General features: G+C 71.4%; 104 protein-coding genes (2 of these 104 cut by a window edge). 56 read left to right on the top strand and 48 right to left on the bottom strand.

The features are described from left to right. The 6 genes from ACIBK9_RS25615 to ACIBK9_RS25640 all read right to left on the bottom strand — a co-directional run. A protein-coding gene (locus ACIBK9_RS25615; protein ID WP_387661177.1) for an alpha/beta fold hydrolase crosses the window boundary here: on the bottom strand, positions 1-554 show its 5' portion. Its footprint begins 139 nt before the window's first position; 554 of the gene's 693 nt are visible here — the first part of the coding sequence; its start codon is at positions 552-554; the stop codon falls past the left edge of the window. A gap of 1,601 nt (positions 555-2,155) precedes the next feature. Beyond that, a complete protein-coding gene (locus ACIBK9_RS25620) occupies positions 2,156-3,025 on the bottom strand; it encodes an urease accessory protein UreD (RefSeq protein WP_397161571.1) in 870 nt (289 codons plus the stop codon). Next, positions 3,022-3,699 (bottom strand): urease accessory protein UreG, encoded by a 678-nt coding sequence (ureG, locus tag ACIBK9_RS25625; protein ID WP_397161572.1) that lies wholly within the window; start codon positions 3,697-3,699, stop codon positions 3,022-3,024. The genes ACIBK9_RS25620 and ureG overlap by 4 nt, the downstream gene beginning before the upstream one ends. A 41-nt stretch (positions 3,700-3,740) precedes the next feature. Continuing rightward, positions 3,741-4,415: an urease accessory protein UreF gene (locus ACIBK9_RS25630; protein WP_397161573.1), complete on the bottom strand. Its 675-nt coding sequence runs from the start codon at positions 4,413-4,415 to the stop codon at positions 3,741-3,743. Between the two features lie 35 nt (positions 4,416-4,450). Then, positions 4,451-6,226, bottom strand: coding sequence for an urease subunit alpha (locus ACIBK9_RS25635; RefSeq protein ID WP_397161574.1), 1,776 nt, complete (start codon positions 6,224-6,226; stop codon positions 4,451-4,453). After that, positions 6,226-6,984, bottom strand: coding sequence for an urease subunit gamma (locus ACIBK9_RS25640; protein ID WP_397161575.1), 759 nt, complete (start codon positions 6,982-6,984; stop codon positions 6,226-6,228). Before ACIBK9_RS25640 ends, ACIBK9_RS25635 begins: the two co-directional genes overlap by 1 nt. Before the next feature lie 935 nt (positions 6,985-7,919). Between ACIBK9_RS25640 and ACIBK9_RS25645 the strand changes: the two genes are divergently transcribed. After that, on the top strand, positions 7,920-14,102 hold the full coding sequence (locus tag ACIBK9_RS25645; protein ID WP_397161576.1) for an RHS repeat-associated core domain-containing protein: 6,183 nt from the start codon (positions 7,920-7,922) through the stop codon (positions 14,100-14,102). Positions 14,103-14,165: 63 nt separating this feature from the next. After that, entirely contained in the window at positions 14,166-15,077 is a 912-nt protein-coding gene (locus tag ACIBK9_RS25650; protein WP_397161577.1) for a hypothetical protein, read from the top strand. Between the two features lie 238 nt (positions 15,078-15,315). Here the strand turns inward: ACIBK9_RS25650 and ACIBK9_RS25655 are convergent, their stop codons facing one another. Then, a complete protein-coding gene (locus ACIBK9_RS25655; protein WP_397161578.1) occupies positions 15,316-15,735 on the bottom strand; it encodes a DUF4279 domain-containing protein in 420 nt (139 codons plus the stop codon). A 183-nt stretch (positions 15,736-15,918) separates the two neighbouring features. On the opposite strand from ACIBK9_RS25655, the gene ACIBK9_RS25660 reads away from it, so the two are divergent. Further along, positions 15,919-17,061 (top strand): hypothetical protein, encoded by a 1,143-nt coding sequence (locus ACIBK9_RS25660; RefSeq protein WP_397161579.1) that lies wholly within the window; start codon positions 15,919-15,921, stop codon positions 17,059-17,061. Between the two features lie 217 nt (positions 17,062-17,278). Here the strand turns inward: ACIBK9_RS25660 and ACIBK9_RS25665 are convergent, their stop codons facing one another. Beyond that, a complete protein-coding gene (locus tag ACIBK9_RS25665; RefSeq protein WP_397161580.1) occupies positions 17,279-17,773 on the bottom strand; it encodes a hypothetical protein in 495 nt (164 codons plus the stop codon). Positions 17,774-18,314: 541 nt separating this feature from the next. Between ACIBK9_RS25665 and ACIBK9_RS25670 the strand changes: the two genes are divergently transcribed. Both ACIBK9_RS25670 and ACIBK9_RS25675 read left to right on the top strand, forming a co-directional pair. Further along, positions 18,315-18,698, top strand: coding sequence for an ArsR/SmtB family transcription factor (locus ACIBK9_RS25670; RefSeq protein WP_387681054.1), 384 nt, complete (start codon positions 18,315-18,317; stop codon positions 18,696-18,698). Then, on the top strand, positions 18,698-19,597 hold the full coding sequence (locus tag ACIBK9_RS25675; protein ID WP_397161581.1) for a cation diffusion facilitator family transporter: 900 nt from the start codon (positions 18,698-18,700) through the stop codon (positions 19,595-19,597). The genes ACIBK9_RS25670 and ACIBK9_RS25675 overlap by 1 nt, the downstream gene beginning before the upstream one ends. On the opposite strand, the gene ACIBK9_RS25680 is transcribed toward ACIBK9_RS25675, so the two are convergent. From ACIBK9_RS25680 to ACIBK9_RS25695, 4 genes are all read right to left on the bottom strand, one after another. Continuing rightward, the gene (locus ACIBK9_RS25680) at positions 19,525-20,241 is read right to left on the bottom strand and encodes a DUF305 domain-containing protein (protein WP_397161582.1); all 717 of its coding nucleotides are present in this window, start codon (positions 20,239-20,241) and stop codon (positions 19,525-19,527) included. The genes ACIBK9_RS25675 and ACIBK9_RS25680 overlap by 73 nt on opposite strands. Beyond that, positions 20,238-20,849 carry a DUF3105 domain-containing protein gene (locus tag ACIBK9_RS25685; protein ID WP_397161583.1) on the bottom strand — a complete coding sequence of 204 codons (612 nt, stop codon included), beginning with the start codon at positions 20,847-20,849 and terminating at the stop codon, positions 20,238-20,240. Before ACIBK9_RS25685 ends, ACIBK9_RS25680 begins: the two co-directional genes overlap by 4 nt. 88 nt (positions 20,850-20,937) lie before the next feature. After that, positions 20,938-21,966, bottom strand: a complete 1,029-nt coding sequence (locus tag ACIBK9_RS25690) for a hypothetical protein (RefSeq protein ID WP_397161584.1) — start codon at positions 21,964-21,966, stop codon at positions 20,938-20,940. A gap of 66 nt (positions 21,967-22,032) precedes the next feature. Next, positions 22,033-23,148, bottom strand: coding sequence for a cation diffusion facilitator family transporter (locus ACIBK9_RS25695; protein ID WP_397161585.1), 1,116 nt, complete (start codon positions 23,146-23,148; stop codon positions 22,033-22,035). A 306-nt stretch (positions 23,149-23,454) separates the two neighbouring features. Between ACIBK9_RS25695 and ACIBK9_RS25700 the strand changes: the two genes are divergently transcribed. The 9 genes from ACIBK9_RS25700 (at position 23,455) to ACIBK9_RS25740 (ending at position 32,710) form a co-directional block, all read left to right on the top strand. After that, a complete protein-coding gene (locus tag ACIBK9_RS25700) occupies positions 23,455-23,601 on the top strand; it encodes a hypothetical protein (protein WP_397161586.1) in 147 nt (48 codons plus the stop codon). A gap of 151 nt (positions 23,602-23,752) precedes the next feature. Beyond that, on the top strand, positions 23,753-24,445 hold the full coding sequence (locus ACIBK9_RS25705; RefSeq protein WP_397161587.1) for a DivIVA domain-containing protein: 693 nt from the start codon (positions 23,753-23,755) through the stop codon (positions 24,443-24,445). Between the two features lie 134 nt (positions 24,446-24,579). Continuing rightward, a complete protein-coding gene (locus tag ACIBK9_RS25710) occupies positions 24,580-25,773 on the top strand; it encodes a hypothetical protein (RefSeq protein ID WP_397161588.1) in 1,194 nt (397 codons plus the stop codon). A 196-nt stretch (positions 25,774-25,969) separates the two neighbouring features. After that, positions 25,970-27,223, top strand: coding sequence for a S1C family serine protease (locus tag ACIBK9_RS25715; protein WP_397161589.1), 1,254 nt, complete (start codon positions 25,970-25,972; stop codon positions 27,221-27,223). Positions 27,224-27,633: 410 nt separating this feature from the next. Next, on the top strand, positions 27,634-27,999 hold the full coding sequence (locus ACIBK9_RS25720) for a hypothetical protein (RefSeq protein WP_397161590.1): 366 nt from the start codon (positions 27,634-27,636) through the stop codon (positions 27,997-27,999). Positions 28,000-28,332: 333 nt separating this feature from the next. Then, a complete protein-coding gene (locus ACIBK9_RS25725) occupies positions 28,333-30,054 on the top strand; it encodes a hypothetical protein (RefSeq protein ID WP_397161591.1) in 1,722 nt (573 codons plus the stop codon). A gap of 19 nt (positions 30,055-30,073) precedes the next feature. Then, positions 30,074-30,634: a hypothetical protein gene (locus ACIBK9_RS25730; protein WP_397161592.1), complete on the top strand. Its 561-nt coding sequence runs from the start codon at positions 30,074-30,076 to the stop codon at positions 30,632-30,634. 83 nt (positions 30,635-30,717) lie between these two features. Then, positions 30,718-31,131 carry an RNA-binding S4 domain-containing protein gene (locus ACIBK9_RS25735; protein ID WP_387681069.1) on the top strand — a complete coding sequence of 138 codons (414 nt, stop codon included), beginning with the start codon at positions 30,718-30,720 and terminating at the stop codon, positions 31,129-31,131. Positions 31,132-31,528: 397 nt separating this feature from the next. Beyond that, the gene (locus tag ACIBK9_RS25740) at positions 31,529-32,710 is read left to right on the top strand and encodes an RNA ligase RtcB family protein (protein WP_397161593.1); all 1,182 of its coding nucleotides are present in this window, start codon (positions 31,529-31,531) and stop codon (positions 32,708-32,710) included. Positions 32,711-32,822: 112 nt separating this feature from the next. Here ACIBK9_RS25740 and ACIBK9_RS25745 read toward each other — a convergent pair whose 3' ends face one another. Beyond that, positions 32,823-33,278, bottom strand: a complete 456-nt coding sequence (locus ACIBK9_RS25745) for a hypothetical protein (protein WP_397161594.1) — start codon at positions 33,276-33,278, stop codon at positions 32,823-32,825. Between the two features lie 135 nt (positions 33,279-33,413). Then, positions 33,414-33,956, bottom strand: coding sequence for a hypothetical protein (locus tag ACIBK9_RS25750; RefSeq protein ID WP_397161595.1), 543 nt, complete (start codon positions 33,954-33,956; stop codon positions 33,414-33,416). Between the two features lie 249 nt (positions 33,957-34,205). On the opposite strand from ACIBK9_RS25750, the gene ACIBK9_RS25755 reads away from it, so the two are divergent. Beyond that, complete coding sequence (locus ACIBK9_RS25755; RefSeq protein ID WP_397161596.1) at positions 34,206-34,778, top strand: DUF305 domain-containing protein; 573 nt, start codon at positions 34,206-34,208, stop codon at positions 34,776-34,778. A 99-nt stretch (positions 34,779-34,877) separates the two neighbouring features. Here the strand turns inward: ACIBK9_RS25755 and ACIBK9_RS25760 are convergent, their stop codons facing one another. Then, complete coding sequence (locus ACIBK9_RS25760; protein ID WP_397161597.1) at positions 34,878-36,101, bottom strand: GNAT family N-acetyltransferase; 1,224 nt, start codon at positions 36,099-36,101, stop codon at positions 34,878-34,880. A 67-nt stretch (positions 36,102-36,168) separates the two neighbouring features. On the opposite strand from ACIBK9_RS25760, the gene ACIBK9_RS25765 reads away from it, so the two are divergent. Then, on the top strand, positions 36,169-38,931 hold the full coding sequence (locus tag ACIBK9_RS25765; protein ID WP_397161598.1) for an ATP-binding protein: 2,763 nt from the start codon (positions 36,169-36,171) through the stop codon (positions 38,929-38,931). A 19-nt stretch (positions 38,932-38,950) separates the two neighbouring features. Here the strand turns inward: ACIBK9_RS25765 and ACIBK9_RS25770 are convergent, their stop codons facing one another. Continuing rightward, positions 38,951-39,463 carry an RICIN domain-containing protein gene (locus ACIBK9_RS25770; protein ID WP_397161599.1) on the bottom strand — a complete coding sequence of 171 codons (513 nt, stop codon included), beginning with the start codon at positions 39,461-39,463 and terminating at the stop codon, positions 38,951-38,953. A 210-nt stretch (positions 39,464-39,673) separates the two neighbouring features. Further along, positions 39,674-40,846 carry an ROK family protein gene (locus ACIBK9_RS25775; RefSeq protein ID WP_397161600.1) on the bottom strand — a complete coding sequence of 391 codons (1,173 nt, stop codon included), beginning with the start codon at positions 40,844-40,846 and terminating at the stop codon, positions 39,674-39,676. Between the two features lie 141 nt (positions 40,847-40,987). Between ACIBK9_RS25775 and ACIBK9_RS25780 the strand changes: the two genes are divergently transcribed. Together ACIBK9_RS25780 and ACIBK9_RS25785 are read left to right on the top strand one after the other, a co-directional pair. Further along, positions 40,988-42,232 carry a Gfo/Idh/MocA family oxidoreductase gene (locus ACIBK9_RS25780; RefSeq protein ID WP_358298918.1) on the top strand — a complete coding sequence of 415 codons (1,245 nt, stop codon included), beginning with the start codon at positions 40,988-40,990 and terminating at the stop codon, positions 42,230-42,232. Continuing rightward, complete coding sequence (locus ACIBK9_RS25785; RefSeq protein WP_397161601.1) at positions 42,229-43,836, top strand: beta-N-acetylhexosaminidase; 1,608 nt, start codon at positions 42,229-42,231, stop codon at positions 43,834-43,836. The genes ACIBK9_RS25780 and ACIBK9_RS25785 overlap by 4 nt, the downstream gene beginning before the upstream one ends. Positions 43,837-43,870: 34 nt before the next feature. Here ACIBK9_RS25785 and ACIBK9_RS25790 read toward each other — a convergent pair whose 3' ends face one another. Then, the gene (locus ACIBK9_RS25790) at positions 43,871-43,999 is read right to left on the bottom strand and encodes a hypothetical protein (protein ID WP_387681103.1); all 129 of its coding nucleotides are present in this window, start codon (positions 43,997-43,999) and stop codon (positions 43,871-43,873) included. 160 nt (positions 44,000-44,159) lie between these two features. After that, complete coding sequence (locus tag ACIBK9_RS25795; protein WP_358298914.1) at positions 44,160-44,969, bottom strand: metalloregulator ArsR/SmtB family transcription factor; 810 nt, start codon at positions 44,967-44,969, stop codon at positions 44,160-44,162. Between the two features lie 235 nt (positions 44,970-45,204). Here ACIBK9_RS25795 and ACIBK9_RS25800 point away from each other — a divergent pair, with 235 nt between their 5' ends. Continuing rightward, the gene (locus ACIBK9_RS25800; RefSeq protein ID WP_397161602.1) at positions 45,205-47,601 is read left to right on the top strand and encodes a hypothetical protein; all 2,397 of its coding nucleotides are present in this window, start codon (positions 45,205-45,207) and stop codon (positions 47,599-47,601) included. A gap of 80 nt (positions 47,602-47,681) precedes the next feature. On the opposite strand, the gene ACIBK9_RS25805 is transcribed toward ACIBK9_RS25800, so the two are convergent. Then, a complete protein-coding gene (locus ACIBK9_RS25805) occupies positions 47,682-48,848 on the bottom strand; it encodes an erythromycin esterase family protein (protein WP_397161603.1) in 1,167 nt (388 codons plus the stop codon). Positions 48,849-49,002: 154 nt separating this feature from the next. Here ACIBK9_RS25805 and ACIBK9_RS25810 point away from each other — a divergent pair, with 154 nt between their 5' ends. Next, positions 49,003-49,428, top strand: coding sequence for a DNA-binding protein (locus tag ACIBK9_RS25810; RefSeq protein WP_397161604.1), 426 nt, complete (start codon positions 49,003-49,005; stop codon positions 49,426-49,428). Between the two features lie 15 nt (positions 49,429-49,443). Here ACIBK9_RS25810 and ACIBK9_RS25815 read toward each other — a convergent pair whose 3' ends face one another. The 7 genes from ACIBK9_RS25815 to ACIBK9_RS25845 form a co-directional block, all read right to left on the bottom strand. Next, complete coding sequence (locus tag ACIBK9_RS25815) at positions 49,444-50,490, bottom strand: VWA domain-containing protein (protein ID WP_397161605.1); 1,047 nt, start codon at positions 50,488-50,490, stop codon at positions 49,444-49,446. Further along, entirely contained in the window at positions 50,491-51,441 is a 951-nt protein-coding gene (locus tag ACIBK9_RS25820) for a VWA domain-containing protein (protein ID WP_397161606.1), read from the bottom strand. It lies immediately after the preceding gene. Continuing rightward, entirely contained in the window at positions 51,438-52,322 is an 885-nt protein-coding gene (locus ACIBK9_RS25825; RefSeq protein ID WP_397161607.1) for a DUF58 domain-containing protein, read from the bottom strand. Before ACIBK9_RS25825 ends, ACIBK9_RS25820 begins: the two co-directional genes overlap by 4 nt. A gap of 6 nt (positions 52,323-52,328) precedes the next feature. Continuing rightward, positions 52,329-53,306, bottom strand: coding sequence for a MoxR family ATPase (locus ACIBK9_RS25830; RefSeq protein ID WP_352361528.1), 978 nt, complete (start codon positions 53,304-53,306; stop codon positions 52,329-52,331). 35 nt (positions 53,307-53,341) lie between these two features. Continuing rightward, the gene (locus ACIBK9_RS25835) at positions 53,342-54,148 is read right to left on the bottom strand and encodes a S1C family serine protease (protein WP_397161608.1); all 807 of its coding nucleotides are present in this window, start codon (positions 54,146-54,148) and stop codon (positions 53,342-53,344) included. A gap of 170 nt (positions 54,149-54,318) precedes the next feature. Next, positions 54,319-54,606 carry a putative quinol monooxygenase gene (locus tag ACIBK9_RS25840; protein ID WP_358298897.1) on the bottom strand — a complete coding sequence of 96 codons (288 nt, stop codon included), beginning with the start codon at positions 54,604-54,606 and terminating at the stop codon, positions 54,319-54,321. 14 nt (positions 54,607-54,620) lie between these two features. After that, positions 54,621-55,682 (bottom strand): aldo/keto reductase, encoded by a 1,062-nt coding sequence (locus ACIBK9_RS25845; protein ID WP_397161609.1) that lies wholly within the window; start codon positions 55,680-55,682, stop codon positions 54,621-54,623. Positions 55,683-55,834: 152 nt separating this feature from the next. Here ACIBK9_RS25845 and ACIBK9_RS25850 point away from each other — a divergent pair, with 152 nt between their 5' ends. Continuing rightward, positions 55,835-56,698, top strand: coding sequence for a helix-turn-helix transcriptional regulator (locus ACIBK9_RS25850; protein ID WP_397161610.1), 864 nt, complete (start codon positions 55,835-55,837; stop codon positions 56,696-56,698). Positions 56,699-56,718: 20 nt separating this feature from the next. On the opposite strand, the gene ACIBK9_RS25855 is transcribed toward ACIBK9_RS25850, so the two are convergent. Next, entirely contained in the window at positions 56,719-57,033 is a 315-nt protein-coding gene (locus ACIBK9_RS25855; protein ID WP_397161611.1) for a hypothetical protein, read from the bottom strand. 193 nt (positions 57,034-57,226) lie between these two features. Next, positions 57,227-57,523: a hypothetical protein gene (locus ACIBK9_RS25860; RefSeq protein ID WP_397161612.1), complete on the bottom strand. Its 297-nt coding sequence runs from the start codon at positions 57,521-57,523 to the stop codon at positions 57,227-57,229. A gap of 477 nt (positions 57,524-58,000) precedes the next feature. Between ACIBK9_RS25860 and ACIBK9_RS25865 the strand changes: the two genes are divergently transcribed. From ACIBK9_RS25865 to ACIBK9_RS25880, 4 genes are all read left to right on the top strand, one after another. Then, positions 58,001-59,125: a hypothetical protein gene (locus ACIBK9_RS25865; RefSeq protein ID WP_397161613.1), complete on the top strand. Its 1,125-nt coding sequence runs from the start codon at positions 58,001-58,003 to the stop codon at positions 59,123-59,125. A gap of 53 nt (positions 59,126-59,178) precedes the next feature. Further along, positions 59,179-59,787 (top strand): hypothetical protein, encoded by a 609-nt coding sequence (locus tag ACIBK9_RS25870; RefSeq protein ID WP_397161614.1) that lies wholly within the window; start codon positions 59,179-59,181, stop codon positions 59,785-59,787. Then, positions 59,784-59,993 (top strand): hypothetical protein, encoded by a 210-nt coding sequence (locus ACIBK9_RS25875; protein WP_397161615.1) that lies wholly within the window; start codon positions 59,784-59,786, stop codon positions 59,991-59,993. The genes ACIBK9_RS25870 and ACIBK9_RS25875 overlap by 4 nt, the downstream gene beginning before the upstream one ends. Before the next feature lie 101 nt (positions 59,994-60,094). Then, positions 60,095-61,306: a PP2C family protein-serine/threonine phosphatase gene (locus ACIBK9_RS25880; protein WP_397161616.1), complete on the top strand. Its 1,212-nt coding sequence runs from the start codon at positions 60,095-60,097 to the stop codon at positions 61,304-61,306. A gap of 5 nt (positions 61,307-61,311) precedes the next feature. Here ACIBK9_RS25880 and ACIBK9_RS25885 read toward each other — a convergent pair whose 3' ends face one another. Together ACIBK9_RS25885 and ACIBK9_RS25890 are read right to left on the bottom strand one after the other, a co-directional pair. Further along, complete coding sequence (locus tag ACIBK9_RS25885) at positions 61,312-63,135, bottom strand: ABC transporter ATP-binding protein (protein WP_397161617.1); 1,824 nt, start codon at positions 63,133-63,135, stop codon at positions 61,312-61,314. Then, positions 63,135-64,949 (bottom strand): ABC transporter ATP-binding protein, encoded by a 1,815-nt coding sequence (locus ACIBK9_RS25890; RefSeq protein ID WP_397161618.1) that lies wholly within the window; start codon positions 64,947-64,949, stop codon positions 63,135-63,137. Before ACIBK9_RS25890 ends, ACIBK9_RS25885 begins: the two co-directional genes overlap by 1 nt. A gap of 142 nt (positions 64,950-65,091) precedes the next feature. Between ACIBK9_RS25890 and ACIBK9_RS25895 the strand changes: the two genes are divergently transcribed. Next, entirely contained in the window at positions 65,092-66,291 is a 1,200-nt protein-coding gene (locus ACIBK9_RS25895) for a hypothetical protein (protein ID WP_397161619.1), read from the top strand. Positions 66,292-66,317: 26 nt separating this feature from the next. On the opposite strand, the gene ACIBK9_RS25900 is transcribed toward ACIBK9_RS25895, so the two are convergent. Then, positions 66,318-67,124, bottom strand: a complete 807-nt coding sequence (locus tag ACIBK9_RS25900) for a hypothetical protein (protein ID WP_397161620.1) — start codon at positions 67,122-67,124, stop codon at positions 66,318-66,320. Positions 67,125-67,226: 102 nt separating this feature from the next. Further along, positions 67,227-69,329: a histidine kinase gene (locus tag ACIBK9_RS25905; RefSeq protein WP_397161621.1), complete on the bottom strand. Its 2,103-nt coding sequence runs from the start codon at positions 69,327-69,329 to the stop codon at positions 67,227-67,229. A gap of 163 nt (positions 69,330-69,492) precedes the next feature. Here ACIBK9_RS25905 and ACIBK9_RS25910 point away from each other — a divergent pair, with 163 nt between their 5' ends. Further along, a complete protein-coding gene (locus ACIBK9_RS25910; protein WP_358298869.1) occupies positions 69,493-69,768 on the top strand; it encodes a sulfurtransferase TusA family protein in 276 nt (91 codons plus the stop codon). A 16-nt stretch (positions 69,769-69,784) separates the two neighbouring features. Here the strand turns inward: ACIBK9_RS25910 and ACIBK9_RS25915 are convergent, their stop codons facing one another. Further along, on the bottom strand, positions 69,785-70,756 hold the full coding sequence (locus ACIBK9_RS25915) for a GlxA family transcriptional regulator (protein ID WP_397161622.1): 972 nt from the start codon (positions 70,754-70,756) through the stop codon (positions 69,785-69,787). 72 nt (positions 70,757-70,828) lie between these two features. On the opposite strand from ACIBK9_RS25915, the gene ACIBK9_RS25920 reads away from it, so the two are divergent. Next, positions 70,829-72,025: an MFS transporter gene (locus ACIBK9_RS25920; protein ID WP_397161623.1), complete on the top strand. Its 1,197-nt coding sequence runs from the start codon at positions 70,829-70,831 to the stop codon at positions 72,023-72,025. 280 nt (positions 72,026-72,305) lie between these two features. Further along, positions 72,306-73,103 (top strand): alpha/beta fold hydrolase, encoded by a 798-nt coding sequence (locus ACIBK9_RS25925; protein WP_397161624.1) that lies wholly within the window; start codon positions 72,306-72,308, stop codon positions 73,101-73,103. 109 nt (positions 73,104-73,212) lie between these two features. On the opposite strand, the gene ACIBK9_RS25930 is transcribed toward ACIBK9_RS25925, so the two are convergent. Then, a complete protein-coding gene (locus ACIBK9_RS25930; protein WP_397161625.1) occupies positions 73,213-73,959 on the bottom strand; it encodes an SRPBCC domain-containing protein in 747 nt (248 codons plus the stop codon). Positions 73,960-74,242: 283 nt separating this feature from the next. Between ACIBK9_RS25930 and ACIBK9_RS25935 the strand changes: the two genes are divergently transcribed. The 7 genes from ACIBK9_RS25935 to ACIBK9_RS25965 all read left to right on the top strand — a co-directional run bounded on the left by ACIBK9_RS25935 (position 74,243) and on the right by ACIBK9_RS25965 (position 81,442). Then, positions 74,243-74,830: a hypothetical protein gene (locus ACIBK9_RS25935; protein ID WP_397161626.1), complete on the top strand. Its 588-nt coding sequence runs from the start codon at positions 74,243-74,245 to the stop codon at positions 74,828-74,830. 16 nt (positions 74,831-74,846) lie between these two features. Beyond that, positions 74,847-76,016: a sensor histidine kinase gene (locus ACIBK9_RS25940; RefSeq protein WP_397161627.1), complete on the top strand. Its 1,170-nt coding sequence runs from the start codon at positions 74,847-74,849 to the stop codon at positions 76,014-76,016. Then, positions 76,013-76,669, top strand: coding sequence for a response regulator transcription factor (locus ACIBK9_RS25945; RefSeq protein WP_357976348.1), 657 nt, complete (start codon positions 76,013-76,015; stop codon positions 76,667-76,669). Before ACIBK9_RS25940 ends, ACIBK9_RS25945 begins: the two co-directional genes overlap by 4 nt. Positions 76,670-76,698: 29 nt before the next feature. Next, on the top strand, positions 76,699-77,016 hold the full coding sequence (locus tag ACIBK9_RS25950; RefSeq protein WP_364339814.1) for a DUF3140 domain-containing protein: 318 nt from the start codon (positions 76,699-76,701) through the stop codon (positions 77,014-77,016). 82 nt (positions 77,017-77,098) lie between these two features. Next, positions 77,099-77,311 (top strand): hypothetical protein, encoded by a 213-nt coding sequence (locus ACIBK9_RS25955; RefSeq protein ID WP_352323140.1) that lies wholly within the window; start codon positions 77,099-77,101, stop codon positions 77,309-77,311. Between the two features lie 86 nt (positions 77,312-77,397). Next, on the top strand, positions 77,398-80,253 hold the full coding sequence (locus tag ACIBK9_RS25960; RefSeq protein WP_397161628.1) for a BTAD domain-containing putative transcriptional regulator: 2,856 nt from the start codon (positions 77,398-77,400) through the stop codon (positions 80,251-80,253). 277 nt (positions 80,254-80,530) lie between these two features. Further along, complete coding sequence (locus ACIBK9_RS25965) at positions 80,531-81,442, top strand: fatty acid desaturase family protein (protein ID WP_387681189.1); 912 nt, start codon at positions 80,531-80,533, stop codon at positions 81,440-81,442. A 3-nt stretch (positions 81,443-81,445) separates the two neighbouring features. Here ACIBK9_RS25965 and ACIBK9_RS25970 read toward each other — a convergent pair whose 3' ends face one another. Then, entirely contained in the window at positions 81,446-81,661 is a 216-nt protein-coding gene (locus ACIBK9_RS25970) for a hypothetical protein (RefSeq protein ID WP_358000040.1), read from the bottom strand. 47 nt (positions 81,662-81,708) lie between these two features. On the opposite strand from ACIBK9_RS25970, the gene ACIBK9_RS25975 reads away from it, so the two are divergent. The 4 genes from ACIBK9_RS25975 (at position 81,709) to ACIBK9_RS25990 (ending at position 85,595) form a co-directional block, all read left to right on the top strand. Beyond that, positions 81,709-82,830 carry a sensor histidine kinase gene (locus ACIBK9_RS25975; protein ID WP_397161629.1) on the top strand — a complete coding sequence of 374 codons (1,122 nt, stop codon included), beginning with the start codon at positions 81,709-81,711 and terminating at the stop codon, positions 82,828-82,830. Further along, the gene (locus ACIBK9_RS25980) at positions 82,827-83,495 is read left to right on the top strand and encodes a response regulator transcription factor (RefSeq protein ID WP_352361586.1); all 669 of its coding nucleotides are present in this window, start codon (positions 82,827-82,829) and stop codon (positions 83,493-83,495) included. The genes ACIBK9_RS25975 and ACIBK9_RS25980 overlap by 4 nt, the downstream gene beginning before the upstream one ends. 97 nt (positions 83,496-83,592) lie before the next feature. After that, entirely contained in the window at positions 83,593-84,843 is a 1,251-nt protein-coding gene (locus ACIBK9_RS25985) for a cytochrome ubiquinol oxidase subunit I (protein ID WP_397161630.1), read from the top strand. Between the two features lie 11 nt (positions 84,844-84,854). Next, positions 84,855-85,595 (top strand): cytochrome d ubiquinol oxidase subunit II, encoded by a 741-nt coding sequence (locus ACIBK9_RS25990; protein WP_397161631.1) that lies wholly within the window; start codon positions 84,855-84,857, stop codon positions 85,593-85,595. Between the two features lie 41 nt (positions 85,596-85,636). On the opposite strand, the gene ACIBK9_RS25995 is transcribed toward ACIBK9_RS25990, so the two are convergent. From ACIBK9_RS25995 to ACIBK9_RS26005, 3 genes are read right to left on the bottom strand one after another with little or no spacing between them, the layout of a single operon-like run. Continuing rightward, a complete protein-coding gene (locus tag ACIBK9_RS25995) occupies positions 85,637-87,388 on the bottom strand; it encodes a bifunctional metallophosphatase/5'-nucleotidase (RefSeq protein WP_397161632.1) in 1,752 nt (583 codons plus the stop codon). Positions 87,389-87,413: 25 nt separating this feature from the next. Further along, positions 87,414-88,187, bottom strand: coding sequence for an alpha/beta fold hydrolase (locus ACIBK9_RS26000; RefSeq protein ID WP_397161633.1), 774 nt, complete (start codon positions 88,185-88,187; stop codon positions 87,414-87,416). 9 nt (positions 88,188-88,196) lie between these two features. Next, positions 88,197-88,919: an SDR family NAD(P)-dependent oxidoreductase gene (locus tag ACIBK9_RS26005; RefSeq protein ID WP_397161634.1), complete on the bottom strand. Its 723-nt coding sequence runs from the start codon at positions 88,917-88,919 to the stop codon at positions 88,197-88,199. A gap of 67 nt (positions 88,920-88,986) precedes the next feature. On the opposite strand from ACIBK9_RS26005, the gene ACIBK9_RS26010 reads away from it, so the two are divergent. Continuing rightward, complete coding sequence (locus tag ACIBK9_RS26010; protein WP_397161635.1) at positions 88,987-89,580, top strand: TetR/AcrR family transcriptional regulator; 594 nt, start codon at positions 88,987-88,989, stop codon at positions 89,578-89,580. A gap of 88 nt (positions 89,581-89,668) precedes the next feature. Here ACIBK9_RS26010 and ACIBK9_RS26015 read toward each other — a convergent pair whose 3' ends face one another. Continuing rightward, positions 89,669-91,333 (bottom strand): alpha-amylase family protein, encoded by a 1,665-nt coding sequence (locus tag ACIBK9_RS26015; RefSeq protein WP_397161636.1) that lies wholly within the window; start codon positions 91,331-91,333, stop codon positions 89,669-89,671. Positions 91,334-91,494: 161 nt separating this feature from the next. Between ACIBK9_RS26015 and ACIBK9_RS26020 the strand changes: the two genes are divergently transcribed. Next, complete coding sequence (locus tag ACIBK9_RS26020; RefSeq protein WP_397161637.1) at positions 91,495-91,956, top strand: MarR family winged helix-turn-helix transcriptional regulator; 462 nt, start codon at positions 91,495-91,497, stop codon at positions 91,954-91,956. A 13-nt stretch (positions 91,957-91,969) separates the two neighbouring features. Here the strand turns inward: ACIBK9_RS26020 and ACIBK9_RS26025 are convergent, their stop codons facing one another. After that, positions 91,970-93,082: an NAD(P)/FAD-dependent oxidoreductase gene (locus ACIBK9_RS26025; protein ID WP_397161638.1), complete on the bottom strand. Its 1,113-nt coding sequence runs from the start codon at positions 93,080-93,082 to the stop codon at positions 91,970-91,972. 166 nt (positions 93,083-93,248) lie between these two features. On the opposite strand from ACIBK9_RS26025, the gene ACIBK9_RS26030 reads away from it, so the two are divergent. From ACIBK9_RS26030 to ACIBK9_RS26040, 3 genes are all read left to right on the top strand, one after another. Next, positions 93,249-93,656, top strand: coding sequence for an SgcJ/EcaC family oxidoreductase (locus tag ACIBK9_RS26030; protein ID WP_387681219.1), 408 nt, complete (start codon positions 93,249-93,251; stop codon positions 93,654-93,656). A 36-nt stretch (positions 93,657-93,692) separates the two neighbouring features. After that, positions 93,693-94,670 carry a sigma-70 family RNA polymerase sigma factor gene (locus tag ACIBK9_RS26035; RefSeq protein WP_397161639.1) on the top strand — a complete coding sequence of 326 codons (978 nt, stop codon included), beginning with the start codon at positions 93,693-93,695 and terminating at the stop codon, positions 94,668-94,670. A gap of 94 nt (positions 94,671-94,764) precedes the next feature. Further along, the gene (locus ACIBK9_RS26040) at positions 94,765-96,153 is read left to right on the top strand and encodes an MFS transporter (protein ID WP_397161640.1); all 1,389 of its coding nucleotides are present in this window, start codon (positions 94,765-94,767) and stop codon (positions 96,151-96,153) included. Here the strand turns inward: ACIBK9_RS26040 and ACIBK9_RS26045 are convergent. After that, on the bottom strand, positions 96,119-97,102 hold the full coding sequence (locus ACIBK9_RS26045) for an aldo/keto reductase (protein WP_397161641.1): 984 nt from the start codon (positions 97,100-97,102) through the stop codon (positions 96,119-96,121). The genes ACIBK9_RS26040 and ACIBK9_RS26045 overlap by 35 nt on opposite strands. Positions 97,103-97,164: 62 nt before the next feature. Between ACIBK9_RS26045 and ACIBK9_RS26050 the strand changes: the two genes are divergently transcribed. After that, positions 97,165-98,043, top strand: a complete 879-nt coding sequence (locus tag ACIBK9_RS26050; protein WP_397161642.1) for a LysR family transcriptional regulator — start codon at positions 97,165-97,167, stop codon at positions 98,041-98,043. A gap of 14 nt (positions 98,044-98,057) precedes the next feature. Here the strand turns inward: ACIBK9_RS26050 and ACIBK9_RS26055 are convergent, their stop codons facing one another. Continuing rightward, positions 98,058-98,576: a GNAT family N-acetyltransferase gene (locus ACIBK9_RS26055; protein WP_397161643.1), complete on the bottom strand. Its 519-nt coding sequence runs from the start codon at positions 98,574-98,576 to the stop codon at positions 98,058-98,060. 142 nt (positions 98,577-98,718) lie between these two features. On the opposite strand from ACIBK9_RS26055, the gene ACIBK9_RS26060 reads away from it, so the two are divergent. Both ACIBK9_RS26060 and ACIBK9_RS26065 read left to right on the top strand, forming a co-directional pair. Next, the gene (locus ACIBK9_RS26060) at positions 98,719-98,919 is read left to right on the top strand and encodes an EF-hand domain-containing protein (protein WP_397161644.1); all 201 of its coding nucleotides are present in this window, start codon (positions 98,719-98,721) and stop codon (positions 98,917-98,919) included. A 63-nt stretch (positions 98,920-98,982) separates the two neighbouring features. Beyond that, on the top strand, positions 98,983-100,167 hold the full coding sequence (locus tag ACIBK9_RS26065; RefSeq protein WP_397161645.1) for a helix-turn-helix domain-containing protein: 1,185 nt from the start codon (positions 98,983-98,985) through the stop codon (positions 100,165-100,167). Between the two features lie 39 nt (positions 100,168-100,206). Here ACIBK9_RS26065 and ACIBK9_RS26070 read toward each other — a convergent pair whose 3' ends face one another. Then, positions 100,207-101,493, bottom strand: coding sequence for a hypothetical protein (locus ACIBK9_RS26070; protein WP_397161646.1), 1,287 nt, complete (start codon positions 101,491-101,493; stop codon positions 100,207-100,209). Between the two features lie 272 nt (positions 101,494-101,765). Here ACIBK9_RS26070 and ACIBK9_RS26075 point away from each other — a divergent pair, with 272 nt between their 5' ends. Then, positions 101,766-103,016 carry an MFS transporter gene (locus ACIBK9_RS26075; protein ID WP_397161647.1) on the top strand — a complete coding sequence of 417 codons (1,251 nt, stop codon included), beginning with the start codon at positions 101,766-101,768 and terminating at the stop codon, positions 103,014-103,016. Here the strand turns inward: ACIBK9_RS26075 and ACIBK9_RS26080 are convergent. The 3 genes from ACIBK9_RS26080 to ACIBK9_RS26090 all read right to left on the bottom strand — a co-directional run bounded on the left by ACIBK9_RS26080 (position 103,008) and on the right by ACIBK9_RS26090 (position 105,377). Continuing rightward, positions 103,008-103,487 (bottom strand): hypothetical protein, encoded by a 480-nt coding sequence (locus ACIBK9_RS26080; RefSeq protein ID WP_397161648.1) that lies wholly within the window; start codon positions 103,485-103,487, stop codon positions 103,008-103,010. The two genes, ACIBK9_RS26075 and ACIBK9_RS26080, sit on opposite strands and share 9 nt — an antisense overlap. Before the next feature lie 66 nt (positions 103,488-103,553). After that, a complete protein-coding gene (locus ACIBK9_RS26085; protein ID WP_397161649.1) occupies positions 103,554-104,699 on the bottom strand; it encodes an NAD(P)/FAD-dependent oxidoreductase in 1,146 nt (381 codons plus the stop codon). A gap of 39 nt (positions 104,700-104,738) precedes the next feature. Continuing rightward, complete coding sequence (locus tag ACIBK9_RS26090; RefSeq protein ID WP_397161650.1) at positions 104,739-105,377, bottom strand: hypothetical protein; 639 nt, start codon at positions 105,375-105,377, stop codon at positions 104,739-104,741. Positions 105,378-105,460: 83 nt separating this feature from the next. Between ACIBK9_RS26090 and ACIBK9_RS26095 the strand changes: the two genes are divergently transcribed. The 7 genes from ACIBK9_RS26095 (at position 105,461) to ACIBK9_RS26125 (ending at position 112,034) form a co-directional block, all read left to right on the top strand. After that, the gene (locus ACIBK9_RS26095) at positions 105,461-106,090 is read left to right on the top strand and encodes a helix-turn-helix domain-containing protein (protein WP_352361631.1); all 630 of its coding nucleotides are present in this window, start codon (positions 105,461-105,463) and stop codon (positions 106,088-106,090) included. A 77-nt stretch (positions 106,091-106,167) separates the two neighbouring features. Continuing rightward, the gene (locus ACIBK9_RS26100; RefSeq protein WP_358298814.1) at positions 106,168-107,337 is read left to right on the top strand and encodes a homogentisate 1,2-dioxygenase domain-containing protein; all 1,170 of its coding nucleotides are present in this window, start codon (positions 106,168-106,170) and stop codon (positions 107,335-107,337) included. Continuing rightward, positions 107,334-108,092, top strand: a complete 759-nt coding sequence (locus ACIBK9_RS26105; RefSeq protein ID WP_397161651.1) for a hypothetical protein — start codon at positions 107,334-107,336, stop codon at positions 108,090-108,092. Before ACIBK9_RS26100 ends, ACIBK9_RS26105 begins: the two co-directional genes overlap by 4 nt. Next, positions 108,089-109,192 (top strand): fumarylacetoacetase, encoded by a 1,104-nt coding sequence (fahA, locus tag ACIBK9_RS26110; RefSeq protein ID WP_397161652.1) that lies wholly within the window; start codon positions 108,089-108,091, stop codon positions 109,190-109,192. Before ACIBK9_RS26105 ends, fahA begins: the two co-directional genes overlap by 4 nt. Positions 109,193-109,270: 78 nt before the next feature. Further along, on the top strand, positions 109,271-110,422 hold the full coding sequence (locus tag ACIBK9_RS26115) for an Ig-like domain-containing protein (protein WP_397161653.1): 1,152 nt from the start codon (positions 109,271-109,273) through the stop codon (positions 110,420-110,422). 90 nt (positions 110,423-110,512) lie between these two features. Next, on the top strand, positions 110,513-110,944 hold the full coding sequence (locus tag ACIBK9_RS26120) for an NfeD family protein (protein WP_352324976.1): 432 nt from the start codon (positions 110,513-110,515) through the stop codon (positions 110,942-110,944). A 4-nt stretch (positions 110,945-110,948) separates the two neighbouring features. After that, positions 110,949-112,034, top strand: coding sequence for an SPFH domain-containing protein (locus ACIBK9_RS26125; RefSeq protein ID WP_352361641.1), 1,086 nt, complete (start codon positions 110,949-110,951; stop codon positions 112,032-112,034). A 46-nt stretch (positions 112,035-112,080) separates the two neighbouring features. Here the strand turns inward: ACIBK9_RS26125 and ACIBK9_RS26130 are convergent, their stop codons facing one another. Then, positions 112,081-112,577: the final stretch of a Gfo/Idh/MocA family protein gene (locus ACIBK9_RS26130; protein ID WP_397161654.1), read on the bottom strand. The gene runs 673 nt beyond the window's last position; 497 of the gene's 1,170 nt are visible here — the last part of the coding sequence; its start codon lies beyond the right edge, outside the window; its stop codon occupies positions 112,081-112,083.

The following is a 112,577-nucleotide window of genomic DNA, read 5'->3' on the forward strand; positions in this document are numbered from 1 at the left end:
GGGATCATCCGGTCATCCGCGGCGACCAGGTACCACGACGGCTTGATCCGCCAGGCCGGCTCCGACACCGCGCCCGCGAGCGCGTCCACGCCCCACGGCACCTGCGAGTCGGCCATGAACGCCGCCAGGCTGTCCGGGACGTCCGCGGCGAACGACCCGGCGAACTTCTCCCTGTCCAGGAACAGGAAGCCGTCCTGCGGCGGCAGGATCGGCGGCACCGGCGCACCGGGCGGAGGGTCGGCGATCAAGGTGTTCACCGACTCGCCCTTGTCCGGCGCGAATGCCGCAATGTAGGCCAGGGCGGCGACGTTCGGGTGGGTGCCGGCCTCGGTGATCACGACACCACCGTAGGAGTGCCCGACCAGCACGGCCGGTCCGTCCAGAGCGTCCAGGGTCCGCTGGGTGACGGCCACGTCGTCGGCCAGGGACAGGGTGGGGTTCTGCACGACATACACCCGGTAGCCATCGGCGGTCAGGTGTTCGTACACCCCCTGCCAGCCTGATCCGTCGACGAAACCACCGTGCACCAGCACGATGTTCTTCACTTCGCTCACGACACTGCCTCCGATCCCCCGGGATTCCGACCCGGCTCGATGGGGAGATGACCGGAACGCTAAACCTCCTGCTGCCTCCACCGAATGCGCCAAATGACGTAGACCACGCAATAGCCGCAGCAGCTACGTCAACTGACGTAGCCCACGCAGAACGGGACTGCGGGTCAGCTCAAGCTTCACCCCGTCAGTCAGCGGTGAACGCTGAACAGACTTCTGCAGACTCGCCCCTTGAAGCACTCGAACCACCTGCATGGGCTACGGCGCCCCTTGCGATGCTTGCCCGCCGCCAGACATCGGCCGTGCCTCTGCGGGTGCTTGTGGGCCTAACGAGGCTTCGCATGGGCCTTGCGCGTGATCGCCGGATGGGCAACCGGCTGAGACATCACATCCGTCCGCTCGATGACTAGCGGAGAACCGACAGGGGCGAGGGGCAGGAGAGGCTGGGAGCTCTCCCCCAGCTCCCAGCGACATCACCGCTACGCGCGGCGCTGACCCTTGTTGAGGCTGCCGGAGTGCACCGTTGGTGACACCCGTACGCGCTCCACACGATGAGGAATGACATACAGTCCCAGCACTACGGTGGCTCAGAGCCATCGCGGGCCGTCAGGGGTGCACCTGACTCCCGGAAACTGGCACCGCCCGTGGCTCCTGCCTCATGTCTGGCCGCTCTCACGTCATGATCTTTCCCAATACCTTCCCAGACAGCAGCCGCATCGCGCCGCGCGATAGCATCATGCCTGGTCAGGGCCGCAAGGGGACGCTCGTGATCATCCGACTCCTAAGGCGGGTGCCGCAGGTTCGGATAAGGCTCGAGGCGCCAAAAGCAAAGCGTTCTTGGCCAGTGGAAACAATGGTCAAGGGCTTCGGCGCTGTAGGGCTGTCGTCGATCGTCTGCGGGCAGTCCCTTCTGATGCCTTCTCATGGGGGCACCCGTTGGCGTGAGCCTGGTGATCAAATTTCCGAGGCAATCTCGGGCATTGCTCCGTGCGGGAGTGTGGGGGAGCAAGTGCTTCGGAGCGGCCGTGGCGGCTGAGGACAGGTGGTCAACGCTTGGCGTTGGAGGATGGGCGGTCCTACTTGTCGCTCGATTGCCAGCCCACTTTGTCGTGGCTCACGATGCAATTGGCGTAGATGCGCAGACGCATGCCGATGCTGTGTCCGACCCGTTCCTCCGCGTGGGCACCGGGACGCCGGCGTTGAGCCACGCGGAGACGCAGGAGTGGCCCAGGTGGCGGGGGCGGGCCGCGAAGCAGGCTCGTTCGTGCTCATTTGGAGGCGGGCGCAGCGAGATGGACAGCGATGAAGGGATTGTGCGCTGCGTCCCGTGGCTCGGGAGATGTCGTACGGGCAGCGCTTCCGACGGCATCGACGGCGTCACAGGCCGCATCAGATCTGCACGCATCGGTAGGCGGTGTCGGCTGCCCGTACATGGACCATGCCGGCGGATCGCGATCGCGTTCCGCAGGTACTCGTCCGCTGCGCCGCGGTTCTCCATCGATTCCACGAATGGGTGCAAGACGTCACCGCCGGGCGGGAGCGGGCCCGGGGTTCACATGGCGCGAGCGGTCGCTCCGGAAGGTGGCGGCGAGGTCGTGGGGTGGTCACTCGGTGGGGTGGGCCGCGTCCAGGAGGCGGCGCAGGTGCAGGCTGTCCGGGGCCAGGGCGGTGATCAGGCTGGCGGGGCCGGCCAGCGGGGTCAGTACGGCTTGACCCGCTGCGGGGTCGTCGCCGAACAGCCGGACCTGGGGCGGTTGGCATTCCAGGTCGGGGTCGACGATGAGGATCTGGCCGGCGGCGCGGTGACTGGCCAGGATCGCCGGACCGTCCCAGCCGGGGGCGTCCGGGCCGTAGGCGGTCTGCTGGTCCAGCAGGAGGTGTCCATCGCGGTGGACGATGAGGCGGATGGCCAGCCGGCCCGGAGGCTCGCCGAAGCGCCCGAGGACCTGTTCCTCGCGCAGGACGAGGCGCGCGGTGGCGGCCAGGTCGATGGTGCAGGTCTGGCGCAGGTTGCTGCCGGCGGCGGAGATCAGCGGCTGGGGCAGCCAGTGCAGGCTGGCTCGGTCGGCCACGGTCAGGTGCACGTCGTAGGTAGCGGGCTCAGGGGTGGGGCCGCGCAGGGCGATCGCGGCTGAGGCGGTGGTGACGTGAAGGTGGGCGCCGGGTTCGGCGGTGGCCTCGACGCGCAGCCGGTCGCCACCGAGAGGGGCGTTCATGGCGCCGAGCACGCACACCCGCGCCTGGTCACCGTGCGAGTGAATGCGGCGCAGGTGGAACGGGCCGTCACCGGCCAGGGCGGACAGTACGGTGCCCTCCCCGGCGCGGGTCGCCGTGACGCGGGCGGTGGCGCGCACGCCCGGCACAGCCGGCACGGCGGCCACACCTCGCACGCCAGGCACGCCCGGCACAGCCGGCACGGCCGCCACACCTCGCACGCCCGGCGCGCCCGGCACGGCGTGGGACGCGAGGGTCATGCGGGGCCCGGGACGCGGGCCGCCAGGCGATGCAGGACCCAGTCCACCACGGGCCGGACGCCGTCTTCGGTCTTCAGGGCGGTGAAGGCGACGGGCAGCTCCCCGCGCTGCGTCCTGGCGTCGCGGGCCATGGCTTCCAGGTCGGCGCCGACGTACGGTGCGAGGTCGGTCTTGTTGATGACGAGCAGGTCGGAGGTGGTCAGGCCGGGCCCGCCCTTGCGGGGGATGTCGTCGCCGCCGGCGACGTCGATGACGAAGATCTGCGCGTCGACCAGGCCCTTGGAGAAGGTCGCGGTGAGGTTGTCGCCGCCCGACTCGATGAGGATCAGGTCGAGCGGGCCGAGCAGTTCTTCCAGGTCCTCGACGGCTTGGAGGTTGGCGGAGATGTCGTCACGGATGGCGGTGTGCGGACAGGCGCCGGTCTGCACCGCCTTGATGCGCTCGGCGGGCAGTACGGCCTCACGCAGCAGGAACTCGGCGTCCTCGCGGGTGTAGATGTCGTTGGTGACGACCGCGATGGACAGTTCCTGGCGCAGTGCGCGGCACAGGGCGGCGACGGTCGCGGTCTTGCCGGAGCCCACCGGGCCGCCCAGGCCGATGCGCAGCGCGCCGTGGCGGCCGCCGGGGTCATGGCCCTGGCCTGCGGAGACGTCGTGGTCATGGTGGAGGTGCATGGCGCTCCCGTGGTCGGACGACAGGCGTTCGTACAGGTGGGTCAGGAGGCGAACAGGCGGGCTGAGCGGGTCACGTGCTGTTCGGCGGTGATGTCGAGCAGCGGCGCCGAGGCGGCCGGCAGCGCCGCGACACCGTCGGCGTGGACGCGGCCCGCCGCCTCAGCGGCCTGCCGCGCGACGTGGTCGAGGTCGGCGGCGAGACGGGCCAGGACAGCCGTGGCGTCGAAGGGGTCCAGGCTCAGCAGGCGGACGGTCGCGGCGGCCGAGCCGCTGACGCTCTCGTAGGCCGCCGCGCAGGCGGCGTCGTACGGGCTCAGCCCTGCGGCGCGGGCGGCCGCTCCGAGCACCACGGGCTGATGGGCGCCGCGCGGACGGGCAGCGGCCAGGGCGTCGAGCTCGGCGCAGGGCCAGACGGCTCGGGCGGCGCGCAGCAGTTGCCGTCCGAGCGTGCGCGCGATCTGCCGCAGGGCCGGAGAAGGCGTGCGGGCGTCGGCGGCCTCCTCCAGCAGCAGCGGGTCCAACCCGGCGGCGGCCGCGGCCGCGAGCCCGGCCGCGGTCAGCCCGCTGGTGTGCAGCCTGCCTCGGCAGAACGCCTCCAGGCCGGCCGCGTCACGCACGCGTCCGGCGGCGACGGCCGCCTCGGCGCCGCCGGAATGAGCGTGCCCGCCGGCCGGGAACCGGCCGTCGGCCAGGACGAGCAGCGTGGCACGGCTCATCGGCGTGACTCACCTTCCTTCAGTGAGATGACGGGTCAGAACAGGAAGTAGAGCTGCGCCATCGGCAGTTCGGTGGGGGGCTCGTTGGAGTCGATGCGCCGGCCGTCGATCCGTACCTCATAGCCGTTGGGGTCGACGTCGATGACGGGGGTGGCGTCGTTTCGGCGCATGTCCTGCTTGAACACCCTGCGGGTGTTGCGGATGGGCGTGAACGACTTGTCCACCTCGACCCGGCCGGGCAGGCCGGCCGCGATCGCCTGTTCGCTGACGAAGTTGACGGAGTTGGCGCCGGGGGCTCGGCCCGTCGCGCCCCACATCGGGCGGGGCAGGATCGGCTGTGGGGTGGTGATGGCGCCGTTGGCGTCGCCGACCTGTGCGTACGCGATCTGGCCGCCCTTGATCACCCGGTGCGGCTTGACGCCGAAGAACTTCGGCTCCCACAGCACCAGGTCGGCCAGCTTGCCCACCTCGACCGAGCCGATCTCGTGGTCGATGCCGTGCGCGACGGCCGGGTTGATGGTGTATTTGGCGACGTAGCGGCGGGCGCGGTGGTTGTCGGTCTCGTCGGCGCCGCCCCGGTCGCCGTCCAGCGGTCCGCGCCGCTGCTTCATCACGTGCGCGGTCTGCCAGGTTCTCGTGATCATCTCGCCGATGCGTCCCATCGCCTGGGCGTCGGACGACATGATCGAAATGGCGCCCAGGTCGTGCAGGAGGTCTTCGGCGGCCATGGTGGCGGGCCGGATGCGCGACTCGGCGAAGGCCCGGTCCTCGGGCACCTGCGGGTTGAGGTGGTGGGCGATCAGCACCATGTCCAGGTGCTCCGGGACCGTGTTGTGCGTGTAGGGGCGGGTGGGGTTCGTGGAGGCGGGCAGCACGTTGGGCAGGCCCGCCATTCTGATCATGTCGGGGGCGTGGCCGCCGCCGGCGCCCTCGATGTGGAAGACGTGGAGCGGTTGATCGCCGATGGCCGCGATGGTGTCCTCGACGGTGCCGGCCTCGTTCAGGGTGTCGGCGTGCAGGGCCAGCTGTACGCCGGTCGCCCGGCACACCTCCAGGCAGCGGCGCAGGACCGCCGGGGTGGCACCCCAGTCTTCGTGGATCTTGAAGCCGAGGATGCCGGCCTTGACCTGGTTGTGAAGGGATTCGGTGGACATCGTGCTGCCCTTGCCGAGCAGCCCGATGTTGACCGGGAAGGCGTCCAGCGCCTTGAACAGCCGGTCGAGGTGCCAGGCGCCGGGCGTGACGGTGGTGGCGGTCGTGCCGTCGGCGGGGCCGGTCCCGCCGCCGATCAGCGTGGTGACGCCGGAGGCGAGCGCCTCCTGGATCTGCTCCGGGCAGATGAAGTGCACGTGGGTGTCGACGCCGCCCGCGGTGAGGATCTTGCCGTTGCCCGAGATGACCTCGGTCTCGGGGCCGATCAGGAAGTCGGTCGCGACGGGATGCCCGTCGTGCAGCCGATCCATCGTCTCGTCGTTGTAGGCCTTGCCCAGCGCGGCGATGCGGCCGTCGCGAAGAGCGACGTCGGCCTTGACCACGCCCCAGTGGTCCAGGATGAGAGCACCGGTGATGACGGTGTCGGGCGGTTTCGGGGCGCCGGGAGTCGCGCTGTCGCGTGGCGCGAGTGACTGCCCCATCGACTCCCGGACCACCTTGCCACCGCCGAAGAGGATCTCGTTGCCGCTGCGGCCAGGACCGCCGGCCCAGTCCTCGGTGATCTCGATCCACAGATCGGTGTCGGCCAGGCGGACACAATCCCCCGTCGTCGGGCCGAACCGGTCGGCGTACTGTTCGCGCGTGAGGGGCTCGGACATCAGAGGTTGCCTCCGACCTTGCCGTTCAGGCCCGCGACGTGGCGCCGGCCCTCGATGGGCACCAGCTCCACGTCCTGGGGCATGTTGGGGGCGAAGCGCACCGAGCCGCCGGCGGGGATGTTCAGCCGTTTGCCGTAGGCGGCGTCACGGTCGGGGTGGATGTCGAGGCGGGAGTTGACCTCGTAGAAGTGGTAGTGGGAGCCGACCTGGATGTGACGGTCGTCGGTGTTGGTGACCCGTACGGTCGTGATCGGGCGGCCGTCGTTGAAGCTCACACCCCCCTCGGAGGAGAAGTCGATCGCGCCGGGAGGGCCCTGCCTGCCTGGCCCGGCCACGCGGGCCGACGGCCCGGCGGCGGGTGGGCACGGCGGGGGCTCGGGGTCGGGTGGGCACGGCTGCGGCAGAGCCCCGCACGGCGACGGGTCCGGGTCGGATGGGCACGGCAGAGTGGTCGCCAACGGGATCGGCTCGCGGAGGGTGACCATTTTGGTGCCGTCGGGGAAGGTGGCCTCGATCTGGAGGTCGGCGATCATCTCGGCGACGCCTGGCATGACTTCGTGCGGCATGAGCACCGGCGGCTGCTGCTTCGCCATGAGGTCCGCGACGGTTCTGCCGGCGCGCGCCTCTTCGAGGACCCAGGAGGTCAGGATGGCAACCGCCTCCGGGTAGTTGAGCTTCACTCGCCCTCTGCGCTTGTGGGCCACGTCTGCGGCCACGTGGATCATCAGCCGTTCTTGTTCATGCAGGGTCAGGTGCACCCTCTCACCTCGGTTTCACTTCTGCCCCCAGGCCCTTGCCTTCGGGGCCGACGGTGCGGATCGACCGGTATGGCCGATGCTGGGCCCATATCGCTGTCCGCTCTTGCGCCGAGAGGTTGCCCCTTTCGCGGATGCGCCCGAAACAGGCGCCGTGAAGGGGTTCTATGGTCACCGCCCGGTTGCGTGCCGAGCGTAACCAATTCGACACTCTGCGCGATATGGCCTGAAGGGGAAGGGTGCCTCGCGCCGAAGCCACACCGACACCTCGCCCTGCTGACCGACATGACCAGCTCCGTCCCGGCCACCACACCGCGTTCGCACCGCGACCGAACACGAGCCCGCCCGAGCGAGCGCCACCGTCACGGTGGAGCCGACGTAGTGATCGACGAGGCCGGCACAGACGGCGAAAGGAAAACGATGCCGTCGCATCGGGCTTGGCAGGACCGAGAACGCCACCGACTGCCGGTCAGTTCGCGCGGAACAGCCAGCCCATGCGCGGGCCCGAAATATCAGCGATGTCGATGTCTCTTGCAGAAGAGAGACGCGTACTGACCCGTGGCGCCGCCCAGCAAGAAGCCAACACATCCATTCCATCGATTCCCCGAGCCATTCTCATGGCCAATGACGTGGAGGAACCTCACCGAGGAGCGTTCCACCGCCACAACCCAGCGCAACGGCCTCATGACGTCAATATGACATAGATCACATGGGGCGACAGGGCGCCCTGCCGAGAGGCAGGCCAAGCATGTTGATCAGCTCAAATGTCGCTTCTTCTCCCACCCTCGTCACTCTCGGTTCGAAAATGACGTCGGCTTTACGGGTTGACCCTTTCTGTAGATCTCTTCAACATCATCCGTGAACCTTATATCCGCCTTATGACGTAACGGCCCGCCCATCGGAACGGGCCCGCGTCAGCGTGCCTGAAAGGTGTCAGGATGCAGGGTTGGCGTTTTTGGAAGCGGGCGATCGTCGCATTACTGGTCGCCCTGACCATGGTGGCCTTCGATGTCAGGGTGCCGCTCGTATTGAGCCAGGAGGCATCGGCGGCCGTCTCGGGCCCCGAATCCGAACCGTCGGTCAAGGGTCACCCGGTGCCCGTCCCGAAGACGGCCGAAGGCGCGGAGAAGGATCAGCCGAGAGTCAAACGATCCGATCCCGTCTGGCCACGCCCCGGCCACGGCGAGGCAGCGCTCACCGGCAAGGCGGTCCAGGTCGGAGACCTGCCGGTCGCCGTGGCCGCGACGAAGAAGACGACCTCGGGCAAGGTGCGCGTCGAGACGCTGCCCGCCGACGCCGTCAACCGACTCGGCGGCGTCGGCATAGCTGCCAGGGTGACGCGCGTCGAGGGATCAGGGGCCGTACGGGCGGAATTCTCCTACGCGAGCTTCCGCGACGCCTTCGGCGGCAACTTCGACAGCAGGCTCGGCCTGCTCAGGCTGCCGGCGTGCGCGGTGACCGTCCCGCGTCCCCGCGACTGCGTCGTGCGCCCGCAGCCGGTGACGGCGCACAACGACCTGGCTGCCGGCAAGCTGATCGCCGATGTCCAGCCCGACCCGGCCACCGGGGAGGGCCTGCCCGTCGCGGTGGCGCCGAGCAGCCGTCCCAAGGCAGCCGAACTGGCCGGGAAAGCGTTCCGGACGGGCTCCGTGTACGTGCTCGCCGCTGGAGTCGCGGGCGCGGACGGCAACTTCGGCGCAACCGACCTCAAGCCGTCGGGCAGTTGGCAGGCCGGCACCTCTGGCGGCGGCTTCGACTACAGCCTGCCGTTGCCCGAAGCCCCCTCCCCCGCGGGCAACGGCCCTGAGCTGTCCCTCCGCTACGACTCCTCCTCCGTGGACGGGCAGGGCCGCTGGACCAACAACCAGTCAGGCACGGTCGGCGTGGGCTGGGACCTGAACGCCGGATTCATCGAGCGCAAGTACCGTCGCTGCTACGTCGACAACTTCTACCATCCGGAAACGGCCGAGCTGATCTGGACCGCCGACGAGATGGGCGTGGGCGGCAGGGCGGTGTGCTGGGAATCGCCCGACGCCAACGACAATGACCCCACGACCACCGACATGAGCGGATCCGAGCTGGTCATCAACGTCGGCGGGCGGTCCGCCGCCATCGTCAAGGACACCTCGGGCGGCTGGAAGACCGTTCCCGAGCTGGGCTTCAAGATCGAGCAGCTGACGGGTGGCGCGGACAGCCAGCCCTATTGGCAGGTGACGAGTCAGGACGGCACGGTCTCCAGATTCGGCTACCGCAAGGACGCCCAATGGCAGCTCCCGTACGTGGGCAACGACGTCGGCGAGCCCTGCTACGACCGCTACTACAACGACGCCATCCCACCGACCTGCACCGGGGTGTGGCGCTGGAATCTCGACAGAGAGACCGACCGCAACGAGAACGTGGTCGACTACTCCTACACCCGCGAGACCAACTACTTCTGCCTGCCCTCCTGCGCTCACGAGACCTACCGGGTGCTGCCGTACGACAGCGGCGGCGTGCTGGCCAAGGTCGAGTGGGGACACAACTCCCAGCTGGCCGGTACGACGCCGACCTCCCGGACGGTCTTCACCACGGCGGCGAGAGACGGCGGCGACGTGCCGACCGACCTGCAGTGCGCCGCCCCCACGCCCTGCGACAACGGCGCGATCGCCTTCTTCTCCACCCGCAAGCTCACCTCCGTGACGGCCGAGTCGGCCAACCCCGCGACCGGCGGATGGGATCCGGTCGAACGGCTGGACCTGCGCCACACCTGGATGTACACGAGGACGGACTTCGGTCCGCCACGCGATCCCGTCATGTGGCTGGACACCGCGCAGCAGACCGGGCTGGCCGCGAGCCCCACGATCACGCTGCCGCCCTTGGACTTCGACGCCGCCATGCTGGCCGGCCGCATGGATTACGACGACATGTCGGACTGGACGGACCTGCTGTCGTGGCGGATGGTCCCCCACATGAGCGGTTTCGCCAACGGCATGGGCGGCCGCACCGAGGTCACGTACGGCCAGGCCGACCCCTGCTCCGGCGGGAAGGGCCGGGACGGCACCGACTACTTCGCCGACAAGACGGGTGACTGCTTCCAGGTCGACTACAGCATCGAGGGCAACGAGAGCTGGGCCCGCTTCTACAAGCACCTGGCGACCAAGGTCGTCGAGCGCGACCTGGTCGGCGGCTCACCCGACATCACCCACTCCTACGAATACCTGGGCGGCCCGGGCTGGGTGGGCCCCACCGAGTACGCGGAGCCGGGGCTCAAGCCAGCCTCCTCCGACTGGCGCGGATACGGCCAGGTACGCACGATCACCGGATCGGGCTCCGACCCTGACGGCTACACGGTCACGTCCGAGACGTTCCTGCGGGGTATGGGCACGCTCGTCCCCGACTTCGACGGCGGGACCATCCTGGACGCCTGGCCGCTGATGGGGCAGACGCTCCAGCGGCAGACCTGGAAGATGACCGCGACCAGCCCGCGAGCCTACGCCGAGGTCGAGTCGACACGCTGGGAGTACCAGCTCAAGGCCAACGGTGACGTCCCAGGCGCGCTGGACCCGTACTTCGTCCTGCGGGTGCGCGAGCGCACCAGGGAGAAGGCGGCCGGCGGAAGCTGGCGCTACAGCGACACCAAGACTCTGCACAACGCCGACGGCCTGCCCATCAAGATCAACTCTTACGGGCAGGACGGCGTGTCGACCGACAACTCATGCACGTCCATCTCGTATGCGCGCAACACCGACGGCGGCCAGTGGTTGATCGGGTTCGTCTCGGTCGTCGAGAAGCGCACGGGAGACGACTGCGCCGCGGGCACCCTCGTCGGGAAGACCGTCACCCTGTACGACAACGGCACCGACCCGGCGACGAACAAGCCCAGCGACGGCAACGCCACCGAGACCCGCGCCTACGCCGACACGAGCACGGTCTCGGCAGGCAAGGCTTCCTTCGACGAGTACGGCAGGCAGACCGAGGTGGTGGACCCGCTGGGCAAGCGCACCACCACCACCTACAACCCCACGACGGGCTGGCCCTCGAACGGCGTCGTCACCACGAACCCGCTCAACCATCAGGTCCAGGCCACGACCTCGCGTCTGCACGGCGAAATCGTCTCGATCGTCGACGCCAACGGCAAGAAGTCCGAGCTCGACTACGACGCCCTCGGCCGCGCTGTCGCGATGTGGGCCCCTGGCCAGCCGCGCTCGGGAGGGACTCCGACGGCGACCGCGGCCTACGACATCCCCTCCAGCGGCGGACTGAGCCAGCCGACCGCACCGATCAGGACCACGCTCAAGCGGCTGCTCACGGGGACGGGTTCGGCCGCGAAGACGGTGACCACCTACAGCTATGAGGACGGACTCGGGCGCACCCGGGAGGCGCAGGCCACCTCCCCCTCCGGCGGCCGGGCCGTGGTCGTCACCACCTACGACGCCAGGGGCCTGCCACTGGCCAAGACCGAGCCGGTGCACAACACCGCTGCACCCGGCTCCGGCCTGCTCAACCCCACCCTGACGAACGCGGCCCAGTGGACCAAGACCCTCTACGACGGGCTTGAGCGCCCGGTCGCGATCATCTCGTACCACCTCGCCCAGGAGTTACGCCGTACCACCACCGCCTATCCCGGTGCGGACAGGACCGAGACCGTTCCCCCGGTCGGCGGCAAGACCGTTACCGTCACCGACGTCTTCGACCGGACCACGAAGATCGAGGAGTGGAAGGACGGCTCCTCCCACCAGGACACCGTCTACACCTACGACGTCAACGACAACCTGCTGACGATGACGGACGCCAAGGGAAGCGTCCGCACGTTCACCTACGACTGGCTCAAGCGGCAGACCGTCGCCGCGGACCCGGACGCGGGGCGCACGACCACCGGATACGACCTGGCAGGCAGAGTCGCGTGGAAGACCGACGCGACGGGTCAGAAGATCTCCATCGGCTACGACGACCTGGGCCGGGTCACCACCCAATGGAGCGGCGAGGCGGGCACGGGCGCCAAGCTCGCCGAGTGGAGTTACGACTCCGTCGCCAAGGGCCAGCCCGCCTCCTCCACCCGCTACGTCGGCGGCCAGCCCTACACCCAGAGCGTCACCGCCTACGACGACAACTACCGCCCCACCGGCAACAAGATCAGTATCCCCGCCGTCGAGGGCACGCTGGCCGGAGACTACGCGTTCACCTCGGTCTACGACGCCGCGGGCAACCTGCGCCAGCAGGGCATGCCGGCCGCAGGCGGACTGCCGGCGGAGACCCTCACCTACACGTACACCGACTACGGCCTGTCCAAGGGCCTCAGCTCCGACCTCGGCGGGTTCACCTACGTCAAGGACACCCTCTACTCGGCAACCGGGAAGCTCGCCGAGCGTCAGTTCGGCACGACCGGCAAGATCAGGCGCACGCTCGAACACGACGCCACAACCGGGTGGCTCAGCCGGGTGACCACCACAGCCAAGGCGGACACGGCAACGCCCGAGACCGTTCAGGACGACAGGTTCGGCTACAACGTCGCCGGCCAGCTCAACCGCATCCAGGATGCCCGGCAGGGCCAGTCGGAGTGCTTCGCCTACGATGAGTTGCTCCGCCTGTCGGCGGCCTTCACCACGACCGCGGCCGACTGCAGCGGCGGGGGCGACGGCCTGGGGCCTGATCCGTACGACCAGAGCTACACCTACGACGCCGCCGGCAACCTCGCCACGCTGACCAGCAACGGGCAGGCGGCCACCTACACCTACCCGGCCGCGGGCGCCGGTGCGACGCGGCCGAACGCGGTCACCTCCATCAGCCGCCCAAGCGGCACGGACACCTACACCTACGACGCCGCCGGCCGGCTGTCCTCCAGAACGGTGGGCGGCAAGCAGGGCACATTCGATTGGGACGAGCTCGGCCACCTGTCCAAGGTGACCGTCGACGGCCAGCAGACCTCGATGGTCTACGACGCCGACGGTGAGCGGCTGATCCGGCGCGATGCAGGCGGCGCCGCGACGCTCTACCTCGGCGTCATGGAGCTCAAGCTGTCGGGCGGGCAGGTGACCGGCACGCGGTACTACGCCACCGCCGACGGCACGACGGTCGCACTGCGCACGGGCAGCACGGTCACCTGGCTGATGGCCGGGCTGAACAACAGTCAGCAGCTTGCCGTCGGCGACGCCGACGGCGCGGTCGCACGCCAGCGCTACCTGCCGTTCGGCGGACGGCGCGGTGGTGACGCCCTGCCCTTCACCGACCGCGGCTTCCTCGGCAAGACCGAGGACGCCAGCGGGCTGGTCTACCTGTCGGCCCGCTACTACGACCCCGGAATCGCCAAGTTCATCAGCACCGACCCGGTGCTGAGCCTGCAGGCGCCGGACTGGGCGAACCCCTACAGCTATGCCGCCAACAACCCCATCACGCTGTCCGACCCCGACGGGCTCAAGCCGCGGCGCGCCGCGAAGACGGCGGACGGCGACAAGCCGTGGAAGTACAACGCCTCCAGGCACAACCGCGCGGTCGACGTGGCGGCGCTGCTGATCAAGTGGATGGCGCTGCTCGGCTACCCGTCCGGGAAGATCGTGCTGGAGTACCACATTCCCGGCGCCAAGAAGCTCGGCACCGACGGCAAGGCCGACATCGCCCTGATCACGGAGGACGCGATCTACCTGTGGGAGGTGAAGCGCAACACGGTCGCCGCCCAGGGGCAGAACGAACTCGCGATCTACATCAAGGCGCTCAAGGCGCTGCCGAACCAGACCGGCGGACGCAATGTCCTGCCCGGCTTCGACCTCCTGCTTCCCGTGCCCAACTACGTCAAGGAGACCAACGAGATCGTCATCGCCTACTCCAACGCCGCGAAGTGGGGCAAGAACTCGGGAGTGATCGAATACTGGGTGACCAAGAGCCGCGGACCCCAGCAGGTGCCCGTGGTGTCTCCCAAGACCCAGCCGCAGCCCGTGCCGTTCCCGACGCCGCACTTGATGCCGCACGTGGGCGATCCGGGCTACACGCTCGAGGACCTGCGTCGTAACGCGGAGAACAGGCCCAAGGGCCTGCCCGCTCTGCCGCCGCAGTTGCAGGGCACGCTCACGGGGGCAGCCATCCTCGGAGGCATCGCCCTGTCCATCCTGAGCTTCGGCCTCTACCAGCCGCCGGGACTGGCCTACTGAGATGACGCGGCCCGCCGGAACCTCCGGCGGGCCGCTAGGCTGAATGGCTCCGAAGGAGGGACAGTGTCGCTCGGTTCCAACAGGTTGTCGGCTGAACTCGTCGTCCGTGCGAAGTCGGACGACCACCATGCCGGCCTGGCGTCGGACTGGCTGTCGGGCGCGCTGGCGGATTTCGCCCCGGACCTGGCGTCGCTGCTGGCCCGCAGCCCCCGGATGAACCCCGCCGCCCTCGACGACGAGACGGGCCGCACGCCCTCCGGAGAGCCGGGCGGGTTGTGGGCGCAGTTCCGCGTCAAACCCGCGCTCTCACGCCCGTTCTCCAAGACCATGCCGTACTCCGAGCAGAGCCTGCGCGCGGTCGCCCGTGCGCTTCAACGACGCCCCCACATGGTCGAGTACATCCTCACCCCACTCGACGAGCGAGGGTTCCCCGGCAACGGCACTGTTTGGATCAACGTGTCCGCTCCTGCCGGGGAGGCCGAGCCGTGGCTCAAACTCAGGGTGGAGCAGGTGCCGCGTTCCGGTGACCGGCATCCGCCTGACGTCCAGCGGCGCTGGGCGGAGGCGCTGAAGCGGCGGGCCGCCGTCACCGGCGCCTGCTACGGCCATGTCACTGACGACTGCCTCACCGACGAGACGCCCTTGGAGACCGCGCTCGGCGCCCTGGACTCCGTCACCGTCCCCCGCTGCGAACTCGAACTGCGCGGCTATTCCTGGGTCACGGTGTGCGCGGGCGCGCCGGCAGCGCGGCTGGGCGGACCGACGGCTCTGGCAGCGACGGGCGCCTTCGACGAGGTCGACGAGTTGCCTGGCGGCGCACTGTTCCTGCGGGCCACCCCGACACTGGACGACTATGACGAGGCTGCGATCGAGCGGGTGTTCCACGTGCTCCGGCCCGTCCTCATCAAGGGGAAGATACGGCGCGTGTTCGGGATGGACCATCTCAGGCTGCACTTTCCCGCCGGCCAGGAGTGAGCTCATCAGGAGCACAAGTCGAGCGGACAAGACATACCCCTCCGACGCCAACCGCCTTTACCTGCGCCGCCGCACGACCCGCCGCGCCATCCCCGAACCCGCGCGACCAGCGTGCCGACCGCCGCCGGCGCGGCTCTGCCGGGCGCCGATGTCGCCGGGTCGTGAGGGTCACGCGTTCCGTGACCTTGGCTCAGGGCTTCGCCACGTCCGCCACTCGGCAGTGATGTCCGCGTGGCGATCAAACTCGCTCTGGCGGAAGCATGAGGTATTGATCGACTTCAACGCCGGCCCGCGCCGCCGCCAGCCAGCGGATGAGGTCCGCGTCCATCGAGATGCCCTTCTCCCGGGGCTCCTCAGCGTCGCGGAACTCCTGCACCACGATCAACGTCGTCTCCCAGCCCTGGCCGCGGGCAAGGTCGCGCAACGTGTGCGCGCCTCGGTCGCCCAAAGCCGTCAGCCTGCCGAACACCTCGGGCAACCGGTCCGCCCCCACCTGCCGGCCGAGTGCGAGGGTCCATGAACTGAACCCGTACGGCGTGCCCGTTCTCGGGGACGGGCGGCCGTGCCGGGTGGACTCGTCGGGTGCGATACCGAGCGCCCGGGTCACCGATTCGGGGTCACCGTCATCGGCGACAAGGCGCAGGTACACGTTGAACATGCGCTACTTCCACTTGCACGTCGACTTGAATCGCGATCGTACCGCTCTCGCAACTCCTGATCGACGGGTGCACTCCGGCAACCGAGTGAGCGCACCACGCCATTCTGTTCATTAGCGGAAATGTAGGTAGCGCTGGTGCGGAAATCTTCTCTCGTAAACTGAGCCACTCATCAAGGACGCCAAATGGCCGATACACCGGACTACGCGCAGGTTCAACCCAACCGTCGTTCCAAGCGTTCCCGCCGCACCGCGCTTACCGCAGCGGTCGCGAGCGGAGTAGCCGTCGCGGCAATAGTCACCGTCACAACCTCTGTTCTGTCCACGCCGGAAACCTCCCCAGCCGGCAGCGGAACCGCCTCCGTCAGCTCAGCACGAGCCTCGGCACCCGAGCCCATCGAGAAACTGTGGCCCGCAGCAGTGCACGAAGTGCCGGCCAAATTACCCGACGGCAGAAAGGTCCGGCCGCGACTGATGGTGGACACCACCAAAGTTCTCCTGACCGCCGAAGCCGGCTTCGAGAAGGCGAACGGCCTCTACACCTACGACGTGAACAGCGGCGAGGTGGCCGAACTCGCCGACATCACCCTCCCCGCCGGCACCACCCTCTTCCCCGACGGCTTCACCGCAGGCCAAGGCCGGGTCGCCTGGTGGACCGCCCGCGGCGCCGCCGACAAGCGAACCGCCGACATCTGGACCGTCCCGACGACCGGCGGCAGACCGCAGCTCGTCACCTCCGCTCCCCTGCCGCCCGCCTCATCGGCCGGCTTCGTCACCGGGATCGCCATCACCCCTGACCGCCTCGCCTGGTCAGCCGGGAACGAGGGCGTCTTCACCGTCGACGTCAACGGCGGGCAACCGCAGCGCGTAGACGGCACGCAGGGACAGCACATCCTGAACTGGCCCTGGGTCGGATCACCGGGGACGTTCGGCGGCAACGAATCCCCCTTCCAGTCCGTCATGAACATCGAGACCGGCGAGAAGCGCGCCCGGACCGCCTTGCAGCCAGGCAGCCCTGTGGCCTGCGGCATCACCCTCTGCGTCACACACCCCGGCCGATCCGCGGCGGCGCAGGTCCAGGACCGTGACGGGCGAGCACGGCACGACATGGACGTGACGGGAGTCGCGCCACAGCCTCTCCAGCAGGACCGGTTCCTGTCCGCCCAGCTGCCCGACCGTGCGATCGTCCACGACGTGCGGTCAGGCGTGTCCGCCGAGATCCGCGGCCTCGACACCCGGACCCGCTACCGCGCCCCGGCCGGCAGCAACATCGCCCTCTTCACCCGCGGCGACAAGTTCGTGGTCGTCGACCTCACTGCCATTCACTGACCACTTTTCCGCTGCTGGTGGCCTGCGCCCCTTCAAGGGACACTCTCCGACCGCCGTGCTGAGATTCCGCTCGGCGCGTGCAGCCGATTCGCTGCAGTGAGAAGCCTCGTGTGATGCGAGGGCGTCCGGCAGCCCGCTACCGGCCAACGACAGCCGCTGATCACACTGAATACACGCGTCTCCCCGCCTTTGCGGTAGAGCGGCCCCTGTCGTGCGATCAACCGGAGGCGCACAACCTGTTGAACTCCGCGACGTCCGTATTGATATCCGCGATCACCTGGTTGGGGTCGCCGCCGGTCATGCCCGTCAGGCGGAAGCTCAGTTCCTGGAACTCCGCCGCCAGCCGCCTGATCTTCGCCCCCACCGCGCCCTGCGCGTTGAGGGCTGCGCCCATCAAGTCGCTGTACGTCTGCTGAGCCGCGGCCGCCTGGCCGCTTGGGCTGGTTCCGGCATCCCTGCGGTAGGCGGTCAGGGCCGCCGCCGTCTCGTCGCAGCCGACAGCCCGGACCTTCAGCGGCGCTGGAGGGGAATCCTGGACGGCTTGCGTGTGACTCGGTGTTTGGGACGTGCTGGACTCAGGTGATGAGTCCACCGGCGATGGTGAGTGCGGGGTGACGACCTGACCCGGTGGGGATGAAGTCGGGGACGGACTGGAATCCACTGTGCCGGACGGGGTCTTGGGCGGCATCAGGTAGGCGACGAGCGCGACCACGGCTGCGATCGAACCCGCCAGAGCGCTCACCGCCGTCCAGTTCAGGCGCGAGCCTGCTCCCCCGCCGCCCGCCCCCGCTGATCCGCCTCCGGTCATGTTCTGATGGTGGCCGAGCCGCCGCACTCGGTCCAGGACGACTCCCGCAGATGTTCTTGATCTGCAGACAGCACCGGCACCGGCTGCGCTCGTGCCGCGGACCATCCCGACCGGACGGCCACTAACCGCCACTCCTTCCCTGTTGGAGGGCCGGGCTCAGCCGACCGGGGTGATGCCGTCAACAGGGCCGGCTCGTACACCACTCCCGCGGACGCAACCGTCGATGTGGTCCTGTCCGGCTTCGTCCAGGCCAGGCTGGGGACGTCGAGCGGGCCGGCGATCGTGAGTGGTGAAGCTGCTCGGCGAATTGCTGCCCAGCTGACCTGCGCGCACTGAACGACGGGCTTCCCTGGATGCGGCTGTTGCCTCGCTCGCGCGTCGTTGACATTCGCCGCATAGGCGACAGAATACACATATGAACAGTTCTTCAGCTGAGAATGTGTTGATGGTGGACGGCTGTGCCGTCAAGGTGGTGGATGCCGACCGGGTGTCCGCGGTGTGCGAGCGCATGCCCGCCGCCGAGGACCTCACCGACACGGCGGACATCTTCGGCCTGCTGTCCGACCCCAACCGGCTGAAGCTGCTGGTCGCGCTGCTGGACGGCGAGCTGTGCGTGTGCGACCTGGCGGCGGTGACCGGGCAGAGCGAGTCGGCGGTCTCCCACGCGCTGCGCCTGCTGCGTGCCCATCGCATCGTGGCCGCCCGTCGCTCGGGCCGGATGGCGTACTACCGGCTGGAGGATCCGCACGTACGGATGCTGCTGGACCTGGCGCTGGCCCATACCGAGCACACCGAGGCCATCCACCCGGAGCGGGAGGGCGAGGGCTGATGGGCGTGGGTCACGGGCACGGGCACGCCGGGGCCCGGCACCGCTGGCGGCTGGCGGTCTCGTTCGTCCTGATCGGCGCGTTCTTCCTGGTCGAGCTGGGCTACGGCCTCTTCTCGGGGTCGCTGGCCCTGATGTCGGACGCCGGGCACATGGCCGCCGACGTCGTCACGCTCGGCGCGGCGCTGGTCGCCACCAGGATCGCCGCTCGCCCCGACACCACCGGCCGGCGCAGCTACGGCTCCTACCGGGCCGAGGTGTTCGCGTCGCTGCTGGCCGTGGTCCTCATGCTGGGCGTCGCCGTCTATGTGGTCGCCGAGGCGATCGGCAGGATCGGCGCCCCGGCCGAGGTGTCCTCAGGGCCGATGCTCGTGGTGGGCGCGCTCGGGCTGGTGGTCAACCTGATCGCGCTGTTCCTGCTGCGGTCCGGCGCCAGTGAGAGCCTCAACGTCAAGGGCGCGTACCTGGAGGTGGTGGCCGACACGGCGGGCTCGGTCGGCGTCATCGCGGCGGGGTGGCTGATCACGGCGACCGGTCAGGTGTTCTGGGACACGGTCATCGCGCTGGCCATCGGCGTGTTCGTCGCCGTGCGTGCGATCTCGCTCGGCCGGCAGGTGTTCGCGGTGCTCGGCCAGCACGTGCCCGAGGGCATGGACGCCTCCGTCGTGGCGGCCGACCTGGCGGCCATCGAGGGCGTGCGCGACGTGCACGACCTGCACCTGTGGACGCTGACCTCCGGAATGAACGTCGCCACCGCCCACCTCGTCACGGGCGACCAGAGCGACAATCACTCCGTCCTCGATCAGGCCCGTGACCTGTTGCGCACCCGTCATGGCGTCGCGCACGCGACCCTGCAGGTGGAGCCGGACGGCCACACCGGCTGCGACGAGGTCGGCTGGTAGCCGGCGGCCTGAGGCGGCGTTCCGGTCGTGCCGCGGGCGGCGAGCATGCCGCGCATCAGCTCGATCTCCGCCTTCTGGGCGGCGAGTATCGACCTCGCCATGCGCCTCACCTGCGGCTGGCCGCTCCCCTGCGCCGCCTGAGCCATCTGCACGCCGCCCTGGTGATGCGGGATCATCAGGCGCAGGAAGAGGGTCTCCGCCTCCTTGCCGCTCGCCTGTTCCAGCTGCTTGAGCTGGTCGCGGGTGGCCATGCCGGGCATCTGGGCGGACTGCGGTCCCATGCCGGGCATGTTCTGGTGGCCCTGACGCATCCAGGCCATGCGGGGTTCCAGCGACGCCTGGGGCAGGCCCCACAGGTCCAGCCAGGCGTACATCTGCCCGATCTGCTGCTGCTGGGTGGTCGCGATGTCGTAGGCGAGCGTCCTGACCTCGCGGTCGGCGGTGCGGTCGCGGACGATCAGTGCCATCTGTACGGCCTGCGCGTGGTGGGCCTGCATGTCACGGGCGAAGCCGGCCTCCAGCGACGCGTCCCCGGGCGGGCCCGCGTACCAGAGGCGGAGGCCGAGGGCGGACAGCGCGAGCGTCAGCACGGCGGTCACCGCCACCAGGACCCCGCGCCGCCGCGGGAACGCCGGGAGCCTCATGCCGACGGCTCCCCGATCCCGCCGCTGCAGGACGCGCCCGGCTCGGGCGTCCCGGGGCCGTTGATGTTGGCGCGCAGGAACGCCGTCAGCCGCGGGTCGTCGGCGCTGTCCAGCTTGAGCTGCTTGCCCCAGGCGCTGAGCACGACCGGCGCGGACAACCCCGTGTACGGCGACAGGACGACGAAGTCGCGTCCCTGGGCCTGCTGGTAGAGGATGTCCAGTTGGTCCTTCGGCAGCCCCGGCTGGAAGGCGATCCAGACGGCTCCGTGCTCCTGGCTGTGGACGACGTTCTCGTTGCGCAGGGGCTTGCTGTAGATGCCGCAGTTCTGCCACTCCGGCGCGTGGTCGCCGCCGACCGGCGGGGCCTGCGGGTAGCTGACGACCTTGTCGGTGTGGTTGCGGCTGCTCACGTTGATCGTCTGGACCGCGTCCAGCGACCGTCCTGCCCGGTCGTCCAGGACGAACGCCGTGGCCGCCGCGGCCATCCCGGCGGCCGTGATCACCGTGGCGCTGATCATGACGACCCGTCGCCGGCGCTCCGCGCGCCGCTGCTCGGCCTGCAGCGCGGAGAGCCGCTCCTTCAGCGTGCCCTCTGCGTTCTTGCCCATCCGCCACCTCCGAACCCACAAGCTTCTGCAATTCGTAGAACTTCTACAGCACGTAGAATATGGATGCCGTAAGCGGATTCCGTCTCACTCATCCGAGGGGGCGCGCGTAGAGGGAGAAGGACTTGTCCCCTACGGGCCCTTGGGTCAGGCCCATGCACAGCAGCGGCCCGGTGTCGGACGACGCGAGAACGGCGAGTCCTTCGGGTTCGCGGGGGACGAGGTTCCTGGCCGTGCGGTCCAGGATCTGCTGCTCCACCTTTCCGCTGGGCAGGTGGATGCGGTAGAGGCGGATGTTCCCCGGCGAGGAGACGGGGTTGGCTGGGCCGTAAGCGCTGCCGAGCAGTTGGTAGGCATGGTCGGCGTGCAGCGCCATGCCCTGGAACGGCAGCCCGAGGGCGGCGCCGGGCTGCGGCAGGTCGGCGAGCGGGCGTAGGCCGCCGGGGGCCGTACAACGCAGGTCCACGAGCCGGAGGCGCGGCTCGCCGGCCACCTTGTAGCGCAGCAGCAACAGGCCGGAGTCGGGGTCGAGGGCCGGGGCGTTGCTCGTCGAGCCGGGCAGCGGCCGCCAGGTGGTCAGGCACCGGCTGCCCGAGGTCAGGACGGCGCCGTCGATGAAGGGGAAACGGCAGATGCCGCGGCCGTAGCCGGAGGCCGGGCTGGCGTCCCACTCGGTCCACAGCACGGGGTCGCGGCCCGCGGGCCGCTGCACGCCCAGGGCGCCGCCGTGTCCGAAACCCAGCAGGTACATCGCTCCGGTGAGGGTGCCGTCCAGGGACAGGCGGTTGAGGCACAGATCGCCGCGCCGGGCGCGTTCGGCCTGGGTGCGAGCGTGGCGTTCTCCGTCCAGGCGGACGCCGCCTTGCATGAGCTGGAGGGCGTACAGGTGCCTGTCGCGTTCGTCGAAGGCGAAGGACTGCAGCACGGTGCCGTGCAGCAGGCGTCCGCCGCGCAGCAGGATCCGGCCGGTCGAGGCGAGGCTTCGCGAGTCGGCCGTCGAGGGGGACGCCAGGGCGGCAGGCGGTCCGGCGAGTGCGAGATCCATCGCGGCGGCCAGCGCGACGATCGCGCCCGTACGCAGCGCCTCGCGACGGGTCGGCGGGGGCGGCCGAGGAGTCATCGGGTCATCCCGGGGCGGAGGTGGCGGGCGGGACGGCCGCGACGAGGGCCACGGCCGTGTCGTCGATCATGTGACGTGGTCGCCGTCGTGGCAGGTGACGGCCCAGTTCGCGGCCGTGTGGTCGGCAGCGGCGGAGGCGGTTGCCGCGACTGCGGCGCCGTCGGGCCGTGGTGAGTGATGGGTGGGGCCGTGCGGGTCGGGGCAGTGCGGTGTCAGGCGTCGCGGGGCGCCGTTCTCGTCGAAGGCGTGGCCGCCGTCCGTGACGTGGTCGACCTGCAGCGTGGTGTGCCCGATGTCGTGGCGTTCGCGCAGCAGCCGTTCGACGGCCAGGCGGGCGGCGTGGCAGTCTGCGCCCGGAACGACCAGCACGTGCGCCGACAGCGCGGGATAGCCGGAGGTGACCTCCCAGATGTGCAGGTCATGCACCTCGACCACGGTGTCGATCGCGGCGATCTGGCGGCCCACCTCGGCCGGGTCCAGCCGGGCGGGAGCGGCCTCCATGAACACCCGTCCGGCGTCGCGGACCAGACCCCAGCCGGCCTTCAGCATCAGGGCGGCGACCACGAGGGCGGCGATGGCGTCGGCGCGGTTCCAGCCGGTCAGCCAGACGACCAGGCCGGCGATGGTGGTGCCGATGAAGGCGTACAGGTCGTTGAGTATGTGCTGGAAGGCGCCCTCGACGTTGAGGCTCGAACGGTTGGCCTTCGACAGCAGCCAGGCGGCGGCCACGTTCACGACGATGCCGGCCAGCCCGGTCGCCACCACGTACAGGCCCTCGACCGCGGGCGGCTCGACCAGGCGGCGCACGCCCTCGAAGGTGAAGTACGCCGCGAGCAGCAGCAGGGTGATGCCGTTGACCTGGGCGGAGATGATCTCGGCGCGCTTGAGGCCATAGGTGAAGCCGCCGCGCGGCGGCCGGGCCGCGATCCGCATCGCGACCAGCGCCAGCACGATCGCCATGGCGTCGGTGAGCATGTGCCCGGCGTCGGAGATCAAGGCCAGCGAACCCGCGATCACGCCGATCACCACCTCGACGACCATGAAGCCGGCGATCAGCGCGAGCGCGCCGCGCAGGTGACGCCGGTCGGCGTCCGCGCTCACCCCGTGTCCGTGTCCGTGTCCATGACCGTGTCCGCGGGGGCCGTCGTCGTGACGGTGGTCGTGACCCTGCTGCTCAGACATGCCTGGGGCTCCTCGGAGGGTGGGCGACGTGGGCGACGGCCAGATGCAGCGGGGGCTCGCAGTCCGCAACATCTGACTGGATGTTCATATGTACAGATGCTGGACGCTGTAGCCCCAGAGGTCAAGGACCTTGGCGGAGATCGAGGCTTTACTCATGAACATCTGATCAGATGTTTAAACTTTCGGTAATGCGTCAACTACACAACGTAGAAGTTCGCCGGTCAGGACTCCCAGGACCTGGTCGCGCTCTACAGGTTCCCCTGCACCGGTGCAGCCACACGCACCCACCGAGTGAAAGGAACACCGATGACCGACCCCCACGACCACCCCACGGCTCCCTGCCTCCCCGGCACTGAGCACGACTGCGCCGACGATCACACCGCGACGACCGTGCAGGACCAGGGCTGCGACGCCGGTCACTGCCACGACGACCACGGCACGACCGCGTCCTAGCCGCCCCGGCGGCCCGCCCCTCGGCGGTCGGGCCGTCACCTCGCCCGCGCGGCCGATCCCGCTCCGGCTCGCCCATGGAGCGACGCCGGAGCGCCCCGCGCCCGCCGAGTCACGACATCGAGACGACGGTGAAAGGCTGGACCAGTTCCTCATGCACGCCGAGCACGAAGACCACGACCATGACCACGACCGCGGCCTCCACCTCCCCCACAGCCACGCCGCCCTCGACGGCGCCACCACACCGCCGCTCCAGGCGGGGACGCCCGGCCGGCTCGCCCTGCTGACCGCCTCCGCGGTGCACCATCAGGTCTTCACGGTCGTCCGCCTGCGCTCCGGCTACGACCTGGCCGAGGTGGACGCCTTCCTCTCTCAGGTGGAGACCACGCTCAGCCTGCTCTGGCAGGACAACACCCAGCTTCGCGAACGCCTCGGCGCCGCCCCTCCCGTGAGCATGCCCACCGACGCCGGCGTGCTCGCGGCGGCACACCGCAGCGCCCAGGAAGCCCTTGAGTCCGCCCAGCAGGAAGCCCACCAGATCCTCGCCGACGCCCGTACCGACGCTGAACGACTGCGGCGCGAGGCCGCGTCGGCCGCCGACGCGCTGACCCGGGCCGCCCACCAGGCCCTTGACGAACAGCTCGACCGGCTCGAACGCGCCATCACCGACCAGGGCCGGAACCTGCAGCACAACCTGCACACCCAACTCGGCCACCTGCGCGCCGCCCTGGCCGACCTGGACGCCCACGGCCCCACGCCCGCCCACGGCGCCCATGACGCGGCCTCGCAGCGGCCGATCACCGTACATTCGCCCCCCTTCACCCGCGACCCGGCCGCCGGTCACTGACGGACGGTCCGGCTCGTCGGCTCGTGCCGTCCGTCGTCGCGGTGTCCCGACGCGACGACCGCCCACCAACCCCGCACCCTCGCCGGAAAGGCCGTGTCATGCTCGTGCCGCTCGGGGGATCGACGCCGCCATCAGTGCCCCTGCACACCCTGTCCGCCCTGAACGTGGAAGCCTCCGCCCCCGACACTGCCCTGCCCGCCTGGACGACCTGGGCCGCCGTCGTGCTGGTGGCACTGTCCACGCTGGTCGGCGCCTCCCTTGCCCGCCGCAGGAACGCCACGATCAGCGTCTGGCTGGCCGTCGCCTCGGCGCTGATGCTCATCACCGCCCTGGTCGACCTGCTGCCCGACGCCTGGCGCGAAGCCGACGCCACCGGCGTGCCGCTGTGGGTCGTGGGTGTGGCCGGCGCGTTCGGCTTCCTGGTCATCACGTTCTTCACCCGTAAGGGCTGCGGGCACAGTCACGGCGACAAGGCCGGCGGCGGGCGGCACGCGCCCGGCCTGCACCGCCGGGTCCAGCAGGCGGTCAGCGCCGCCGTCTACGGCGGTGTGGGCACCGCGGCCGCCCTGTCGCTGCACCGCATGATCGAGGGGGCGACCCTGGCCCTGGCCGCGTCCGCCGTCGTGGTGGCCGCCCTGGTGATCCACTCGGCCAGCGAAGGGCTGGCCCTGACCGCCATGCTCGACCTGGCGCGCAGACCGGCCGCCCCCTGGCTCACCCTGTCCTGTCTGGCTCCCGCGGCCGGCGTCGTCCTGGCGACGGTGGCGCCGCTGCCCGCCCAGAGCGTGCCGGTGCTGCTCGGCATGGTGACCGGCGTACTGCTGCGTACCGGTCTCATCGGACTCACCATCGCCCGCGACAGCCGCCGCCTGACCCGCCGCCACCTCGTCCTGGCCGCCACCGCCGTGGCCGCCATCGGCGGCCTGCTGGTCACCACCCAGACCCTGCTCGCCGACGGTCCGCCGGCATCCTCCGCACCGGTCGCCGCCGCCCGTGGCCTCGCCACCGCGCCGAACCCTCGAACGGCCGAAGCCGCACCGCTCCGCGATCCGTTGCCTCGGCAGATGTCCGAGGCCCAGCTACGCGCCGCCGTCACCGCCAGGCGGCTCACCCTCGAACAACTCCTGGCGCGCAGGGACGCCACCACCATCACCGCCGACGCCACCGCCCTCCTGCGCGCCCTGCCCGAGCACACCCCCGACCAGATCACGCAGACCCTGCGCCAGGCCAAGATCGATCCCGGCACCAGTGTCGGTGACCTCACCCTGCTGCAGCGCCACCTCCTGCTCACCTCACTCAGCGACGCGCTCCCCACCCCGCGCCCCTGAGACGACGCCTCGGCTCACCGGTCCGGCCGGTCAGGTTCGACAACATGTAGAAAGCAATATCGGCGACTCACCCCCGTCCCGACCTGGATCGATAAGGCCGTCATGAGGAGCGGGCCCGGTTCCGGGATCAAGGGCTTAGCCGGGTCTTACGCCGGAGTTGGCACCGTGAGGCAGCAGAACTTGAGGGAGATGACAGATGAACGCGCACGAGCCTCACGAGCAGGACCCTGGAGCGCAGGGAAACGGCGGGTGGAGCCAGTTCGGCACCACGCCACCGACCGCCGGAGGCTTCCCCCGCCGTGACCCGATCGTCACGGAGCAGCCGCCGCCCCTGCCTCCGCCGGCACCTACCTTGAAGGCCCGTTTCACCGCCGGCCAGAAGGCGGTGGCCGGGCTCGCGCTGGCAGCGATGGCGATCGTCGGCGGGGTGGTCGGCGCCGTCGCGGTGAACTCCTTCCGGCCCGCGCCCGTCGCCACCACCAGCCACGCGCCCAGTCCCGTCCTCAAGCCGGCCTCCGGGTCGCTCACCGTGGCGGACGTCGCGGCCAAGGTTCAGCCGACCGTCGTGATGATCCAGGGGCAGAGCGGCGAGGGCTCGGGCGTCGTGCTGTCGGCGGACGGCCTCATCCTCACCAACAACCACGTGGTCGAGGGTGCGAGCCAGGGCGGCGGGCAGATGAGCGTGAAGTTCAGCGACGGCAAGACGGCCAAGGCGAGCATCGTCGGCACCGATCCAGCCACCGACCTGGCCGTCATCAAGGCCGCGGACGTGTCCGGGCTGACCAAGGCGACGCTCGGCGACAGCGACGCACTCAAGGTCGGTGACGCCGTGCTGGCCATCGGCAGCCCCCTCGGCCTGGACGGATCCGTGACGGCGGGGATCGTCAGCGCGCTCGACCGTACCCTCACCACCGGCCCTGACCAGCGGCAGCAGCTCCCTCCCGGCTGGGGACAGGAGCAGAGCCGGCAGAGCGCCGGCACGACGATCGGCGGCGCCATCCAGACCGACGCCTCGATCAACCCGGGCAACTCCGGCGGCGCGCTCGTCAACGCCGCTGGGGAACTGGTCGGCATCAACACCGCCATCGCCTCGAACGCCGCCGGCGGCGGTGTGGGCTTCGCCATCCCGGTCAACACCGCCAAGCAGGTCTCCGACCAGCTCATCGCCACCGGCAAGGTCCGCCACGCGGTCCTCGGGGTGAGCGTCACCGACGCGACCGGCGATGTGCCCGGCGCCCTGATCAGCCAGGTCATAGCGGGAAGCCCGGCGGAGAAGGCCGGACTGAAGCAGGGCGACCTGATCACGAAGATCGGCAACACGCCGGTCGACGCGGGCGAGACCGTCGTCGGACAGGTCAGAGGCGCCAAGCCGGGCCAACAGGTCAAGATCACTTACCTGCGGGACGGCCAGGCGCACGAGGTCAACGTCACCCTCCAGGAGAAGACCTGACCCGACGTCCACGCCAGCCATTCAACGGCCACGCCCCCGGGACCCGGATTCGGATGACGGCATCCGTCGGATGACGATCGGGGGCGGACACGCCGCGCCGTCCCCAAGATCGCACCTCCGCTCGTCATTGCAACCGGCAAGTGTGGACGTCCACAGCGGCGATGAGCAGGCGCTTACGGGCTGAGTGGCGGGTGAACTCGGTCCAGGCATGGTCGTCGTCGGGCGGGCCAAGGGGGCACAGGGCCACCGCCCGACGGTGCGGCGGGCCACTCTGAGCCATGGACGGCGGGACTTCCCTTACATGTGGAGTAGGGGACCCGACTTTTGTCACGTTATGAGAGAAAAGCACGCTGCACGCGCTCAGGGCGCGGAAAGTCACGCGAATTGGTATGGGTACCGTCTCGCGACGGATGTACGCACGCGACCATGATTCGGCTCGATGGATTTCGCAGCAATCGCAAATAGGTTGGTTTCCCGAAGCGATCGGCTCAGTTCGGGTTATCGTCATCGGGGGCCTTGAAGCCGTATCGAGGGGATCCGGGATGCCTGGGCTTGATCGCGAGGCGATGCAGGCAGCAGTGGTGCGCATCCAGAAGTTGTCTGACGACCACTGGTGGACGCTGCACCCTTCTTGCACGTTGATGGATGCCCGGGCCTGGGTGGGAACAAGCGGGAGCCGCTTTCAGCAGACCTTGCTCAGTCGCCAGCGCGAGTTGCGTGCGATGTTGGCACAAGCCGTCGCGGCTGCGAACGACGAGTTGGCGAGCATGCGATGAGCTACAGCGGGGTCAAGCAACCAGAGTTCGACACTCTGGTCGCCCGCCACACCACTGCGGCGCTGCAACTGGAGGATCTGGCCGCGATGCTGCACGGCGAGCTCTCCGCGGCAGGACTGAGCACCGAGCCGGCCCTGCGCATCCGCACCATGGCGAAAGAAGTCAGTGCGGAGGTGGACGACCTGCGACGCCGTCAGCACATCGTCCAGGAGATGGAACGGATGAAGGTCGTCTACCGTGACTGCACACCGGACGGAACGATGATCGCCGTCCCTGACTCGACGGCTGCCGCGCAGGGGCTCCTGGATGGCACGTTGGCCGCGAACGCGGCGGTTGCCGCCAGTCGCCGGGGACAAGGCGGCGCTGGCCAGGCTGCAGGGATATGTCGACAGGGCGGACGATCCGGAGTTCGTCAAGGTTCTGCTCGCCAAACTGGGCGTCAAGGGCATCACTGAGCTACCGGCGGCGTTGGGACTGCAGGTGCGTGCCAACGTCGCGTCCCGACGTGATCCGCGACAGGCCAAGCAGGTCGAACAGGTGATGAAGCTACTGTCCACGGCCCTCGCCAAGGGCACCGACCCCGCCGACAAGGCGTATATGGGGCAGACGTATCTGGACCAGCTTGTGAAGGAAGGCCGTGCCGAGCACAAGGCGCTTGAGGTGACCTACGTCGGCTACCAGGCTCAAGCGCTGATCTGGAGAGCCGGCGAGGGCAAGCCACCGTTCTCGAAGCGGTTCATGGAAGTAGTGGGCCGGGACGTGGTTGTGCATCAGAAGGAGTTGTCGGATTCCCGCGGGCCGTACGCCAACAGCCTCGATCTGGCCACGGTGCTCGGCATCAGCGACTCCATGCAACCCGGCGGCCCCCGCATGGGACAGCCGGGGGAACAGATCAAGGCCAGCGTCATCGACGATCTCTCGCAGGCCGGGAAATACTCGTTGCCGGCGGCGCAGGCATTGCTTTTCCACACTCCGAAGGGCTGGACGAAGTCCATCATGGAGTATCTGCTCACCGACCGGCTCGACGGCTTCAACAACACGCGCAACCAGGCCCCGTTCGCCGGCTTGCTGCAGAAAGCGCTCAGCGGCAAGGACAAGGAGTCGCTCAAGCACGCCAACCAAGCGCTCGTCCTTCTCAGGAAGGAGCTCGACGGGGTCATCGGACGGGGCGGCGACGGCAAACTGGAGATTCTCGACCGGAAGCGACTGGACCGGCTGTCCTTTCTCAGTGGCCCGATAGGAACGGTCATGGCGGCCCATGTCGACGAGATCTTCGGAGTCTTCGACGACAAGACGTCCGAGCTCAAGGACATCGACCGGGCCGAGATGGATCGCCTGCTGCTCTTCGTCGGCCGTGACGAGGCCGCCACCAAGGCGCTTGTGGGGGCGGAGGTCGAGAGAATGTTGCTGAAGGTTCAGGAGTCCTACCGGCGGGACGGCGGGGAGAGCTTGAATGAGGTGCTGATCCCCGAGGCACGTTTCATGGGACATCTGCTCGAAACTCGGCGCCTGTCCCTCCTCTCTCAGGCCAAGAGCGATGAGCAGGCCAAAGAGGAAATGAAGAGCCTGATCAGCGGCGTGCTAGGTGAGGCGACCGGGCCGGTGGGCAAACTCGCCGCGCGATTCGGGTTCTGGGGCGACAAAGCACACGAGAAGCTCACGCCGATGGGGTTCGACAAGCTCTCGGCATTTCTGACCGACCGGCTGATGAAACAGGGCCTCTCCTCGGAGTCGGCCCTGCAGGAGGCGGGCAACGATCGCGAGATGGCCATGTGGATGGTCCACAAGATGGTTCTCGGCAGCAGCATCGCGAACGGTCAGTGGAGCCGCAGCGCGCTCGAGGACGCCAAGGGCTCTCCCTTCGCCACGAACGGCGAGCCACCCAAACTGAAACCGCTCGACGAGATCGTCGCCGACCCGGAGACCTTCGACAAGTTCATCGAGTGGGCGCGCTGGCACACCAAGGTCGAAAGCAGCACTCAGACCGTCAAAGAGGCCATGGACAACAGTGCCCTGTTCGACGTGCACAGCAATCTCGGCATCGAGCGGTATTGACATGCCCACACGCGCCACGATGGCCGCCCTCGGCACTCTGCTCGTGCTGACGCTGAACGTCGGCTGCGCCCAGCAGAACCCGTCTCCGCCGGCCAAGACTACTGCCGCACCACAGCCGGCGGGCGACTCCGGCCCTTACTGGTGCGACGTCGTCCCGCAGGAGGCCATACGGACGATCAGCGGTCTGGCCATACCGCTGGAAGAGAGCAAGGACGGCGTTCCCGCCACGCATGGCGCCTGCTCGCTGAGAAACGAGTACAACCGGTTCTCACTCAACTGGTCCATACGTGATGGAGAAGGAGCGCTTGAGCTCGCCCGTGAGAACTTCGGAAAGAAACGGCTGTCTGAACTGCCGGCAGATCTGGGAAAGGGGCTGATCGCCTTCACGGGGAACAGCCCCAGGACGAAGCCGTATGTGGCGTTCATGCTGTTCCGGTGCGGCAACGACCGGCCCTGGATGGGGATGGATGTTTCGCAGGTGGCGCAGGGCCGGGATCTGGTCAAGGACTTCACCGACCTGCTCCGGATCGCCCGCGAACGCTACGGACGGCTGCATGACTGCGTCCCGGCAGCGGCATAGCCTGCGCGGCGTACCAGTTCGGCCCCATGCCGGGCAAGGCGTGGATGTCTGCGGTGCGGGGTTCTCAGTACAGTGTCGGGGTGGTGGGTGAGCAGCTGAGTGTGCGGGTGGACAGCTGGATCTGGTCGGTACGGCTCACCAAGACCCGTTCGACCGCGGCCGACGCCTGCCGGGGCGGTCACGTCCGGGTCAACGGAGTGCGGGTCAAGCCTGCGCACGCCGTACGGGTCGGAGACGAGATCCGGCTGCGGCACGACGGGCGCGAACGCATCGTGGTGGTCTCCCGTGCCATCACCAAGCGCGTCGGCGCCGCCGTGGCCGCCGAGTGCTACGTCGACAAGAGCCCTCCGCCTCCTCCCCGCGAGGAGACCGTGACGGTGGCCGTCCGGGCTCGTGGCGCGGGGCGTCCCACCAAACGCGAACGCCGCAGCCTCGACAAGCTGCTCGCACGCCCGGTGGTGGAGGAGCGACGGGGCGGCCGGGCACGCCCGGACTGACCAAACAGATCCCGCCGCACCGGATGCACGGAGGCAACCGCGCCTGCGCGGCGTCCCGACAACGCGGCGGTGCGCTCGCGGACGCGGCGAGGTCTTCACATAGCCGCTGGACGCCGCCCCCGAGATCCGGCCGATGTCTGCAACGGCCGGCTCGTCAGGGCCGCCGGCTGGGTCGCCGGCTAGGTCGACGGACCCGAAGCCTGGCCTGAGCGACCCGTCCGCTGAGCGCCGCGGTGCCCTCGGCGCGCCGAAAATCGGTTGCCTGGGATGGCGGGGGTTCGAGAGCGTGATCCCCATGAGGCTCTGACGGAAGACACCCCGCCCTTTGTGATGCCGCGACGCCGGTTCGCGTCGTGATGCCGCCTGTCCATGCCCTTCTGCAGGGAAGAGAACGTCTTTGTCTCAGCAACAGTCTCAGCGACACCCGGCCCCGTCCGCTCCGGTCACGGGGGCCACCGTCACCGTGTTCGCCTCGCCCACCAGCTGGATCGAGTCCGACGCCGTCGCGCAGTGCCGTCAGGTGGCCGCTCTCGACGGCATGACGCACGTCGCGGCCATGCCTGACCTGCACCCCGGCAAGGGCGCGCCCATCGGGGCCGCCATGGCGTCGGCCGTCCTGTACCCGTTCCTGGTGGGCTCCGACATCGGGTGCGGCATCGCCGTGTTCCCGGTGAGGCTCAAGCGCGCCGTGCCCGAGAGGCTCGCCGCCCGCTTTCCCGACCTCGATCGTGCGCTGCATCCCGAACGTGATGCCGACGACCCCGCCTGGGCCGTCATGAAGGACGACATCCCCGCCGGTCACGTCGAGGGCCTCGGGACGGTCGGCCGCGGCAACCACTTCGTCGAGCTGGCCCGGATCGGGACCGTCTTCGAACCTGACCACGCCGCTCGGCTCGGCCTCGACGCCGGTGACCTGGTCCTCGTCGTCCACAGCGGTTCACGGGGGCTGGGCGAACGGATCCTGCGCGAGCACACCGAGGTCCACGGCGCGGGCCCCGCCCCCGATCCCGCCGCCTACCTGGCCAGGCACGACCAGGCCGTACGGTGGGGGTCGCTCAACCGGCGGCTGCTGGCCGCCCGGGTCGCGCACGCGCTGGGGTTCGAGCCTGCCGAGCCGATCCTCGACCAGTGCCACAACCTGGTCGAACTCCGCGACGGCGGCTACCTGCACCGCAAGGGAGCGGCGCCGGGCGACGGCCGCGACGTGCTCATCGCCGGCACCCGCGGCACCCCGTCCTACCTCGTGGCCGCCCACGCCGGTCCGGACGCCGGCCACTCCGTGGCGCACGGCGCGGGCCGCAAGATGTCGCGCGCGGACGCCCTGCGCCGCGGCCGGGCCAAGCACACCGTCGAAGAGCTGCGCCGCACGCCGGTGGGGTCGGTGGTGGTGTGCGGCGACCGCCAGCTTCTCTTCGAGGAGGCGCCCACGGCCTACAAGCGCATCGAGCAGGTGATCAGCGACCTCGTCGACCACGGACTGGCCACGCCCGTGGCCACCACGATCCCCCTGGTCACCTACAAGACACCCGACCTCGGACCGGACTCCCGAAAGGACCGCCGCAAGCGGGGGCGGCCGTGAACGTCGCCCGCCTGCCGCACCGGCTCGAAGGCGGCGTCCCTGTGCCGGCGGCTTTCGGTGAGCGCGTCCGGCTGCGGGAGTTCGAGTGTGGTCGGTGCGCGATCGGGAGGCGTCAGACGCTGGAAGTGCGCCCCGTGCAGCGCAGCGTGTCGCCCTTCCTCACGAACGTGGCGTCCACGGCGAAGTAGAGCTTCTTCCTGGCCGGGACCTTGAGGTCGAGGATGACGTCGTAGGAGACGTCGTAGAGTGCCTTCTTCTCGCGAAACGTCTTCCCGTAGACCTTTCCGTCCTTGCCGCGGCGTTCGACCATCAGGTTGAGGTGTGCGGTCTTCAGGCGGGTCGGCGTCTCGGAGCTCCAGCGGTAGATGATGTCGGAAACGCGGTGGTAGCCGCCGGTCGTCCGGTACTTCAGCTCGAAGTACGCCTTCTCCCCATCGCTCATCGTGCAGCTGGATTTGACGCTTTGCGCTGGAGCGGCCGCGGTGGCGTGCGCGGCGGAGGTCAGCAGGGCGAGTGCCAGGCCGGCCCCGGCGAGCGTGGCCGCGGCGTTCCCGAAGATGTGCGTCATTTGCGCGTCTCCCTTCGCATGGCTCGGATCTGTGGTCGAGGTTGACGGCGGCGGTGTTGAGGATCTGTTGAGTATCTGTTCAGGCGGGCGGGGACGAAGGGGTTGGCTCCGGTGCCGACCTGTGGAAATACGCGGCTAGCGACCGATCAGGGTCGCGCCGGGGAGTGACTGCTCGACCGCCTCCGGCGTGCCCACCACGACCGTCAGTTTTTCCTCGGTCTTCTTTGCCGCCGCGTTTCCGTAGAGCTGCACCTTTCCGAGCTTTTTTGCCTGGACGGTGACGAACATCCGGGTGGGGGTGCACCACAGGGTCACGGTGCTCTCCGAACTGGTGCCGACCATGGGTTCCTTGGGCCCGGCGAAGCCCTCTTCCGCGGTGACGACGTTGCCCTCGGACTTGGTCAGATCCTGGCTCATGTTGAAAAGCACGCTGGAGGATCCCTGGTCGGCGAGCCCGCACACGCCCTTGTTGCTGATCCAGGGGACCATGTCGTATTTGCCGACCTGGATCCGCGCCAGCACTTTGTCCGCCCCGTCCGGCATGCCCGATTTGGAGGCCGCGGCCGGCAATGACGCCAGCGGCCAGCGGCCCGGATCCTTGAGCAGCCAGTCCTTCGGCTCGTTCGTCGAACAGCCCGTCAACAATAAGACCGCAAGTATCACGATTTTTCCCCGCATAGGTCGATCATCATAAGGTCGAAGCTTCGTGCCGTACGGGCGTATGCGGTGACATTCCAGGGGCGGGTTACCGTTGGAGTAGGTGTCGAATCGGCGTTGGGGGTACGCATGAAGCGACGCTCCGCGAAGACAGCGATGGCCGCAGGGGCATTCCTGGCCGCCATCACCACCGGATCGGCCGCGACGGCCATGGCATCTTCGCCGATGCCGTCCCCGAGCCCTGAAGGAACGCAGCCCACGTGCCCCGGCATGGGGCAGATGCATGCCGTGACCAGCGAGTACGACTACCTGGCGCAGATGGTCCCGCACCACGAGGACGCCATCGCCGCGGCCCGGCAGCTGCAGCGGTCCAGCAGGCCGGAGATGCGGCGGCTCGGGCAGTCGATCGTCACGACCCAGACCGCCGAGGTCGCTCGGATGAAGGGCTGGCTGCTGCAGTGGTACCCGCAGAGCCCGGCGCCGAGCCCGAGCGGGACCACGATGCCCGACCTGTCGGGGCTCTCGGGGAATCAGCTCGACAAGGCGTTCCTGCAGCACATGATCCCGCACCACATGATGGCGATCATGATGTCGCAGCAGCTCCTCGTGCACGGTGAGGCGGTGCATCCCGAGGTCGCCGCCTTCGCCCGCAAGGTGCGCGACGACCAGCGGGCCGAGGTCGCCACGATGCGGCGGTACCTGGTCCAGTGGTTCGGGGAGCAGAGCATGCCCTGCATCCCGCAAATGCCCGGCATGCCCGACATGACGCCAGAGCCGCACATGTCCGAGATGACACCAGGGCCGCACATGTCCGGCATGACGCCCACCACCGGCACGTCCTGACGGCACCCCGACCGCTCGGCCAGCGAGGGGAAGGGACGGCGCGGGCGGCGAAGAAGGCGGGGACCGTCCCGCCGGAAGGGGCGGAGGGGGCGCGAACCGTCAGAAGGCGGGGAAGGCCCAGCCCGATGGGTGGAAGGGCGCGCGCTCCCCGCGGAAGGCGAGCGAGGCGGCGGTGACCGCGCCCGGCCGCAGTTCCTCGACCCGGCCCGCCGCCGCCAGCGACGACAGCGTGGTGCCGCCCAGGTAGGCCGCCCCCAGCTCGGCGGACGTCAGCCGCAGGTCGGCCTGGGCCCGGGTGCGTTCGCAGGTGACGGAGTCGCCGTCGGCCCGCAGGCGGTGGCGTCCGGCGTTCCAGGGGCAGACCGGGTCCTGGACCTCCAGGACCAGGTCCAGGGGGGTCGAGTAGCGGCGGGCCGCCAGCGCCCGGTCGACGTCCACCAGGCGGACCCAGAGGTTGTCGATCGTGGTGGCGCGGGCCGCGCGCGGGTCGGTCAGCAGGTGCGTCAGCGGTTCGTCGACGGCGCCGTCGTAGGTGAGGCCGGCGTGCGCGTCGAGGTCGATGAGGAAGCGCCACAGAGCGGCGTAGGACTGCCTGGTGGTGGCCGCGACCTCGATGACCTGCACCAACCCGGGCTTGGAACGGTAGAGGACGTACCCGGTGGCCTCGCCGCCCGGCTCGGTGTGCACGGCGAAGCGCAGCTCCGTCCCGCCGCCGCGGACGCGTTCGCCGTCCGCCAGGCGGGCCTGCCAGAACTTCTCCGTACGGTCCACCCAGCCGACCGCGCCGCGGCGGGCGGTGTCGTAGACCTTCTCCAGCAGCGGCCGGGCGTCCTGACGGGCGAGCAGGCGGATCGTGCCGTCGCCGAGGTCGGTGCCGGGCCGCAGGGCCATGAGTCTCTTGTCCGCCTGGATCTCGGCCACGTGGCTGGCGACGCCGTACCCGAACCGGCCGTAGATGGTGGCCTCGGCGGCGTTGAGCGCGGTGATCGGCTCGCCGCCCGACTCGTGCAGGTCGGTGAGCTGCTTGCGCATCATCGCGGTGAGGATGCCGCGACGCCGGTGCGTGGGCAGGACCGCGACGAGCGTGATGCCGGCGACAGGGACGGCCGCGCCGGGGACCGTCATGACCCGGCCGTAGATCGAGGCGCCGCCGACGATCTCCGGGCCGTCGTAGGCGGCGATCGTGCGTTCGGGCTCGATGGAGGTGGCCGCGTTGCGGAGGCCGCCCTCGTACCAGTCCTGGCCGTACGTGGTGGTGATCATGCGGGCCCAGGCGTCGAGTTCGTGGGCGTGGATGGTCCGCAGGGGGTAGGTGGTCGTCATGCTTCGAGCCTGGCCGGGTAAACATGGGCCGCACATCGGGTGATACGGGTATTTATATGCTGACGCCGTGGTGGCGGAGCGCGTGGTCAGTCCCGTGTTCGTCGGCCGGGGTGAGGAGCTGTCGGTCCTGGCCGATGCCCTCGACCGCGCTGTCGCTGAGGGGCCGGCGGTGGCGCTGGTGGCCGGGGAGGCCGGGATCGGCAAGTCGCGGCTGCTGGCGGAGTTCGCGCGGTCGCTGGGCCCTCGGGTTCGGGTGGTCGAGGGCGCCTGTGCCGAGCTGGGCAGCGACGGCCTGCCGTACGCGCCGTTCGTGACGGTGCTGCGCCGGCTGATCCGCGTCGAAGGGGTGCTGCCCGGGCCGTACCGCCAGCTGGCCCGCTGGTTCCCCGAGCTCGGCGGGACGGACGAGGCCGAAGGCGGCAGGCACCGGCTGTACGAGGAGGTCCTGACGCTGGTCGAGCGGGCGGCCGCGGACCAGCCGGTGGTCGTCGCGATCGAGGATCTGCACTGGGCCGACGCCGCCACCCGCGAGCTGCTCGGTTTCCTGGCCAGGAACCTGACCCAGCCCGGCGTGCTGCTGCTGATCACGTACCGGCCGCACCAGACCGGCGACGGGCTGCTGCTGTCCGAGCTCGCCCGCCGCCCGCGCGCCACCGCGTTGCGCCTGGACCGCCTGGATCGGCAGGACGTGGGCCGCCAGCTGACCGCGATCCTCGGCACGGAACCGGACGCGGCCGCCGTGCTGCGCGTGCACGAACGCAGCGACGGCAACCCGCTGTTCGTCGAGGCGCTCGCCCGCGCGGACGAGCGGACCCCGGACAGCCTGCGTGACCTGCTGCTGCACGGCCCGCGCTCGCTGCCCGGCCCGGCTCGTGAGCTGCTGCGCCTGGCCTCGGTGGCGGGCGGACGGGTTGCCCACCGGCTGCTGGCGAAGGTGGCCGGGCAGGACGGGGCCGCCCTGGACGCCCTCCTGCGCGAGCTAGTCGACCGCAGCCTGCTCGTCACGGCAGGGGACGGCTACGACTTCCGCCACGCGCTGATCCGGCACGCCGTCTACGAGGACCTGCTGCCCGGCGAGCGGGCCCGCCGGCACGCGCGCTACGCCGAGGCTCTGCGCGACGGCGACGCCCATGCGCAGCTGGCCGCGCACGCCTACGCCGCCGGGCAGCGCGGGCCGGCCCTGACCGCCGCCTACCTGGCCGCGGCGCAGGCCCGCCGGTCCTACGCCTACGAGGAGCAGGTCCGCCTGCTCGACCAGGTCCTCGAACTGTGGGATCCGCAGGCGCGGCTGGGGGCCGACAGGATCGACGTCCTGACCGAAGCGGCCGAGGCCGCCATGCTCAGCGGCGACTACGCCCGCGGCGTCGACCACGCCACGGCGGGGTTGGCCGAGGTGGACGAGCGGCGCGAACCCGAGCGGGCCGCCCAGCTGCTGGAGCACCGGGGCAGGCTGCGGCACCGGCTGGACGGCACGGGCGTCTCCGACTGGGAACACGCCCTCGGCCTGCTGGCCGCCGCTCCCGACAGCGTCCGGCGGGGGCGGCTGCTCGGGGTGCTGGCCATGGGCCTGCTGCCGGAGGTGGAGCGGGCCCGTGACCTGTTCGTGGAGGCGCTGGCCGTCGGCCGGCGCACCGGCGACGCCACGGTCACGATCCGCGGGCTGCTGGGCGTCGGGTCCATGACGAGCGACCTCGCGATGCTGGCCGAGGCGCGCACGCTGGCCGAGCGGCTGGACAGCCACGACCTGCTCATGACCGTCCCGATGTACGAGGCCACGCTGCAGACCAAGGCCGGCGACCAGCACCGCGCCGTGGAGGCGGCCCGCGGCGGCATCCGTCACGCCCGCCGGTACGGGCTGGGCCGCAGCCGTGGCGCCGAGCTGGCCCGCTACGCCGCGCGCGGCCTGATCCTGGCCGGGCGATGGGACGAGGCCGCCGCCCTGCTGGAGGAGAGCCTCCAGCAGGATCCGCCGCCGCTGTCGCGCCTGGCCCTGCGCGTCCTGGCCGGCTACCTGGCGCTGCTGCGCGGGGACCTGGCCGCCGCCGCCGATGCCGCCGACGCCGCGGCCGGGCATGCCGGGAGCGGCGACCTGTTCCCCCGCCACCAGTTGTTCTGCCTGCTCGCCGTCGCCCAGGGCGACCCGGAGCGGGCCGACCTGCTGCTGGAGCGGGCGCTGGCCGATCCGGCGCTCAACCGGATCTACAGCAGCGACGCCCGGCCGGTCCTGGTCGCCGGCGCCCTGGTGCAGCAGGTGCGGCTGGCCCGCGGCGCGCCCCGCGAGCGGGTCGCGGCCCGCCGGGCCGAGCTCGCCGCGGCCGATGCGATGCTCGGCGTGGACGGGCCGTTCGACCGGGCCTGGCAGGCCATGCTGCGCGCGCTGGTCGAGGACGCCGACGGGGACGCCGGCTGGGACGGCGTGGCGGCTGCCTGGCGGGATCTGGGGCAGCCGTACGAGCTGGCGCTGAGCCTGTTCCACGGCGCGCGGGCCGCGCTGACGGCGGGCGACCGGCCCGGCGGAACCGCCCGCCTCAGGGAGGCCGCGCGGCTGGCCGACGAGCTGGGCGCCGCGCCGCTCGCCAGGGAGATCGCCCTGCTCGGACGGCCCCGACCGGCGCAGGACGGGCTCACCGAGCGCGAGCGCGACGTGCTCGTCCTGATCGCCGACGGGTTGAGCAACCGGCAGATCGCCGCCCGGCTGCACATCTCGCCCAGCACGGCGGGCGTGCACGTCTCCCACATCCTGGCGAAGCTGGGCGCGGCCACCCGTACCGAGGCGGCGGCCATCGCGTTCCGCGAGGGACTGGCGGGATCCTCCACGACCCGGCCGTGACCTGGAAGCAGCCCCGGGGTCAGGTCAGGGTGTCCTCGACCTTGATCTGGCCGCCCTGGACGACCCACTTCTGGTTGGGGTGGTTCAGGCACGTCCACAACCGCACCACGGTGTTGTTGGCGCGGCTGTTGGTGGCGTCCAGGCAGACCTCCCGGCCGCTGCCGACGGTGTCCTCGACCTTGATCTGGCCGCCCTGGACGACCCACTTCTGGTTGGGATGGTTCAGGCACGTCCACAGGCGCACGTTGGTGTTGTTGGCGCGGCTGTTGGTGGCGTCCAGGCAGACCTCCCGGCCGGTGCCGACGGTGTCCTCGACCTTGATCTGGCCGCCCTGGATCACCCACTTCTGGTTGGGATGGTCGAGACACGTCCACAGGCGCACGTTGGTGTTGTCGGCGCGGCTGTTGGTGGCGTCCAGGCACGCCGGCGGGCCGGCCTGGGCGGCGTGGGCCGTCGAGGCGGGGGCGACGGCGGCGGCCACCAGGGCGACGGCGGACGCGGCCATCAGGCGGGCGACGGGGCTGGCGGGCATGGGTTACCTCCACTGATGCGGTGGGTGGGCCGGCACGGGCCTCGGACGGCGGGCGAGCCCCCACGGGCCGTGACGACCATGAGCAATGCATACAGAAAGTAATCGCACGACAGCAGAAAGTGATCTGGCGGCAAGGTGACGCATCACTGGCCGGTGTCGAAAGCCTCCGAATCCGCCCGGGAGGTCAGAGGCGCACCCGCCGGAAGCAGGTCAGGAGGGTCGCTGCGGAGCGGCGGGGCTGGAGATGGAACCCTCCAGGGAGAAGAATCGATCGTCCACGTGGTCCAGCGCCAGACAGGCTCCGCCCAGGGCGACGCACTCCTCGCCGAGCGTCGAGGGCCGGATGTCGGGAACGCGTACACAGTGAGGTTCGAGCGCCCGGCGCAGCGCGGGCAGCAGGACGTCGGCCGAGCGGGAGAACCCGCCGCCGAGCACGACCAGTTCGGGGTCGAGCGTCAGCACCATCGCGGCGGTGCCGAGCGCGAGATGGCGGGCGTACGCGTCGACCGCGGCCTGGGCCTCCAGGTCGCCGGCCCGGGCCGCGCCGAAGACGTGCCGGGCGGCCTCCTCGGGCGCGGCGCCCTTGGCGGCCGGGCCGCTCTCCAGCCGCCCGGCCATGGTGCTCCAGCCCGTGATCTCCATGAGCCCGACCTCGCCGGTTGCCCCGCTGAACCCGTGGTACAGGCGCCCGTCGATGATCAGCGCGGCGCCGGGCCGGCGGCCGACGTGCAGGTAGACGAGGTGCTGGACGCCCGCGGCCACCCCGAGCCGCTGCTCGGCGAGCGCGGCCAGCTTGCTGTCGTTCTCGATGGTGATCGGGCAGGCCAGCCGCTGCCCGAGGTGACCGACGAGGTCGACGCCGGGCCAGTCGGGCAGGTCGTTGACCATGGTGACGAGCCCCTCGCGGTTGACGACGCCGGTGCTGCCCGCGGTGACGCCCCACATGTCGGACGCGCTCAGCCCGGCGGCGACGAGCGCGGCGTCGACGGCCCGCCACACCGCCTCCAGCCGCTCCCGCTGGGCGGTGTGCCGGTCGACGGCGACCCGCCCGCTGGCCACGATCCGGCCGGCCAGGTCGGTGATCACGGCCAGCACCTTGTGCACGCCCACGTCGATGCCGAGCACGTGCCCCGCGTCGCTGCGGAACCGGTAGCGCTTGGCGGGCCGGCCCATGGCGCCCGGCGCGGGCGGCACCTCGGCGATCCAGCCGCGCTGCTCCAGATCCGTGACGACGTCCACGACGGAGGCCCGTGACAACCCGGTGTGGGCGGACAGCTCGGTGAGCGTCAGCGGCTCGCGCGCCTCCCGCAGGGCGCGGATGCTGCTCAGGGAGTTCAGCTGGCGTAGCCGCTGAAGGTCGCCACCACTGACCTGCACGGTCACACTCCTCACTATCACTGGTCTCTGAACTATATCCCTTTGGCCCATCCCCACTTCTAGCTGCATGTGCCCGGCGGTAAGAGGCTTGACGGCAAGGTCATTCTCGTGACTATCTATGGAGACCTTCATAAAGGAGTTTGCGAAATGACAGTGACCATAGCCATCGTCGGGGCCGGATCGCGCGGCCAGATCTACGCCAGGGCCGCCGCCGCGGACGGCCGGGCCCGCATCGTGGCAGTCGCCGACCCGGACCCGGCCCGGCGGGCCAAGGTGGCCGCCGACCACGACCTGCCGGACAGCGCCTGCTTCGCCGGATGGGACGAGCTGGCCGCCGTGCCGAAGCTCGCGGACGCCGTGGTCATCGCGACCCAGGACCGCTTGCACGTCGAGCCGGCCGTGGCCTTCGCCGACCTCGGCTACGCCATCCTGCTGGAGAAGCCCATGGCGCCGACGGAGCCGGAGGCCCGCCGCATCGTCGAGGCGGTCGAGCGCAACGGCGTGCTGTTCGCGGTCTGTCACGTGCTCCGCTACACGGCCTACACCAGGGCGTTCAAGGAGCTGCTGGACAGCGGCAGGCTGGGCACGATCTCCAGCGTGCAGCACCTGGAGCCGGTGGGCTGGTGGCACATGGCCCATTCCTTCGTGCGGGGCGCCTGGCGGAACGCGGCCGAATCGGGGCCGATGCTGCTGACCAAGTCCTGTCATGACATCGACTGGTTGCTCCACATCCTCGGCGAGCAGCCGGTCGCGGTGTCGTCCTTCGGCTCGCTGACCCACTTCCGGCCGGAGAATCGGCCCGAGGGCGCGAGCACGCGTTGCGTGAGCTGCGCCGTCGAGCCGGACTGCGCCTACTCCGCCAAGCGTCTCTACCTGAGCTGTCTGGGCGACCCGCGCCGGGAGTTCTGGCCGCTCGGCGCCGTCACGTCCGACGCCACCGTGGCGGGCGTCACGCACGCGCTGGAGACCGGCCCGTACGGCCGCTGCGTCTACGACTGCGACAACGACGTGGTCGACCAGCAGGTCGTCACGCTGGAGTTCGCGAAGGGCGCGACCGTGTCGTTCACCATGACGGCGTTCACGCCGCTGGAGCACCGCAGGACCCGGATCTTCGGCACCCGCGGGTACGCCGAGGGCGACGGGCGCGAGATCAGGGTCGTCGACTTCGTGACCGGCGCCGAGGAGCGGATCGACACCCAGACGACGGCGGGCGCGTCGCTCGCCGACGGCCACGGCGGCGGCGACGGGGGTCTCACCAAGGCGTTCATCGACGCCGTCGCCGCCGGGGACCAGGCGCCGCTGGGCGCCGGCCCGGCCGAGGCCCTGGCCGGGCACCTGGTCGTCTGGGCCGCCGAGCGCGCCCGCGAGACCCGCACCGTGCAGGCCCTGTGAACGCGACGATCCCGGCGCCCGCCCGCCACACGCCCGGCGAGGGCCGGTTCACCTTCACCGCCACGACCCCGCTGTCCGCCGACCCGGCGCTGGCCAGGGCCGCGGAATGGCTTCGCGAGGCCCTCACCCCGGCCACCGGCCTGCCGCTCCCCGAGGGGCCCGGCGGGGTGGAGATCCGGCTCGTCGCGGGCCTCGGGCCCGAGGAGTACCGGCTCACCGCCACGACCGAGTCGGTGCTGATCGAGGCGACGGGCCCGGCCGGCGCCTTCTACGGGGCGCAGACCCTGCGCCAGCTGCTCGACCCCGCCGCCTTCCGGGCCGGACGCACCGGGGACAGGACGTGGAGCATCCCCGCGACGGAGATCGCCGACGCCCCGCGATACGGCTGGCGCGGCTGCCTCATCGACGTGGCCAGGCACTTCCTGCCGAAGAACGACCTGCTGCGGTACATCGACCTGCTGGCCGCGCACAAGCTCAACGTCCTGCACCTGCACCTGACCGACGACCAGGGCTGGCGGCTGGAGATCAGGAAGTACCCCAGGCTCACGGAGGTCGGCGCCTGGCGGCACGAGTCACCGGTGGGCGCCGCGCGGCACCAGCGCTTCGACGGGCGCCCGCACGGCGGCTTCTACAGCCAGGACGACATCCGCGAGATCGTCTCCTACGCCGCCGACCGGTTCGTCACGGTCGTGCCGGAGATCGACCTGCCCGGCCACACGCAGGCCGCCATCGCCGCCTACCCCGAGCTCGGCAACCTCGACGACCGCCTGCCGGTCCGCACCGAGTGGGGGGTCGGCGAGAACGTGCTCAACGTCGCCGACGGCACGATCGCCTTCTTCACCGACGTCCTGGACGAGGTCCTGGAGCTCTTCCCCGGCCGGTACGTCTGCGTCGGCGGCGACGAGGTGCCGAAGACCCAGTGGAACGAGAGCGTCCCGGCCAAGGAGCGCATCCGGGAGCTCGGCCTGCACGACGCCGACGAGCTGCAGACCTGGCTCATGCGCCACTTCACCGACTACCTGCTGTCCCGCGGGCGCAGACCGCTCGGCTGGGACGAGCTCCTGGAAGGCGGCCTGCCGCCCGGCGTCACCGTCGCGGCCTGGCGCGGCGACAAGTGCGCGGTGCTGGCCGTGCGGGCCGGTCACGACGTGGTCGTCTCGCCGTTCGGCGAGACGTACCTGGACTTCCGCCAGGCCGACGGCGACCAGGAGCCGGTGCCGATCGGCAGCGTGACGTCCCTGCGGGCGGTGCACGCCTTCGACCCCGTCCCCGGCGGCCTGGGCGAGGGGGAGCGCGACCGGATCCTCGGCGCGCAGGCCGCTCTGTGGACCGAGCACATCGACTCCCCCCGGCTGCTCGACTACATGGCCTTCCCGCGGCTGGCCGCCTTCGCCGAGGCGATGTGGAGCGGCGAGCGCGACTTCGCGGACTTCCTGGCGCGGCTCGCCGTGCACGAGAGACGTCTTGACGCGCTGGGCGTGGAGTACCGGCCGGCGGCCGGGCCGCACCCCTGGCAGCGACGTCCGGACGCCCCCGGTCACCCCCGGACCAGGGCGGAGATCGACGCCCAGCTCGCCCGCTGGACGTCGAGCCTGCGTCTCTGAACCGCGCGTCCCCGCGCCGAGGGCGGCGCCGGTCTCAGAGCAGGGCCAGGAGCTGCGCGGTGTGGGCGGGCAGCTCCACGTCGGCGAGGCCGGTGAGGAGGTCTCTCAGGGGCACGGCCTGATCGACCAGGACCGTGCCGTTGGACAGGAGCAGGGTGGGCACCGGCGTGTCGAGTTCGGCCTCGCTCAGCGCCGGCCCGCCGAGCGCGCAGAGGGCGTCACCCTGGCGGCGGCGTCCAGCAGGGCGCGGTAGGCGTCCCGGAGCGGGATGGTGTCCAGCGCGTTCTCCTCTTTCTGCGGTCGTGTCGCCCGGGGCCGGGGCGTCAGGCGTGTGCCCGGTGCATTTCCCACGGCGCCTGCGGGAGGACCTCGCCGGTCTCCAGCAGCGACTTGAGGTTGGCCAGCACGGCCGGCCATCCCTGCGCGATCCCGTCGTGCATCGCCTGGTTGGGCAGGTCCTCGTGGGTCACGGTGAGCCGGACGATGTCCTGGTGCGGCTCGATGAGGAAGGTGACGACCGACGCCTTCCGCGCCGGTTCCGTGCCGGCGGCGTCGTCGAAGGTGACGACCAGGCGGGCCGGGGGCTCGGCCTCGATCACCTCGCCGACGACGTCGACGACGTCCGACCCGTCGGCGCGCCGGTGCTCCCAGGGTGATCCCGGCCGCCAGTCCGAGACGTTGGCGTGTCCCCAGTAGCGCGCCGTGAGGTCCGCGTCCGTCAGGGCCCGCCAGACCTGCTCGGCGCTCGCGCGGATGTAGGTGACGTAGACGTAGGTCGGCACGGACGTGGGTGCGTCGCTCATGGCGTACTCCTCTGCCTGGTTCTTGATGGCGTTGATCGCTCGCAGCCGGGGCCGGTCGAACTCCGAGATCCAGCGCTCCTGGATCTCGTGGATGGGCGCCGGGTTGAGGTAGTGGAGCCGTTCCCGTCCGCGCCGGACGACGGTGACGAGGGCGGCCTGCTCAAGCACGTTCAGATGCTGGGTCGCCGACTGGCGGGCCATGTCCAGGCGTTCGCACAGTTCGCGCAGCGTCTGGCCGTTGTGCTCGCGCAGTCGGTCGAGCAGGAGGCGCCGGGTGGGGTCGGCCAGCGCCTTGAAGACGAGATCCACGGCTGTCGCTTCGGGGCTCACGCCGTCCATTATGCAGGTATTTACCTGCCTATTGTCAAAGCCCCGCGCGGACCAGGCCGAACGCGCTGCCACCGCGACCCGGAATCCCTGTAGTCATTCGTGGTTGATCATTTGCTATGTCGATCGAGCTGTTCACAAGTGCGCATGGTTACCTTCAGTATTCGTGAAGATACGATCTGGCCCTGCGGGGCCGGGAAACAGCTCATCTGGCCCTAAACGTGCGGCCATTTCCACCATGCTCCTGCTGAGCGCGGTGTCTGTCGCGCTTCAACCTGCCCGTCCAGCAGCCGCGCAGCCGGTTCCGCTGGTCGAGGAGGACTTCACCGGAGCCACCGCGATCCCGCAGTTCATCGGCGTGGGATCGGCCTGCCTGACCGGCGCGCCGGCGGCTCCGCCCGCCGGGCCCGGCGACCATCCGCTCGGGGGCTGCCCCGCCAACGCGGCGGGTCCCGTCCCGCCGACCGGAGCAGCCCCGTACGGCTACCTCCAGCTCACCAGCGCCGATCTGGACCAGACGGCGGCCGCCCTCTACAACGAGCCGATCCCGGCCGAAGAGGGCCTGGACGTGACGTTCGAGCAGTGGCAGTACGGCAACACCACGGCGGTGCCCGCTGACGGCATCTCCTTCTTCCTGATCGACGGCGCGGCCACGCTGGACCGTCCCGGCGCGTTCGGCGGCAGCCTCGGCTACGCCCAGAAGCTGCCCGACGACGATCCGGCGAACCCGTTCGAGCCCGGGGTCAACCAGGGCTACATCGGCATCGGCCTGGACGTCCTCGGCAACTACTTCGGGGACTGGGAGCAGCGGGGCCGCACCTGCGCCGAGCGCTCACCGGCCGGCACCGGGTTCCGCGTCCCGGCTCCCGGGCCGAACATGGTGACGGTGCGCGGGCCCGGCAACGGCACCGCGGGCTACTGCTTCGTGACCGCCACCACCAGCAACTTCACCACGACCGGGCCGTGGCCCTCGACGCTGCCGGGCAACCTGCAGGGGCCCACGCGGACCGTGCCCAGCGACCCGCGGGCGGCGCAGGCCGTGCTGGAGGAGTCGAAGCGCACGGTCAACGTCCGGATCACCCCGGCGCCGAACCCCGAGGTCACCATCTCGATCGACTTCAACGACGGCGACGGGATGCAGGAGGTGCTGTCCCTGCCCGCACCGCAGCCGGTCCCGGAGACCTACAAGTTCGGTTTCGGTGCGTCCACCGGTCTGTTCACCGATGTGCACCTGATCCGGAACGTGGTCGTCCGTCCGGTGGCCGAGCGGCCCGAGCTGTCGCTCACCAAGCGCGTCGCCGAGGACGCCGACCTGCCCGACCCGGTGCCGGTGGGCACGGAGGTGCCCTACGAGTACGTGGTCACCAACACCGGCAACATGAACATCGCCGACCTGATGGTGGACGACGACGTCGTCGAAGAGGTCACCTGCCCGCAGACCACCTTGAACGTGGGCGAGCGGGTCATCTGCCGCGGCTCGTACACGGTCACGGAGGAGGACGCCGAGCGCGGCTCGGTCACCAACACCGCCACCGCGATGGGCCGGGCGGACGGTGAGGAGGTCAGCTCGCCGCCGTCCGAGGTCACCATCGGCGTCACGGACGAGCGCGGGATGCTGGAGCTGGACAAGCGCGTCGACGACTCCCGCACGTACCGCCCCGGCGACCGGGTCACCTACCGCTACGTCGTGCGGAACACGTTCGACGAGATCGTGACCGACCTGCGGATCGACGACAACCGGGTGTCGGACATCGTCTGCGAGACCACCACCCTGGAGCCCGGCGAGTCCACGTCCTGCACGGGCACCTACACGGTCACCGAGGAGGACGCCGCCCACGGCTCGGTCACCAACACCGCCACCGCGGTGGGCCTGATCGACGACACGGAGGTGAGCTCGCCGCCGTCGGAGGCCACGATCGACGTCATGGGCGAGCGCGGGACGCTGCTGCTGGACAAGAGCGTGGACGACACCCGCACGTACCGGCCCGGCGATCGGGTCACCTACCGCTACGAGGTCAGGAACAACTCCGACGAGACGCTGCGGAACCTCCGGATCGAGGACGACCGGGTGACGAACATCGTCTGCCGGACCACCACCCTTGAGCCGGGCGAGACCACCACGTGCACGGGCGTCTTCGTCGTGCCGAGCCGTCCCGGCGGCAAGAAGGACTGCCGCAAGGGCTGCCGCTTCACCGTCACCAACACCGCGGTGGCCAGGGCGGGCGACCTGACCTCCGGTCCGGCCAGGGCGACGATCCGGGTCGTGCAGAAGTCGAAGAACCCGCACCACCCGTGCCGGCCGGGCAAGGACCGCCACTGCCGGCCCGGCAAGAAGCCGCACCACCACGGCCACGGCCGTCACCACGGTCACGACCACGGTCACGACCACGGGTACGACCAGCGGTACGACCACGGCTACGACCACCAGTGCCCGCCGGGCAAGAGGCCGTACGACGGCAGGACCGCCGAATCGGGATGTGTCTCCGAGGACGCGGACAAGAACGAGCGGGACATGGGCCAGTCCATGGACGAGTCCTACGAGCCTCAGCCTGAGGACATGATGGACGACCCGTACATGGAACGTTCCTACCGGGAGATGGGCGACATGCCGATGCCCTGGGAGACCTCCGAGTAGGTCGTCCCGCTTCCCGTCCGCGTCAACCTGATGGTCCCTCCCCGCGGGGAGGGACCATCGTGCTGTCCGCCCCCGGACGGTCACCCCCAGGCGCCGACCTGCTTGAGGAAGACGACGCCGTCGATCGTGCCGAGGTGGGACGGGTCCAGCGGGAAGTAGGCGAAATCCTGGGACACGCGCCGCGCCGGGTCGGCGACGATCCCGGCCAGGCGGCGGGCGTCGATCACCGAGTGGTCCCACGGAAGCGCGGACAACACGCCCTCGACGGTGTCCGGCGGCGGGGTGTCGTCGCCGGTCGTGCCGAAGGCGGAGGCCAGGTAGGCGTACCGGTCGCCCAGGTGGGCGGCGGCGATCGCCCCCGCGCTCCACCACTCCAGCCGCTGGTCGCCGAACGGCATGAACGTCTTGTCGCGCTGGAGGTGCAGGTTGGAGGAGAAGACCAGGGCCGGGCCGTGCTCGGCGACGGCACGCAGGTTGGCCGCCATCATCGCGTCCCGCAGGGCCGACAGCCGGGTCCAGCGTGCCGGAGAGGCGTCGGCCATCCAGTGGTGGTAGCGCAGCAGGCCGGTGGCGGTGCGCGCGTACAGGTGCGCGCGTTCCCTGTCCCGCGCGCCGAGTTGCGGCGTCTGCGTGTCGAGCAGCGCCGCCAGGTCGTCGGCGATCACCCGCAGCCGCTGGGCGTCGGCGGACTGGCCGATCGACTTCGCCGGGTCCATGGCCGTGGCCTCGTCGGACCAGCGGTCGTCCGGGCCCAGCAGCGCGTCGAGGGTCTCCCTGGTCACCACCGCGGCGGGGAGCGGGCCGTCGAGCAGGTCGTAGAGGCCGGTGAGCGCCTCGCGCGGGCTCGCCGCCCAGTACTCCAGCGGGCCGTCCACCCCGAAGAAGCGCAGCTTCTCGTCGTGCTCCTCGTTGTGGGCGCGCATCCAGCGGACGAGCTCGCGGTTGGCCGGCAGGGCGCCGAAACCGTGGCTGAAGCCGCGGTCCATGACGTCGTCGAGGGTGCCGGCGCCGGTCGTGACGTAGTCGTCCACCAGGAGGCCCTTGAGGCAGTCGCTCTCGACGGCGAACGACCGGTAGCCCTCGTGCTCGACGAGGTGCCGGAAGATCTCGTTGCGCAGCTCGCCCAGTTCTCCCACGAAGTGCCGGGCCTCACCGAGGCCGAGCAACAGCGGCCGGGCGGGGAGCGTCCGCAGGAACGCCGAGACACCCGCGCCGTCGACCGGCCAGGCGATGTCCTTGATATCCATGCCTTCAACGCTATCGTTGAACTTTCGGTGTAACCCTTGCCGCTGAAATCCCTGAACAGCCCCCCTAGAACCTTCAAATGACACTTCATCTGTTGAACATTTCGTTCAAAACAAGCTGTTGACATCAATCGGTTCCCACGACATCGTTGCCTCCATGTCGATCGATCACCCCTTCTCCCCGCCGGACCCCGAGCAGGCGCGCGCCCGGCGGGTGCACGCGTCCCTGTTCCGGATCGCCGAGCGGCACGCGGCCACCGACGAGCAGCGGCTCAGGCAGGCGCACCCGTCGGTCATCGGGCCGCACGAGGCCGTCAGGCTGGTGTCGTTCCTGCTCAGCGGGGCCGCGCGGCTCGACGACGACGAGCCGGAGGTGGACCAGGCCGACATCACCGCGGCGTTGAGCCTCGTCCCGCTGGTTCGCGGAGAGCTGGACGCGCTGGAGGCCGGGCTGCTGGCGATGGCCCGTGGCCGCGGCATGACCTGGCAGGAGATCGCCTTCGGGCTCGGTCTGGGCACCGCGCAGGCCGCCCGGCAACGCCACGAACGGCTCGCCGAACGGTCGGCGGCGGCTCTCGACTAGGCCGCCCGCCGCAGGTCAGGCGCGGCGCGGGCGGTTCCACCAGAGGGAGAGCGACAGCGCCGCGGCCACGAGCAGGGCGCCGGCCCCGGCGAAGGCGGCGGCCGTGTCCACCCGTTCGCGGACGACCGTGAACGTGCCGGGCAGGGCGTCGAGGGCGGTCGCGAGCTGGTCGGCGTTCTCGGCCCGGTGGTAGGAGCCGCCGGTCGTACGGGCGATCTGCCGGAGTGCCGGCTCGTCGATGACCCGGGGGTTGCGGCCCCGGTCGAAGCCCCCGCCGGACCCGCCGCCCCAGTCGCCGAAGCCGCGGCCGTCGAACTGCGAGTTGTCGCACACCATCGGGACCACCTTCGTGGTGCCGAAGCCGATGGTGAACACGCGTACGCGGCGCGACGCCGCCTCCTGGGCGGCCCGCTGCGGGTCGACGCCGTGGGTGTTGGCGCCGTCGGTGAGCACCACGATCGCGGCGCCGGCGTACCCGGAGGCCGCGGCGGGCGGCGTGGCGGCGGTGGCGGCGACCGAGGGGTCCACCTCGGCGATCGCGTCGATCGAGGTGAGCATGGCCTGGCCGATCGCGGTGCCGCGGGCGACGGCGAGCCCGTCCAGGGCCTCGATCAGGGCGTCGGTGTCGTCGGTGGGCGGGACGAGCAGGCCCGCGGTGCCGGCGAAGGTGACCAGGCCGATGCGCGGCCCGCCGCGCTGCGACTCGATGAAGCCGGCGGCGGCCTTCCTGGCGGCGGTGAGGCGGTTGGGATCGACGTCGGTGGAGCACATGGAGAGGGAGGTGTCGAGCGCGAGCAGGATCGTCGCCGACCGCATCGGCACCGGCACCGACGCCTGCGGCCGCGCCGCCCCCACCGCGAGCAGCGCCAGCCCGGCGACGAAGAGCGCCACGGGGATGCGCCGCGTCCAGCGCGTACGCCCGGGAAGCGCGGCCCGTACGAGCGCGATCGAGGTGACGCGCACGACGGCCCGCCGCCGTCGGCGGCCCGCCCACCAGCGGATCGCGAAGATCAACGGGATGACCAGCGCCGACAGCAGCGCCCACGGCCAGGACAGCGACATTCAGATCACCCGCCCGGACCGGAACACGGTGACCGCCGCGCCCGCGGCGAGCAGCGCGAGGGCGAGCCCGATCAGCCCGCCGGCGAGCGGCAGCGGCTCGTCGGAGACGGTGAGCCGCAGGTCGATCGTGTCGGCGACGCCGTCGAGCCGGGCGGCGTCGGCGGCCGGGTGGTAGGCGCCGCCGGTGGTCCGCGCGATCGTGGTGAGGGTGTCCTCGTCGAGCGAGGTCTGCAGATGGTAGCCGTCGACCTGGACCGCCGCCCCGGCCGCGGTGCCGACCCCCACGGTGTGGACGCGCACGCCCGCCTTCTGGGCCGCGGCGGCGGCCCGTTCGACGTCGCCGCCCTGGTTCTGGCCGTCGGAGAACATCACGATCGTGGCCGACGGCCAGTAGCCGAGGTCGGGCGGCGGCCCGTCGCGGCCGATGACCACCTGCCGGCCGGTGATGGCCGTCAGCGAGGCCGTGATGGCCGCCCCGAGCGAGGTGCCGCCGGTGATCCTCAGCCGGTCGATGGCCCTGAGCGCGACGGAATGGTCCGCGTCGGGCCGCGCGGTGGTGAGCGCGCCGCGCTCGAACGCGACGACCCCGATGTCCACGCTGTCGGGCTGCGCCGCCACGAACGCGCGGGCCGCCCGCTGCGCGGCGGCCAGCCTGGTCGGCGCGACGTCGCCGGCGCCCATGCTGTTAGAGACGTCGACGGCGAGGATGACGGTGCCCGCGGTGCGCGGCACCGGCACCATCGCCGCCGGTCCCGCGGCGGCGACCGCGAGCACGCCGACCCCGGCGATCGTCAGGCCGGTCCCGAGGTACGCGCCGCGCCCGCCCGGCCCGGCGACCCCGGCCGCGGCCAGCGCCGACCTCCGGCGGCGGGCCGAGACGACGGCCGCCCAGGCCAGCGCCGCCGTGACGAGCAGCCCGGCGGCCAGCAACAACGGGGACGACAGTGTCATGGCCACCGCTCCCCCGTGCGGGCGGCGAGCTCGACGAGCGTGTCGGTCAGGTCGCGGTCGGTGGCGACGCGGTGGACCGGCACCCCCGCCCGGCGCATGCCCGCCGCGAGCCGGGCGTCGCGGGCGTCCACGGCCTCGCGGAAGCGGGCCCGCAGCAGCGGGTCGGCGGAGTCGACGACGAGCTGCTCGCCGGTCTCGGCGTCCTCGACCACGATCAGCCCGGCCTCGGGCAGCGCGTCGTCGGCCGCGTCCACGATGCGCAGGGCGACGACCTCGTGCCGCCGGGCCAGGCGCTGGAGCGAGCGTTCCCAGTCGCCCTCGCCGATGAAGTCCGACAGGACGACGACGAGCGCGCGGCGGCGGGCCAGCCGTCCGGCCGCGTCGAGCATGAGGGCCAGGTCGGTGGTGGCGCCGGCGCGTGGGCCTGCGGTGCGCTCCAGCTCGGCGCCGATCCGCAGCGCGTGCCGCCGGGACGTGCCCGGCGGCACGACCCGCGCCACCCCGGTGTCGAACAGCAGCGCCCCGACCCGGTCGCCGCCCCGCCCGAACAGCCGGGCGAGGACGAGCGCCAGCTCGGCCAGGACGTCGTGCTTGCCGCGGCCCGGCCGCCCGGCCGTCATCGAGGCCGACCGGTCGAGCACCAGCCACACCGTCAGCTCGCGGTCCTCGGTGAACATGCGCAGATGGGGCTCGTCCAGGCGGGCGGTGACGTTCCAGTCGATGTGCCGGGCGTCGTCGCCGTCGGCGTAGCGGCGCAGGCCGGTGAAGTCGACGCCGGAGCCGCGGTGCGCGGTGCGGTGGGCGCCCTGGAGGCGGCCGTCCAGCCTGCGGACGACCTTCCACTCCAGGCGGAGCAGGAGTTTCTCGGGGGCGGTGGCCATGACGGCTCAGCGGTTCCGCAGGACGACGTCGGGTACCCGGACGGCCCCGAGCACCCTGCTGATGATCGTGTCGGCGTCGACGTCGTCCGCCAGGGCCTCGTAGGACAGCACGAGCCGGTGGCGCAGCACGTCGAGCGCGAGTTCGGACAGGTCGTCCGGCAGGACGTAGTCGCGGCCGCGCAGGAACGCCAGCGCGCGGGCGCCCGTGACGAGCGCGATGGACGCGCGCGGGCTGGCCCCGTACGTGACGTACCGCTCCAGCTCCCCCAGCCCGGCCGTGCCCGGCGACCGGGTCACGGCGACCACGCGTACGGCGTAGTCGACGATCGACGGATCGACGTACACCTGCCGGGCGCGGGCCCGCATCTCCATCAGCTCGGCGGTCGTGACCGTCGGCTGCGGCGGGTCCGGCGGGCGCAGCGCGCGTTCGACGATCGCCTGCTCCTCGTTCTGGGCGGGATAGCCGACGACGACCTTCATCATGAACCGGTCCACCTGCGCCTCGGGCAGCGGGTACGTGCCCTCCGACTCGATCGGGTTCTCCGTCGCCATCACCAGGAACGGCTCCGGCACCTGGAACGTCTCGCGGCCGATCGTCACCTGGTGCTCCTGCATCACCTCCAGCAGGGCGCTCTGCACCTTGGCGGGGGCGCGGTTGATCTCGTCGGCGAGCAGCAGGTTCGTGAACACCGGGCCGAGCTCCGTCCGGAACTCGCCGGAGTGCTGGTGGTAGACCCGCGTGCCGACGAGGTCGGCGGGGACCAGGTCGGGGGTGAACTGCACGCGCTGGAAGCCGCCGGTGATCGCCGCGGCCAGCGACCGGACGGCCAGGGTCTTGGCCAGGCCCGGCACGCCTTCCACCAGCAGGTGACCGTCGGCGATGAGCGCGACGGCCATGCGTTCGAGCAGGACGTCCTGGCCGACGATGGTGCGTTTGACCTCGAAGAGGACCTGTTCGAGCGGATGAGCCTGGGCCGGGGGCATGATGTCCCTTCTGTGGGCGCTATGGGCGGTGGCGGTCAGAGCTGGGGTCCGTCGCCTGGTGGGCCGTCGCCGTCGTCGCCGCCCAGGGCCGCGCCGATCGGCACCGCGAACGCGATGCCGGCGAACGCGTCGTCGCCCCCGGGGTCGGCGATCGAGACGACGATCCCGACGACCAGCCCACGGGCGTCCAGCAGGGGGCCGCCGGAGCTGCCCGGGTTGACGGAGGCGTCGAACTGGATCAGCCCTTTCAGGCCGGCGTCCTTGCCGGTCCGGCCGGTGGTCCGGTCGAGGCCCGACACCACCCCGGTGGAGACGCTGTAGGTCAGGCCCAGCGGATTGCCGATCGCCACGACCGGCGCCCCGACGGCCACGTCGCCGCCGAGCGTCGCGGGCACGACGATCTCCGGCAGCTTCACCGGCTTGAGCACGGCGACGTCCCTTTGGGGATTCGCGGCGGCGACGACGGCCTTCGCCCTGGTCCCGTCGGCGAACGTGAGGTTGATGTCCTTCGTGGCTTTGATCACGTGATGGGCCGTCAGGATCGTCCCGTCCTCGGCCGCGATCACGCCCGTGCCGAGCGACTTGCCCGCCTGGATGACCACGACCGACGGCCCGACCCTGCGGAAGACGTCCGGCACCGTGAGCGTCGCGGTGGGCGTCGGCGTGGCGGCCGGCCCTCCTGCGGCCGTCCCGCCGCTGCCGCCGCCGCCCAGCCAGTACGCCAGCACCGCCACGACGACCAGCACCCCGCCCCCGGCGGCGACCCGCCGAACCCTTCCGGCCCTGGCCCGCCCGGCTTCCCGAGCCCCGGCCGCACCGTCCTCCTGCGGCACGCGCTCCATGCCCCTCATACTCAGCAATCGCACCGAAAACTGCCATAAAGAAGGACACACAAATGGCCGGGACCTCCGGACGCGCCGGGGTCGGGCCGCAACCCATACGGCAGGACCGATTCCTCAGCCGTTCGCCGACCGGTCCCCCGCATCGGCCTCCTGCGGACACTCGGGTAGAGCTAGGCGGTCACGAGCGTGCGCACGACCATCGGCTCGGCCAGGACGAGCGCCAGCACCTGCGCCGCATGGCGGTGATGCGGAGTGGTCAGGTGCCGCGCCCGCGCCCCGGCGCCCGCCCACTCCTCGATCACCACCATGCTCGCCGGATGGTTCGGGTCGCCGTAGGCGCGGTAGGCCAGGCAGCCGGGCTCGTCCAGGGACGGCTCGATCATCGCTTCGAGCGCGGTCCGCAGCCGGTCCTCCTGGCCGGCCGCGGCCACGTACTGGGCCAGCACGATGAGGGACATCTCCGGCGCCGTCCTCACGCGAGGGGCCGGGCGGGACCGGCGCCGGCGCCGGAGGCGGTGATCGCGGCGGCGATCTCCGCCAGGTCGGCCGGCGTCAGGTCCACAGCGCCGGCGCCGATCCAGCCGTCCACCTGCTCGGGCCGGCGGGCGCCGACGATGGCCCCGGTGACGCCCGGCCAGGCCAGGACCCACGCGATGGCCACCTCGGCGACGCCGACGCCGTGCCGGGCGGCGACCGGGCGCAGCGCCTCCGCCAGCCGCAGGTTGGCCGCGAGGCCCGTGGTGAAGTCGTGGTGGGCGGTGCGCCAGTCGCCGTCGGGCAGGCTCGCGACGCGCTCGGCCGAGAACGTCCCGGTGAGCAGGCCCGACTGCAGCGGCGAGTACGCGATCACGCCCGTGCCGTGGGCGTGCGCCCACGCGATCTCGGCCGCCGCCGACCGGTTGATCGCCGAGAACGGCGGCTGGATGACGTCCACGTGCGCGATGCGCTCCGCGGCCGCCAGCTCCTGCGGCGAGTGGTTGGACAGGCCGATCGCGCGGACCTTGCCCTCGGCCTTCAGGTCGGCCATGACCTGCCAGTACTCCTCCAGCGGCGTGGCGTTGGGCGACACCGCGCCGAAGCCGCCGCCGGCGTACTCCAGCGACTCGCCGGTGTCGGGATAGTGCACCTGGTACAGGTCGACGCGCTCGACGTTCAGGCGGCGCAGCGAGTCCTCCAGCTCGCGCCGGACGCTGGCCGGCTTCATGATCCGGCGCGGGGCGGCCTGCGGGTCGTCGGGGTCCCAGACCAGGCCCACTTTGGTGAAGACGTACGGGCGGTCGGCCTCGGGCAGGTCGGCGATGGCCTTGCCGACCAGTTCCTCGGAGTGGCCGAGCCCGTACACGGCCGCGGTGTCGATCCAGTTGACGCCGCCGGCGACGGCGTGCCGGATCGCGGCGATCGACTCCGCGTCGTCGGTCGTGCCCCAGCCGAACTTCCAGCCGGCCCCCGACACCGCCCAGGAGCCGAAGCCGAGGCGGGTGACGTCCATGCCGGTGGCGCCCAGAGGCCGGGTGGGCAGGTGGGTGGTGCTCATGTCGCGTTGCTCCCTGTGGGTGACCGGGCATCCCTTGTGGACGTCCGGTGCAGCTCACTCTGGCGCGCCGCCCGCGGCCCACCCAGTGCCCGCCGCTGCCTAGGCACGGCATGACCAGGCTCGCGACGACGCCGGACGGCGATACTGGTCCCATGGCACTGGACAGACGCGCAGAACTGGGCGAATTCCTCCGATCCCGCCGCGCCCGGCTGCGTCCTGAGGAGCTCGGCCTGCCCGAGTACGGCAGCCGCAGACGCGTGCCCGGCCTGCGCAGGGAGGAGCTGGCCCAGCTCGCCGGGGTGAGCGTGGACCACTACGTCCGGCTGGAGCAGGGCCGTACCCTGCACTTCTCCGAAGCGGTCCTGGACGCCGTCGCCCGCGCCCTGCGCCTGGACGACGTCGAGCGCGCGCACCTGCACCGCCTGGCCCGCCCCTGGAACGACGGCGACCGCGCGCAGGCCGCGCCACCGCTGCAACGCGTCCGGCCCGGCCTCCAGCGCCTGCTGGACGCGTCGGCCGACGTGCCGGCCTACGTCGTCGGGCGCAACACCGACGTACTGGGCTGGAACCACCTCGCGGCGGCGCTGATCACCGACTTCGGCGCGCTGCCGCCCCGGCAGCGCAACCTGGCCCGCCTGGTGTTCCTCGACGAGGGCATGCGCGACCTGTACGCCGACTGGCCCGCCAAGGCCGCCGACGTGGCCGCCTACCTGCGCCTCGACGCCGGCCGCCATCCTGCGGACACCCGGACGTCGGAGCTGGTCGAGGAGCTGTCGGCGGCCAGCCCGGAGTTCCGCGAGCTCTGGGCCGAACACCGGCTCAAGGACAAGACCCACGGACGCTACGTCTACCTGCACCCGGTGGTCGGCAGGCTCGACCTCGGCTTCGAGACCCTCCGCCTGCCCGACGACCCCGACCAGGCGTTGATCGCCCACACCACCGAGGAGGGCTCCCCCTCCCAGACCGCTCTCCGCCTGCTGTCCGCCTGGACCCGCCAGGCCCACGCCGCCACCTGACCCGCGGCGGGGCGCGCCCGCTAGGAGTCGCCCTTCTCCAGCAGGTGGTCGAGCCGGATGGCCAGATCGAGGGTCTCGCAGCGCAGCAGGTCGAGCCGCCGGCGGATCTTCGACCGGATCGCCTGGAAGTGCTCGTCGGTCTGCCCGCGCAGGCCGAGCAGCTCGTCGGTCAGGGCCGTGACGTCCTGGCCCGACTGGCTCCGGGTCTCGGCGAGGTCGGCCCGCATCTCGGCGATGCCGAGCACCGCCTCGGAGCAGTCGGCCTCGGCGCACAGTGTCGCCTCCAGCGCCTGGACCCGAAGCCTGATGTCCAGGATCTCCGCCTCTACATCCACTTACTCCTACCTTTGCCGGTAGTCGGTAGGGAACCGGCCCAGTGGTGGAGGGCGGCCGGGTCCCACTTGCTGTAAGCACATGGTGGCAACCCGTGTATACCCGACACGACCGCCGGCAAGCAACGGGTGCCGGTCCGCGGAGGGCTCGGCCCGGCGCCGGCTGGCGGCCTCAGGCCGAGCCTGGCCTGGCAGGTCAGTTGTTGATCGGGTCCGGGCCGTACGCCTGCGTCCCCTGCGTGCAGCCCGGCTCCGGGTCCTTGCAGCAGCGCGGCCTGCTCGACGTGAAGTGGTCGTTCATGTGGCGGCGCAGGGCCGCCAGCTCGTCGCCGAGCGCGGCGAAGTCCTGTCGCATCTCCGTCCGGATGTCGGCGATGTCGGCCTGCATCCGGGTGATGCCGGCGGTGGTCGCCGTGAGGTCGCCGGCGGGCCTGCCTGCCTTGAGCTTCCGCAGGCGCAACAGCAACTTGAGTATCCGTGTCTCTAGGTCCACACATTCCTGCCTTCGCGCAGCTGGACAGGGGCCTGCGCCGGACGAGCGGGCGGGCGCCCCGGGGATGACGAAAACGGTGGCACATCGGCCGCCCGCGTGGGGATGATCTTGATTTCGCCGGGTGAGGTTCCATTACACCGGCGCCCAAGTTTCTTTTCTGCCAGCGGATATTGGCCGCCGAAAGTGACGGACCGAAACAGGGCCAGGCCGGAGGAACGAGGGCGGAGACGGCGGCCCGCCGCGACGGGCGCGTACCGGCCCGCGGCACCGGCCCGCGGCACCGGCCACGGGCCCGTACCGGCCCGTGTCAGGGGTGTGGGAACCGGCCCGTCCGCTGGAAAAATCTTCTGGCGCATATCACGGCAAATCCGCAGATCAGGGACCGGCAACCATGCGAATTCCCCTCCGCGACCACGCCGGATCAAGCATCCTGAGCATGTCATCACGCTCCCCCACCCCCCGTTGTAAGGAGCCTCCGTGACCCGGTTCGCCGTCGACCACTCACGCCACGCGCTCATCGCCACCTGGGGTACGGGGATCGGCGACATCGCCACCACCGTGGCGGAACAGGTGCCTTCGAGCCCCGACGTGCTCCGCCTGGCCATCAGCCTCACGGAGCTGTCCTACGCCTGCTGGCGCTGCTACACCCACCCGTCGAGCGCCGCCGACCAGCACGGCCCCAACAGCGTCGGCTGGCAGCGGCAGGCCGAGCGCGACGCGTTCGCCTCGGTCATCCCGGCCCTGCTGGCGCCCGTCCGGCCGGCCAACGGCGCGCTGACCCTCTACTCCACGCGGGTGGAGGAGGTCGCCCACCGCGTCGGCCGTACGCTGCACACGATCAACCACGCGCCGCTGGCCGGCAGCGTGGCCACCGACGTCACCGCCGAGCTGGCCGCCATCGAGAACGCCGAGCTCGGCGACCTGACCGCGCGCGCCCAGCAGGCCGTCATGCTCAGCCGCGAGGACGCCTCGCCCCTCCAGGTCGCCCAGGCCGACAGCCTGCTGCACCAGCATCCGTTCGGCACGGAGGCGCTGTTCACCAAGATCGACCCCACCGCGGCCGCCATCGCGGCGGCCCACTGGCTCTACGCCGCCGCCACCATCAGCGCCCGGCACACCGGCCTGCATCCGATGCAGACCATCTCCGAGGTCGACAACATCAAGGCCCCCGCCCAGGAGAGCCTCACCGAGGTGATCTCCGCGATGAGCGGCGGCGGCTCGCCCAGGGCCGCGGTCATGCCGATGATCCGCAACGCGCTGCACGTCGCCGAGGGCCACCTCTACGGCGTCACCGAGGCCAAACACCGCATCGGCGTGGCCGAGGAGCTGATCGCCCAGGCCCGCACCGACCATCCCGAGCTCGGCCTCGGCCCCAGCACGGTCTACCTGCCCATCACTCCGCTCAACCCCGCCCGCCCGGCCCTCGACCTGCTGGAGAACCTCCTCTACGGCATCCGCAGCTGCTGGCTGACCTTCTCCCAGCACGCCGACACCCCGCCCGGCCGGGAGCCGGGCCGTCCGCGCCGCCACCACCGTCACACGGAGGTCTTCCTGGCCGAGGTGCGGAAGAGGGCGGCGTTGGACCGTTCCCGTCTGCTGTAGCCGACCCTTCCCGCCCCCTGGGCCGGCGTCACATGATCGCGGTACTCTCTGGCATGTCGGAAAACGTCGCCGAGCGACCTCCCTTACCGGCGCTCACCCGGGCCCTGGTCGGCCCGCCAGGCAAGGTGCTGCTTCCGCTGGTCGCCGTGGCAGGGCTGATCGTGCTCAACTACACGAGCGTGCCGGGCGGAGGGTCGTTCACACTGCTGCTGGCGGGGCTCGCGCTCGCCGTCGGCACCGTGGTCGTCTGGGTGGCCCGGTTCGCGGTGGCGCTTCTGCGCTCCGACGGACGTCCCGGGCTGCGCCGCCATTGGGCCCGCTGGGCGGCCGCGCCGGTGATGGGCGTGATCGTGACCGCGCTGGTGCTCACCGGGGCGCCGTTCAGCGCCCGGTTCGCGCTGTCGGAGTCGGGGCTGGAGCAGTTCGCCCGGACGGTCGCCGCGGACACCAAGACCGTCAGGCGCGAAGACCAGTGGGTGGGCCTCTTTCCGCTGACGTCGATCGAACGGCTGCCGGGCGGAGCGCGGTTCCTGGTGAGCGACACCGGCCTGTTCGACCGGTACGGCTTCGCCTGGAGCCCCGGAGGCACGCCGCCGGAGGAGTCCCACACGGGTTACACCCACCTCGAAGGCCCCTGGTACCTGTGGGAGAGCCGGTTTTGAAGATTCCTGGATCGGTCGGCGGATGGGTGTTCACGGTCGCCGCGCTGCTGGTGATCCCCTTCTTCGTAGGCGGGGGCATGCTCTGGTTGTCGCTGGCCGGCGCGCAGGCGGCCATGATCGTCGCGGTGACGAAGGCGTACCAGGACGCGGCGCGATGGCGGGCGCCGGCGGCGGAGCGCGCGGAAGGACCGCCTGCCGCCGAGTGAGGCCGTCCCGGTCCGTACGGAGATGTCGGCGGCGGTCGACGGGGCAGAAACCGCCCCTCGAATGGGTAGGTCCCGGGGCAGACCTCAGGAAGGGTGTGCCGATGCGGCGGAGTGGCGGGGAGCTGATGCTGGGCGGCATGCTGTCCGCCAACCATCTGACCGCGATGGAGGACCTGCCGCACGTGGTCGCCGGGCACGCCGCGCTGGTGGGCTTCTCCGAGACCGCGATCTACGTCACCGACCTGCAGCAGCAGCAGCTCATCCCGATCACGGAGCAGCGGGACCCGTCCGGCGCGGCGCTGACGGCCCTGCGGATCGACGGCACGCTCGCCGGGATCGCCTTCCGCAACACCGAGGTCGTCCACGTGCCGGGCGGGCCCGGCGACACGGTTCGGCGGCTGTGGCTGCCGCTCCTGGACGGCACCGAGCGGGTCGGCGTGCTCGGCGTGACGGTGCCGCTGGACGACGAGGTCGCCGAGTGGCGGGCCCAGCAGCTCGCGTCGCTGGTCGCGCTGCTGGTGATCAGCAAGCGGCCGCACAGCGACTCCTACTCGCGGTTGATCCGCGCCCGGCCGATGACGCTGTCGGCGGAGGTGCTGGTGCCGCTGCTGCCCCCGGGGACGTTCGCCAACGACGACGTGGTGGTCAGCGCCGTGCTCGAACCGGCGTACCAGGTGGGCGGGGACGCCTTCGACTACGCCATCGACGGCGAGGCGCTGCACGTGTCGATCTTCGACGCGATGGGCCACGACACCTCCGCGGGGCTGACCGCGACCATCGCCGTCGGGGCCAGCCGGAACAACCGGCGGCAGGGCGCCGATCTCGTCAACACGGGCCAGGCGATCGACGCAGCCATCGCCGAGCAGTTCACCGGCCGCTTCGCCACCGGCATCCTGGCCTGCCTCGACCTGCGCACCGGCTGGCTGACGTGGGTGAACCGGGGGCACCATCCGCCGCTGGTGATCCGCGAGGGCCAGCAGGTGGCCACGCTGTCCAGCGAGCCCGACCCGCCAATGGGCTTCCTGCTGCGGCCGTACACCGGGGAGCTGCGCTACCAGCTCCAGCCCGGCGACCGGCTGCTGTTCTACACCGACGGGATCATCGAGGCGCAGAGCCCGGACGGCGAGCTGTTCGGCCTGGAGCGCTTCATCGACTTCATCATCCGGCACGAGGCCGACGGCCTGTCGACGCCCGAGACGCTGCGCCGGCTGGTGCAGGCCATCCTGGAGCACCAGCACGGACGGCTCCAGGACGACGCGACCGTGCTGATGGTGGAGTGGCGCAGCAGCAGGCAGCAGCGGCTCGTCATGTGAGCCCGTCAGGTCTCGCCGACGGCGACGAACCCGCTGTCGGGCCGGTAGTCGGGCGACTGGTGGCGGAAGTAGGTGTTGTAGACCTGGCAGTAGCGGCCGCCGCGGGCCAGCAGCGAGGCGTGGTCGCCCTCCTCCACGATCCGGCCGTGGTCGAGCACGATGATGCGGTCGACGTGCTCGATCGTGGACAGCCGGTGGGCGATGACGATCGAGGTGCGGCCGGCCAGCACCACGTCGAGCCCCTCCTGGATCTGGGCCTCGGTCAGCGGGTCGACGCTCGCGGTGGCCTCGTCGAGGACGACGATCGCCGGGTCCTGGATGAGCAGGCGGGCCAGCGCGACGAGCTGCCGCTGGCCCATCGACAGGGCCCGGCCGTGCTCGCCCACGTCGGTGGCCAGGCCGTGGGGCAGGGCCTCGATCCAGTCGCCGCCGCCGACCGCGGCCGCCGCGGCCAGCACCTCGTCGTCGCCCGCGTCGGGACGCGGATAGCGGATGTTGTCGGCGACCGTGCCGCTGAACAGGAACGGCGCCTGCGGCACCGCGCCGATCTGCCGCCGGTACGCGCCGAGGTCGAGCGAGCGGATGTCGTGGCCGTCGATCAGCAGGCGGCCTTCCTGGAACTCGTAGAAGCGGGTGATCAGCTTGCCCAGCGTGGACTTGCCGGCGCCGGTGTGGCCGACCAGCGCGACCGTCTCGCCCGCCTCGACGACCAGGTCGAAGCCGCGGAGCACGGGGTGGGCCGCGTCGTAGCCGAAGGTGACGTCGTCGAACTCGATGCGCCCGGCCAGCCTGCCCGGGTCGGCCGAGCCGGTCTGCACCACCCGGGGCGGGGCGTCGATCAGGGCGAAGACCCGCTCGGAGGCCGACAGGCCCTGCTGGAACTGCGACCAGAAGGCGGCGATGGAGGTCAGCGGCATCCAGAACAGCGACACGCCCTGCAGGAACAGGTACCAGTCGCCCGCCGACAGGCCGCCGCCCAGCACCGCGGTGCCGCCGAGCTGGACCAGCGCGACCGTCGCGAGCCCCGCCACGAGGAACAGCAGGGGGAAGATGGCCGAGAAGACGAAGCCCTGGCGCAGCGTCACCCGGTAGCTCTGCTCGTTGACCGGCCGGAACTCGTCGTAGACCTGCCGCTCCTGGCGGAAGTTCTTGGCCACGGCGATGCCGCCCATGGTCTCCTGGAGGTTGGCGTTGACCCGGCTCAGCGACCGCTGGGCCCGCCGCGTGCTGGACCGGGCCAGCCGCCGGAACAGCAGCGCCATGCCCATCACGACCGGCGCCACCAGCAGGGTCAGCAGCGCCAGCTCGACGCTGCGCAGGAACAGCAGGACGGTGACGAACCCCACCATCAGCACCTGGCTGATCAGGTCCATCGTCAGGGTGGAGACCGTGGCGAAGTCGTCGGTGTCGGAGGTGACGCGGCTGACGATGCGGCCCGACGGGGTCTCGTCGTAGAACGACAGGTCGCGTTCGAGCACGGCGTCGAAGGCGTCTTCGCGCAGGCGCAGCACGACGTCGCCGGTCACCCGCGCGCTGTACCACTGGCGGACGAAGTTGAAGGCCCAGCTCAGCGCGCCGGCGAGCAGGATGCCGGCGGCCAGCAGCGGGCCCACATCGGCGATCGTGCCGTCCTGGATGGCGTCGACGCCCTGGCTGGCCAGCAGCGGCAGGGCCGCCTGCGCCGCCGACACCAGCACGATCATGGCCGCCACCAGGAACATCGCGCCCAGCTTGGGGCGGAAGTAGGCGAGGATCCGGCGCGTCAGGTCACGGTCGGAGTAGGTGCGGTCGTAGTCCTCGGCGTCGAGGCCGTCCATGATGAAGCCCATCAGTGGACCCTTTCCTGCTCGTCGAGCGCGCCCTGATCGGCCGTGACCTCGTCGTAGTGGGAGAAGATGCGGCGGTAGAGGGGGCTGCCGGCGATCAGCTCGTCGTGGGTGCCGAAGGCGGCCACCTCGCCGCGCCGCAGCAGCAGGACCTTGTCGGCCCAGCGGATCTGGGAGAGCCGGTGGGTGATCAGCAGGGTCGTGCGCCCTTCCTGGATGCGCTCGATGGCCTGCTGGATGCGGTCTTCGGTGGCGGAGTCGATGGCGCTGGTGGAGTCGTCGAGGATCAGGATGGCCGGGTCGGTCAGCAGCGCCCGCGCGATGGCCAGTCGCTGGCGCTGGCCGCCGGACAGGGTGAGGCCGCGCTCGCCGATGACGGTGTCGTAGCCGTCGTCGAGCTCGGCCACGAACTCGGCCGCCTGCGCGTCTTCCGCCGCTTTGACCACGGCGGCGCGGTCGGCCCGCTGGCCGAGGCCGAAGGCGATGTTCTCGGCCACGGACCGCGAGAACAGCACGACGTCCTGCTCGATGGTGGAGATCTGGGAGCGCAGCGAGTCGAGGTCCCACTCGCGGACGTCGACGCCGTCGACCAGGATCCGGCCCGAGGTGACGTCGTAGATGCGGGGCACCAGCTTCGTCAGCGAGCTCTTGCCCGCCCCGGTCTCGCCGACGATCGCCACCGTCTCCCCCGGCCGCACGGTGAACGTCACCCCCCGCAGGACAGGCTCGCCCTCGCCGTAGCCGAAGGTGACGTCGTCGAAGACGATCTCGCCCCCGATGGGCGCGACGTGGCCGGCGGTCGGCTGCTCCAGCTCGGTCTCGGCGTTGACGATGTCGAGGATCCGGCGGGAGGACACGATGCCGATCTGCACCAGCGAGAACGTGAAGATCGAGATCTGGGTCGGGAAGCCCAGCATGCCCATCAGCCCCATGAAGGCCACCAGGTCGCCGATCGTGATCGCGCCGGCGGCGTGGAGGTGAAGCGCGTGCCACAACGCCCCCGCCATGGCGCACGCGAACAGCAACGTGGGCAGGTAGCGGGCCTGGACGAGGCCGTTGCGCACGAACGAGTCGCGGTAGCGCCGGGCGTTGGCGCGGAAGCGCAGCCGCTCCTGCCCCTCCTGCGCGGTCACCTTGATGACCTCGATGCCGCGCACCGCCTGGCTCAGCCCGGCGTTGAGGTCGCCGAACTCGTCGCGCATGCGGGTGGCCACCGGGTTGAGCTGCCCCATGTAGTGGCGCAGCGCGAACCCGAACAGCACCCCGAACACCACGGGCACCAGCAGCAGCCGCGGGTCGATCGCGGCGATGAACACCAGGGGCACCAGGCCGGTGAGCCCGGAGTCGACGATCAGGTCGACGCCCGGACTGATCATGATGGACAGCTGGCGGATGTCGTTGGCCGCCCGCGCCATCAGGTCGCCGACCCGCTGCCGGTTGTGGAAGGTCTGGCTCTTGCCGAGCAGGCCGGCGTAGAGCTCGTCGCGGGCGTCGCGTTCGAGCCGCTTGGCCAGCATCTCGCTGCTCAGCCGGGCGACGAGGTCGAACAGGCCGCGGGCCGACACCACCGCCAGCAGCGCCAGGGCGACCAGGCCGAGCGCGGCGGCGGACGCGCCCCGGCCGCTCAGCACCGCGTCGAAGGCCGAGCCGGTGAGCTGGGGGACCAGCGCGTTGAGCACCACCATCACCAGCGAGCCGCCGAGGAAGCCCGTCAGGGGGAGCGGATGGCGGCGCACGTGGGACCAGAGCCAGCGGACCGGCCCACGCCGGTCGTAGCGCGGGCCTTCGACGGAGAACTCCGAACTGCCGCTGGTCACGGTGAGACCCCTTGGCCGAGGGTGGGCGGACATCGGACCCGTTTGTATCACCGGCCACCGACAGAATCCGAGGGGTTTTCCGGCCGCCCGTGAAGGCAAAGAGCGGGCATCGTCACGCAATGAGACAGTAACCTTACCCATCGTGGACCCTTTCCTCCATCAAGCGGACCTGCTGCCGCTCGTGACCCTCCAGCCGCCGGTGCGCCTCCTCCCGGCCGACGACCTCGCGGCCGTGGTCCGGGCGACGCCGGTCGTCCACGACCTGCTCCGCCTCGCCTCCGCCGCCGGTGCGCAGGGGGCGGCGCGGCCCGAGCAGGGGCGGCTCTGGGGCGTGGCCGAGGACAGCCGGCTCATCGACGTGCGCGACGGCACCGCCACGACCGGCCCGGCGGTAGAGACCCTGACGTCCGGGCCGGCCGACGACGTGCTGGACACGTGGGGCGACATCCTCTACTCGCTGTTCTCCCCCGAGGCCGACGCCGCGGCGCTCGACGCGGGCACGAGCACCCTGCTGATGCTGCTCAGTCACCGCGACGCCCTGCCGGTGGCGGAGATCCCCGAGCTGACCGACGAGGCGGCCGACGAGCTGGCCTGGTTGCGGCTGATCCGGCGCGAGGGCTCGTCGGTGTCGCTGACCCCGCTCGGCACCTGGAGCGCGCTCGACCTCTTCAAGACCCTCATCGGCCAGGACATCCCGGTCCACGGCGGCACGGCCGGCGCCGACGCCCCCACGCTGCTGCGGGCCCTGCGCACCTACGACGACGACGAACGCGCCGAGGAGGTGCGCGTCTGGCTGGGCGGGCGGGATCCGGCGCGGGCCGCCGAGGAGATCGCCGACGTCCTGCTCGACGTCAGCCCGCTGAGCCGGGCCGTCGGCCTGACCGTGTTGCTGGAGGACCTCGGCCGGCCCGGTCAGGAGATCGCCGCCGCGTTGCGCGAGGTGCCCCGGCTGGGGGCGCTCATCCGGGCCCGGGAGAAGGAGGACCACGACGTCCCGCCCGCGCCCGTCGACGTGGCCTGGGTGTACGCCGACATGACCGTGGCCGCGATGGAGATCGGCGGCCCGGCCGAGTCGATACTCCAGCTCTCCGGCAACCTCGACGTCGACGACGTGCTCAGCATGCTCGGCATGATGACGTGCAGCGACCACCCCTACACGACGCCGATGCTGCGCTTCCTCATCGAGCACCATCCGGCGCCCCGGGTGGCCTCGGCCGCGCGCGTGGCGTTGCAGCGGTGGCGCGGGGTGCACGTACGGCCGCCGGGCGAGCGCGGACGCCTGCCCAGGAAGCCCCGCAAACCGGGCAAGACGGCGGGCGCCCAGAAGCGCCGGCGACGCTGACCGGGCCCGCCAAGGGGCTCGGAAGGTCAGGGCCTGCGGGTCAGTTTGAGGGCGGCGCCGACGCGTTCGGCCCACTGCCAGGGGGCGTCCGTGCCGCCGGGCAGGGCGTTGTAGTACTCCCAGCCGCTCACCCCGCCCATCCCGGGATGCCGGTGCAGCAGCTCGGCGACGGTGGCGGCCAGGCGGTCGATCTCGACGTAGCCGCCGCCCCCGTTGTCGGGGGTGGTGACCGCCCCGGCCACCAGCTGGCCCGCCGGCACCACTCCCCCGGCGAGCACGGCGTCGTAGTCGCACGGGTCGGCCAGGCTGCGCGAGCCGCCGTACATCGGCAGGTTGAGCCAGGCGAGGTCGGCGCCCCGGTCGCGGAAGACCTGGTCGTGGTCCACTGCGGCGGACGGGGTGAGCGCGATCAGGAAGGCCGGGCCGAAGTCGGCGCGCAGCCGGTCGATCAGGCGTGCGAGGCCGGGCGGCGACATGGGCGCGGTCAGGCGCAGGTCCACGCCGTCGAGGCGGCGGCGGGCGAGCAGGCGGCGCAGCGGCGGGTAACAGGCGCCGAAGTCGTGGTCGAGGCGGTCGAGGCCGTCGATCATGGCCAGGGCGCGGGCGCCGTACACCTGGGTGACCTGCACGTCGTCCCACATCTGGGCCAGGTCGGGGCAGTCGGGCGGGGCGCCGTTGAGGCGGACGTCGCCGTCCGCGCCGACCTCCACGGTGGCGACGACGAGGTGGGTGAGGCCGGTACGCCGTTCGATCAGGGGCAGCGGGGAGACGTAGAGGCCGCCGTCGCAGTGGGTCCGGTAGTACATCACCAGGCGGGGTGTGTGCTGGGGCAAGGCACGTCCTCCGTGAGGAATGAGGTGATACTTCACCATGTTCCACACCAAGGGTGAGATCAAAACTACTCTCGGTTAATTTTGCCTGGCACCGCTCAGCGTTCAGCGGCCCGCGCGCGGCGGCCTGACCGGCTCCTTCGCGGCCGAGCCCAGGGGCAGCATGACCTCGACCCGCGTCCCGGCTCCCGGCCCGCTGTTGACGACGCAGATGCCGCCGAGCTCGGCCGCCCGTTCCCGCATCGAGCCGAGGCCCACCCCCGCGCTGTACGCGGCGGGCAGCCCGCGGCCGTCGTCGGCGACCAGCACGCGCAGCACGGAGTCCCGCTGGAGCACGATGCGGGCGCGGGAGGCCCTGGCGTGCCGGCGGATGTTGGTCAGCGCCTCCTGGACGATCCGGTAGACGGCCACCTCGACGGCGGCGGGCAGGTCGGTCATGCTGCCCTCGACCTCCACCTCGATCTCGGTGTCCGGGGAGGACTGGCCGGCCAGCTCGCGGACGGCTCTGGCCAGGCCGAGGTCGTCGAGCGCGGGCGGGCGCAGGCCGTACACCAGCTCGCGGATGTCGTCGGTGACCGCGCCCATGCCGGTGTGCAGCTCGCGCAGCAGCTCGTCGGCGGCGTCGGGGGACTTCTTCAGGCTCATCCTGGCCATGTTGATGGTCATGGCCATGGCCGAGAGGGTCTGGCCGAGCCCGTCGTGCAGGTCGCGGCGCAGGCGGCGGCGCTCCTCCTCCCTGGCCGTCAGGATGCGTTCCCTGGAACGCTGCAGGTCGGCGGCCATGCGCACGGCGTGCGCCACGTCGGCGGCGTACGGCGTGAGCGTGGTGAGCACGCGCTCGTTGTGGGCGGCGGGGAAGCGGCGCGGGCCGGGCGGCCCGACGAACAGACGGCCGACGCGCTCGCCGTGCCACACCAGCGGCACCTGGCGGGGCTCCGCGCCCACCCGGCCGCTCTCGACGTAACGCGGCTCGCCGTCGGCGACCTCCACGGCCACGCCCTCGACCGCGAGCCCGTCGCGCAGCACGCTGACCACGGAGGTCAGCGCCTTGGCCGGGTCGCCGCGCCGGACGGCCTGGGTCAGGCGTTCGGCCAGCACGGCGGGGTCGCCGACGCTGCCGTACAGGAGGCGGTCGACGGCGCGTTGCAGCACGTGCCGCAGCGGCTGGAAGAACGCGCCGGCGAACAGCGCGGCGGCGATGCCCGCGATCTCGTCGTAGCCGGAGACCACGAGGCTGGACAGCGCGCCCGCGCCGAAGTAGACCGCGCTCACCACGGCCACCAGCCCGGCCGCGACGAAGGCCCGGCTGATCACCGTGTCGATGCCGTAGAGCCGGTAGCGGGTCACCGAGAACGCGACGGCGACCGGGATGAGCGCCGCCCACACGACGCTCGGCCACAGGAGCGCCGGCACGAACGCGGCCATGATCAGGAACACGACGTAGCCCGCGAACGCGAACAGCGGCCAGCCGATCTGCCGCCTGCCCACCGGATCGGCCCGGCGCAGCCGCAGCGCCAGGGAGAGCGCCGTCAGCGCCATGGCGACGTAGATGCCGGTCCAGGCCACCATGGAGACGGCCTCGACGTACGGCCCGAGCGCGCGGATCTGCAGCGGGTTGGGGATGACGGCCGGGTAGGGGTAGCTGCCGGGGGGCGGGTCGGGCCGGAACACCGAGCGGGCCAGGTCGAGCCCGAGCGAGAACGCGCCCAGCAGCAGCACCCACCGCCAGCGCGGCGAGGGCAGCCGCCCGTCGGGCGAGTAGAGCGGCAGCAGCATGGTGAGCGCCAGGCCGCACACCGCCCACCCGACCTGCGCGGGGAAGCGTACGAGCCCGGCCGCCACCAGGTCGCCGTCGGCGGCCAGCCGGAACATCATCGCGCTGGACAGGTCGCTGACGGCGGCGGCGATGCCGCCCGCGACCATCAGCCACGCCATGTTCAGCCGCGGCCGATGGAAGATCAGGAACGCGCCGACCGCGGGGAAGGTCAGGGCGGCGGCCGTCTGGGGCGAGGCGGTCCTCAGCGGCGTCCACGCCTGTGGCAGGCGGGCGTAGACGAGCAGCGCGGCGACCGTGAGGACCGGCGAGGCCACCGCCAGGACGACGGCCGTGACGCGCGCGAGCCGAACGCCCCGGCCAGCGGAGCCGCGCCCGGTCCCGTGGCTCTCCGCCGGCCCGGCCTCTTCGGCGATCTCGGTGAACCCGGTCATCTCATCACCGCCTTCCCCAACACTTGAACAGGATTATGACCCTTTTACTGGGATAATCCGCCCGTTGTGTCCGGGCCGTTACCGTCCGACGCCTGCTCCGGGCCCTCACGGGGCCAGGACAGGCCTCAACCTACTCGACGGCGACGCGTGGTTTCCTATACGCATGCCCGAACCTGATCTGGTGATCGACGGCGGCGACAAGATGTGCGTGCAACTGCTCATCGAGCTGCGCGGGCACGTGCTGCGCGCCGGTCCGGGCGCCGTGATCCACCTGATCGCCAGCGACCCCGCCGCGCCCGTCGACCTGCCCGCGTGGTGCCACCTGACCGGCCACTCCTACCTCGGGCCGGTGCCCGGCGCCGAGCGCCCGACGTACGCGGTGCGCGTCGCGGACGCCGCCAAGGAGACCGAGCCCGCCCGTCCCTGGCACGCGGCCTGACGGCGGCCGCCGCCCGTCAGCGGAAGGAGCGCCGGTAGGCGGCCGGGGTGGTGCGCAGCGCGGTGTGGAAACGGCGGCGGAGGTTGACGGCCGAGGAGAGGCCGACGCGGGTGGCGATCGTCTCGACCGGCAGGTCCGTCTCCTCCAGCAGCGCCCGGGTGGCGGCCAGCCGGCGTTCCAGCAGCCAGCGGGCGGGCGGCACGCCGAGCTGGTCGGCGAACTGCCGGGTCAGGGTCCGCGCGGAGACGCCTGAGTAGGCGGCCATGTCCTCGACGGTGACGTGGTCGGGCAGGCGGCCGAGCAGCCATTCGAGCAGCGGGGCCAGGGAGTCCGGCATGGGTCCCGCGGTGGGCAGCGGCGGGTACTGGCGCTGGCAGCCCTCGCGGTGCGGCCCGGCGGCGAGCTGACGGCCGATGCGCATGGCGTGGGCCGCGCCGTGGTCCTGGAGCACCTGGTGCAGGCACAGGTCGAGGGTGGCGGCCGAGGCTCCGGCGGTGGCGACGTCGCCGTGGTCCACGTAGATGACGGTGTCGTCGGGGATGACGCGCGGGTGGCGGGCGGCCAGCTCCCCGGACAGCTCCCAGTGGACGGACGCGCGGCGGCCGTCCAGCAGGCCCAGGGCGGCGGGGATGAAGATGCCCGCGCAGACGGCGACGATCCGCGCCCCGCGGGAGTGGGCCCGGGACACCGCGTCGAGCACGGCCGGCGAGGGGACCAGGGTCCAGCCCGCGACGATCACGGTGCCGGCCTCGTCGATGGCTTCGAGACCGCTGTCCACCTGCATGGGGACGCCGAGGGTGGTGGGCAGCGAGCCCGGCCGCTCGGCGCACAGGGTGAGGCTGTAGTGCTGGGGAATGTCGGGGCCCTGGTAGCCGAAGACGGCCGAGGCCGAGGTGACGGGGTAGAGCTCCTGGTTGGGGGCGACCAGGGCGACCACGCGGTGCGGGCTCACGGGGGCCGGAGGCGTCTCGGGGCAGTCCAGGGGCATGGCGCAAATGTACCCAATGATGTCATTTGGGACACCAGTGCTCTGATCTGGAAAAATCCAGAATTAGGGCTCATGTGGACGAGGAGTTTCGCCCTCTACTTCGGGGCCCGCACGATCTCGCTGCTCGGCGACGCGATGATGCCCGTCGCCTCGGCGCTGGCGATCGGCAAAGTTTACGGGATCGCCGGCGTCGGCTTCGTGCTCGCGCTCTGGACCGCGTCGGCCGTGCTGGTCATGTTGTTCGGCGGGGTCGTCGCCGACCGGATCGGGCCCCGGCGCCTGATGATCGGCGCGGACGTGGTCAGGGTGGTCACCCAGGCGGTCGTGGCCGTCGCCTTCCTCGACGGCGCCCCGCCGTTCGCCCTGCTGCTGGCGATGGCGTTCCTGTCGGGCATGGCCGCCGGAGTGTTCGAACCGTGCGTCAACGGGATGGTGCCGCTGGTCGCCGAGGATGCGCAGCGGGCCAACGCGACCTTGAAGATCGCCGAGGCGGTCACCCAGCTCGTCGGGCCGGCGCTGGCCGGGATCCTCGTCGTGGCCACCGGGCCGGTCTTCGTCTACACCGTGGACGCCGCGACGTTCCTGGTCAGCGCGGTGTGCCTGGTGCTGGTGCGGGTCGCCGTGCCCACGCCGGAGCCGTCCGACGTGCTGAGCGACCTGCGCAGGGGCTGGGAGGAGTTCAAGGCCAGGAGCTGGATGTGGTCGGTCATCCTGGTCTGGGTGTTCTGGGGCGTGCTGGTGGTGGGGCCGTACGTGCCGCTGTCGTCCCAGGTCATCGGGGCCGACTACGGCTGGGTGATGGCGGCGCTCGGCCTCGGGACCGTGCTGGGCGGGCTGGTGGCGATCCGGCTGAAGCCGCGCAGGCCGCTGGCGGCGGGGGCCGTGGCGCTGATCGGGTACGTCGCCGTGCCGCTGTCGGTCGCGCTCGGACTGCCGCTGCCGCTGCTGATGGCCGGGCACCTGCTCGGGGGGTGCGCGATGGCGTTCTGGTCGGTGATGTGGTCGACGACCGTGCAGACCCAGGTCGCGCCGGACGTGCTGAACCGGGTCAACGCCTACCAGGTGGCCGGGTCGGTCGCGGGCATGGCGGTCGGGCAGGCGCTGGCCGGCCCGGTCACCGCGCTGGTCGAGCCGCGCGTCTTCATGCTGGGCTCGGCCCTGGTGACGGTCGGCGTGGTGACGGCGCTGCTGGTGATCGGGCCGGTACGGCGGCTCGGCCGCAGGCCGCAGGCGTCCGGGAGCGGGCCGGTCACGGTCCCGGCGAGGTAGCCGGCGCCGAGGTAGCCGGCGCCGAGGGGCGGTGCCCACGGCACGTGCCGCGGCCGGGGCGTGCGGCTGGCAGACCGCCCGCCCCCGTCTGCGGCACGTGCCGTCCCCTCCTATTCGCGGCACGCGATGTGGGAGCCGCCCCGGCGTTCCCCCGCGCTCGGGACGACTCCACCAGGTAAGAGCGCAGAGGTACCCGTATCAGTACGTCTTCTCCCAAAAGATTTCTTGACAATTTTATTTGTCGGTAGCTAGCGTGGGCACCACGAAACGGAGGAACACCATGAGCAGCATGATCAACTCCGCGGACGGCACCCCCATCGCGTACGAACGCGCAGGCCAGGGCCCGGCGGTCATCCTCGTGGACGGCGCACTCAGCTTCCGCGGCTCCAGCATCAACGGCGGCCTGGCCGAGGCGCTCGCCCCCGACTTCACGGTCTACACCTACGACCGCCGCGGACGGGGCGAGAGCGGCGACACCCAGCCGTACGCCGTCGAACGGGAGGTCGAGGACCTGGCCGCGCTCGTCAAGGAGGCCGGCGGCCCGGTCCGCCTGTACGGCACCTCCTCCGGCGCCGCCCTCGCCCTGGCCGCGGTCCAGCACGGCCTGCCCGTCGAGCGCCTGGCCCTCTACGAGCCCCCGTTCGTCGTGGACGGCGCCCGCCCCCCGATCAAGGACGACTACCCGCGACGCCTGGAGGCGCTGGTGGCCGCCGGCCGCCGGGCCGAGGCGGTCAGGATGTTCATGCGCGAAGGGGTCGGCCTGCCGGCGATCGTGGTGGCGATGATGCGGTTCATGCCCGCGTGGGCCACGCTCAAGGCCGTGGCGCACACCCTGCCGTACGACACCGCGCTCGTCTTCCCGTATCAGCGGGGCGTGCCGTACCCGGAGGGCGCGTGGGCGTCGGTGACCGTCCCGACGCTCGTCGCCGACGGCGGGAAGAGCCCGCAGTGGATGCGCAACTCCGTCGGCGCGCTGGCGAAGGCGCTGCCCGCGGCCGACTACCGCACGCTCGACGGGCAGACCCACATCGTCAAGCCGGAGGCCCTGGCGCCGGTGCTGCGGGAGTTCTTCGCCTGAGGGCCGGTGGTCAGGCGAAGACGGTGGGGTTCTCCTGAGGGCCGCCGCTCAGGCGGGTTCTTCGCCTGAGGGCGGGCGGTCAGGGGGTTCTTCGCCTGAGGGCGGGCGGTCAGGCGGAGACGGTGGTGAGCCAGTGGGTCCAGGCGGCTTCCAGGGCCTCGCCGTCCACCGGGGCGTAGGCGTGGTGCTCCACCACCGCCATGCCGCGTCCCTGGACGAACATGTACAGGCCGTCGTCCGTACGGACCGCCACGAACGTGCCCGGAGCGGTCACCCACTCCACGACGCCCCGCTCCGGCGAACGCCCCTCGATCGCGACCGTCACCTTCTCCCCCGCCACCGGACGGCCGGCGACGCCGAGCGCGGCCGCGAGCGCGGCCCAGAACCGCTCCTCCGACGCGCACGGGCCGGCCAGGAACAGGTTGTGGGTGGAGATCCTGCCGGGGAAGTGCCTGAGGTAGACGGCCAGCTTGTACAGGTACTGGAGGTCGCCGCGCTCCAGGTCGTCGTACTCCGACTCCCAGTCGTCGCCGAGGAAGCCGCTGTGGACGAAGCGGAGCACCGTGCTGCCCGAGCCGCGGGCTTCCAGCAGGTACTCGAAGGCCATGAACGTGCCGTCGGGGTTCTCCACGCCCCGGTGGGCCAGGCGCCTGCCCGGCTCCCAGGCGGTCACCACCGACTCGGTGGCGACGTCGTCGCCGAAGGTCTGCGTGCCCCGGCCGCCTTCGCGCGGTTCCAGTTCGGTACGGCCCATGAACCACGAGTCGATGCCCGGGCCCTCCGCGATGGCCTGCCAGACGACGTCGGGGGCGGCGTCCAGCTGGATCTCGTGGCGGATCTCGAACTCGTGCGGCATGGCGGTCTCCCTGTCACGGCCCGGCGCGGTGTGCGGCCGACGATCGCACCGACAATATCGCTTGTCAAGCCGACTCGTGTTGTCGGCATGCCTGTGCGGCACGGTCGGCAGCGTGCGGGGGCGGTCGGCGGGCATGTGGGCGCGTTCGGCAGGCTTGTGGGGCGTGGGAGCGAGGGGCATCCCTCTTGAGAGCGAGGCGCGGGATCGCCCGTCCCGGCGATCACATCCGGAGCGGAAAACCGCAGGATAAGTGCATCGCCCCGCCCCTTGAGGAGACCCCCTGATGAACACCCGCGCCGCCTTCGTGGCCGCCCCGCTGCTCGTCCTGTCGTACGGCGTGATCCGGATCGTCGACGGCCTGGACGGGAGCCGAGGGCCGGGGTTGGCCTGGACGGCCGGCCATCTCGCCTTTCTTGCCGCTCTTGCCCTGTTCATCGTGATATTTCGGGAAATGTGGCGGATGCTGGGCCGCAACCGCATCGCCACCACCAGCCTCGTGGTCGGCCTGGTGGGCATCGCCTGCGCGGCCGCGCAGTTCGTGATCGACATCGTCGTCGGGTTCATGGCCGCCGACCACGACGCGATGTCCCCGCTGTTCGACCAGGTCCAGGCGGTTCCGGGGGTGTCGCTCGCGATCTACGCCGCCGGCCCGCTCCTGTTCTACGTCGCCCAGCTGGCCCTGGTCGTCCAGCTCGCCGCGCGGCGGCAGGTCAAGCTCTGGACCCCCGTCCTGGTCATGCTCGACTTCGCCATCCCGATCATGGAGAAGGACCTGATCCCGCTCGGCGCCGTGTGCATGCTGGTGTCGTTCTGGCCGCTGGCCCGCCGCCAGGCCCGGGCCGGTGCCTGGCCCGCGCTCGTCCATGCGTGAGGAAGAATGGGACCCTGTGTCCGATCTGACGCTTGTCGACGTCTTCCGTCGCCGGCTTCGAGCGCTCCCCCACCTCTGGGTGGACGGGGCGCTCGCCCTGTTGATCGCCCTCGTCCAGGTCTGGCCGCTGGTGTCCAGCCATGACTCGCAGGGCGGCAGCTGGGACTGGTGGGGGTACGTGATCGCGATCGGCGCCTCGCTCCCCGTCGTCTGGCGGCGCCGGTGGCCGGTGGCCATGCTGATCGCCAGCCTGGTCGTGGGCGCGCTCTACGACTTCGCCGACAACGTCGCCCGCCAGCCCATCTGGTACGGCGCCCTGGTCGCCTTCTACACGGTCGCCGCGTACTCACCCCGCCTGCCCAGGGTCGTCATGCTCGTCGTGACCCTCGTCGGCGGCCTGGCCTCCGTCGGCTCGTGGGAGACCGCGATGCGCGGGGTCGCCCTGTTCACCGCCGCCTACGCCATCGGCCGCGCGGCGGCCACGTCCCGCGCCCACGCCGCCGAACTGGCCGAGCGCGCGGCCCGGCTCGAAAGGGAGCGTCAGTTGGAAGCCGAGCGCGCGGCCGAACGCGAGCGGGCCAGGATCGCCCGCGACATGCACGACATCCTGGCCCATGCGGTCAGCCTCATGGTGGTCCAGGCCGAGGCGGGGCCCGTCGTGGTGCGCAGCAACCCGGCCAGGGCCGAGGCCGCCTTCGACGCCATCGCCGCCGCGGGCCGGGACGCGATGGTGCAGCTGCGCCGCATGCTCGGCGTACTGAAGGAGGACGAGCCGCAGGCGCCGCGGACGCCGCAGCCGACCCTCGCGGACCTGCCCGCGCTGGCCGGCCAGGTGGCGGGCACCGGCCTGGACGTGCGCTTCGCCGAGTCCGGCGAGCCCCGCCCGATCGGCCCCGACAGCGCGCTGGCCGCCTACCGGATCACGCAGGAAGCGCTCACCAACATCGTCAAGCACTCCGGCGCCGACCGCGCCGAGATCCGGCTCACCTGGGAGGACGACCACCTGATGATCGACGTCACGGACAACGGGCGCGGCGGCGGCCCCGCGCTGCCCTCGGGCGGCAACGGCCTGATAGGCATGCGCGAACGGGCCGCGGCCTGCGGCGGCAGCGCGACCGCCGGCCCGCGCGCGGACGGGCCCGGCTTCGCGGTGTCGGCGCGGCTGCCGCTGGGGGCCGGCCGATGAGCGTGCGCGTCGTGGTGGCCGACGACCAGGAGCTGGTCAGGGGCGGGTTCGCGATGATCCTCGACGCCCAGCCCGACATCTCGGTGGTGGCCGAGGCGGGCGACGGGGTCGAGGCCGTGGCCGCCGTACGGGCCCACGAGCCGGACGTGCTGCTGCTCGACATCCGCATGCCCAGGATGGACGGCATCGAGGCGGCCAGGATCGTGTGCGCCGAGACCGCCTGCCGGGTGCTGATGCTGACCACGTTCGACCTGGACGACTACGTGTTCGACGCGCTGCGCGCGGGCGCGAGCGGGTTCCTGCTGAAGGACGTGCGGCGGGACGACCTGGTGACCGCGGTGCGCGTCGTGGCCGCGGGCGAGTCGCTGCTCGCGCCCACGGTGACCAGGAGGCTGATCGCCGAGTTCACCTCCCGCCCCGCGACGACCGCCGCCCCCGCGCACACGCTGGAGTCGCTGACCGCCAGGGAGCGCGAGACGTTGCAGCTGATCGCGCGCGGCCTGTCCAACGCGGAGATCGCCGAGGCCATGGTGGTCAGCGAGCACACCGTGAAGACGCACGTCAGCAACGTGCTGAGCAAACTGGGGCTGCGCGACCGGGTGCAGGCGGTGATCGCGGCCTACGAGTCGGGGCTGACCGTTCCCGGGGCGTAACGCGAGGGTCGGGCGGGTAGGCGGCCCATATGACTGAGGGTTTCGACACGGACACGCTCTGGGACGAGTTCCACCGGGCGGTCAACATGAACTCGGAGGAGCTGCGCGGCTACCTGCTCGCCGAAGCCTCGGACGAGGAGGGCTTCCCTCCCGACCCCGACATGGGCATCGACGAGCTGGGCAGGGGCGTGCTGCACGTCCTGAGCAAGCGGAAGGGCGACCTGACCAAGGCCGACCTGGACGTCATGCGTCAGGTCATCGAACTGGTCGAGACCATGGGCGACCGGACGGACGACGACTCGCGGCGCGAGCTCATGTCCGTCGGGCACGACCCGCTCAGGGCATAACGCCTCGAATTCAACAAATGGTGGATGTGGGGCGACGCAAAGTGATGAAATATGCGAAGCCGACTTCGTCCGAGGAGATCCGTTGAGAGACAACCTCGACCTCGCCGCGAGCGCCCAGCAGCTGGCCGACGCCGCCCCGACGGGATCGATCGACCGTGCCGCGGCCTCGTCCGTGGCCATCACCTTGGCCACGACGCGTGACATCGCCGACGCGCGGCAGGCCCTCGACGGGTTGACCCCGGAGGAGGTGCGCCAGGCGGCGCTCACCCTCTTCGACCGGCTCTCGGAGAGCTGAGCTCACTGCGCCGGGCTGCTCGAACCGGGTGAAGGCGGGCGGCCCGCCGGGAACCCGGCATGGCCGCATGCCCGTACGGTGGGGGCATGCGGATCGGGGTCCTGGGGCCGCTCCAGGTGGCTGGGGCCGAGATCGGCGGCGCCCGGGTGCGGGCCCTGCTCGTCCGTCTGGCGCTCGACCCGGGCCGGGTGGTGACCGCCGACCGGCTGATCGACGACCTGTGGCCCGGCGAGCCGCCCGCCCATCCGGCCGCGGCGCTCCAGTCGCTGGTGTCGCGGGCCCGCAGGCAGGCGCCTGGGCTGATCTGCTCGCACCCGGCCGGCTACCTGCTGGACGTGCCGCCCGGCGAGGTGGACGCGTCGGCGTTCGAGCGGCTGGTGCGGGCCGGCGACCCGCGCGGCGCGCTGGCGTTGTGGCGCGGGCCCGCGCTGGCGGACGCGGCCGGGCTGGCCTTCGCCGCCGCGCCCGCGGCCCGGCTGGAGGAACTGCGCCTCACGGCCCTGGCCGCCGCGATCACCGCCGACCTGACCGCCGAGGCCGCCCCCGACCGCGCGGCCGAGCCCTTGGCCGAGTTGGAGGGGCTGGTCGCGGCGCACCGGCTGCGGGAGCCGTTCCACGCCCTGCTCATGCGGGCGCTGGTGGCGCGCGGGCGGCGCGGCGAGGCGCTGGAGGTCTTCGAGCGGATCAGGGCCGACCTGGCCGACGAGCTGGGCGTCGATCCCGGCCCCGAGCTGCGCGCGGCCCACATGGCGGCGTTGCGCGACCCGGTTCCCGCGCCGAGGGGCAACCTGCCCGCCCGGCTGACCGGTTTCGTCGGCCGGGCCGCCGACGTCGCCCGGCTGCACGCCTTGCTGGGCGGCCGGGACGAGCGGCTGGTCACGCTGGTCGGCCCCGGCGGCGTGGGCAAGACCCGCCTGGCGCTGGAGGCGGCCCGCGGTCTCGACGTGCCCGACGGCGTGTGGCTGGTCGAGCTGGCCTCCGCCACCGGGGTGCGGGCCGCGGTCGAGAGCGTGCTGCGGACGACCGACGTGGTCCGGGCGCTGCGCGGCACGTCGCCGCTCATCGTGCTGGACAACTGCGAGCACGTCGTGGAGGAGGCCGCCACGGTCGCGCGGTGGCTGCTGTCGGAGGTCGCCGGACTTCGCGTCCTGGCCACCAGCAGGGAGCCGCTCGACATCCCCGGCGAGGTGCTGCATCCCGTCCTGCCGCTGCCCGAGGCCGCGGAGCTGTTCCTGGCGCGGGCCGCGGCGGCCAGGCCCGGCCTGGAGGTGAGCGCGGCCGACGCCGGGCGCGTCTGCCGGGAGCTCGACGGCATCCCGCTGGCGATCGAGCTGGCCGCCGCCCGGCTGCGCACGATGCCGGTGTCCGTGCTGGTCCGGCAGCTCGGCGACCGGCTGGCCTTCCGCGGGGGGCGTACGTCAGAGCCGCGCCATCGCACGTTGCGCGACGTCATCGACTGGAGCTGGAACCTGCTGTCGGCGTCCGAGCGCGAGCTGCTGCGCGGGCTGACGGTCTTCTCCGGCGGCGCGACGTACGAGGCCGTCGCGGAGGTGTGCGGCGGCGACCCGGACGATCTCGCCTCGCTCGTGGACAAGTCGCTCGTCTCGGTCTCCGGCGAGCGCTACTCGATGCTGGCCACCATCAGGCAGTACGCCGCCGCCGACCTGCCCGCCCTCCGGCAGGCCCACGCCCGCTACTACACCCGGCTGGCCGAGACCGCCGATCCACTCCTGCGTACCGGCGAGCAGCTCGCCTGGCTGGAGGTGCTGGACGCCGAGCAGGACAACCTCGACGCCGCGCTGCGCCACTCCGACGACCCGCTCAGGCTGATCCTGCCCCGGTTCTGGCCCTGGATCATGCGCGGACGGCGGCGCGAGATGAGCGAGCGGGCGGCGGCCGTGCTGCGCCGGGTCGGTGACGTGCCGCCGCCGGGACGCGAGCTGGCGCACGGGCTGTGCCGGGTGCTCACGGGCGGCGAGCCGACCCCGGCGGTGCTCGACTCCGACCATCCCGCCGCGCTGAACTTCTGGGCCATGAGCGGCGCGCAACGCCCGCCCGCCGACGTCGTCGAGCTCACCGAGGACGTCGTCGAGCGCCTGCGCGACTCCCCCGACCTGTGGACGCGCTCGGCCGCGCTGCTGGTCGGCGGCATCGTCCGGTTCGAGTACGGCACGGTCGCCGGCGCGCAGGACCTGCTCGGCCCGGCGCTCGACGGCTTCCGCCGCACCGGCGACCGCTGGGGCCAGTGGGCCTGCCTCTACTGGTTGTCGCTGGTCGCCGAGAACCGGGGCGACTTCGCCGCCGCGCTCGCCCGTGCCGAGGAGCCGGGACGCCTGGCCGCGGAGCTGTCGGGGCTGGACGCGCCGTTCGGCCCGATGACGTTCCTGCTCCGGCTCGGGCAGCTCAAGGCGCGGGCGGGCGACCACGAGGGGGCCGCGACCACGCTGGCGGAGGCATGGCGGTCGGCGCTGCGGGCCGAGGACGCGGTGACCCAGGCCAGGGTCCTGCACGCCCGCGCCGAGCTGGCCCGGCGCACCGGCGACCGGTCGGAGGCGGCCCGGCTGCTCGACCGCGCGCTGACCCTGGACAACGGCGACGGGCCCGCGCAGTTCAGGGCGTTCATGCAGGTCGAGCTGGCCCGCGTGGCGGAGCCCGGGCCGCCGCTGCGCACGGCGCTGGAGCTGATGGAGACCTGCGGCGACCGGACGGCCCGCGCGACCGTGCTGGAAGGCGTCGCCGAGCACCTGCCGCCCCGGCCGGCGGCCGAGCTGCTGGGCGCGGCCCGCGCGCTGCGCGGCGTCACCGACTCCGCCGACCCCGCCGTGGTGGCCCTGGTCGGACGATGCCGCTCCGCCCTCGGCAGCGACGCCTTCCACGAGGCTCTGACCAGCGGAGCGGCGCTTCCGGACCCGGAGCGGCACGCACTGTCCCTGCTCGGCTGAGCCCGTCGCGTACGCGGCATGCGCCGCCGGGCCATATGGTCGGGGAAGAGGCCACGGAAACCGACGACGAACCCCTTCTCCGCCGCTCCCCGGACGAGCATGGAACACCTTCCGGTTTCGCGGCGGATACGCCAGGGTTGTGGCAACTTTCCACCGCAATGTGAGGAGATCTGTGGCCAGTCCAAGTGTGGTCGACACCCGGGGCAGTGACTTCGCCCGACTAGCCCGCCGAATCTCTGACGCCGGTCTCCTCGACCGGCGTCCGGTCTATTACGCGGTGCGGCTGACCATCGTGGTCGCCGCGTACCTCGGCTGCTGGGCGTTGTTCGCCTGGGTGGGCGACTCGTGGTGGCAACTGCTCGTCGCGGTCGCGCTGGCCGTGGTCTTCGCGCAGATCGGCTTCGTCTCCCACGACCTGGGCCACCGCCAGGTGTTCAGGAAGCGGCGGCCGAGCGACGTGACCGGTCTCCTGCTGGGGAACCTCGGCATCGGCCTGGGCTGGGGATGGTGGACCAGCAAGCACAACCGCCACCACGCCAACCCCAACCACGAGGACCACGACCCGGACGTCTCCCCCGCGGTCATCGTCTGGTCGGACGACCAGGTGGCGCGGAGCGCGGGCCTGCCGCGGGCCGTCGCGAGGTACCAGGCGTTCCTGTTCTTCCCGCTGCTCACCCTTGAGGCCTGGCACCTGCACATCGCCAGCTTCAAGGCGCTGCTCGCGCCGGCGGCCAAGCGGCCGTGGGCGGAGCTGGCGCTGCTGACCACCCACTTCGTGCTCTACTTCGGCGCGGTCTTCGCCGTGCTGCCGTTCGGCAAGGCGCTGGTGTTCCTGGCCGTGCATCAGGGGCTGTTCGGCCTCTACCTGGGCTCCACGTTCGCGCCCAACCACAAGGGCATGCCCGTCCTGACCAAGGACGACAAGCTGGACTTCCTCCGCAAGCAGGTGCTGACCTCCCGCAACGTCAGGGGCGGCCTGTTCACCGACGTGGCGCTCGGCCAGCTCAACTACCAGATCGAGCACCACCTGTTCCCGAACATGCCCGCGCCCAACCTGCGCAAGGCGCAGCCCATCGTCGAGAGCTACTGCGCCGAGGTCGGCGTCAGCTACCTGCAGACCGGGCTCGTCGCCTCCTACGGCCAGGCCCTGCGCCACCTGCACGAGGTGGGCGCTCCGCTGCGCCGCTGAGCCTCAGCCCTCCTCCTCGACCCGCCTCTCCAGATCGGCACGGCGTCGTTCGAGGTCGGCGATCAGCTCGGACTGCTCGTCGGCCTGGGCGATCATGGCCGCGGTCTCGATCTGGTCGGTCGCGCCCATGGTGCCCACCTGGTCGCGCACGTCCTGGTTCTCCGCCTTCAGCCGGGCCAGGTCCTCTTCGACCTGCCGGAGCTCATCCTTGGTACTCATCTCGGTCAACTACCCCATCACTCGCACGACCATACAAAATGGAGCACATGCGTAGATTGTCGGCGAGCACTGCGGTGTCCCTCGTGGTGGTCGCCGTCGCGCTCGCCGGCACCCTGGTCGCCGGGCTCAGGAGCGAGCAGTCTCCCAGCGCGCTCGACGTGGTGCTGCCGATCGTGTCGTGCGGCGCGCTGCTGTTGCGGCGGCGCCTTCCCGTCACGTCGCTGATCGTGGTCGTCGTGGCGGTGTCCGCCTACTATCCGCTCGCCCGGTTCGACGGGCCGCTGGTCGTGCTGGTGTTCGTGGCCCTCTACACCGCCGCCGACCAGGGACGGCTGGCCGCCGCGATCGCCACCGGGGCCGCCGTGCTGCTGGCGATGGGGTTCGGCGAGTCCCACGGGTCCAGGCACGTGGACGACGGCACGTTCGGCGCGATCACCGGCTGGGTGGTGGCCGCCATCGCGTTCGGCGGGGTCACCAGGAACCGCCGGGCGTACCTGCTGGAGGCGCAGCGGCGCGCGCTGGACGCCGAGCACTCCAAGGAGGAGGAGGCCAGGCGGCGCGAGAGCGAGGAACGGCTGCGCATCGCCAGGGAGCTGCACGACGTGCTCGGGCACAACATCTCCATGATCAACGTGCAGGCGTCGGCCGCGCTGCACGGGCTGGCCAGGCGTCCCGAGAAGGCCGAGGCCGCGCTGCGGACCATCAAGGAGACCAGCAAGGAGACGCTGCGCGAGCTGCGCACCACGCTGGGGGTGCTGCGCCAGGTGGACGAGGACGCGCCGACCAGGCCCGCGGACAGCCTGGCGCGGCTGCCGGACCTGGTCGCGGCGTCGGGGCTGGAGGTGGCCGTCGAGCCGTCCGGGCCCCTGGACGCCGTGCCGACCGAGGTCGACCTGGCCGCCGCCCGCATCATCAGGGAGTCGCTGACCAACGTCGCCCGCCACTCCGGCACGACGAAGGCCACCCTCTCGGTCAGCAACTCCGCAGGGAACATCCTGATCCGGGTCGAGGACGACGGCCCGGGCGTCACGTACACCGAAGGCAGCGGCTTCGGCCTGCAGGGCATGCGCGAGCGCGCCGCCGCGCTCGGCGGCGACCTGGAGGCCGGCCCGCGCCCCGAGGGCGGCTTCCGCGTCGTCGCCCGCCTGCCACTGAACGGAGTCCGATGATCCGCGTACTGCTCGCCGACGACCAGACCCTGGTCCGCGCCGGATTCCGGTCGATACTCTCCGACGAGGACGACATCGAGGTCGTCGGCGAGGCCGGCACCGGCGCGGCGGCCGTGGCGGGCGCCCACGAGCACCGGCCGGACGTGGTGCTCATGGACATCCGCATGCCCGAGCTCGACGGTCTGGAGGCCACCCGGCGCATCGCCGGCGACCCGCGGCTCGACGGCGTCAAGGTCATCATCCTGACCACCTTCGACCTGGACGACTACGTCTACGGCGCGCTGCGCGCGGGCGCGGGCGGGTTCCTGGTCAAGGACACCGAGCCGGCCGAGCTGATCCACGCGGTCCGGGTCGTGGCCAGGGGCGACGCGCTGATCTCGCCGTCGGTGACGCGGCGGCTGATCGCGGAGTTCGCCGGCCGGGTCAAGCGGCCGGAGCCGGGCCCCGAGCTCAACGCGCTCACCGAGCGCGAGCGGGAGGTCATGGGCCTGGTGGCGGCCGGGCTGTCCAACGACGAGATCGCCGCCCGGCTCGTGCTCAGCCCCGCCACGGCGAAGACGCACGTCAGCCGCATCATGACCAAGCTCGGCGTGCGCGACAGGGCCCAGCTCGTGGTGGTCGCCTACGAGGCCGGGATGATCACGCCGGGCTGGCTTACAACCTGAGTCGTACGACTTTAGTGATCTTCGGCCCGGGGTTGTACGCCGGATTGCAGACCGGAGCATGACGCGGCGGAGCAGGCCGTGACGCCAAGCTCTCGGCATGGACACCGTCGACCTCGCCCGGCTGCAGTTCGCGTTCACCGCGGGCGCGCACTTCCTCTTCGTCGCGCTGACGCTCGGCCTGGCGACGCTGGTGGCCGTCGTCCAGACCCGGGCCACGTTCAGCGGCGACCCCGTCCACCTGCGGATGACGAGGTTCTGGGGGCAGCTCTACATCATCAACTACGCCATGGGCATCGTCACCGGGCTGGTCATGGAGTTCCAGCTCGGGCTGTCGTGGAGCGGGCTGACCGACTACGCGGGCAACGTCTTCGGCGCCTCGCTGGCGATCGAGACGCTGGTGGCCTTCTTCGTCGAGGCCACGTTCCTGGGCCTGTGGATCTTCGGCTGGAACCGGCTGAACCGCTGGGCGCACCTGGCGCTGATCTGGGTCGTCACGCTCACCGCCTACGCGTCGGCGTTCTGGATCATGATCTCCAACGGCTTCCTGCAGAACCCGGTCGGCTACGCCGTCGAGGGCGGCAGGCTGCGGCTGACCGACTTCGGGGCGATGATCGCCAACCCGGCCGCGCAGATCGCGTTCGGGCACGTCATCGGCGGCGCGATGATCGTCGGCGGGTTCTTCATGGCCGGGGTGAGCGCCTACCACCTGCGCAGGCGCACGGCCGAGCAGGACCTGTTCAGGAAGTCGCTGCGGATCGGCGTCGGCGTCGCGCTGCCGGCCTCGTTCTTCACGGTGACGTTCGGCGGGCTCGGGTTCCAGACCCTCCAGCCGTCCAAGGCGGCGGCCTGGACGGGCCAGGCCGAGCGGCTGGCCGCCGTGCAGGCGGACATGACGGCCAGGTTCGGGCCGGGCGACTACCTGCCGCCGACCGGCTTGGTGCAGGGGGCCGGCATCACGATGATGATCCTCTGGGTGGTGATGACCGTCGTGGCGGGGCTGAGCCTGCTGCTGATGTTCTTCCGGCCGGTCGTGCGCGGCTTCCGGGCCTGGCACTGGCTGCTGACGCTGATGATCCCCGTGCCGTTCGTCACCATGCTCGCCGGGTGGACCTTCCGCGAGGTGGGGCGTCAGCCGTGGGTGGTCTACGGGCTGCTGCGCACGTCCGAGGCCATGTCGCCGGTGACGGCGGGCGAGATGCGGCTGTCGCTGACGGCGTTCGTGTCGGTGTTCACGGTGCTGATCGCGGTCAACTACTGGCTGCTGGCCCGGGCGGCCAGGCGCGGGCCCGGCGCGGTCGCGCTCGGCGCCCTTCCGGTCGAGACCCCCGTTCCCGTCCCCGCGTTCTGAAGGAGCCGATCATGGAGATCTTCGTCCTGGCCTTCTTCGCCCTCGGCTACCTCGTGCTGGGCGGGGCCGACATCGGGGTCGGCATGGCGCTGCCGTACCTCGGGCGGTCGGCGGGCGAGCGGCGCGAGGTGATCGCCGCCATCGCGCCGTTCTTCCTCGGCAACGAGGTGTGGCTGGTGGCCTCGGCCGGAGTGCTCGCGGGGCTCTTCCCCGACCTGGAGGGCCATCTCCTGAGCGGCAACTACGCGGTGATCGTCGCGCTGCTCGTCTCGTGGGTGGTCAGGGACATGGGCCTGTGGCTGCGCGGGCGGGTGCCCGGCGCGCGCTGGCAGGCGTTCTGGGACGGCGGGATCGCGGCCGGGAGCTGGGGGCTGGCGCTGAGCTGGGGGCTGCTGCTCGCCGAGGTGCTGCTCGGCATCCAGGGGCCGCTCGTGCTGCTGGCCGCGCTGGTGGTGGCGGCGCTGTTCGCGGTGCACGGGCTGGCGTTCGCGGCGCTGCGGCTGCGCGGATCGTTGCGGGAGCGGGCCGGGGTGTTGTCCGGCGAGGCGGGCGAGGGCCGCACGTACGCGCTGACGGCCGGTGCGCTGCTGGTGGTCGGGGTGCTGGCCGGGCTGCGGCTGCCGCTGGTGGCGGGGTCGTCGGGGGCGCTGCTGACGCCGGTGATCCTCGTCCTGATCCCGCTGCTGGTGGCCTCGCAGGGGTGGGTGTGGTGGACGTTCCGGCACCGGGTCAGCGGGCCCTCGTACCTGTGACCAGGCGGGTGACCCTGGTGGAGCACCCGCCTGGCGTCGGGTCAGAACAGCGGAGCGCCGTCGCGGGTCAGCCGCCAATTGGCGGAGGCGAAGTCGGCGGGGTTGATCGTGCCCTTGGCGGTGGCGTACTCGATCAGCGCCTGGCGGATCTCCACCTGCGCGTTGTACAGCACGGGAGCGGTGGTGACGTGCGGGAAGCCGCCGCCGCCCGACTGGCGGTAGTTGTTGATCGCGACCACGAACTCCTTGCCGGCCGGGATCGGCGCGCCCTCGAAGGTGAGGTTGGCGACGCGCTGCCCGGCGGGCTTGGCCACGTCGATGTCGTAGGAGACGCCCGAGAGCTGGTCGTAGTTGTAGTCCGGGGTGTTGCCGGCGTTGGTCAGCTTGGCGACGTCCACCGGGTCGCCCGGGTTGAGCTGGTTGAAGTACCGGGCCGAGTACTCCAGGTAGTCCTTGATCTGGGCGCCGGTCAGCTTGATCGCCAGCAGCGTGTTGTCGTAGACGTAGAGCCCGGCCACGTCCCTGACCCGCACGTCACCGGCGGGGAAGACGGCGGTGCGGCTGAACGGCGCGGCGATCGACAACACCGGCAGCGTGTTGCCCGGCAGGGCGGCCTTCACCGTCTCGGTCTGCACCTGCTGGATGTAGTCGAGGATCGGCGTGTCCTTGTACGGCGACTCGGCCGCCGACAGCTCCTCGGCCGACTTGGCGACGACCTTGTTGACGTAGCCCACCGTGGTGTCGTGCTGCGGCTTGAGCAGCGAGACGATCTTCGGGTCCTCCGTCACCGTGTTGGTGTTGAGCGTGGCCGAGCTCTTGCCGGTCACGACCCACTTCCCGCGCTGCTTGGTGAGGGTGAAGTCGAGCCGCGACAGGCGCTGGCCCCACTTGCCCGGCTCGGTGAGCAGCACCTGCTGCCCGGTGGTCCTGTTGGTCACGAAGCGCTGGGCGACCTCGTTGTGCGCGTGCCCGAACAGCACCGCGTCGATGCCCGGCACCTGCTCGGCGACCATCGCCGAGGCGTTCTCCACGGGCAGGTCGGTGCCGTAGGAGGACATGCCGCTGTCGCCCGCGTGCGCGGTCACCACGACCACGTCCGCGCCGAGGCCGCGGATGACCGGCACCCACTTCCTGGCCGACTCGACCAGGTCGGTGAAGCGCAGCCTGCCCTCGACGTTCGCCTTGTCCCAGATGGCCACGCCGGGGTTGGTCAGGCCGAGCACGCCGACCTTGATCGGCTTGTCGCCCTTGACCTTCATGGTCTTGATCACGAACGGCCGGTACGCCGGCAGCCCGCTCCCGGCGCGCACGGCGTTGGCGCCCAGCACCGGCGCCCGCATCTGCCTGATCCAGGTGGCCAGCAGCGGCAGACCGTAGTTGAACTCGTGATTCCCGAGGGTGACGGCGTCGTAGCCGATGGCGTTCATGGCCTTGGCCATCGGGTGGGTCTGCCCGGTCTCGGTGATCGGCTCGACCTTGGCGTAGTAGTAGGCCAGGGGCGTGCCCTGGATCGTGTCACCCGAGTCGAACAGCAGCGTGTGGTCCGCCCCGCGCTCGGCCCTGACCTTGTTGACCAGCGACGACACCTGGGCCAGGCCGATGGTGTTGCCCTGCTTGTCGGCGTAGGCGGCGTCCTTGAAGTAGTCCCAGTTGAGGGCGTTGCTGTGGATGTCCGACGTCCCCATCACGGTGACGGTGACGCTCTTGTCCCCGCTCGCGTGGGCGGGGAGCGCCACCAGGGCCAGCGCGGTCAGCGCGGCGGCCCCTGTGGCGGCGAGCTTCTTGGTCTGCATGTGCCTGGAGGGTAACCAGGACAAATTACTCGTTGGTTACGAAATCGCGGATCAAGGCTGTCACCTCTTCGGGACGTTCGTGTAGCACCACATGCCCGCTGTCCAGCTCGGCGTAACGGCTGCCGGGCAGCGCGGCGTGCAGGGCGCGGGCGTGCCCGACCGGGACGAGGTGGTCCTGCGTGCAGCCGATCACCAGCGTGGGCGCGGTGATGCTCGGGAGCAGGTCCCTGATGTCGGTCCTGAGGTCCAGCTCGATCTGGCGTACCGTGCCGGGGGGCGGGTCGCCGGCCATCATGGCCTTCAGGCCGTCCTCGCCCTGGCCGCTCACGAAGGCCGGGCTGAAGCCGACCAGCGGGGCGTACGCCGCGAAGCTCTCGGGGTCGGTGGCCGCCAGCCGGGCCCAGGTGCGCAGGCCGAGCCGGAGCCGTGGGTCGCCGGCGTGCGTCCAGCCCGCGATGAGCACCAGCCGCCTGACCAGTTCGGGATGCCGGGCGGCGACCCCCGCCGCCACCACCGCGCCCAGCGAGAAGCCGACCAGGTCGGACGGGCCGCCCTCGGGGAAGGTCGCCGCGACCTGCTCGATCAGCAGGTCGAGCGTGAGGTCGCCGCCGGGGTCGGCGGTCTCGCCGCTGCCCGCATAGTCGGGGGTGATCACCGTGCGGATGTCGGTGAAGTTCTGGACGAGGTGGCCGTAGTTGCTGACGGCGTCGCCGCCGGTGCCGTGCACCATGACCAGGCCGGGGCCGCCGCCCGCCCGGTTGAAGTGCACGTGTCCGCCGTCGTGGACGACTGTGGGCATGGGGGTCTCCTAGAGGTTTCCGCCGCCGGTGGCGTCGAGGGTGGTGCCGGTGATGAAGCTCGCCGCGGGCGAGGCGGCGAACGCGACCACGTCCGCGATCTCGCCGGGCTCGCCGATGCGGTTGAGCGCGTGCCTGCTCGCCGCGTACGCGCGGGCCCCGGGGTCGCTCAGCCAGCCCGCGTTGACGTCGGTGTCGATGATGCCGGGCGCGACGTTGTTGACCGTGATGCCGCGCGGCCCCAGCTCCTTGGCCAGGGCCAGCGTGAACACCTGGACCGCGCCCTTGGTCATCGCGTACGCGATGCCCTCGGGATAGGCGATGCGGGCCGCGCCGGAGGAGATGTTCACGATGCGGCCGCCGTCGGGGATCAGCGGCAGCACCTGCCGGGTGAGGAAGAACAGGCCCTTGACGTTGACCGCGAACAGCCGGTCGTAGCCCTCCTCCGTCTCCTGCGCGAGCGGCTTGGACAGGCCGATGCCGGCGTTGTTGACCAGCACGTCGAGCACGTCGGTCTCCTCGGCCACCCGGCGGGCGAGCCGCTCGACCTCCTCGGGCACGCCCAGGTCGGCCCGCACGGCCACGGCGTTCGCCCCGATCAGCCCGACGACCTCCTCGGCCGCGGCGGCGTCCCTGGCGTAGTTCACGATCACGCGGAACCCGTCCTTGGCCAGGCGCAGCGCGATGGCCCGGCCGATGCCCCTGCCGGCGCCCGTCACCAGGGCAGTCCTCATCGCTCGAATCCTTTCTTTAGCGATCGATACAGAAACCATAACATAGCGATCGCTATAGAATGAGCGCATGGCGAGGCAGCGGGCATTCGACAGGGACGCGGCACTGGAGAGCGCGCTGCGCGCGTTCTGGGAGCACGGCTACGAGGCGACCTCGATCGCGGCGCTGACCGCCGCCATGGGCATCAGGCCCCCCAGCCTGTACGCGGCCTTCGGCGACAAACGGCGGCTGTTCGAGGAGGCGGTGCGCCGCTACCAGCTCACCCACGGCGCGTTCACCACCAGGGCGCTCGCCGAGGAGCCCACCGGCCGCCAGGCCGTCGAACGCGTGCTGCGCGAGTCGGCCGCCGAGTACACGAACGCGGACCACCCGCCCGGCTGCCTGATCATCAGCGCCGCGGTCAACTGCGGGCCGGAGTCCGCCGACGTGGCGGAGTTGCTGCGCGGGTTCAGGGAGGCGGCGAAGGCGGCGATCAGGAAACGCGTGGACGACGACGTGGCGGCCGGCCGGCTGGCCCCCGGCACCGACACGGAAGCCCTGGCCACCTTCTTCGCGTCGGTGATCCAGGGCATGTCCACGCAGTCCCGCGACGGCGCCTCCCACGCCGGCCTGCTGGGGGTCGCCGAACTCGCCATGGCGGCCTACCCGCCGCCCCCGCACTGACGGCCGCGCGAACGCCGCACGGCCGCCCGGCGCACAAAAACCTGACCCGCGCGGCCGCCCGGCTCGTGAAGGCTTTCGCGCGTCCGGCCTATTGCGACATGACGCCCGCGTCCTCCGGGGGCAGTTCGGGGGGCGAGACGCGCAGCCAGCGGCAGCCGTGCGGTCCCAGCGCGAGCTTGGCCGTGCCGTCGGCCGACACCTTGATCGTGCCGTCCACCAGCAGGTCCGTGAGGTCGCAGTTCTCCAGGCCGTCCAGCCGCAGCTCGACGTCCCTGGCCGTGTCGCACAGGTTGTGGGCGACCACGACCGTCGCGCCGTCGGCGTCGCAGCGGTGCGAGAAGATCGCGTCGTCGCCGGTGTCCAGCACCGTGTACTGCCCCCAGGCCAGCTCAGGGCATTCGCGGTACCGCTCGATGAGGAGCTGGAACCAGCGCAGCAGCGAGTCGGTGTCGCGTTTCTGGTCGGCCACGTTGACCCGGTCGGGCGCGAACGAGCCCTCGGGGATCTCGCGGACCGTCTCCTCCTTCTGGCTGAAGCCGCCGTCCTCGGACCACTGCATGGGGATGCGGACGGCCATCCGCCCCTCTTCTTCCAGGTTCTCCCCCATGCCGATCTCCTCGCCGTAGAAGATCACGGGGGTGCCGGGAAGGGAGAACAGCAGGCTGTAGGCCATCTTGATGCGCCGCAGGTCGCCGCCGAACATCGTGGGCAGCCGCCGCCGCAGCCCGCGGCCGAAGATCTGCATGTCCTTACGGGGGCCGAACGCCTCGAAGATCTCCTGGCGTTCCTCTTCGGTGAGCTTGTCGAGGGTCAGTTCGTCGTGGTTGCGGAGGAACATCGCCCATTGACAGTCCTTGGGGGCCCGGGGGCGTTCCTGCAGGGCGTCCATCAGGGGGCGGGCGTTGTTACGGGCGAAGGAGAGCCAGCTGTTCTGCATGCCGATGAAGTCGAAGCACATGGTGATCTGGTCACCGAGCCCTTCACCGAAGTACCGCAGTAACTCCTTGTAGGGCAGGTTGACCTCGCCCAGCAGGATGGAGCCGCCCTTGCGCCTGGTCATGAAGGCCCGCAGGTCGGCCAGGAACTCGTGCGGGTTGGCCAGCTTGGGGTTGACGTTCTCGATGAGGAACGGCACCGCGTCCACCCGGAAGCCCGACAGGCCGAGCTCCATCCAGAAGCCGAGGATGCGGGTGATCTCGTCCCTGACCTCGGGGTTGCCGACGTTCAGGTCCGGCTGGTGACGGTAGAAGCTGTGCAGGTAGTACTGGCCGCTGCCCTCGTCGTACTGCCAGATGGAGTCCTCCTTGTCGGGGAAGACCACCTGTTTCGGATCGTCGGGCTCGGGGGTGTCGGACCAGACGTACCAGTCGCGCATCGGCGAGTCCTTGCTCCTGCGCGACTCCTTGAACCAGGGGTGCTGGTCCGAGGTGTGGTTGACGACCAGGTCCGCGATCACCCGCAGGCCCCGGTCGTTGGCGGTCCGCATGAACTCCACGAAGTCGCCCAGGGTCCCCAGCCGGGGGTCGATGCTGTAGAAGTCGGTGATGTCGTAACCGTCGTCCCGGTTGGGGGTGGGGAAGAACGGCATCAACCAGAGGCAGGTCACGCCGAGACCCGCGAGGTAGTCGATCTGCTGGGTCAAGCCGCGGAAGTCGCCCACACCGTCGCCGTTACCGTCCTTGAACGTCTCCACGTCCAGGCAGTACACGACGGCGTTCTTCCACCAGACGTCGGAGGTGTACGTCAGTCGCATGGCGGCCCTGCTACCCACCCGGCCAGAAGAAATGTCCTTTTGGTGGTTTGCGTCCGGTTCTAATCCCGTGACCTCGGGCTACCGGGGCATCGCCGAACCCGAGCAGCCCTGCGGATCCCACGCAAATAGTTCGGGAGCCGAACTGATGGTAGCCTGATCTCATGGCCAAGCCCGAGGAGCAGCTGGGAGTCGTCTCCGCCCTGGTGCGCTCGACCTTCCTGGTCAACGCCGTCTACGCCGAGTCCGCCCGCGCGTACGGGCTGACCTCCCAGCAGGGCCAGCTCCTGTGCGTGCTGATGGCCCAGCCGTACGGGATGAGCGAGCTGGGCGCGATGTTGCGCCTGGCCAAGTCGAGCCTCACCGAGCTGGTCGACCGCACCGCGCAGCGCGGCATGGTGCGCCGCGAGCCCAACCCCGCCGACCGGCGCGCCGTCCAGGTCACGCTGACCGAGGAGGGCGCCAAGCTCGCCGACGAGTTCTACACCGAGGCGTGCCGACGCATCGACGAGCTTCCGTCGGGGCTCGACGAATCCGAGCGCGCCACGCTCGCCGACCTGCTCTCCCGCCTGGTGCGGGACAACAACGCCCCCACGGTCTTCATCGAGCGCGCCGACACCCCCTGACCGCCGCCCGCGGTCACACCCCGGCCGGCGCCGGCTCGCCGGCGACCCCGAACAGCTCGGCGAACCGTCCGGTGAACAGGTCCCGGCCCTTGTAGTCGGCCACCGACTCGGCCGGCAGCACGATCGGCCCCTCGGGCGAGGGGAGCTGGCCGACGCCCCCTTCGGCCCCCAGCGGCAGCAGCACGAACGGCAGCGGCGAGGGCCGGTACACCGACGAGGGCCGCTCGCCGCGCAGCTGGGCGATGATGTTCGCGGCCACGACCTCGGCGTGCTGCATCGCGTTCCCGGCCATCTTGGCCTCGGCCAGGTCGGTGATGTCGCCGATCGCGTAGACGTGCTCGTGGCCCTCGACGTTGAGCCGTTCGGTCACCCGTACGTGGCCGCGGGGCGTGCGCGCGTCGCCGAGGTCGCCGTCGAGGTAGCCGGTCCGGACGCGCACGCCGTACGCGCGGAACCAGATGTCGGCCGACAGCTCCCCCGCCGTGGACCCGACGGTGAACGGCTCGGCCCGCCCCGGCCCGGTGGGCGGCTCGGCGTCCAGCGTGGTGCCGAGCAGCAGCTCCACCCCCAGCTCGGTGAGCTGCCTGCGCAGGTCGGCGCGCACCTGCGGCTCGAACGCCGGCAGCAGCTCCGTGCCGTGATCGACGATCGTGACCCGCTTGTCCGGCCACACCGCCTTGATCTCCCCGGCCAGCTCCAGCCCGACCGGCCCGGCCCCGGCGATCAGCACCCGCCCGGCCCCCGCCAGCTCCCCGTGGACGGCGTGGATGCGCTCCCGCGCCTGCCCGGCCAGGTCGTCCTCGAACTTGAACGGGAAGGGGTACCCCGACCCGGTGGCCAGCACGAGATAGTCGGCCTCCACCCGTTCCCCGGACGCCAGCAGCACACCCTGCGAATCCACCGAGACCGCCCGCTCCCGGACGATCCGGCCACGCTCCATCAACCGGTCGTAAGGGAAGAACATCTTCCCGGCCCATTCCGGCCGGGCCAGCGCCCGCATGGACGCGGCGTTCTGGACGAAGGCGTCCTTGGGCTCGATGAGCACGACGTCCGCGTGCTCGTCCAGCGCCTTGGCGGCCGCCGCGCCGCCGTAACCACCACCGATGATCGCCACAGTACGGCTCATGGTGCACATCTCCCATCGGGACAACAGCTCGTTCGTATTACGAACCATAATAGTTCGTAACCCGAACCGCAACTGCCCGAAAGTTCTCCGCCCCGGCGCGATGAGTTCCGGCGGTCCCGCCGGTACGTATCCGTGAACCTGTCATCAGCGATGAGGAGAGACCGCCATGACCGAGACCCGAGAGCACGACGTGGCCGCCATCAAGAGCGTCCTTGAGCGCCTCTACCAGGCATGGGCCGACGGCGACGCCGACGCCTTCGTCACCGACTACACCGAGGACGCCACTGCGATCATGCCCGGCAGCGTGCGCCGGTCGAGGGAGGAGGTGCGCGGGAAGATGGCCGAGGGCTTCGCGTCCTACCTCAAGGGCAGCACGACCGCCGACCGGCTGGAGAGCATCCGTTTCCTGGGCGAGAGCGCCGCGATCGCGGTGAGCGAGACCGGCGTGCTCTTCCCCGGCGAGACCGAGGTCCCCGCCGAGCGTATGGTGTACGCGACCTGGGTGCTGGAGAAGCGGGACGGCGCCTGGCTGCTCGCGGCCTACCACAACAGCCCGGCCGTCGTGGCAGGCTGACGTACCCGTAAGGCAGGCGGAAGGCAGGAAAAGGGCGTGGACGCGGTGACGCCGGGACAAGAGGGCTTCGATCGCCGGATCGAGCCGTTCCGCAAGGAGCTGCTGGCGTACTGCTACCGGATGCTCGGCTCACCCCACGACGCCGAGGACCTGGTCCAGGAGACGTACCTGCGGGCGTGGCGGGCGCGGGAGCAGTACGACGGCACCCGCAGCTCCCTGCGCACCTGGCTCTACCGGATCGCGACCAACGCCTGCCTGACGGCCCTGGAGGTGCGGGGGCGCCGGCCGCTGCCGTCGGGGCTGGTGGCCGCGTCCGACCCGCTGGCGCCGCTCGTCCAGGGGGAGAACCTGGCCTGGCTCCAGCCGCTGCCGGACTCGATGCTGGACGGGGGCGACCCGGCCGGCGCCGTGGTCGAGCGCAGCGGCCTGCGCCTGGCGTTCGCCGCCGCCCTGCAACACCTGTCGGCGCGCCAGCGCGGCGCGCTGATCCTGCGGGACGTGCTGAGCTTCTCCGCGTCGGAGTCGGCGGAGATCCTCGGCACCACCGTCGTGTCGGTGAACAGCTCCCTGCAGCGGGCGCGCGCCCGGGTGAAGGAGGCCGGCGTCCGGCGCGAACCGCTCGGCGAGCCGCCGCTGGCCGAGCAGCGCGCCTGGGTCGACCGCTACATGCGGGCCTTCGAGCACGCCGACGTCGAGGAGCTCAAACGGCTGCTCACCGAGGACGTCGTCATGGAGATGCCGCCGATGCTCAACTGGTTCGCCGGGCGCGGCAACTACGGCCTGTTCATGGACTGGGTCTTCGAGGCGGCCGGCACCGACTGGCGGCTGGCGGCGGTCACGGCCAACGGCCAGCCGGGGTTCGGCGCCTTCCGGCGCGCCGGCGACCGGTACGAGCCCCACACGCTGCAGATCTTCACCGTCACCGCCGAGGGCATCAGCCGGAACTCGGTGTTCCAGGGGGCCGAGATCTTCGCGGCCTTCGGTCTGGCGGCCGGATTCGACGCGCCCCGATGACCCCGGCGGGCCCGCAAGTTTCTTCAAGACCGGGCAGGGGCGGACGGCCGATGCTGGGCGGGTGATTTCACCCGTTTCTACCCTGGTGACCGGCGTGCGCCGTGGCCCGATGCTCGCCGTGCTGCTCACCGGTCAGGTCATGGCCTCCATGGACGGCTCGATCGTGTCGGTCGCCGCGCAGACCATCCGCCAGGACCTCCACGCCGGCGGCACGGCGATCCAGCTCGTCGTGTCGGGCTACCTGCTGACCGTCGGCGTGCTCCTGGTCACCTGCGCGCGCATCGGCGACCTCGTCGGGCAGCGGCGCGCGTTCCTGCTCGGCCTGGGCTGGTTCACCGCCGCCTCGCTGCTGTGCGGGCTGGCCCCCGACGTGGGCGTGCTGGTGCTCGCGCGCGTCGCGCAGGCCGCCGGGGCGGCGCTGCTCACGCCGCAGATCTTCGCGCTCATCCAGACGCACTGGCAGGGCGACGCCCGCCGCCGGGCGATCGGCCTGTACAGCATGGTGCTCGCCCTGGGCGTCGCGCTGGGGCAGGTGGTCGGCGGGCTGGTCGTCAGCGCGGACCTCCTGGGCCTGTCCTGGCGGCCGGTGTTCCTGATCAACATCCCGATCGGCGTGGTCGCGCTGGCCGTGGGGCCGCGCCTGCTGCCGCCCTCGCCCGTGGCCGCGCGGGCGCGCCTCGACCCGGGCGGCGTGGCGATCCTGACCGCGGCGATGGCCGCGATCACCGTCCCGCTGATCTTCGGCCGCGACCTCGGCCGGCCGCTCTGGATGTGGATCTCGCTGGCCTGCGGCGCCGCGCTGTCGGTGGTGTTCGTCCGGCACGAGACCAGGGCCCGGCACCCGCTGCTCGACCTGGCCTCGGTACGGCCGCGCGGGGTGCGGCCGGGGCTGGCGGCGTGCTGGATCGTCATGGGCTGCTACACCGTCTTCCTGCTCACCCTCACGCTGCACCTCCAGACCGCGCTGGGGTACTCGCCGCTGTGGGCGGGGCTGGCCTTCGTCCCGTACGCGCTGGGATTCGGCGCGCTCAGCCTGAGCTGGACCCGGTATCCGCGGGGACTGCAGCGGCTCCTGCCGGTCGCGGGTCCGGTCGCCTTCGCGGCCGGGGCGGGCCTGCTGGCGCTGCTGTGCCGGGACGAGTGGCGGCCGGTCGTGGCCGTCCCGCTGCTGCTCCTGGCCGGGGCCGGGCACGCCGCCGGGTACAGCCCGCTGATCGCGCGCGTCACCACGCTGGTCGAGCCGCGGCTGGCGTCGGCGATCTCGGCGCTGAACGCCACCGGGCCGGTGCTGGCCGGGGTGACCGCCGTCGCCGGGCTCGGCAGCGTCTACTTCGCCGCGCCGTCCTCGGCCGACGGGCTGCTGCGGGTCGTCGGCGCGGTCGCCGTCCTGCTCGTGGGCGCGGCCCTGTGCGCCGTCCGGGCGACGCTGGGGAGCGGCGGCCCGGCGGTCACAGCAGGGTCCCGCCGGACACGTCGAACCTGACCAGCGCCTCGTCGATCCTGGTCAGGGTGTCCGGGTGCAGGGTGAGGTCGGCGGCGGCCAGGTTCTCCTCGATGTGGGCGGGGGTGCGGCTGCCCGGGATCGCCACGACGTGCTCGTCCTGGTGCAGCAGCCACGACAGGGCCAGCTGGGCGGGGGTGATGCCGAGGTTGGCGGCCAGGGTGCGGATGGGGGCGTACCTGTCGTTGTTGCCGGCCAGGTTCTCCGCCGAGAACCGGGGCGCGTTGTGACGGAAGTCGCCTTCCTCCAGCCGCTGGACCGTGCCGGTCAGGAAGCCGTTGCCCAGCGGGCTCCAGGCCACCAGGCCGACGCCGAGCTCGCGGGCCGCGGCCAGCAGGTCCGGCTCCACCGGCCGCCACATCGACCACTCGTTCTGCACGGCCGTCACCGGATGGACCGCGTGCGCGGCCCTGAGCTGGGCCGCCGTCACGTTGGACAGGCCGATGTGCCTGATCAGGCCGTCGCGCACCAGGTCCGCCATCGCGCCGACCGTCTCCTCCACCGGGACGCCGGGGTCCGGGTAGTGCAGGTAGTACAGGTCGATCACGTCGGTGTCCAGGTTGCGCAGGCTGCGTTCGGCGTAGCGGCGGACCAGGCGCGGGTCGGCGTTCACGCGCAGCTCGTTGAAGGCGTACCCGACCGGGTACGGGCGGCTGGGCTCGCCTTCGGGGATCGCCAGGCCGAACTTGGTGGCCACCACGACGTCGTCGCGGGGGCGTCCCTTGAGCGCGCGGCCGACCAGGCGCTCGTTGTGGCCGTCCACGCCGTAGGCGTCGCTGGTGTCGATGTGGCCGGCGCCGCCGTCCAGGGCCGCCCGCAACGCCTTCTCGGCGCGGGTGTCGTCGATGTCGCCGTACACACCGGGCGAGAGCACCATCGCGCCGAAACCGAGCGCGGGGACCTGCAGTGTTCCGAGTTCGCGTGTCTTCATGACGATGATCGTGCCGCCGGGGGACGCCCGGCGTCCAAGACCCTTTGCTATAACCATCGGTTATGGACGTGCACCTGCGGGACCTCCGCTACTTCGTCGCGGTGGCCGAGGAGCTGAACGTGACGCGCGCCGCCGAGCGCCTCTTCGTCTCGCAGCCGGCCCTGTCCAAGCAGCTCAGGGTGCTGGAGCGGCAGCTCGGGTTCGCGCTGCTGGAACGCGTGCACGGCGGCGTGACGCTGACCCGGCAGGGCGCGGCGCTGCTGCCGGTGGCCCGCGACCTGCTCGGACGCTGGGCCGCCGGCGTGGAGACGGCCCGCGCCGCCGCCCCCGCCGGGACGCTGGTCATCGGCATGCAGACGGCCGTCGGCCGCGGGTTGCAGCAGGAGGCGCTGCGGCTGTTCCGGCAGGCCCGGCCCGGGTGGGAGGTGTCGCTCCGGCTCGTGGGCTGGGACGACCCGAGCGGCGGCCTGGCCGACGGCTCCTCCGACGTGGCGTTCATCTGGCTGCCGGTGCCGCCGGGGCTGGAGACGTACGTGCTGGTCACCGAGGAGCGCGGGGTGGCGATGCCGGCCGGTCACCGGCTGGCCGGCCTGGCCGAGGTCCCGTTCGCCGAGCTGCGGGACGAGCCGTTCATCGCGCTGCCCGCCGCGGCCGGCCCGCTGCGCGACTTCTGGCTCGCCCGCGACGCCCGGGACGACGATCCGGTCGTCGGCGTCACGGCGAACACGCCCGAGGAGGTGTTCGAGGCCGTGAGCAGCGGGCTGGGCGTCGTCCTGGTGGCCGAGGGGAACGCGGCGCTCTACAAGCGTCCGGGCATGGTCTACCGCCCGGTGACGGGTCTGCAGCCGGGCCGGCTCGCCATCGCCTGGCGCCGCGGGGACGCCCGTCCCCACGTCACCGCCTTCGTCGAGGCCCTGAAACGGGCCGCCGCCACGGTCTGACGCGGCCGGGCCGGTCAGGCGAGCGAGCGCCGGTAGCGAACCTCGGTGAGGACGAAGCCCCGGCTGCCGTCGTCCTTGGTCACCCCGTCGTCGTGCCATCCGGCGGCCTCGTAGAACCGGCGGGCGCGGACGTTGGCGTCCAGGACCCACAGGACGGCCTCCCGGTAGCCGGCCTCGGTCAGGGTGGCGAGGGCCGCGTCCATCAGCGCCCGGCCGATGCCCCGTCCCCAGCTCTCCGGCGTCAGGTAGATGGCGGCGACCTCGGCGACCGTCGCGCCGTCCGCGTCGTCGTCCCGGGCGGGCAGCACGCCGGCGAAGCCGATCACCCGCCCGTCGGCCTCGGCGACCAGCGTTCCCTGCCGGGGCCAGGCCGTGCCGGCCAGCCAACGCTCCCAGCCTGGTCGCCGGGCCGCGGGGTCCAGGCCGTCGAGGTGGTCCTGCGGGACGAGGCCGCGGTAGGCGGCCTGCCACGACCGTACGTGGACCTCGGCGAGCGCCTGGGCGTCGGCCGGGGTCGCCTGCAGGATGCGCATGCGTCCGTGCTATCACCCCGGAAGCCGCAAATCCGGGAAAGACTCGCTTTTCCGGCGATCACCCCGAATTCATCGGCACGTTTCGGGAAGTCGCCACTAAGGTCTGACCCGACGCACCGGTAACACAGGAAAGGCACCCCCTATGAGCGACCACGCCATCACCTTCGACCTCATCGACGTCGACAAGGACGGCCGCATCTCCGCCATCGAACTCGTCCGCCTGATGGAGATCCTCGGCCAGCCCATCACGCTGGACGCGGCCCAGGAAGGCGTGCGGAAACTGGACAAGGACGGCGACGGCCTGATTGACGTGGACGAGTTCGGCGCATTCCTGCAGAAATGACAGAAACAAGCTCTTGCTAGGCAAACTCTTCTCGCCTGAGCCACAATGGCGACAGGAGGGACGATGGCCATCAAGAGTGACATCAGCGAAACCCGGCTCCCCGCGGACATCGTGAGAACGCTCAAGGCGGGCATCGGAAAGGTCTCGGCCGAGGTGGTCGAGGAGATCCAGACCCGGATCCCCGAGTACGCCCGACCGGCCGACGAGATCTCCATCAAAGTCGTGAAGATGGCGGTCGAGGAGGCCATCGACGGCTTCCTCGACCGCATCGAGAACCCGGGCGCCCCCTTCGATCCCGAGCCGTTCCGCATGATCGGCAAGGGCGAGGCGGCCGAGGGCCGCAACCTGGAGCCGCTGCAGACGGCCATGCGGCTCGGCGCCCGCGTCTGCTGGCGGCGGCTGACGGAGATCGCCGACCCGCTCGGCCTGACCCCGCAGACCGTGTACGACCTGGGCGAGGCCATCTTCGTCTGCCTCGACCGGCTCGCCGACGCCGCCGCCCAGGGCTTCGACGAGGCCAGGGCGCACGCCGTCGGCGAGCTCGAACGCCGCCGCAACCGCCTGCTCGACCTGCTGCTCAGCCGGCCGCCCGCCGCCCCCGAGGCCGTCGCCGACCTGGCCAGGGCCGCCGGATGGCGGCTGCCGCGGACCGTGGCGGCCGTGGCGCTCGACGACCAGCACGGCACGTACCGGGCGCCCGCGCTGCCGCCGGACGTGCTCGGCGGGCTGGAGCGGCCCGCGCCGTGCCTGCTGGTGCCCGACCCGGACGGGCCGGGACAGGCGCAGCTGCTCGACCACGCGCTGCGCGGTCACCGTGCCGCGATCGGCCCGGCGGTGCCGCCGGCCGCGGCGGCGACGTCCCTGAGGTGGGCGCGCGAGGCGCTGGAGCTGTCCCGGCGCGGCGTGCTGCCGCGCGGGCTCCTGCGCTGCGCCGACCACATGGCCACGCTCGTGGTGTTCAAGGACGAGGAGCTGGTCGGCGCCATGGCGCAGGCCCGCCTCGCGCCGCTGGCCCACCTGCGGCCCGCCCAGCAGGACCGGCTGGCCGAGACGCTGCTGGCCTGGTTGCGGCACGGTCGGGGCGTCGGCGAGGTGGCCGCCCGGCTGCACGTGCATCCGCAGACCGTGCGCTACCGGCTGCGGCAGCTCGAAGAGCTCTACGGCGACCAGCTCGCCGATCCCGACGTCCGGTTCGAGCTGGAGATCGTGCTCAGGGCCCGCCAGGCCCTCATCGCCGCCGGGCCGTGACCGGCGCGGCGGGGACCGGGCGGGACCGGGCGGCTGCCGTCAGGCGGTGTGCAGGTAGACCTGGCCGAAGACCTCGGACAGGTTCTTGATGTCCGTGGCGACGTCGGCCTCGGGGCTGCTGTAGTCGTAGACGGTGGCCAGCCGCGGGCGCACGGTGCCGAGCTTCTTGAGCTGGTCCCAGGTGGTGTTGGCCGCCCACTTCTCGCCGTACACGCGGTTGACCTGGCCCTGCGCGTCCTGCCAGCGGCTCCACAGGACGACGGTCTCGGCGGCGTCGGCCTGGAGCGGGGCGGCGATGCGGTCGGTGATGGCCTGGGTGGCCTGCTCGGCGGTGAGCTTGGAGGTGCCGGCGGCGGTGAACCCGGCGTCCTCGGCGGCGATCTGGGCGTAGGCGTCCCACGCGCGGGCGCGGACCTGGATCCACTGGTTGCGCTGGGCCTCGGCGGCGTCGATCTTCCAGGTGGCGTACTCGGTGGCCAGGTGGCCGGTGTCCAGGGTCAGCTGGTCGATCTGGCCGCCGGAGAGCCAGGCGCCGATGCGGGCGGGGTCGAGCAGCGGGTACTTCTTGGTCATCTCGGCCTTGCAGGCGTCGTTGGCGCCGCAGCCGAACAGCGGGACCACCGTGTGCGCCGCCAGCTTCCTGCCCGGCACGAGGTTGCGGAGCGCGGTCGTGGCCTCGGTGACGAACTTGTCCAGCTCCTCGGCCGTGGCGAAGGTCTGGTTGTAGCCGAGCTGCGAGGTGAACCTGATCCCGGCGACCCCCGGCTGCGCGGCCAGGGCGGCGACCTTCTTGGCGGCCTCGGCCAGCTTGCCCGCCTTGTAGTCGTCGGCCAACTCGGTCTCGATCCAGGTCCGCAGGCCGGCCTCGACCGCGCTCTTCACGGCCTGACCCGCCGGGCTCTCGGCGGCGGCCGTCTTGGCGGCGGCCGAGATCCCGTCGGGGTCGACGTGGCACTTCTGGCCGTCCGGGCACTGGTCGGGGGTGCCGCCGTCCTCGGCGCCGTCGACGTCCGGGGAGCCGACGTCGTGCATCTCGCCGTCGCCCTCGGAGTCGGTGGCGCACTCGTTGCCCGCTTCGCTGCAGTCGACCACGATCTCGTGCATCGGGCCGGAGTCGATCATGTTCTTGCCGTCGTTGTCCAGCCAGAACCGGGCGATGTCGGCGGCCTCCTCGGGAGTGGCCAGCCAGCGGCAGACGACGAACGCCGGGGTGTCGGCGGACATCAGGTCGTTGCAGCCCCGTGGATCGTCCTCCGACCAGGCGGGAACTCCGACGCCGAGCAACGACAGGGCCAGTCCGATGACGAAGATCTTCCGCAGTCGCATGGCGCCTTTACTCCCATGGGGGGCGATCGTGGGCAGATAGCACAATATCGGGACGATCAACAACCTTCAATGAGATCCACAGCGATCCTCACGCGGTTCTCGACGCGCAGTAGGCGTCGCAGTCGAGCGCGGGCGAGGCCGCAGGGTGATCATCCCTCCGCCCGCGCTTCCCGACCGGCCCTGTCACCCCCGTGACGAATATTGGGACGACACCGCACTGCCACAAGCGGCAGACTGGGACGGATTTGAACGTTTTCGAGGGGATCGGCCCAGTGCACAACTACCTCCGCGACCTCGGGCTGCTCCGCGACCGCAAGTTCGCCCTGTTGTTGTCCGCGCGGACCATCTCCATGCTCGGCAGCGCCTTCGCGCCCGTGGCGCTCGCCTTCGGCATCCTGGAACTGCCCGGCGCGGACGCCACGACGTTGTCGGTGGTGCTCACCGCCGAGTCACTGCCCATGATCGTGTTCATGCTGATCGGCGGGGTGATCGCGGACCGGCTGCCGCGGCAGCGGGTGATGATGGCCGGCGAGCTGCTCATGGCGCTGGGCTACTTCGCGCTGGCGGCGATGCTGCTGACCGGCTGGGCGCCGCTGCCCGTGATGAGCGTCGCGGCGGCGGCCTGCGGCGTGGGCACTGCGGTCATGTTCCCGGCGCTGACCGGCATCATCCCCGAGATCGTGCCCGCCGAGCGGCTGCAGGCCGGCAACGCGCTGCTCGGCCTCGGCGCGAACGCCTCGCGCGTGGCCGGGGTGGTGCTGAGCGGCGCCACGGTGTTGTGGTTCGGCGGCGGCTGGGCCCTGCTGGTCAGCGGCGCGATGTTCGCGGTGGCCGGCGTGCTGATCGCGCTGCTGCGCCCGACCCCCGCCGAGCGCGCGGCGGCCGAGCGGCACTCGGTGCTGGCCGACCTGCGCCACGGGTGGCGGGAGTTCAGCTCGCGGCAGTGGATCTGGGTGGTGGTCGCCCAGTTCTCGGTGCTGGTGATGGCGATCCAGGCTGGGCACGGCGTGCTCGGGCCGCTGCTGGCCAAGGAGACCCTGGGCGGGCCGGCGGCCTGGTCGGCGTTCCTGGCCGGCGAGGCCGTCGGGACGATCGCCGGGGTGCTGGTGTCGTTGCGGCTGCGCCCGCGCCGGCCGATCCTGCTCGGCACGCTGTTGTGCCTGCCGACCGCGCTGCCGTACGTGCTGCTCGGGCTGGACGCGCCGCTGTGGGCGATCGTGGCGGGGGCGTTCGTGCTGGGCGTGTGCTTCGACGTCTTCGGCGTGCTGTGGCAGACGACGATGCAGCGCGAGATCCCGGCGGAGTCGTTGTCGCGGGTCAGCTCGTACGACGCGCTCGGGTCACTGATGTTCGGGCCGATCGGGCTGATGCTGGCCGCGCCGGCGGCGGTGGCCTTCGGCACCGAGGGGGCGCTGCTCGGCTGCGCCGCCCTCGTCGTGCTGTCCACGCTCGCCGCGCTGGCCGCGCCGGGGGTGCGCAACCTGCGCGCCCCCGAGCCGGAGCCCGAGCCGGTCTCACTCTGAGCGGAACCAGACGTTGGCCCTCGGCTGGAACATCAGCGTGACGGCCCCGAGCACGGCCGTCACGTGCAGCACCCGGCTGATCGTGAAGAGCCAGGTCACCACGTCGGCCCCGGCGGCGGCCTCGGCGATCGAGCCGCCGTGCAGCAGCCACTGGATCGGCCCCACGACCAGCGACAACGTGCCGAACACGCCGAGCCCGACGGCCAGCGTGAGCCTGGCCCAGTTCTGCCCCGCGCGCATCCGCAGCGCCAGGAAGACCGCCGCGGCGAAGACGGCCACCCGCAGACCGGCGCCGGGCAGCAGGTCCAGGACGCCCGAAGTGCCCTCGTAGAGCTCCCTGCCGACGGCGAGCACGGTCTCGAACGCCCCCGCCGCGACGGCGGACATCCACAGCAGCGCGGCGGCGTGCACGACGGGCGGCGGCTGGGGGGTACCAGGCTCGGCGGTCTGCGAGGCGAGGGCAGTGGTCATGGCGGGCTCCCTGTCGTTTCGATTACAGGGAAAGTCTGATCCGCGCGCCCGCGCCGATCACGCCCGTCATCCCCCGAATCCCGGTGAGGCGGGCCCTACCCCGAGGTCTCCGCTCGTGCGCAGGCCGCGGGCGGCCACGCGCTCGTGGCCGAGCCCGAAGCGCGGCTCGGGGACGCGCTCGCCGTCCAGGATGTCGGCCACGTACGCGGCCAGGGCCGGGGCGTGCTTGAACCCGTGGCCCGAGTCGCCGCCGAGCAGCCACACGCCGGGCGCGTCCTCGGCGATGATCCACTCGGCGTCGGGGGTGAGCGCGTACTGGCAGACCTGGCTGAACAGCACCGGCGCGGCCGCCAGCGAGGGGAATCTGCGCCGCAGGTAGTCGCGGGCCTGCTCGACCGCGGACGGGTCCACCGCCCGGCTGCCCTCCTCCGGCTCGTACGGCTGCCCTTCGGCGTCGGAGGTGGCCTTCATGCCGACCCCGTCCACGTCGCCGTGCCCGTAGGCCGAGGAGCCGTAGTCCACCCAGGCGGGCGTCTCGGGGGACGACCACGCGGCGGGCGCGGCGAAGTGCACCGTGTCCTGCCTGGTCACCGTGACCGGCACGGAGAACAGGCCGGGCAGCCAGGCGCCGCACGCCCACACGACGCGGTCGGCCCGCCGCGCCTCGCCGTCCACCTCGACCGCGCTCAGCCCCGGCACGGGCGCCGCCCGTCCCCTGACCAGCCGGACGCCGGCCGCCTGGGCCAGCCGGGCGGTCACCTGCGTCGCCCGCCGCGCCCTGAGCACGCCCGCGTGCGGCTCGCGGAGCAGGAAGCTCAGGTCGTCGCCGCGGTAGTCGGGGAAGAAGCGCCGGCCGTCCGCCGGGTCGAGCACCTCAACCGGGATATCCAGATTTTTCAGTACTTGGGCGCTGGCGTGCTCCCACCCGTCCGGCCGGGCCGCGAACCACACCATGCCCGACTCCAGGAACAGCTCCTCGCCGGCCCGCTCACCCAGCCGCCGCCAGCCCTCCCGCGCCTCCCAGGCCAGCCGCGCGTACCAGTCGTCGGCGCCGTGCGCGCAGCGCAGGAGCCGCGTCTCCCCCGCGCTGGCCTGCCGGACGTGTCCGGGCTTGTGCTGTTCGACCAGGGTCACCTGCCAGCCGGTTTCGGCCAGCCGCAACGCCAGCGACGACCCCCATATACCGGCTCCGACCACAATGACCGATTTCATGGAACCACCGTGACCGCAGGAACCGCCCCGCGCAAGGGTTCAGACGATGATCAACCGGACCACGACGCCCGCGCAGTTGCCCGCCACGCAGACGCGCACCGGGACCTCGGAGATGCCGGCCGCCTGGGGCACCCCGCCCACGTGCCCGTCGGGGCCGATCGTCACGCCCGCGGGCAGCTTGGCGTGGTCGGTCACGCTGAAGGTCGGGATGACGCCCTGGGGGCCGCCGTTGATGCCGATCTCGCCGGCGAGCGGGACGCCGGCCCGGCCCGGGAAGGTCAGCTCGCGCGGCTCCCATGGAACGTTCCCGAGCACGACGAGGGTGATGAGCTGCTCGTCGCACGAGTGCCCGGCGCAGAGCCGGACCGGGGCGATGAACGTGCCCACGCGCGAGGGCGTGCCGGACAGCCGCCCGCCCGCGTCGACGCTGACCCCCACGGCGACGTAGCCGGGACGGAAGGTCACGCCCTTGGCGACCGGCAGCAGCCACTGGCTCACCGTGATGCCCTGGGTGAGGTAGAAGGTGTTCTCGACCAGCCGGTCGCTCTCCGCGCGCGGCGGCGGGTCGATCTGGGTCTCCCTCGCCATGTACGCGATCGGCGTGGTGAGCGACGGCACGGCCGGCGGCAGGGCGCAGAGAGCCAGCCCGGCGACCAGGAACAGCCACCTCTGCCGCATCTCCACCCCCCGACGCCTCTCGTCCCTACGTACCCCTTCACCGTGCTCTTTCACTGGTCAGCCGTCACTCCATAATCGAAGTCATGGCCGCCGAATCCGCCCAGACGCTCGAACGCGGGCTGCGCCTGCTGCGACTTCTCGCCGACGGGAAGGGCGGGCGCACCCCGACCGAGCTGAGCACCGAGCTGTCGCTGAGCCGGCCGGTGGTCTACCGGCTGCTGACGACGCTGCTGAACGAGGGGTTCGTCCGCCGCGACGCCGAAGGGCGGGTGCATCTCGGGTTCGGGGTGCTGGTGCTGGCCCAGGCCGTGCAGCCGTTGCTGCGGGCGGCGGCGGTGCCGACGCTGCGGCGGCTGGCCGAGCAGGTGGGCGCGACCGCGCACCTGACCGTGGCCGAGGGTGACGACGGGCTGGCGGTGGCGGTGGTGGAGCCGTCCTGGACCGATCTGCACGTGGCCTACCGGGAGGGGTCGCGCCATCCGCTGGCGAAAGGCGCGGCGGGCCGGGCGATCCTGGCTCTGCGCGAGGGGCGCGACGAATACCTCGTGACGGAGGGGCAGTTGCAGGTGGGGGCGCGGGGCATCGCCGCGCCCGTGACCGGGCTGCCGTGGCTGGAGGCTTCGGTGGGGGTGGTGACGTTCGGCCCGCTGGAGGAGGAGACGGGGCCGCGCGTGGTGGCGGCGGCCGCCGAGCTGGCCGCCGCGCTGGGTTGACATCTCCACACCGATGTCGGACGGTGGTCACACATAGAGGACACATGCGTCCGATAAGCGGACAACATGGAGGGCGGATGCCGTACTACCGCGTCGTTGGGGAAGTGCCACGCAAGCGGCACACGCAGTTCAGGCGGCCGGACGGCGGCCTCTACGCCGAGGAGCTGATGGGCGAGGAGGGCTTCTCGTCCGACTCCTCGCTGCTCTACCACCGCCACCTGCCCACCGCGATCATCAAGGCCGAGGCGGTCACGCCCGCGTCCGCGACGCGGCTGGAGCCCAACCTGCCGCTCTCCCCGCGCCATTTCCGCACGCAGGAGCTGTCCAGCGCCGGTGACCTGGTCGACGGCCGCATCCTGCTCGCCGGCAACGCCGACGTCCGGTTGTCGTACGCCACCAGCGACCGCCCCAGCGAGCTGTACCGCAACTCCATGGGCGACGAGTGCGTCTACGTGCAGCGCGGCTCGGTCCGCTTCGAGTCCACCTACGGCGTCATCGAGGCCGGCGAGGGCGACTACGTCGTCGTCCCGACCGGCACGATCCACCGCTGGGTGCCCGACGGGCAGGTCAACGTGCTGGCCATCGAGGCGTCCGGGCACATCAGGCCGCCCAAGCGCTACCTGTCGCAGTACGGGCAGTTCCTGGAGCACGCGCCGTACTGCGAACGCGACCTGCGCGCCCCCACGCAGACCCTGCTCGCCGAGGGCGAGGAGGTGCCCGTCCTGGTCCGCACGCGGGGCGGCCTGACCAGGCTCGTCTACCGCAACCACCCCTTCGACGTGGTCGGCTGGGACGGCTACCTCTACCCGTACGCCTTCAACATCGACGACTTCGAGCCGATCGTGAAGAAGACGCACGCGCCGCCGCCGGTGCACCAGACGTTCGAGGGGCCCGGGTTCGTGGTCTGCTCGTTCTGCCCGCGGCCGCTCGACTACCACCCCGAGGCCATCCCGATCCCGTACAACCACCACAACGTGGACTCCGACGAGTTCATGTTCTACGTGGGCGGCGACTACACCGCGCGCAAGGGCTCGGGCATCGACGTCGGCTCGGTCTCGCTGCACCCGGCCGGGTTCACGCACGGCCCGCAGCCCGGCGCGGTCGAGGCGGTGATCGACGCGGTCGCCCGCGGCGTCACCACCACGAGCGAGATGGCCGTGATGGTCGACACCTTCCGCCCGCTCGACCTCGGGCCGGGCGCGCTGTCCTGTGAGGATCCCGGCTACGCATGGACCTGGGCACGATGACTCTCTTCAGCGAACTGGTCGACGACGCGGGCCTGTTCCCGCCGACGTCGCTGCACATGGACGAGGCGCTGGCCCGCAACCAGCGCGACCTGGAGCACGGCAACGGCGTGCTCACCCACCGCTTCCTCTGCCCGGCCAGCCGGCTCGACCGGCTGCGCGGGCACGCCTACCGGCCGCGGCGCATCGGGCTGATCGTGGACACGCCCGAGCTCCCCGACTTCGGCGACCTGCCGGTGGACTTCGTCGAGATCCCGCTCGGGGCCGACGAGTCCGTCGCCGAGCTGGCCCGGCGCCTCGGCCTGCCGGCGCACGTGCGGCTGTTCGTCGAGGTCCCGCCGGACCGGAAGGTCGCCGGGGTGCCCGACGGGGTGGGGCTGAAGGTGCGCTGCGGCGGGCTCAAGGCCGAGGCGTTCCCGTCGGTGGAGCACCTCGCGGCGTTCGTCCGGGGCTGCGTCGAGGCCGACGTCCCGTTCAAGGCCACGGCCGGGCTGCACCACGCGGTGCGGCACTTCGACCCGAGCCTCGGCGTCGACCGACACGGCTTCCTCAACCTGCTGCTGTCGGTCTGCGAGGCTGTGGAGGGCCGCGACCCCGCGCCCGTGCTGCGCACCACCGACGTCGGCCATCTCGTGCGGCTGGCCGGTGCCGTGACCGAGGAGACCGCGAAGCGGGCGCGGCGGCTGCTGGTCAGCTACGGCTCCTGCAGCACCGGCACGCCCATCGAGGACCTGCAGACGCTAGGAGTGATTCAGTGAGCTGGGGAGTGGACAACCTGCCCTACGGCGTGTTCTCCCGTCAGGGCGAATCGCCCAGAGTGGGCGTCAGGTACGGCGACAAGGTGCTCGACCTGGCCGCCGCGCTGCACGACGAGGTGTTCGCCGCCCCCTCGCTCAACCCGTTCATGGCGAGGGGCCGCTCGGCCTGGCACGACACCAGGACCCTCATCCAGAACAAGCTGACCGGCGACTCCTCGGTCACCGAGAGCCACCTGATCCCGCTCGACCAGGTGCGGCTGCACATGCCGTTCGAGGTGGCCGACTACGTCGACTTCTACTGCTCGCTCGACCACGCGAGCAACATCGGCCGGATCTTCCGTCCCGACGCCGAGCCGCTGCTGCCCAACTGGCGTCACCTGCCCGTCGGCTACCACGGCAGGTCGGGCACCGTCGTCGTGTCCGGCACGCCGGTCCGGCGTCCGCACGGCCAGCTCAGGGCCGGGGTCTACGGGCCGTGCGCCAAGCTCGACATCGAGGCCGAGCTGGGGTTCGTGGTCGGCGTGCCGTCGGAGCTGGGCTCGCCGGCGGGGGCGTTCGAGGACCACGTGTTCGGGGTGACGCTGGTCAACGACTGGAGCGCGCGCGACATCCAGGCGTGGGAGTACGTGCCGCTCGGGCCGTTCCTGGGCAAGTCGTTCGCGACCTCGGTCTCGCCGTGGGTCACGCCGCTGGAGGCGCTGCCCCGGGTCCCGGGCCGCCCGCAGGACCCCGAGCCGCTCGACTATCTGCGCAGGCAGGGCGACTGGGGCCTGGACATCGCCGTCGAGGTGGTGCTCAACGGCGACGTGATCTCGCGCCCGCCGTACCCGAGCATGTACTGGACGCCCGACCAGATGCTCGCCCACATGACCGTGAACGGCGCCGCCCTGCGCACCGGAGACCTGTTCGCCAGCGGCACGATCTCCGGCCCGGAACGCGACCAGCGCGGCTCGCTCATCGAGCTGACCTGGAACGGCGCCGAACCGATCAAGCTGTCCGGCGGCGACACCCGCACCTTCCTCCAGGACGGCGACACGGTGACGATCCGGGCCACCGCGGGCGGCCTGACATTGGGCGAGGTGTCCGGAACCATCGGATAAGTAACTCAAGGTGCTTCGACCGTCACTCACCGCTAACCTGGGAAGTCCCCTTCCCTCGGAAAGCCCTCGGAGAGTGACGTGCGGCGTGCCGCGATCCTGTGTGTCGCCTTCCTCCTGGCCTGCTGCGGCTGCGGTCCCGTCGGCGACTCCCCGTCCGCGCCCGCGGTCGTGCACGTCTCCCCGGCCTTCGACGCCAAGCGGGCCCGTCCCGACAAGGGGCTGGTCATCACGGCGCGGGGCGGCCGGCTGACCCAGGTCCTGGTCTACGAGGGAGGCGAGCACGTCCCGGGCCGGCTCGACGCCTCGCACACCAGGTGGCGCTCCGACTGGACGCTCAAACCCGCGACCGAGTACACCGTCACCGCCACGGCCGCGGGCGAGAACGGCCCGTCCACGGTCTCCATGGGCCGCTTCCGCACCCGCGCCGCCGAGCACACGTTCGGGGTGGCCGCCACCGCGCCGCTGCCCGGCGAGACCGTCGGCGTGGGCATGCCGGTCGTCATCGACTTCGACACCCCGATCCAGGACAAGGCGGCCGTCGAGCGGTCGCTGGAGGTCACCACGAAGACCCCGGCCGAGGGCGCCTGGCGCTGGACCAGCGACACGCAGGTGGTCTACCGCACCCGCCGGTTCTGGGCCTCGGGGCAGCAGGTGATGGTCAGCGCCCACCTGGCCGGGGTGCGCCCGGCCCCCGGCGTCTACGGCACCCTCGACTCCACCTTCGCCTTCACCGTGGGCCGCAGGCAGACCAGCACGGTCGACGCCCGCACCCACCAGATGGTCGTGCGCCGCGACGGCCGGGTGGTGCAGCAGATGGCCATCAGCGCCGGCATGGCCACCACGCGGGAATACACCACCACCAGCGGCATGCACCTGACCATGGACAAGGGCAACCCGGTCCGGATGATCTCGCCTGGCCGAGCCAAGGGCGACCCCGGCTACTACGACCTGCTCATCGAGCACGCCGTGCGCATCTCCAACAGCGGCGAGTACGTGCACGCGAAGGACAACGTCTGGGCCCAGGGAAGGGAAAACGTCAGCCACGGCTGCATCAACGCCCGCCCCGACCAGGCGGCCTGGTTCTACGCCGGTTCGCTGCGCGGCGACCCGGTGCTGATCACGGGCACGGCCCGCCGGCTGGAATGGGACAACGGATGGGGCTTCTGGCAACTTCCGTGGGAGAAGTGGATCCTGGGAAGCGCCCTGACCGCCCCGGCGACCGGCCGGTGACGGGTGCCCTGCGGACGAATGGGGGATTACGGTGGTAAGGGGGAACCAGTCCTACACACAGGCCCGTTATAGGTTCAGGAGGGCCGGAGCATGGATGAATGGGTCATCTGGATAATCCTCGCAGTCGTCCTCGGTGTGGCCGAACTGTTCACTCTCACGGCGGCCCTCGGGCTCCTGGGCGTGGCCGCTCTCCTGACCGCCGTGACGGCCGCCGTCGGGCTGCCCGTCCCCTTGCAGATCCTCGTGTTCGCCCTGTCGTCCGCGGCGGGGATGGTGGTCATCCGGCCGCTCGCCGTCCGCCATCTTCAGCAGCCGCCGTTGCAGCGTTTCGGCGTGGAGGCGCTGGTCGGCAAGCCCGCGTACGTGGTCTCCGAGGTCACGGGCCGCGACGGGCGGGTCCGCATCGGGGGTGAGGAGTGGTCCGCACGCGCTTATGACGAGACCCTGGTGATCCCCACCGGGGCGACCGTCGACATCATCGAGATCGAGGGCGCCACGGCCCTCGTGTATCCACGGGAGTGACCACATGGACCCGTTGCTGATAGCCGGACTGCTGATCATCCTTTTCGCCGCGTTCACCGTGCTCAAGGCCGTGCGGATCGTGCCCCAGGCGCGGGCCCGCAACGTGGAGCGGCTCGGCCGCTACCACCGCACGCTCAAGCCGGGTCTCAACTTCGTCATCCCCTACGTCGACCGCGTCTATCCGATGATCGACCTGCGCGAGCAGGTGGTGACCTTCCGCCCGCAGCCGGTCATCACCGAGGACAACCTGGTCGTCGAGATCGACAACGTCCTGTACTTCCAGGTCACCGACCCGCGGGCGGCGGCGTACGAGATCGCCAACTACATCACGGCCATAGAGCAGCTCACCGTCACGACCATGCGTAACGTGATCGGCTCGATGGACCTGGAGAAGACGCTCACCTCGCGCGACACCATCAACAGCCAGCTGCGCGGCGTGCTCGACGAGGCCACCGGCAAGTGGGGCATCCGGGTCAACCGCGTCGAGGTCAAGGCCATCGACCCGCCCAAGACCATCAAGGACGCGATGGAGAAGCAGATGCGGGCCGAGCGCGACAAGCGGGCCGCGATCCTCAACGCCGAGGGCCAGCGCCAGTCGCAGATCCTCACGGCCGAGGGTGACAAGCAGAGCCGCATCCTGCGGGCCGAGGGCCAGCGCTCGGCCGCCATCCTGGAGGCCGAGGGCCAGTCGCGCGCCATCGACCAGGTCTTCCAGGCCGTCCACCGCAACGACCCCGACCCCAAGCTGCTGGCCTACCAGTACCTTCAGGTGCTGCCGCAGCTCGCCCAGGGCAGCGGCAACACGTTCTGGGTCATCCCGAGCGAGGTCACCTCGGCGTTGCAGGGCGTCTCGAAGGCGTTCACCGAGGCGCTGCCGAAGTCGGCCGCCACCCGCGAGGAGCAGCCCCGGCCGTCGGAGGAGCTGGACCGGGAGATCGCGGCGGCCTCGGAGGCGGCGGCCGAGGCGGTCGCCGACGCGCAGGAGGCCGAGAGCCCCAAGGGCCCCCGCCAGATCGCCCAGGCCGTCAACGAGCCGTCCCCGTTCCCCGACCTGGAGCGCGAGCGCGACCCCAAGGACACCGGCCGCTGACGTCCGCCGGGGCCGCGCGGGTTCTCCCGCCCGGCCCCGGCGGCGCTCAGCGCTGGCCGTTGTCGAAGTACGCGGCCAGCTCCGGGTCCAGCGGCGGCACGTCGTACGGCATGCCGCCGTCGCGCAGCGACATCGTGGCCATGTATCCGGCGGCGACGCTCATCCTGGCCGCCACGGGTGAGGTGTCGGTCGCCCCGCCCTCCGTGACGAACCGGCAGAACTCGGCCATGATCTGCGGGTCGGCCCCGCCGTGCGAGCCCTGCGCGGTCGGCACCCGGTAGGCGATGTCGCAGTCGTCCCGGTAGGAGGTGGGGCCGGTGTTCCACACCTTGACCGTGTCCCCCGGGCCGTCGCCGAAGTTCTCCAGCCGGCCCTCGGTCCCGATGACCGTGTAGTTGCGCACGTAGTCGGGGCTGAAGTGGCACTGCTGGTAGGCGGCGATGACGCCGTTGTCCAGGCGCATGTTCATGACCGACACGTCCTCGACGTCGATCACGTGGTGCAGGTCGCGCCGCTGCGTGGGCGGCCACTCGAACTCCCGCA

The sequence above is a fragment of the Nonomuraea sp. NPDC050227 genome, assembly GCF_044459705.1.
Classification (GTDB): Bacteria; Actinomycetota; Actinomycetes; order Streptosporangiales; family Streptosporangiaceae; genus Nonomuraea.

What these genes read in the sequence shown, in the direction of transcription:
- ACIBK9_RS25990 (WP_397161631.1), top strand. Translation starts at nt 84,855, where the DNA reads ATGGAGATCTTCGTCCTGGCCTTCTTCGCCCTCGGCTACCTCGTGCTG.
- ACIBK9_RS26065 (WP_397161645.1), top strand. Translation starts at nt 98,983, where the DNA reads ATGGCCATCAAGAGTGACATCAGCGAAACCCGGCTCCCCGCGGACATC.
- ACIBK9_RS25675 (WP_397161581.1), top strand. Translation starts at nt 18,698, where the DNA reads ATGGGCGTGGGTCACGGGCACGGGCACGCCGGGGCCCGGCACCGCTGG.
- ACIBK9_RS26055 (WP_397161643.1), bottom strand. Translation starts at nt 98,576, where the DNA reads ATGCGCATCCTGCAGGCGACCCCGGCCGACGCCCAGGCGCTCGCCGAG.
- ACIBK9_RS25680 (WP_397161582.1), bottom strand. Translation starts at nt 20,241, where the DNA reads ATGAGGCTCCCGGCGTTCCCGCGGCGGCGCGGGGTCCTGGTGGCGGTG.
- ACIBK9_RS25835 (WP_397161608.1), bottom strand. Translation starts at nt 54,148, where the DNA reads ATGGAGCGCGTGCCGCAGGAGGACGGTGCGGCCGGGGCTCGGGAAGCC.
- ACIBK9_RS26030 (WP_387681219.1), top strand. Translation starts at nt 93,249, where the DNA reads ATGACCGAGACCCGAGAGCACGACGTGGCCGCCATCAAGAGCGTCCTT.
- ACIBK9_RS25685 (WP_397161583.1), bottom strand. Translation starts at nt 20,849, where the DNA reads ATGGGCAAGAACGCAGAGGGCACGCTGAAGGAGCGGCTCTCCGCGCTG.
- ACIBK9_RS26000 (WP_397161633.1), bottom strand. Translation starts at nt 88,187, where the DNA reads ATGCCCACAGTCGTCCACGACGGCGGACACGTGCACTTCAACCGGGCG.
- ACIBK9_RS26020 (WP_397161637.1), top strand. Translation starts at nt 91,495, where the DNA reads ATGGCCAAGCCCGAGGAGCAGCTGGGAGTCGTCTCCGCCCTGGTGCGC.
- ACIBK9_RS25755 (WP_397161596.1), top strand. Translation starts at nt 34,206, where the DNA reads ATGGGGCAGATGCATGCCGTGACCAGCGAGTACGACTACCTGGCGCAG.
- ACIBK9_RS25880 (WP_397161616.1), top strand. Translation starts at nt 60,095, where the DNA reads ATGCGGCGGAGTGGCGGGGAGCTGATGCTGGGCGGCATGCTGTCCGCC.
- ACIBK9_RS25920 (WP_397161623.1), top strand. Translation starts at nt 70,829, where the DNA reads ATGTGGACGAGGAGTTTCGCCCTCTACTTCGGGGCCCGCACGATCTCG.
- ACIBK9_RS25945 (WP_357976348.1), top strand. Translation starts at nt 76,013, where the DNA reads ATGAGCGTGCGCGTCGTGGTGGCCGACGACCAGGAGCTGGTCAGGGGC.
- ACIBK9_RS25645 (WP_397161576.1), top strand. Translation starts at nt 7,920, where the DNA reads ATGCAGGGTTGGCGTTTTTGGAAGCGGGCGATCGTCGCATTACTGGTC.
- ACIBK9_RS25630 (WP_397161573.1), bottom strand. Translation starts at nt 4,415, where the DNA reads ATGAGCCGTGCCACGCTGCTCGTCCTGGCCGACGGCCGGTTCCCGGCC.
- ACIBK9_RS26005 (WP_397161634.1), bottom strand. Translation starts at nt 88,919, where the DNA reads ATGAGGACTGCCCTGGTGACGGGCGCCGGCAGGGGCATCGGCCGGGCC.
- ACIBK9_RS26060 (WP_397161644.1), top strand. Translation starts at nt 98,719, where the DNA reads ATGAGCGACCACGCCATCACCTTCGACCTCATCGACGTCGACAAGGAC.
- ACIBK9_RS25925 (WP_397161624.1), top strand. Translation starts at nt 72,306, where the DNA reads ATGAGCAGCATGATCAACTCCGCGGACGGCACCCCCATCGCGTACGAA.
- ACIBK9_RS25715 (WP_397161589.1), top strand. Translation starts at nt 25,970, where the DNA reads ATGAACGCGCACGAGCCTCACGAGCAGGACCCTGGAGCGCAGGGAAAC.
- ACIBK9_RS25805 (WP_397161603.1), bottom strand. Translation starts at nt 48,848, where the DNA reads ATGGATATCAAGGACATCGCCTGGCCGGTCGACGGCGCGGGTGTCTCG.
- ACIBK9_RS26105 (WP_397161651.1), top strand. Translation starts at nt 107,334, where the DNA reads ATGACTCTCTTCAGCGAACTGGTCGACGACGCGGGCCTGTTCCCGCCG.
- ACIBK9_RS26080 (WP_397161648.1), bottom strand. Translation starts at nt 103,487, where the DNA reads ATGACCACTGCCCTCGCCTCGCAGACCGCCGAGCCTGGTACCCCCCAG.
- ACIBK9_RS25705 (WP_397161587.1), top strand. Translation starts at nt 23,753, where the DNA reads ATGCACGCCGAGCACGAAGACCACGACCATGACCACGACCGCGGCCTC.
- ACIBK9_RS26010 (WP_397161635.1), top strand. Translation starts at nt 88,987, where the DNA reads ATGGCGAGGCAGCGGGCATTCGACAGGGACGCGGCACTGGAGAGCGCG.
- ACIBK9_RS25950 (WP_364339814.1), top strand. Translation starts at nt 76,699, where the DNA reads ATGACTGAGGGTTTCGACACGGACACGCTCTGGGACGAGTTCCACCGG.
- ACIBK9_RS25845 (WP_397161609.1), bottom strand. Translation starts at nt 55,682, where the DNA reads ATGAGCACCACCCACCTGCCCACCCGGCCTCTGGGCGCCACCGGCATG.
- ACIBK9_RS26085 (WP_397161649.1), bottom strand. Translation starts at nt 104,699, where the DNA reads ATGAAATCGGTCATTGTGGTCGGAGCCGGTATATGGGGGTCGTCGCTG.
- ACIBK9_RS25660 (WP_397161579.1), top strand. Translation starts at nt 15,919, where the DNA reads ATGGCCGATACACCGGACTACGCGCAGGTTCAACCCAACCGTCGTTCC.
- ACIBK9_RS25830 (WP_352361528.1), bottom strand. Translation starts at nt 53,306, where the DNA reads ATGCCCCCGGCCCAGGCTCATCCGCTCGAACAGGTCCTCTTCGAGGTC.
- ACIBK9_RS25635 (WP_397161574.1), bottom strand. Translation starts at nt 6,226, where the DNA reads ATGTCCGAGCCCCTCACGCGCGAACAGTACGCCGACCGGTTCGGCCCG.
- ACIBK9_RS25985 (WP_397161630.1), top strand. Translation starts at nt 83,593, where the DNA reads ATGGACACCGTCGACCTCGCCCGGCTGCAGTTCGCGTTCACCGCGGGC.
- ACIBK9_RS25975 (WP_397161629.1), top strand. Translation starts at nt 81,709, where the DNA reads ATGCGTAGATTGTCGGCGAGCACTGCGGTGTCCCTCGTGGTGGTCGCC.
- ACIBK9_RS25885 (WP_397161617.1), bottom strand. Translation starts at nt 63,135, where the DNA reads ATGGGCTTCATCATGGACGGCCTCGACGCCGAGGACTACGACCGCACC.
- ACIBK9_RS25690 (WP_397161584.1), bottom strand. Translation starts at nt 21,966, where the DNA reads ATGACTCCTCGGCCGCCCCCGCCGACCCGTCGCGAGGCGCTGCGTACG.
- ACIBK9_RS26100 (WP_358298814.1), top strand. Translation starts at nt 106,168, where the DNA reads ATGCCGTACTACCGCGTCGTTGGGGAAGTGCCACGCAAGCGGCACACG.
- ACIBK9_RS26125 (WP_352361641.1), top strand. Translation starts at nt 110,949, where the DNA reads ATGGACCCGTTGCTGATAGCCGGACTGCTGATCATCCTTTTCGCCGCG.
- ACIBK9_RS25930 (WP_397161625.1), bottom strand. Translation starts at nt 73,959, where the DNA reads ATGCCGCACGAGTTCGAGATCCGCCACGAGATCCAGCTGGACGCCGCC.
- ACIBK9_RS25980 (WP_352361586.1), top strand. Translation starts at nt 82,827, where the DNA reads ATGATCCGCGTACTGCTCGCCGACGACCAGACCCTGGTCCGCGCCGGA.
- ACIBK9_RS25995 (WP_397161632.1), bottom strand. Translation starts at nt 87,388, where the DNA reads ATGCAGACCAAGAAGCTCGCCGCCACAGGGGCCGCCGCGCTGACCGCG.
- ACIBK9_RS25730 (WP_397161592.1), top strand. Translation starts at nt 30,074, where the DNA reads ATGGCCGCCCTCGGCACTCTGCTCGTGCTGACGCTGAACGTCGGCTGC.
- ACIBK9_RS26045 (WP_397161641.1), bottom strand. Translation starts at nt 97,102, where the DNA reads ATGAAGACACGCGAACTCGGAACACTGCAGGTCCCCGCGCTCGGTTTC.
- ACIBK9_RS25910 (WP_358298869.1), top strand. Translation starts at nt 69,493, where the DNA reads ATGCCCGAACCTGATCTGGTGATCGACGGCGGCGACAAGATGTGCGTG.
- ACIBK9_RS25870 (WP_397161614.1), top strand. Translation starts at nt 59,179, where the DNA reads ATGTCGGAAAACGTCGCCGAGCGACCTCCCTTACCGGCGCTCACCCGG.
- ACIBK9_RS26050 (WP_397161642.1), top strand. Translation starts at nt 97,165, where the DNA reads ATGGACGTGCACCTGCGGGACCTCCGCTACTTCGTCGCGGTGGCCGAG.
- ACIBK9_RS25820 (WP_397161606.1), bottom strand. Translation starts at nt 51,441, where the DNA reads ATGACACTGTCGTCCCCGTTGTTGCTGGCCGCCGGGCTGCTCGTCACG.
- ACIBK9_RS25810 (WP_397161604.1), top strand. Translation starts at nt 49,003, where the DNA reads ATGTCGATCGATCACCCCTTCTCCCCGCCGGACCCCGAGCAGGCGCGC.
- ACIBK9_RS25750 (WP_397161595.1), bottom strand. Translation starts at nt 33,956, where the DNA reads ATGCGGGGAAAAATCGTGATACTTGCGGTCTTATTGTTGACGGGCTGT.
- ACIBK9_RS25915 (WP_397161622.1), bottom strand. Translation starts at nt 70,756, where the DNA reads ATGCCCCTGGACTGCCCCGAGACGCCTCCGGCCCCCGTGAGCCCGCAC.
- ACIBK9_RS25700 (WP_397161586.1), top strand. Translation starts at nt 23,455, where the DNA reads ATGACCGACCCCCACGACCACCCCACGGCTCCCTGCCTCCCCGGCACT.
- ACIBK9_RS25840 (WP_358298897.1), bottom strand. Translation starts at nt 54,606, where the DNA reads ATGTCCCTCATCGTGCTGGCCCAGTACGTGGCCGCGGCCGGCCAGGAG.
- ACIBK9_RS26095 (WP_352361631.1), top strand. Translation starts at nt 105,461, where the DNA reads ATGGCCGCCGAATCCGCCCAGACGCTCGAACGCGGGCTGCGCCTGCTG.
- ACIBK9_RS25620 (WP_397161571.1), bottom strand. Translation starts at nt 3,025, where the DNA reads ATGACCCTCGCGTCCCACGCCGTGCCGGGCGCGCCGGGCGTGCGAGGT.
- ACIBK9_RS25800 (WP_397161602.1), top strand. Translation starts at nt 45,205, where the DNA reads ATGCTCCTGCTGAGCGCGGTGTCTGTCGCGCTTCAACCTGCCCGTCCA.
- ACIBK9_RS25825 (WP_397161607.1), bottom strand. Translation starts at nt 52,322, where the DNA reads ATGGCCACCGCCCCCGAGAAACTCCTGCTCCGCCTGGAGTGGAAGGTC.
- ACIBK9_RS25760 (WP_397161597.1), bottom strand. Translation starts at nt 36,101, where the DNA reads ATGACGACCACCTACCCCCTGCGGACCATCCACGCCCACGAACTCGAC.
- ACIBK9_RS25905 (WP_397161621.1), bottom strand. Translation starts at nt 69,329, where the DNA reads ATGACCGGGTTCACCGAGATCGCCGAAGAGGCCGGGCCGGCGGAGAGC.
- ACIBK9_RS25720 (WP_397161590.1), top strand. Translation starts at nt 27,634, where the DNA reads ATGTACGCACGCGACCATGATTCGGCTCGATGGATTTCGCAGCAATCG.
- ACIBK9_RS25815 (WP_397161605.1), bottom strand. Translation starts at nt 50,490, where the DNA reads ATGTCGCTGTCCTGGCCGTGGGCGCTGCTGTCGGCGCTGGTCATCCCG.
- ACIBK9_RS26070 (WP_397161646.1), bottom strand. Translation starts at nt 101,493, where the DNA reads ATGCGACTGCGGAAGATCTTCGTCATCGGACTGGCCCTGTCGTTGCTC.
- ACIBK9_RS25780 (WP_358298918.1), top strand. Translation starts at nt 40,988, where the DNA reads ATGACAGTGACCATAGCCATCGTCGGGGCCGGATCGCGCGGCCAGATC.
- ACIBK9_RS25960 (WP_397161628.1), top strand. Translation starts at nt 77,398, where the DNA reads ATGCGGATCGGGGTCCTGGGGCCGCTCCAGGTGGCTGGGGCCGAGATC.
- ACIBK9_RS25745 (WP_397161594.1), bottom strand. Translation starts at nt 33,278, where the DNA reads ATGACGCACATCTTCGGGAACGCCGCGGCCACGCTCGCCGGGGCCGGC.
- ACIBK9_RS25970 (WP_358000040.1), bottom strand. Translation starts at nt 81,661, where the DNA reads ATGAGTACCAAGGATGAGCTCCGGCAGGTCGAAGAGGACCTGGCCCGG.
- ACIBK9_RS26090 (WP_397161650.1), bottom strand. Translation starts at nt 105,377, where the DNA reads ATGCGGCAGAGGTGGCTGTTCCTGGTCGCCGGGCTGGCTCTCTGCGCC.
- ACIBK9_RS25770 (WP_397161599.1), bottom strand. Translation starts at nt 39,463, where the DNA reads ATGCCCGCCAGCCCCGTCGCCCGCCTGATGGCCGCGTCCGCCGTCGCC.
- ACIBK9_RS25935 (WP_397161626.1), top strand. Translation starts at nt 74,243, where the DNA reads ATGAACACCCGCGCCGCCTTCGTGGCCGCCCCGCTGCTCGTCCTGTCG.
- ACIBK9_RS25850 (WP_397161610.1), top strand. Translation starts at nt 55,835, where the DNA reads ATGGCACTGGACAGACGCGCAGAACTGGGCGAATTCCTCCGATCCCGC.
- ACIBK9_RS25695 (WP_397161585.1), bottom strand. Translation starts at nt 23,148, where the DNA reads ATGTCTGAGCAGCAGGGTCACGACCACCGTCACGACGACGGCCCCCGC.
- ACIBK9_RS26120 (WP_352324976.1), top strand. Translation starts at nt 110,513, where the DNA reads ATGGATGAATGGGTCATCTGGATAATCCTCGCAGTCGTCCTCGGTGTG.
- ureG (WP_397161572.1), bottom strand. Translation starts at nt 3,699, where the DNA reads ATGCACCTCCACCATGACCACGACGTCTCCGCAGGCCAGGGCCATGAC.
- ACIBK9_RS25670 (WP_387681054.1), top strand. Translation starts at nt 18,315, where the DNA reads ATGGTGGACGGCTGTGCCGTCAAGGTGGTGGATGCCGACCGGGTGTCC.
- ACIBK9_RS26015 (WP_397161636.1), bottom strand. Translation starts at nt 91,333, where the DNA reads ATGCGACTGACGTACACCTCCGACGTCTGGTGGAAGAACGCCGTCGTG.
- ACIBK9_RS25655 (WP_397161578.1), bottom strand. Translation starts at nt 15,735, where the DNA reads ATGTTCAACGTGTACCTGCGCCTTGTCGCCGATGACGGTGACCCCGAA.
- ACIBK9_RS26025 (WP_397161638.1), bottom strand. Translation starts at nt 93,082, where the DNA reads ATGAGCCGTACTGTGGCGATCATCGGTGGTGGTTACGGCGGCGCGGCG.